A 115,343-nucleotide genomic window follows, 5' to 3' on the forward strand; every position below is an offset into this window, starting at 1 on the left:
GGATTATAAGTTTTTCATTCATAAAAAGACAATGCCAACAAAGGACAAAGAACACCGTTCGGGATCACTTTTTCTACTTCAACCATTTCTTTTTTTGAACATTTTCAAATTCAGCATAACGAGTAAAACCCATCAGAACTGCTGTCTCACATCATCGCTGACTGTCATGATCAAAAAAGTATTTTGTGACATCGAATCTAGAGCTTGGATAATGGAATCGGGTATTTGTGGAAAATCGTTTGACGGCCGCGTTGGTGGGCCACTTGGTTCATCACCCCCTTATCTTGGCCTTTACGGGGAAAAGCTATCATCTACGGAGCACTCTCTCTACCATCCCCCGCTCCCCTCCTGCCTTGCAATCATAAATCTCAGGCTGATACACTTATGTATTTTTCTCGTGTTTCTCTGTATTTTTCGATGACAAAAAACATGGATAAAAGCAAAGAATCCCCTCCCTATCATGGCATTGATTTGTAGAGAGACCTGATTTCAAAAGCATGGTAGTGCACTATTATGGTAATGCCCCCAGTTTGGCATAAAAATTGACCTGTCATGTTTAATGAAAGACCAAGTAATTCAATGTCCGAATTGCGGAAAGGAATGGGGGCGGAAGAAATAAAAAGAAGGAAGAAGCAGTTTGTGGCGTGGCATAGTCATAGCAGTGTATAAGAGAAAAAAATCCTGCGGAAAATCCTCTCTGCAGAACTTTGGACATTTTCCGAGTAGTAGTGGCAGGCACGGAACCAACTGGCGTCTGGTTGGGAAATAGTAGGTAAAAACAAATAGACAAAAAGACCTTATTCTTCACTAGTTCGTTTTTGAAAACCAAATAAAACAGAAACGAGAAGAGGTGTTGATTCAAGTCTCAAATGACTAGAATATCATCCACATCCATTTCAGGGAAAAGCCATTGTCGCTTTACCTTTTTTCTTTTTAATTGAAGAAAGGAAAAAGAAAAGCCCCGCAGAAATTTCTCTCCGCAGAGCTTTTCGGCATTTTCTGGCGGTGACAAGCACCGTCCTTAAGCATATTAATTAGTCAACAATTGTTACTTTGAATGCTACAGGAGCAGGTAAGATATCTGATACAGCTGTAGTATCTACATCAGAAACTACTACTGTAAACGAACCAGATGTTTTTCCTGGTTTTAAAGTCACTGTACCAGCTGAAATAGTTACGTTAGATTCATTTGTTGTTATAAATGCAATATTTGATATTGTGTCTGTATTCACTAAAGTTCCAGGAGCAGCCGCTGTATCCCAATCAATTGCTTTAGATGCTTGGTCTAGTATAGATAACTTCGGCTCAATTGTATATTTACCAGCAACTGCATCATAGTGTCCATAGAATAGCTCTGTAAGTGTTAATGGTTGATCTGCAGAACCATTAATTTTATCGTTATCAATAACGATATCTGCAGTATTGATAACCGCTTTTGTAGCTACAGGATCAGTATTTTTATAAGCGATTGTTTTAGTACCAATCTTTGTATTATTTACTTTAACATCTACATTTAATGTTCCAGAGCCAGCAAAAGCTTTGTATGCATTTGCATTTACAACAGCTACTGACTGACCAACGACATTAATATAATTTTTCACTTCAGGGTTTTTGTCATAACCTTGAATCTCTAAAGTAACGCCAGATGTTACAGCCTGAATTTTGTTTCCTTGAGCATCAACTTCGTAAACTGCAAAGTTTACTGCATCATCATTTGTTTCAGGAGCAACATCTTTGTCCAAATCAATTTCTGTAGCATCTGTTTCAATTACATAACCAGCGAATGCGCCAGCATCTTTACCTGTTACAGTTAAAGTTTTTGTAAATACTACGTTACCTTTAGTATCTTTAAACTCTACTGTAATTGTTGCAGTTCCTTTTCCAACTTCAGTGATTGTTATTGGAAGAGAAGAAGATGCTGAAGCAACATCATTTACTGTAACTGTAGCAACATTTGTATTGCTAGATTTGGCAGTTAATGTACCAACTTTAGTTCCTCCAACAAACACAGCGTTAGATGTAACTGTTGCTTGGATTTTTTCACCATATTGGTCAACGATGTTGACATTTACAGAATCAGTCTCGCCAGAATTTAATGCAGTATTGAAGTAAACATTGGATTTACTTAAATTTGCATTTGTAATTGTAGAATCTGCTTTAACTGTAAAGCTAACAGTAGTTACAAAGCCACCAATTGTTAACTTAACTTGCGCAGTACCAGTAGAATAAGCATTAACAACTAACTCGTCACCAACAACAGACACAGTAGCAACAGTTGGAGTTAAGTTTTCAATTTTTGTTACATCGCTAGCAGATAATACTTTCTCAGAACCATTATTATCTTTTACTAGAAGCTCCAAGTTAGGAGTTTCTGATTTTTTCATTTCAGAAGTTAGTTTCCCATCTTTTACTGCTTGTTTATAAGCAGATACATTATCTACATCATCACCTAATCCAAAACCAACAAGTGATGTTATAGCAGTTGGTGCTAAAGTAACCTTAATTGCATCGCTTTGCTTAACTACAGTAGTACCAGATTTAACTGTGACTTGTACATAGGCAGTTTCACTTGTAGAAACAGAACCAACTGTTCCAGCAGTTGTACTAACTTTTGATGAAGTAGAAGAAATTTCTACAGTATATTTATCAGTTACATCAACACCGTTAGCATTTACTAGTTTTACAAAGTCAGCAATGTCTTCGCCTGGAACAAATGTAGTTTTTGTTAATTCAATTTTGCTAACTTCACCAATTTCATAAGTAAACTCTACTGTAGTTGCTTCTTTTAATTCAACACCAGCAGCAGATTTTACACCATTCACAGTAATTTTGTAAGTTTCTTTATCTGTAAATTCTTGGTTGAAAGTTAATTTAACTTCTTTTTTATTATCAGGGTTAATTTCTGCCTTAACCACTGTTAATCCGTTATCAACTGTGAAGTTAGTAGCTGTAGCTTCACCAATTTCACCTTTGAAAGTTACAACCGCTTGTGTAGAGTTAATCGCACTTACACTTTATCAAAATTAATATTTTTCCAATATGAATAGTTATAATTAAATTAATACTTTGATACATACAGTTTTTTGCTAAGTTGAATAATTGCATATAATCATTTGGTCCGTAAATATATTGATAAAAGTAAGCTTTGTAATCCTTGTACAAATTTCTAAAAAAAGAACCGGACTTTTTATCAGACTCCGTAAAATAAACTACCACTCGATTTGTCCTAATTATTTCTCTATTTTGCTCAAACTTTCGAATATAATATTTGCTCAATCCTTTTTCTGGTCAAGTCTTCTGTCTTATTATCAATATTTTCCTCATTTTAAAATTAGATGGTTCATCACCAAAAGATGTACTTGATTTTTACGTTAAAATGTGATAGAGGTCTCTAGACGGACACGCAAAGTAAAACGCTGGATATTTCGATACCCATATCCTCGCCTTTTGATCAATTTTATTTTGTTGTTGATTCCTTCCATTGGACCATTTGAGTAAGAAAAAACGATGCAAGAAAGCACTGCGTCTCTTCGGGTGATGAGTGCCTTGGCAATACTGCGTACGGCGGCACAGTCGCTAAAAAGGTACCGGTCAAACCATTGGGTCAAACGAGTTTCGGCTTGCTTTCTTGTTTGGCTTTTGGATACGTAACGGAAATGTTGAAGTGCTTGATAGACATCACGTAAATAAGCACTTTCTTGGCACCATTGTCGAACTTCCTGTCTCTCTTCTTCTGTTAATTTTTCTGGACGTTGGCTTAACAATCGGCACACGCGGCGAACGCTTCCATGTTTGGTTCCGCCTTTGGCAAGGTATTTGCGACAACGTTCCAGTGCATCGGTGAATAACTGAATCACATGGAAGTGGTCAAGAACATGGATGGCTTTTGGACATACCTTTTCAATGGCTTTTCTCATGGCAGGAGCCAAGTCGCTGACAACATACTTCACTTTGGAGGCGACGGGTTGAAGCGCCTCCACAATGGCTTCTTCATTTTTTCCAGAAGCAATGGAAAGGACATTCCGAGTCTGTGTGTCCATCACCGCTACTCCGTAATCATGTCCCTTTCGGAAAGCGAATTCATCCACACATACTACTGTAGGATTCGATGTTGGTAAAAGAGCCGGGGCATATTGATAAAACCAGCGTTCTACTGTCGTATAGGCGAGTTGTAACAAGCGAGCGACTTCTTGAATCGTTTTTCCGATGCATAACTGGGCGACCCAATGTTGAAACGATTCCGTCGCGATACTGTGAGACGGAAGTCCCGGATAAGAAACGGTGAACGTCAGAAAACAGGCTTGGCAACGCCGTCTTTCTATGGGAAGTTCAATCCAAAATAAACCGACCGTATTTGTATAGCCATGAATCCATTGTTTTCGTTTCGATGATATTTTGGTTGTCCGTCCGAAGCAAGTCGGGCAGATCGGACAATGAGGAGGGAGGGAAAGTTCAAAAATCCATCGTTCTCCCTCTTTTCGTTCTCCATGAATAAGAAAGCCTGGTAAAGTGATCAAATCTTTGATAAACTGAGATTGCATGCGAAATTTCCTCCATGGTTGATGGTTTGGTCACCTTTACCATACAGGAAATTTCGCATTTTTTGTACCCTTGATCAGAAAACAACCTGATTGTCAAGTACATTTTGTGGTGAAGAGCCAATTAGATATAAAATATCCTTACAATACATTGGAGTTCTGTACAAAATCTTATTGACTTAATTGGTATTTCAAATAATTTAACATCGGAGTCTTAATATTTTAATAGGAAAAAGCAACATCGTTTGCAAACCAGTTTCTTCCTTAGTAAAGCGTAATTTTCGAATTATTCTTTATTTCACTTAACAATTCGTTTTGATATCCGATATTTAATATGGTGAAAAAAGTCGTATTGTCCTACCGCGTCTCGTCCAAACGGAATACCCTGTCGACGATCCGGGCCATCGTTAATGTCCCGCAAAAGCTACTGCCCATCCCGGATGACCTGACATTCGTCGTCGAAAGCAATTCGATTTACCGTTCGCAACACTTTTTTGCCCAGTACGTCCACTCAAGCAACCGCGTCGAACATAAAGGACATTAGGAGGGAATAACCATGAAAATTGATCTCGGGTATATAGGAGCAATAGCTGCTCGAAATAGTGCCAAAATGCCATCCATACATGAAATCAAAAATCCATTAGCCGGAAAGCAAGTGGAAGTCATCAGAAATGGACAAGCCTATAAACTCACCATTTCGGATGAAATCAAACAGGTTCAAGACATGATGGCCATGACGGTAGAAGAGTTTTTTCAAAAAGATATTAATGTACAAAACGCAGACCCTTCCGATATTTTTTCGTATCGGCCACAGGATCAATGGCTAGTGTTTAGTCAATATTTACATGAATCCAAATACTTTGATTCTCTAAACGACGAAGAATTGAAGAAAATAGAATCCATCTTACAACACATAACGGATGGAATGGATAGTTTAGCGAAATATACAGGGATTAACCTTTTTGGAATTAAGAAACAACAGCCGAACTCTTATGAAGCCCATCTTGAATTGGCTTCTTCAACAGCTGCACTTCAACACTTCAGCGATACGTTTTTAAGCGGTGATGTAAAAACCGGATTCGATCAACTGATCCAAGATTATGTTCGTCACAATACGAAAAAAGCAATGAATTATAAATCTGTAGAGGAAATATTTATAGCAGCACGAGCCAAAATCAGACCATTGAATGCTCCGCTGACATACCAACAAAGCCGCGAGCTGTCCATGACGAATAAACTTGGAAAAACTGTTTATACAGATGAAGAAATCGAATCGATCATCCAAAATTATCAAGAAATGTTTAAGAGCATTCAAAATGAAGAAGATTTGTCCGCGGTGCTAGTTAAAGCGAAAGAACAACTGCTTTCGTTTGTCACGAAAGGGATCTCACCAAAGGATATAGATTACCAATTGGCAAGAGATTTTGTTGCAGAGCGTGCCGATGACACAATTAAACGAATCGAGAATTATTGGAAAATGATATGGCAAGGAAAACAATTGTTAAATAATGATGTTCAGAGATAACCAATGCCGGCTATCTCTTTTTTTATAAAAACCTCTTATCATATTAAGATTTTCAAAGTACCATATTTAAGACTTTAACCAAACATGCAATCTTTAAAACGACAACAGGAGTGAGAGTATGTAACTGCTAAACTAAAATGGACAGAATCCGACAAATAAAATTGAACACTCATTTACCAATTTTACTCCGAACAGCTATGATAGATGTTGAATGCTATCTAGCTGTTGGAGGGATGGAAAGGTGGATAAGTGGGAAGTGTACATGGAAATTTATCAGCTCTTAAAGCAAGGATTTAGTAAAGCCACTATCGCTAAAAAATTAAACATATCCAGAACGACATTATATAACTATTTAAAACGTTCACCAGAGGAAATGACGATATGGCTGGCTTCTACGAAGCAGCGAAGAAAAAAGTTAGACCCTTACCGAGAGATTATTTTACATTGGATTCAGAAGCATCCAGATCTATCAGCGTCTCAAGTACAAGATTGGCTGGAGGAACAATATCCCGATCTCCGTGTGGGAGAAAGTACGGTCCGCAGCTATGTGAGGAATTTACGAGAGGAGTGGAACATCCCAAAAGAAACTTCTGTCCGCCAATATCAAGCAGTGCCAGATCCACCAATGGGTCACCAAGCGCAAGTCGATTTTGGAAAAGTCAAAGTAAAAAATCAACAAGGAAAGGATATCGTGTTATATTTTATCGCCTTTGTTCTTTCGCACTCCCGTTATAAATACATGGAGTGGCTGAATCGTCCTTTTACGACGAGAGATGTCATCCAAGCGCACGAGAATGCGTTCCAATGGTTTGGGGGAATCCCAAACGAACTGGTTTACGATCAGGACAACCTGATTGTGGTCAGCGAAAATGCCGGGGATCTCATTCTCACGGCCGAATTTGAAGCCTATCGGAGACAACGAAACTTGACTCTTCATGTATGTCGAAAGGCAGATCCGGAAAGTAAGGGGAAAATCGAAAACGTCGTAGGATTTATCAAACATAACTTTGCCAAACATCGGATCTTTACTACTATCGATGCATGGAATGAACAAGGATGGAATTGGCTGCGCCGAACAGGAAACGGCAGAGTTCATAATACGACAAAAAAGAGACCGGCCGATGTGTTCGAACTCGAAAAAGCACACTTACGACCGATCTCTCCATCATTGGACGTGACTGGTGTCCCCAAAACAAACCTTACCAACAGTATAACAAGGACGGTGAGAAAGGACAATACCATTCTGTACAAATCCAATCGATACACGGTTCCGTGCGGAACCTATACATCGTTTGGGAAAACGGTGCAAATCGTCATTCAAGAGGCAGAACAAGAACTCCTGATCTATGATTTGGAAACCGGGGAATACTTAGGGAAACACCCGATCACTCACGGCAAAGGGAAACTCATTCAAAACCGGAATCATCTGCGTGATCGAGCGAAAGGGATCGATGTGTATCTCGAGAGGATTGCCCATGAATTTGAAAATCCGGATGCGGCCAAGGAGTATCTCGAACGTATACGAAAAAACTATCCACGATATATACGGGATCAATTACAGCTCATTCAAAAGCAGCTGGCTCAATCTCCACTCTCTCTGTGCAGCCAAGCGCTGCAAAAATGTATGGAATTACAGTTGTATAGCGCCTCTGCATTTACAGATATGGTCGGTTACTTACAACGACAACATAGATGGAACACTTCCGACAAAGTCGTTTCAGTGAACCGAATTCAACCATTACGTGAGGGGAACCTTTCGGTTTTGGAAGCTCAACCAGCTGTCAGAAGCATCGAAGAATATATTGAGATTTTGGAGGGAAGAACGAAATGAGCCAGCTGGCGAAAGTACAAGAGTTATTGCGAACGTTGCGTTTGACAGAAACGGCTTTTCACCTGCCTGTACTAGTGAAACAAGCAGAAACAAACGAGATGACCTATCTTCGTTTTTTGTCCATAGTATTACAGTATGAACAAGATTGTCGGGAGAAAAAAGCACGGGAAAGGCGTCTAAAATGGGCAGCTTTCCCGTATTACAAGACATTGGACGAGTTTCAGCTGGATGAACAGCCATCACTGACAAAACGGCAATTTCATCAATTGCGGGAACTCGCATGGTTAGACCAACTTTTTAACTTAATTTTATTAGGACCGCCAGGTGTAGGGAAAACCCATTTAGCGATTGGACTTGGGATGGAGGCGATTGATCAAGGGTATAAAGTGACGTTTATTACCATGGGAGAGTTGATTCAAGCGTTAAAAACAGAAGAAATCACTCGCAAATCTCGAATTCGTCTTCAGCGTCTAAGAGAATCCAACCTCGTGATTATCGATGATCTCATGTTTATGGCGATGGATCAACGAGAAGCCAATTTGTTTTTCCATTTGATCAATGACTTGTACAATCAATCATCCATTATTTTAACGTCCAACAAGGGACCAAGTGAATGGGGAGAACTACTGGGGGATCCAGCGATCACTACAGCCGTATTAGATAGAATTATTCATCGGGCAGAGGTGATTCATTTAAACGGAGACAGCTATCGCATGAAGCATAGAATTTCCATTTTCAGCGATGAAACTGTTCAAAATTAATGAGCAAAAAGTGTTCAATTTTACTTGACGGTTACAAACCTTGCTCTGCGACGTTGCGTATACACTCTTTATCTGCATTTGAAACATATTTTTTATCGCTAAGCTCTTTGAAATGTTTCAGAATCACATTTACGGATTCTTCAATAACTTCATGATTTAAAGAGCAGGATGCCTCTTCATCTTTTTGATTTGAAGTAATCTGTGAAGTAATCTCTGGTATTGCTTCTGCATGAAACACTTTCAAACCATCATCATGCATTCTCGAACCTGCATTTTCTTTATTATCTTGGTCACCTAAAGGCTTCTTATCGTCTTCGCCAGATGTAAGCCATTCATAGTCCTTGATTGGATACCCTAGTCGTTTCAGATCTTTGACGACTTTAGCAAGATTCACACGATATTGATAAGTTCTATCCCATTTGTACCAAGAATTTGTTCGTTTAAATAAATATCCTTTTTCCTCCAAAACCTTCAAATGCCGCCGAACTGTCGTAGGGTGAACGTCTAATAAAATCTCTTTAGCTAATTCTTCCGCTGTCTTATAAATCCAACCGTATTGTGGTAGTTCTTCATTAGATTCATTTTCGTTATTGAATCGTTGCTTTTCTTCTTCTCGATACAATTTTGCATCCTTTGTACGGTTTTCCCAGTAAACAAACTGATTTAGTGCTAACGCTTGAATATAGTGATCTGTTAACACGGTAAATTCTTCTCTTAAAACTGCAATCTTTAAGTTTTCCGTAGTCATATCCCCACCTCATTAACTGTTTTTAAACAAAATATTAACTTTAGTTAAAATAATAATACCTATTTTTAACTTATGCAAACGAGAGTTTAACAACTCACCATAACTGTCTACCTCCTTCAAATGCAAAAAACCCCAAACTGCACGTATTACTGCATATGCACAAAAAGGCATAAATACAGCATACATGTCAGTTTGGGGTTTTCCCTTTTCGCCTATATTCAATTAAATTGCATTCACCTCAATTACGTAAACCATTTTAACACTACTTTTTCAAATGTCAACTATATTTCTACTTTTCTATAAAAAATTTTTACTTCTTTTTTCCTTCTTCGATCATTTTTTGAACTATCGGCTCATATTTCTCTATAAATTCATATAAAGCAAGTGAATGCATTTTTCCGATTTGAACACCCGCTGTTTTACAAAACTGTTTGAACCGTTCGGCAATCTCTTCATCGGTCTTGAATGCCTTACTTACCAGCTTACTACCAATTGGCAATGCCAACAGCGCTGCGTATAAATCTGGACTTTCTTTATATTCCCAGTTCCCATCTATATCTTTTGTTTCATTTGTTCTTTTTCTTTTCATTCGCTTTCCAGACACAATTTCGTCTTTTGGCTCTTCTTCGGGTTTTCCATTGTATTTCCATTCCCCCATGCTATTTTCCGTGTAACCCAAAGAAATCAAACGTTTTCTTAGTGCCGCTTTCGATAAACCAAAAGACTGGCTCAGCTCATATACCGTAACACCTTTATTCTCATTTAGAAACTTGACGACTTCTCCAGCTGTTTTCATGTTCACCACCCTTTCACTCCAATTTATTGTAATTTATTTGGGTTTACCAACAGGTACAAACATTATACTTTTGACATTTTTGTATTCGAACATGTTTTATAAAAATTTTCTTCAGTGAACTCGTTCGAATATGATGGTTTCAATAGTACAATTTATATATAATCCACAAACATCGTGTGAGCATTGCTACTGTTTCAAGAGTAATCCAAAGCAAAACAGATAAACGAATCATCTACAGAACAAAAACGGCCGCTCAGACCGTTTTTTTATTTTTTATTAGTTAGCATTCACTAAAAAATTCATTAAAGATTCACCGCATGAATCACGCAGTGAATGATTCATAAGTGAATTCACAGCTAGACTCATGGTGCTTTAGCATAAAAAACCCCTTTAATTTCAAGACTTTGCAACACAATGACTGATTTTCTGCATTTCTGACAAGAACCACAACAATATAGTTTCAAAATTGACTTGCAAAGGAGAATAGAGATGGCGAAAATTCTTGGTTACCAACTTTCAGAGACTTCCATAAAACTTTTAAAATTTTTATTCTATTATCGCGGCATGACTGCTTTGCAATTAGCCAAGATGTATTTTAAATCTCACAATCCTACAGCGGTACAAAAGTCTTCTGTTCACAACTATTTGCGCAAGCTAAAGGATCAAAAACTAGTCACTTCAAAGAAATTGGATGGAGATAATTATGTGGGCTCTTTATATTACTTAACTCAATCGGGATTAGAAGTAGTAAAATCTCTTTTAAACATTGAAGATGGGCAAACAGGGACGGGCTATATTTTAGCAAATGAGAATAAGGAAGATACACAAGCGGATTTAGAGTATGGTATTTATAAACCGCCTATGGAGCAAATTCATCATCACTTAATACTCATTGACTTTTTTGTTCGTTTGCGCTTAATGTCGAATCAACAAGTGGATCATCGCTTGTCGATGTACGCTTCAAAAGAATACGAGTACAACGGAAAAGAAGCAAAGATACGACCGGACGCAGAAGTAGTTTTACCTTATGATCGGCACTACTGCATTGAAATTGACCGAGCTACAGAAAGTCATTCTCAACTCATACAAAAATTTGAGAACTACCGTCATTACTTTGAATATGCGGAAGAAATAAATGAAAAACTTCCGACCGCCATTGTGTTTGTAACAGATGAAAAACAATACCAATACGGAATGAACCGACGCTGGACAAACGTATTAGCGGCTTATTTAAAAACGATGGGAGATTACGCTCTAAAAGTGAATCTCTTTATGTTACCTTTAAATAAAGTGGAGCATTTTATTCGGTTTGAAACCTATCGACCACAGCTTAACCGAAAAGTTCAAACCCTTCTAGAAAAAACATTAATACAAAAAGGAAATTATAAAGACGTACAAACATTTAAACAGCCAACGGATTATTCCAGCATAGATTATATGATTGCCTTTACCCAAACGAAGTATCATGTTTACTTTGTAAGAGTAGCGTATGAGTACGATGCTTCCATTTTCAGCGGGTTCCATCACTTTATAAATAATCTTGGTGACATTCACCGAAAGCAACAGACATCTTACAAACCATCAGGGGTTAGTCAAGCTATCTTCTATACGGATGAGCGACCGTTTTTACCGGATTACATGCGGAAAAATTATGACTTGCCGCAAGAATTTCTTTCACACCTAGAACTTTTATCTCAACATCTTTCTATGTACAAACTCCCGCTATAACCCAGAAAACGGACACAGCATTAGCTGTTTGTCCGTTTTTTATTGCTTGATCGAGTACTCGTCTTCTCTCATTCCGATTCACTTTTGTATATAAAGGTAAACTTTGTTCATCTTGTGCAGCACCATTAAAAATCGTCATTCGTTTTCCAGCAGGCTATTGTTTCCTAAAGTATTCTTCATATCCCCCTAAACAAACAACCAGTAACTTGAAGTAATTCATAATAAATTTTTTGCAACAAAGAGTAAAAAAATTCTACAAAGTATTCGAATGACGAAAAACACCTGCTAGCATATTTAAAACTAGATAAAAGGCAGGGGACTCAATAAATATGAACCAGAACGACTCAAACGTAATCTATGTAGAAGCAGAACAAGCCGTGTTAGGAGCAATCCTAAAGGAAGGCGATTTAATCCAAGATTGCACATTTCCTGCCGAGTACTTCGGCAAGCGGGAGCATCAATTGATTTATCAAGCGATGCAAGCACTGCAAAAGAAAAATGAAAACATCGACATAATGACGGTTGTCATTGAGTTACAGGAGACGAATCAAATTGAAGAAGTAGGGGGCGTATCCTATTTACATGGCTTAGCCGACGCCGTGCCTACAACGGCTAATTTCTCATTTTACGTTCACACCTTAACGGAAGGATATAGATTAAGAAAAGCGCAGGCTCTTGCTTTGTCGCTCGCTTTATCTCCAACCGAGGAAAAGATCAACGAAGTATATCAAAAATTAGGGGCTTTACAGGAATTATCCTCATCTTCCATTCGAACCATTCAAGATGGTCTCTTTGATATCTATGAAGATCTTCTTTCTCCACAAGGTGATATCGGAGTTGATACGGGATTAACCGATTTGAATCGTTTAATCGGCGGCTTTCAAAAAGGTGACTTGATTATTATAGCAGCAAGACCGTCCATGGGGAAAACCGCATTTGCTCTCAATATTGCGATGAGCCATTTAAAAAACGGCGGAGTGGTCGACTTATTTTCACTCGAAATGTCAGAAGAACAACTGTTAAAACGCATGTTATCGGCGGTTGCAAGAGTCAACAGCAAACGCTGGATCGATAAAAACTTTTCGAAAGAGGATTATGAGAAGATTGTACAAGCCATCGGAATCATGGGCAAATGGACCGGGGTATTAAATGACCGACCAGCGCAAACGGTGACAGAAATCCGCTCGACTGTACGACAGTCGATGAAACAATATCCTAATCAACCACATTTAATTGTGATTGATTATTTGCAGCTCATTCAACCGATAGGACATTTTGAACGTCATGATTTGGCCATCGGAGAGATTACAAAGCAATTAAAAAATATTGCAAAAGAATACCATGTCCCAGTTGTTCTCTTATCGCAACTCAATCGCGGCGTTGAGTCACGTGCCGATAAACGACCAATGATGTCTGATATTCGTGATTCAGGAAGTGTCGAGCAAGATGCAGATATGATTATCAGCTTGTACCGTGACGATTACTACAATCAGCCATCCAATCCTAACAGTACAAGCATCGTTGAACTGAACGTTTTGAAAAACCGCAATGGCCAAACAGGCAAAGTCGAGGTAGCCTTTCAAAAAGAATATGGCTTATTTTTGAATCTTATGAAGCACAGTGATGTGCAAAAATGATAGAAAATCGTGATATTATGTCTAGGACAACGTGTCCTAGACATGAATAAAAAATTACCTTGCTCCAGTTCGTGTCAAAAGAAATTGATTACTTAAGATTGGATGGATAATGAAAAACAGGAGAGCAAGTTGCACCATATTCCATATACTCTCCTTTTTATTTGTGAATCGCCTATTTATTGATATTCCCGCTGCATTAATGATTGTATAACGTAATACCACTTGTTTTCCCATTACTCTAATCGAGCAATGCTTATCATTTCACCTTCGTCTGGCCAAACAACGCGATTATTCTCATCATACCTCAACCCATTGACGAAAGGGAAAATGTAGAGCTTTTCACCTTCTAACAGTGTCTCTACATATTGTTCTTTCACAATTTCGCATGCCTCTTCAAGCGAGAAAGCTTTAATAATTTTCTCTTTTACATCCATCTCTTTTTTTGATCGAATGACATAAAATTTCTTCATTCTAGAACCCCCGCTTTCTTAATTAATATGAATAAAAATAAAAAACCAGCGGCTTGAATGCTTGCTTCTGTATAACATTCAACCGATGGATTTTTAACCATGCCATAGCGGCCCAAAAGGCCTCTTCTTTGTATATTTTCTTCTTCAACAAATAATAAGTACAAAATAGCAATCTTTTAAATATTGTACTCCTCACCCTCCGCCATTTTAACCAAATTTTTTCGATAAAAAGGCTATCTCTTATGTATTTACTTTTGTTCTTCTATGCCTTTAAGAATTAGCAGCTTGATTTCGTCTAACAGTGGATCAGAGTAAAGACCTTTAATTTCTTCTAACCTCTTGGTTTTCTCGTTCCAAATGGCAAACGAGTCAAAAAACCATTCTCCTTTCGATAAAAGAGGTCTTTTTAAGAGAATAAGAGAAGAGTATGTGAAAGGGAAGGAATGAAAGGAGGTCTTAACTTCCATGAATTGATACAAAGTTTTCTTTACTATATAAGTTGAATTAAAGATTTACAACTGAACACACAAACGATCGATCGTTTGTTCTGGTTTCTGGTTGATTCGCTGAATAAAGGCTTGGACATTCTTTCTAATTTCTTGCACACTCGAATAGAACACGTTGTAAATCACGTCTGATTTCAGCCATTTCCATAGCCCTTCAATCAAGTTCAATTGCGGACTGTATGGTGGCAAAAAGACGAGCTCTAACCGATCTTCGTGTTCTTTTAAAAATGGCTGAATGAGTTTGGCATGGTGAATTCGAGCGTTATCTAAAATCATCACTATTTTGCCTGTGGGATAGCGTTCTAACACAAGTTGAAGAAATCGAAGAAATGTTTCCGCGTCATAGCATTCTTCTTCGATGCAAAACACTTCCCCTGTTTCGTAGTTCAACGTGCCAATCAGCTTCAGCCCTTGATGTTTTCCAAACGTCGGAATGATTCGTTGTTTTCCTTTGACAAACCATGTTTTTTGAATCGCTTGGTAATCACGAATCATCGACTCATCTTGAAAGAGGACATGGGCGATGTTCCCATCTACCAGTTTTTTTTTACTTCAGGGAAGGTGATTTCGACGAATTCTTTTTGTTTCTCTTCATCGGCATTGGCTAGTGTATAGGTCGGTTTCGTATAGCTTAGCCCTAACCGATGCAGAATGTCACTTGTTCCGCGAAGCGTGTATGTTGGCCCCCACTTTTGTTGAATGAGTTCAGCGATTATCGCAAGCGTCCAATTATATTTTGCTTCGAATCCCACATCTACGGGGAGCTGATGTTCAATGATCAAAGCCAGCTCTTTTTCCTGCTCAGGGGTCAATCGACGTGGGGCGCCAGGTGAGTATTTCATCTCCAGTCCATCAAGACCGCGCTGGGCGTAGGCATGAATATAGTTATAAATAGTTTTCTTGGATCGACCAATAATCGTTGCGATTTCTCCTTTGGTATATCCCTGCAAATGAAGATAAATCGCTTGGTAGCGTTCATATGCTCGTTTACTTTTTGCTTCTTTCATGGCAGTGGACAACTTTTCGATCTCGTCTTTGTGATTTGGCATCATATTTTCTCTCCGTTCCCCTATTTTCTCTTTGTATTTATTCGCCGTGGAACGGGAGAAAACCTTTATTTCAATTTATATACATCCTTTTCAATAAAAATACGTTCTAACTCCACTCCATCGATCATGTGAGATCACCTCATGATTTATTCGTTTCACCGCTTTCTGCTGTTCCCATCACATAGTGTTTGCTACTTCTAAGAAACCATCGACTTTTTCTGTTTCGACACTAAATTCAGACAACAATTCCGCTATCTCTTTTACTCGATACAGAGAATGCTTTCTGTCCCCCTTCCCTGACCCGTTTCCCCCCTCTTTTCCAATTATTCACTATAACGTCTAGAAAATCCTTCCACTGAACATCCTATAAATAGAAAAAAATCAAGCAAGATCTTTAGCATCATCAGCGGATTCGTTGTTGTCGTAGCCATATTCTGTTTAGAATACTCTCACTACAAATATAGATACAAAACTTTTCGTTTTAGTTAGAGCATATATCTAATAAAATTATTTAAAAATGAAAATGATTAAGAATTAGACTTGGCAAATCACTTCGCGCGATGATGTCAAGGCCGATTATTTTTTCCCCAAAATCGCCGGTTTAAAATTCCCCAGAAGGACCTCATTGATCCTTCTGTTTTTCTTGTTGGAGCCTTTTTTCCCGCAATCGATAGCTTTCCCCCTTTAGGTTGAAAATAATAGAATGATGCAGTAATCGATCTAACATCGCTGTCGCAAGAACCGAATCTCCCACGATTTCTCCCCATTCCCCAAAGCTTTTGTTGGAAGTGAGGATAATCGGGGCATGTTCATACCGACGGGCGATGACCTGAAATAAGTAATGAGCGCTGTTCGGGTCCAATTTTAAGTACCCCATTTCATCAATAATGAGAATGGTTGGCTTCACAAACATGCGAAGCTTTTTTTCCAGCTTTCCTTCCTGGTCGGCTTTTCTTAACTGAGTGACCAAATCATGGGCGGTAATAAAATACGTTTTATACCCTCTTGCGATCGCCTCCATTCCAATCGAAATAGCCAGATGCGTCTTTCCAATCCCCGGCGGACCGAGAAAAAGAATATTCTCCTTTCGATCAATAAACGATAAGGTAAGCAGCTCTCGAATCCGACGCTCATCCACGGAAGGAAGTGCGTTAAAATCAAACGTATCGATCGTCTTGCGATATGGCAGTTTGGACAGCTTGATGAGCGTTTGGATCGATCGTTCCTGTTTTTCGACGATTTCTGCCTCTAATAAGCGGAATAAAAACTCCGAATATGGTATATTATGAGTAGCTGCGTATTCTGCCATGGCGGACCATCGTTCCGCCATGACAGGCAAATGGAGTCGGTGGCAATACTCGTGTATTCGTTCTTTCATGAGCTTTCCCCTCGCAGGAATGCGTCATAAACGGACAATGGACGAGTATCCACTTCCACCGAAACAGGCGAAATGGTGGCGGCCATTTCCGTCTGTTTCTTTTTTATTTTTTCGGCGAATGAAATCACTTTTTTCTGTTGGTCCACGTGAGAAATCTCCTCCCCTCGAAAGTACAATCGAATATCTCCATTTAATCGCTCCTTCACCAGAATTTCTTTGCCCGCATACTCCGACGATAAGAGCCATTGTTCCCCTTTGTAAGAGAAACTGCCATCCCAATGCACCTTCCGATAGGAAAGATAGCTCGTATCGTAATCTTTCAACGGAAGAGGCTTGAGTGACTCCTCGGCCCAACGCTCTTGCGGAGAAATACCGGTAGTGGCGTTTGGCTTCCGATTCGCCACTTGATCGAGCCAACGATGGAGAAGGAAATTTAATTCCTCGATGCTTTCAAACGCTGTCCCCACATAGAAGTGATCCATGATATACTGAATGGCTCGTTCGACTTTTCCCTTTGTCTGGGCCCGGTAAGGCCGGCATACTTTTGGAATAAATCCATAGTAACTCGCAAATTCGGAAAATCGTTGATTCCATTTCACCACTCCTTGTTCTCGCCCGTCTGTAACGGTCTTCATATTGTCAAATAACACCTTCTTCGGAACCCCGCCAAAGTACTTGAAGCTCTGAATCAGGCATTCCATTAAGTGTTCCTGATCCTGGCTGGTCGTAAATACCGCGTATTTCATCCGCGAATAGCCTAACGTGGCCACAAATAGCGATAACTTGACTTTTTTCCCTTCGATCACGACCTCCCCAACTTCTTTCCAATCGACTTGCATTTGTTCGCCAGGAAGCGTTTCATAACGAACGGTGTATTTCTTTTTCGCCGTCTCTCGGAAAGGTTTCATATAGTCTTTTAAAATCGTCTTTCCTCCCGTATAGCCCTGTTGTCGAATTTCAAAAAACAACTTTTCGCTATTAAACACCCCATCTTCTAACATTCGTTTTTGAAGATACGGCTTAAATGGATCTAACTTGCTTTTTCTTTGTTTTCGCTTGGATTTGGAAGGAGGATTGGGGGAGTGAATATATTTTCGGACGGTTTTCCGATCGATCCCCAATTCCCTCGCAATATCGGAAATACTCATTCCCCTTTCATACATCTCTTTGATCATAAAAAATTCCCCTCTCGTAATCATGAACCATAGCTCCTCTCGTTGACACTATGGTTCTATTGTAAGTGGGGAATTTTATTCCGGCTATATTGGGGATTTTATCATCGGCTTTAACAGATGATCGCTACTATCAATTTGCCGGATGAGATGATTAAATAATTATAGATGTGGCAAAAACATAATAAAACCAACCAAGCGATCCGGCAGCATTAATAAAATTAAGTATAGAGGTGTATTCAAATGGATGTTTTGCCAAGAATTAATGCCCAAACCAAGCAATGCATCGAAGACTTCAACAACCTTATAAAACAACAAGGGCATTTAGTCGAACAATTAAATCAGTTAATAAAAGAAAAAGAAGAACACACGATACCTCTAGTATCAACCGTTAGAAAATTAATCGAACACGGTCTAAGCCGAGATGAAATTCTAGATATAACGAATATTTCATCAGAAGAATTTGATCGCATTGTTTCTAAAGATAGACGCTGCCAACTACCGTATATTTATTTAAACGATGAGGAATCGAAAGAATTTGAGAAACTGCTTGAGGATATTCATAAATCAAAGGATATATATGAACTAATCGATGCAGAAAAAGAAAGAGAAAGGATCAAATTCATTCATCGCGTCTTGCTTCGATATCAGAAGGAGATGGATCTATTATCCCCACAAGAAAACGAAGATAGCGGCGAAAAGATGGTGAAATACTTGGAAAGAGCAGTTAAAAGCGAACAAGCTAAAAGTGCTTATTCTTCACTGGTCCGTATTTTTGGAAACGAGATAAAACGGAAAAGAGAAGAAGTCTTGATTAAAGTCTCGGATGACTAGATACATCCATTTTAGGGTAAAGCCATTGCCGCTTTGCCTTTTTTCTTTTTATCTTTTTAATCAAAGAAAAGGAAAAAGAAAAGTCCTCAGATTACCCTCAACAGAGCTTTCCTTTAGCACCTCACTGTGCCGGAGGTCTATCCCCATTATCCAACGCTGTTACCCCTCTTAACGATTTCCCTACATCAGTAAATCAATCTAAAAGTTTTTTACAACCTATTCGAATAGACGTGATCTGCAGGTATACTATTTAAAATAATTGAAATAGCTCAGGCAATAAATCCATTCAGCCTTGGCTACATGTTTTGAATAACTAAAATGCACATTGTTACATCAAAACAAAAGGAGGAAACCAACAAATATGACACTAACCAAAGAAGATTATGCTGCTTTATACGATGAAATCATGAATGTCAATGAAGACAATGTGTACAAGGAAAGTTTTATGTTAACACGTTGGAAGAATTGAAGCATCAAGCCATTGAGTTCCTGAAAAATAAATATGACTATGATGAGGAAGATTTAGAGGACATCGAGCTTGAAATTCACTGGAAAGGCGAAGGGCTTTATTGCTTCCGGGTGCTGGGCTTTATCACAGAATATTGTGTAGAGCATATTACCGAGATTTTTGAAAATGAAACAGGGGTAGATTATCGTATTTTTCTTGGCGATGAAAAAGTGATTGAACAAACAAAACAAAAATTATTAAATAGAAATAATTTTGTGTATGCGATTTATAAAGTATACGGTTTTAATAACGTATCATTAGTAGACGTCGAATATAGCGATGATCCAATTGATAAAGAAGATGAAAACTGGTTAGGTTATAGCATTCAGGAAATAAGAGAAATGGATAACCAAGAGTTTTATCAGTTTCTAAAGGATTACGAACGTCTACTTTTTTTAATCTAAAGGTTATGAACGTCTACTTTTAACACTTTAGTATAAACCTTTAGTTTTGTGTTGTTGCTTTACTTTCTGATTTATTAGCTGTTTATTCAAGATAAGGGCAAGAACAAGGATTCTTGCCCTTTTTTCTTTATTTAAGGAAGACAAAAGAAAAGCCCCGCAGAGAGTTCTCTCTGCGAGACCTTTCCGTTGATTAACCTTAATCTAACGTTATATTAGCAACGTTCTTTCCACCACGAACAGCTTGCACGTTTACTTTCATATCTTTATACTCTTCTTTTAGCTCTTTTGCATATTTTTCAGCTAATTTCTTTGCATCCGCATCACTAACTTTCTTATCTAACACCAGCGTTCCTACTGCCATGCCATCTTGCGTGTACACTTGCCCATCAAGCACACCTTCTTCTTCTTTCACCTTCTTCGTCAGTTCTTTGTTTTGTACTAGCTCACTTGTTTGTTCTTCTTTTGCCGTTGTCACTTCCTTCTTTGGTTCATTCGCTTTCTTTTCTTCGTTTGCTGAGCAACCAACTGCCAACAGCAGTACTAGAAATAGACTGACCCATATCTTTAATTTCATTACTTATGCCTCCTATTCATTATCTTACTCCATTATTATACTACACCACTTAAAAAATTGCGTCTAAACAAAAAGAAGCCTTGCAGAGATTTCTCTCTACAAGACTTCTTCGAATGTTCATTCAACAAACTTCAGGGCATAACAGGTATACAACCCCTATTCCTTTCGGAAACTTGGGACTTTCTATGACTTTCCGTTCAAAATCATAATATATATTGAAAATCAGACTTGATACAGATATTGAAAAAAGAAGAGCTCCGCAGAGATTTCTCTCTGCAGAACTCTTCAAGATATTTCACACTATTATTAATTCAAGTCGATTGTTACAGTAGCAGTTGTATTAACTGAAGTATCTTTTACGTTAGAAACTGTAACATCGGATGTAAATGTTGCTGTTGTAGAAGCATTTGTATTTCTAACAATTAAAGTTTTACCAGACCAAGTAAATGTTAGATCAGAAGCTGCTACTCCAGTTACGTTAGCTTTAATTGCATTTTCTACATCTGTCTTAGATGCATCTGCTAATGGTTCGCTGAATGTAATAACAATATTTCCACCTGCAGGAATTGTTTTTGCGCTTACTGTAGGTGAAGCTAAAACTGCTACTTTATCTACAGCAGTAACTGTAGTTGTTTCAATTACGTTACCAGCAACATCTTCAAGACCTTTGACAGTAACTTTAGGTGCTTGAGAAGCTGTTGCAGGGTCTTTTGCTTCTACAGTTAAAACAGCTGTATCTGGTGTTCCTGCAGCAATAGACGCAGCTTTAACAGTGTAACCTTCCACTTCAAATAATGAAGCGGCAGCAGCACCTGATGCAGTTAATGGTGCCATATCTTCACTAAATGTAATTTCAATTGTATCCACTAAACCATCTGAATCACTATTATCTAAGGCTTCTACTTTAGCAACAGCATCAGTAGCTGCATTAGCATCATGATCATACTTAGCAATTACAGGTTTTGCTTTGTCTGCAAAATTAGCAGCAGCTATAGTGATAGGAGTACTTAAATCTGTACCAAGAATTGTTGTAAGTCCTTGAGCAAGTACTTTTAATTGAGCACCACTAGCAACAGCAAATGTACCATTTGTATTGAATGTATTAGGAGCAAATGTAGCTACTACTTTTGCTACTGCTTTTTTGCTACCATCGTTCAATGTTACAACTTGGTTAGTATATGTTGCAGCTGTAGCTGTAGCAACGTCGGTTGTTCCAGTAGCATTTTGAATTTTAATCTTAGAAGCATCTAAGCCTGATAAGTGTCCATCTACATAGAACTCAACTTTTGAATCAGAAATAACGTTTAATTGCTTAGAAGCAGGCATTATATCAGATTTTAATGTAGCACCAGAAGTTCCACCTGCTAATACTGTTAACGCACCGTCAGCTGTGCCTGCATAGTTTGTAGCTAATTGGAAGTCTGTGAAGTTACCAGCAGCATCAGCTACGCGACCAATATCTACAGTTACAGATGTAATCGTATTAGGTAAAGTAATAACAACAGATTTATTGTCACTTCCTAGTGCAATTGAAGCACCTGTAATATCGGAAAGTTTTTGTTTTGGACCACCGTTAACAGCTAACTTATATAGAGATTTGTCGAGGATAGAACCTTCACCAGAAGTTCTCATCGCTTCGCTAAATGAAATAAATACTTGTTTACCACCAACGCCACCAAATGTTACAGATGTTAAAGATGGAGGCGTAATGTCTGCGATTCCTAAAGATAAAGTAGTTTCTGCAAGTTTGTTTTGCTCTACACTTAAATCTGTAATTTTATTTGCTAACACTTTTAATGTATAAGTACCTTCAAGCGCTTTTGAAGGAGTTAACTCATACACTAAACCATTTGTATTTGGTTTTACTGTAATTGTAGAGATATTTACTTTGTTTCCATCAGCATCTTTTAATTCATAAGCATCAAGTACATCTGCACCTTTTACTGGTTCGCTGAATGTTACTTCAATTTTTCCAGTTTGTTTGTTGAATTCAACTTTTGTTACTGTTGGAGCAGTATTATCAGCATTTACTGTAAAGTCGATTGAAGTAGCAGCAAATTTATTTTCATAAGCATCTTGAATTTGCTTTCCATCAGCTTTTACATAGCTCACTATTAGCTTATGAGAACCCGGTGTTACTGGTGAACCAAAAGTAACAATGATTCCTTTTTCGTTTGCCGGATCTGCAGTAGCAGTTCCTTTAAAGCTACTATTACCAGCATAGTCTAAATAGTATTCTACGTTAGAATCACTAAAGTTAGAAACTGGTTTGTTGAATTCAACAAATACTTTGTTTCCTTCAACTTTCTTAACAGTCGCTGTAATAGCAGTAGTGTCTTTTTGTACTTTAAATGCAACATCTTGAGGTGCTACTTTAAAACCAGCATAATCAACAATGCCAGTGCCTACATTTAACGTATAATCGCCATCCGCAAGTTTAGAAGAAGTGATAATACGTACTACGTTCGGAGAAAGTTTAGGATTTTCGACACGAGTTTCTACATTAAAGCTGTAAGCACCTTTATTAATACGCAATGCAGAAGTTAGAGCTAATTTAGATGTAGATGTTACAGGTTCAGAAAATACTACATCAAATTGATCTGGAGCTACTTGTTTAACTCCTAGAATTGTAGGAACCGTGTTGTCAAATACTTTTACTTCTCGAGTTTCTTTTGGAATTGCTTTTCCGTCTGCAGTTAAGATGTTATCCACAACTACATTCAGAGTTTCTTGATTTAAAGGCGTTGGAGTATAGCTAGCATCTAAAGTTAAGATAACTGTCTTTTTATCTTCGCTTAACTCAGCTTTACCAGCAGATTTAACTAATTCCACACTATCGTTAACTTTTTTAACAGAGTAGTTACCTAAGTTTTCAGCAGATTTGACATCTAACTCTTTGTTAAATTTAATTTCAATTTGATTTGTGTTAATCGCACTTACCGACACAACTTCCGGATCAACATCAACATTCAAGTTTGCCGCGCGATATACAAAGCGCGCAAAGTCACCGCGCGTGATGTTTTCGTACGCGCCGAAGCTTGTTTCCGTTTTACCGCTCGTTACGCCGTTGTCATAGAGCGCTTTAACGAACGGAGCCCACGTTGCGTTGACGTCCGTGAACGGAAGCGCGTTGTCGTTTTGTTTTTCTAATTTATAAGCGTTGGCAATGATTTTCGCCATTTCGACACGAGTCAGGTTGTCGTAGGCACCAAATTTGCCCTCGCTTTTCCCATTCAAGATGCCCGCTTCAACCAACGCGTTGACGTATTTCGCACGGTCTTTCGGTACATCCGTGAAACCAGCGTCTTTTGCGTTGTCTACATCAAGTTTCAATACTTTCGCCAAGATCACCGCTGCATCCAAGCGAGTGATTTGTTCGTAAACGCCGAATTGCGTTTCTGTTTTACCGTTTGTTGCACCTGTCGATACTAAGAAATCGACCGCATCTTTGTATTGCGGCGCAACGTCAGTAAATCCTGCAGCTAAAGAAGCAACAGGGGCTACCGCAGATGCAACCATGGCTGCTGTTGCTGTCGTTGCAGCAAATTTGCGATAGGACTTAGGTTGATAAGCCATGAATGATTTCCTCCCCGTTTTGCATATATTTTTATTTTTATAGTGAATCGAAGGCATCAGGATAATTAGCATGCCTGTGCCGTTCGATTAGCTAACGAGATCAGGAGCACAGCCTCATGCGATGATGATTAACCCACGAATATCAACCCACATGAGTATGTATATTAGCACGATAAAAAATAATTCTATCGTACAACCCACAAAGGCCAAAACTCCCAAACTCAACTACTATTCTATCAAAAACATAGGATTTTTCAACTGTTTTTTACAAAATTCTCATCATGTTGGGCGATTAGGAAATATATAGGTCACAAACACTATTATACAATAAACCTAAAAATTGTAAATGTATTTAGTAAAAAAATACGCAGACTTTATGCCTGCGTTCTTGACGACCGGGCGCTGGCCTGATGGACGAACGCCATGGCCAGCCCCGAGATAAGCCAAAAGATCGTATTCAACTGTGGGATGAAAATTAAGTTGTTCGATAAGTTTTGCACGATAAAAGTAGCACTGCCAGCGATTAAGGCGACGGTAATAAGTTTACCTAGGCGATCGGATGACGCGAAGTAAAGACGAAGCAAGTACCCATAATAAACAACGTAAATGGCAACAAAAGCAATTAAGCCAAGGAAGCCGGTTTCCGCCCCCACTTTTAAGTACGAGTTATGGACGGAATATTGATCATGGCCAATATACAGCTCCGGATATTTCGTGACATACTCTTTATAGCGAACTAAATAGTTACCGATGCCGACACCGATGACCGGATTTTCTTTCATCATCACCCAGCCTGTCTTCCAAAGGGTGACGCGGGAAACGACAGCGCGGTTGGTCGTCTCCTCGTCTTGGGTTGCTTCTTCATCATCAGGCTCTTCATCCAAAAATCCACCGTCTTCATCGCTGCTGTTTCCATCGACATGATTGGTCGAGTCACTGTGCAAGTGACGGCTAATGATTTTTTCCATCGCGTAAACTGCTGAGTAAGTACGTGATTGCACATCTGGCATGAAATACACAATGGTTAAAAGCACCGCGAACGATATGAGAATGTGTGGGCGGATGACGTTTTTGAAGAACGTTTTCGGCATGAGCAGAATAACAAGCACCAATCCACCAAGCATAGAGACCCAAGCAGCACGCGTGTAGGTCAAGACAAGGTTGATGACATAAATGGCGTATACGGCAAACGTCAGCAATTGCACTTTTTTGTCACGCCAATAGACAACGGCGAATAAAAGCAACGCCGGAATGACGAGATTGAGAAACGACGCGTAATAGTTCGGATTGACAAGGGTAGAGTCAACGCGCCCTTTCGCTTCTTTCAAGGCGTATAGTCCCGCTGTGTTAAGCGAAATGTCGAAAATGTACTGGATGATCCCATACACGCCGACAAGCAGGGCAGAAAGTCCGAACGATTGGGCAAAGCGCACGTATTGCTCGCGGGTAAATTGGACTTTGACGACAATGAAAAACAAAACGACATACGACAGATAGCGGGCAAGCTCCATGATGGCCGGAGCAAGGCTAGCCGCTTTCACTAACGAGACGATAGCGATGAGCAAAAAGGCAATAAATGCCAACAAGATCGGCCTCACCGGAAAATCATTCAGTTTGATTCGTCTCTGCCTATAATCGACTAGCGCTGCCAACGTGATGAGCGGAATCATCACAACTTCGGCGGAAAGCGGCAGTGGGCCGATATACATTTTGTACGAAACGAGCGGAATGAGAAAAAGCGCCAATAAGACGGCGTAGTATGTGAACGGTTGTCTAACTCGCATCGTTTAAACTCCTTTTTTCCTAGTTCGATAGATGGCCAAGACGCGCTCGTACGTGGCCATCGTTTCTTCATATAAGCGCTGTAAAGAAAAATGGGTAGAGGCATGTTCATACAGCCGTTTCCCCATCGTTTTCAGCTCATGCCTTCGGCTGCGCGCTTCGCGCATAGCTTGAGCAAGCGCAGCGCGATCGCCAACTGGGACGATCCACCCCATGTCGCTAGAGGCGATGAGTTGGCTTACTCCGCCGACATCGGTGGAGATCACCGGCAAACGTTCATTGGCCGCCTCAAGCAAGGCGAGCGGAAAGCTTTCGCTATAAGAAGCCATTAAGGCCACATCAGACAGCGCGTAAATGTCCGCCACATCGCGGCGAAACCCGAGAAACTGCACTTGACGCCCGATGCCGCTTTGCGTTGCTTTTTCACGCAATTCGGATGCCAGCGGGCCATCGCCAACAACAAGCAGCTTCATATCGGGATCGGAAAGCGAGGCGAGGGCTTCAAAGACGAGGGCATGTCCTTTAATCGGGTGAAGGCGGGCGACCATGGCAATCACCAAATCGTCTTCCCGAAGCCCGAGATCAGCGCGCTGCAACATGTGCGGACGGGGGGCATCATCAAAGTCGATGCCGTTGTAAATCGTTTGAATTCGTTCAGCGGCAATGCCGAGCTCCATCAAACTTTCTTTAAACCGTTCCGAGACGGCAAAAAAATAGTCTACCTTCTGAAGTGCCCACACGTTGAGGCGGGTAAACCATTTTCCTTTCCATCCTGATTTCATAAAATCGAGGCGCGGATCGCTATGGACAGTCGTCATCCATGGGATGGCGATTTTCCGTTTGATGAGCGCGCCGTACAAATTGGCGCGCGGCCCATGTGTATGCAAAATATCGAAACGTTCGCGACGAATGAGCGCAACAAGCTTCGATAGCACGGACAAATCATAGCGGGATGATTGGGCAAGAAGGCGCACATCGATCCCCGCTTGACGCGCCTCCGCAGCGAGCGGCCCATCTTGGAACACGACGAGTGTCGCGGTACCCGGGGCAAACTTCGATAAAAGGGTGACGACATGTTTGCGTGACCCTCCTGTTTCCCCGCCGCTAATGACGTGCAACACGTTCACCGTCATCTCTCCCTAGCAGCCGGACTCGCCGGCTGTGCGTTTTTCGGTCAGTACTTTCCAAAGAAATTTCGGCAAGGCGAGCTGCCGTTTGAACCGTTTTGGATCGGTGACGAGCCGGTACAGCCATTCGAGGCCAAGCGTTCGGAACAATTTTGGCGCCCGTTTGACATGTCCGGCAAACACGTCAAAGCTCCCGCCGACTCCTTGAAACACTTTCACGTTGAGCCGATCCATGTGCGCTCGGATCCATAGCTCTTGTCTCGGGCTGCCAAGAGCGACAAACAGTATATCGGCGTTTGCCTCATTAATGGCTTGAACAACCGCTTCATCATCGTTCACATACCCGTTCATGTAACCAGCAATGCAAAGACGAGGGTATTTCGCTTCGAGGTTTTCTTTCGCTTTTTTCACGACCTCTTCTTTGGCACCATACAAAAAGACGCGATATCCTTTTTCCGCTGCCCGAGCGATGAGCCGCTCCATCAAGTCGATGCCCGTCACCCTTGATGCGAGATGCCCGCCTTTTAACTTCGAAGCCAACACGACACCGATGCCGTCCGGAATCTGGTACGTCGCCGTGTTAATGAGCTGTTTTAGTTCATCATTTTTGCCTGCAGCGATCACTTTTTCCGGGTTGACGGCAATAATCGTCGATTTTTGGCCGGCTTCCATCCGCTTTTCGATATCAGCAAGAATGTCGTCATACGTTAAGGTGGAGACGTACACCCCTAAATATTGCTCTTTTTCCATAGCTGATCATACTCTCTCCGGTGGTTGTTCTTGAATAGCTTGGACGACCGATAAATGGCCGATTTGATATACCGTCACGTCTTCATCGTCAAGACCGATGCAATTTTTCGTATCGAAGATGACCTTGGTTTTCATCGACGCCAATTCCTCGGCTGTTAGTGTTTTGAATTCGTTATGGTCAGCTAAGACAACGACAAGATGTGCCCCATCGAGTGCTTCCTCTTTCGTAGAAAGCGGAAACGGCACTTGCGACGGCTTAACGTGCGGGTCGTAAGCACGGACGTCAAACCGCTCGTTCCGCCGCAGCTCTTCGTAGATTTCAATGGCCGGGCTCTCGCGCACATCGTCCGTATTGCCTTTGTACGTTAAGCCGAAGACGGCGATGACCGGCGCTTCGAGTTCCGCCGTCATGCGTTTCACTTGCTCGACGACAAAGTGTGGCATCGAGTTATTAATGCGGCGCGCCGTTTGGATGAGCTGCGACTCTTCTTTCGCCTTTTCGACGATAAAGTACGGATCAACGGCCAAGCAATGCCCACCGACACCAGGGCCTGGCAAATGAATATTGACGCGCGGGTGTTTATTGGCAAGCTCGATGACTTTATGAGCATTGACGCCGACACGTTGCGCGATTTTTACGAGTTCATTTGCTAAAGCGATGTTGACATCACGGAACGTATTTTCCATTAATTTCGCCATTTCAGCAGTCACAGCTTCCGTCTCAATCACTTCGCCTTTGACGATCGCCCGGTAGACGTCGGCTGCTTGTTTTGCTGCCTCTTTCGTGACACCGCCGACGATTCTTGTGTTCTCGACGAGTTCAATTAAAATGCGGCCCGGCAAGACACGTTCTGGGCAATGAGCCAAATACACATCTTGCTCCGGGTCAAAACCGTGCTCGCGAATGATCGGTGCGACGACATCGTCCATCGTGCGTGGTGGAATCGTCGATTCAACGATGACGACGTTTCCTTTCCGCAAATATGGCGCTACCGATTTCGTCGCTTCAATAACGTAGTCGATGTTGGCAGTATAATCGTCATGAATCGGTGTCGGAACGGCAATGATGAACACATCTGCCTCTTCCGGAGCGAGCTGCGCCCGGAATTTCCCTTCTTTGACGACCCGGTTGACAAGTTCGGCTAATCCTGTTTCTTCAATATGAATGTTGCCGCTGTTGATCGTTGCAACGACGGTTTCGCTCACATCCACGCCGACAACGTCAAATCCAGCAGCGGCAAATATTGCTGACGTCGGAAGTCCAATATAACCTAGCCCGACGACACACACTTTTTTCATCGTGAAAACCTCTCTTTTTGTAAACTAGAATTACCTTTTTTCGAGCTTTTTCGACCAATCACGTTATAGTATAACAAACCATCATCCATTTTGCATCATTGAATCTATAATAGGCAAATGCTACAATTAAGGTTGATTTTTGTGGAACGATGTTCGTTTAAGAGGAGGAGTTATGTCGTTGAAAATTGTCATCTCTGGCTTTTATGGACTTGGCAATACGGGAGATGAAGCCATTTTAGAAGCGATTATCGACAATCTTCGAGCCGAATTGCCGAACCCGGATATTACTGTGTTTTCCCTGTCTCCCGAACAAACAGCGAAAGCGCATGGGGTGAAAAGCGTATACCGTGGATGGCGCCATGATAATAAAGGAAAAATTCGGGCGCTGCGCGAAGCCGATTTATTAATCAGCGGCGGTGGAGGGCTGCTTCAAGATACGTATCCAACACGCTTTTTGTTCGGTCCGCTTCCTTATTATTTATTAATTGTGTTTTTAGCGAAGTTGTGCGGGACGAAAGTCATGTTTTTCTCGCAAGGGATCGGACCGGTCAACACGACGTGGGGAAAGATTTTAATGAAAGTGTTTGCCAATATGGCTGATTTTATTACTGTCCGCGATGCGTATTCGAAACAGTTGCTTCACGAGCTAGGCGTGACAAGACCAGAGACGGTCGTCACCGCTGATATTGTCTTTGCTTTTCATCATAAGGAAGATAATGCTTGCCTTGAAAGCCTTCCGCTTCGTGGCGATGAACAGCTCGTCGCCGTATCGGTGCGTCCGTGGCTTGATCAACGCGACTATTATGGAAAAATCGCCCGCGCGCTCGATCAGTTGATCGAACTCGAGGGCATTACGCCGGTCTTCGTGCCGATGGAAGGACATCATGATGTGCGTGCATCTGAGCGAGTCGTCGAACAAATGAATCATCGGTCCGCTTGTCATATTCTCGGCCCAGATTTTACACCGAACCAATATTTACATTTTATTAGCCGTTGCCGTTTGACGATCGGCATGCGTTTGCATTCGCTCATTTTTTCGGCCTTGACAGGCGTCCCGCATATCGGTCTCAGTTATGACCCGAAAGTGGAGAGTTTGCTGAAGCGGTCCGGCATGTGGGACTATTCGTTCCGTCTGGAGGAGATCGACGTTGATCGGCTCGTGAACAACGCCCGGTATATGCTCGCTGAGCGTGAAGCCGTCAGTGCGGTTGTTCAAAACAACGCCAAGCAAATGCGTCAGGAGGCCATGGAAAACATTCGGCTGTTGAAAGAAAAATTTTTCCCGCAAGGAGAAGATCGCCGATGAATATTTTGCTAGCAACTGTCTTTGACTATCCGCATGCCGGAGGGTTATCCACCCATGTAACCACATTGAAAGCTGGGCTTGAGGCACGGGGGCATCGTGTAGACATCGTTTCATTCAGCGATGTTCCCCCAGCCAAGCAAATGGTGCTGGCTAAGGGACCAAGCTTTTTGCTGAATAAAGTGTCAAAAGGAACGGGCATTATTTGGAGCCATGCAGTGAGACAGCGGCTTCTTTCCCGTCTCATCGCCGACAAAGCCGCTAACGAGCGATATGATGTGATCAATGCCCAAGAAGTGTTTGCGACGTTGGCTGCACTGCCATCTGGCATCCCGACGGTGACGACCGTGCACGGCTACATGACGTACGAAGCCATCAGCCGAGGTGCAGTGGTGGAGGGAAGCGAACAGGCGCAGCACTTATTGGAGAAAGAAATCGAGGCGTATACGAAAACGCGGAAAATTATTACCGTTGACCAACGCATTAAAAAGTATGTGCGGGAAAAAGCCGGAGTGGAAGCGACCGCCATTCGCAACTTTATCGATGTGGATCGATTCAAACCAGAGAAATCGAATCGACTCGCCTACCGGAAAAAACACGGGTTGCCTGAAGACGCGGCTGTCATTTTTGTGCCAAGACGGCTGACGAAAAAAAACGGGGTCATTTATCCAGCGATTGCCTTGCCACACGTATTGGAAAAATACCCAAACGCCATGCTCATTTATGCCGGAATGGGCGAAGCGTACGAGGAGCTGAAGTCGCTCATCGAACAGCAAGGGCTGAGCGAAAAGGCGAAGTTGCTTGGCGCTATTCCGCATGAGACGATGACCGAGTATTATGCCCTCTCGGACATTGTACTTGTTCCAAGCGTCCACTCCGCCGGAGTGGAAGAGGCGACATCCATTTCTGCCTTAGAAGCCATGGGATCAGGGTCGCCGCTCATCGCTTCAGCGGTCGGGGGCTTGAAAGAGATCGTCAGCCACCGGCAAGACGGCCTACTCGTCGAGGAAAAAAATGTGGATGAACTCGCTCAAGCCATCATCGAACTACTCGATCATCCGGAGTTTGGACAACAACTGGCACAAGCAGCGAGACGGAAAATCGAAGACGAATATTCCCACTTATCAGCAGCGAAAAAGTACGAAGACATTTATCGAGCCGCGCTGGCGCCATAACATCACGGCCGTCTCTTTGTCATCAGGGACGGCCTTTTTCAATTTTGAATGAAGGAAGTGACACGCATGCCCTCATTAAAACGGACGGCGATTTGGATCACGCTGCTCGCCCTCGTCGTTAAAGTAGCTGGTTTTTTGCGAGAAAGCATTATTGCTAAGGAGTTCGGCGCCAATGAATATACGGATGGCTACTTATTGGCGTTTTCGTTTATTACGCTCGTGTTAGCTGTCATTTCAGTCGGATTCAATAACGTCTTTCTCCCGTTGTACGTTCAAGCGAAACAAAACAATCCTAAAGCAGCGGAGCGAAACGCGAATGGTATTATGAACGCCACTGTCGCCATTTTTTTGCTCGTTGCCGTTCTCGGTTATTTACTGGCTCCCTCCTTCGTCCCAGCCATTTTTGGACGAATGGCAGCTGTTACTGAATCGGTGGCGATCCACATCACGCAAATTTTCTTTTTGTTTATGGGCGCCATTGCCTTAAACGGTATTTTAGATTCATATTTGCAAGGGCGGCGCATCTTTGTTCCATCGCAAATTTCGAAGCTGTTAGCTACTCTGATGGGCGCAGTGTTTGCTCTGTTGTTTTCCGATGTGTGGGGCATTTACAGCCTTGCTTACGGGTTTGTCTTTGGAATTATGTTAGGCATTGTCCTAATGTTTGTTTATTTGTATCGGAGCGGTTACCGATGGACGCCGACGTTGTCCATCGATCCCGATTTTCGACAGACGTTTTTGCGCCTGCTCGTCCCTTCGCTATTGAATGCGTTCGTCGGGCAAATGAACATGTTCATTGATAAAATCTTCGCCTCGGGCACAATCGAAGGAGCAGTCACGTATTTGAATAATGCCTCGCTGCTCGTCAGCATCCCGCATACGATTTACGGCACGACCGTCGCGGCGATTTTGTTCACATTACTTTCCGAACAAGTGGACAAGCCGCGCCAATTTCAACAAACGTTTTTCACCGGCATGGAGCTCTCTCTCATCACGTTAATGCCGGTAGCGGCCGGGCTGTGGGTGATCGGTGATGCTGCGATTGCGATCGTCTATGAACGCGGCCAGTTCACGGAAACGGACACATACCGCACCTATGTCGCCCTGCTCTTTTACTTGCCGCTCATTGTCACTCAAGGGCTGCAATATATTGTCGCCAAGTCGATGTATGCGAAAGGGAAAACAGCGGTCGTACTGCGGATTAGTGTCACAACAATTGTGTTAAATATCATCCTTAACTATGCCCTCGTTCAATCGTTCGGTTATGCTGGGATTGCGCTGTCAAGCTCGCTCGTTTCTCTCTACTACGTCACCGCCTGCTCAATCGCCGTCTATAAAGAGTTTGAACGCGGGGAAGCGAAAAAATTGATATCCTTGTTGGTCCGCGTCGGCAGCGCAACAGCCATCATGGCGGGATTGCTCTATGGACTGAAAGAAGTGGCCAGCATCCACCAGTGGCCAGCGCTTCTTGCGCTTGCCGTGCTTGTTCCGCTTGGTGTAGCCATTTATATCGCGGGCGTATACGCCCTGTATCGTGAAGGATTTTACCGGTTGCTGCGCACACTCCGCTCGAAACGGAAACCGAAACCGTCGGCATAACGTCCTTCTTCTCAGCCGTTGGCGTTGCCTGCGCCGCCTGAATCGAACAAAGAGGCTCGCCTATCTCCCGACATAGGAAAAGGTGTCTCGAACCTTTCGAGACACCTTCCTTTTTACTTAACGATGGTCAGAGGCGACAATAAATCGCCGCGAATATACGCTTTTTGCGTCGGCAAATCTGGAACGATTTCATACCAGACGTAGCCGTCGGGCTGTTTCGCCGTTGTTCCCACCACCGTCACCGGTGTGTTCGCTTGTTTATATTCATACCAAACTGGCGGAACAACTGCCGGTTGCAGTCGAACATTGACACTTTCAGTGTTCGTCACCATCACTTTATATCGGCCAATGTCTTTTCTGCCTAAAAATTGGTCAGCCTGATACATCCAACCAGCAATTTTTTGCCCCCAATACGGGTCAGAGGCGTAACGGACGTTAAAACCGACTGACTTATCGCCAAGCACGGCACCGTTATAGCGCCAATCGCTTGGATTCGCGTATCGCCCAGCAACGATCGTTTTCGCCATATAATCGATGCACTCTTCGAACGACTTGAACGAATCGGCGCTATTGAGCGGATCGCTGTCATACGCTTTAATGCCGAACAAGTTGTTTTTCGTCTGCGCAAGCTGACTTAATCCCCAATTGCTTTCTAAAATCGCTTGAGCTAGCAAGTATAAAGCATTAACTTGGTACTTCTCTTCCGCCTGTTTAAACGCGGTACCAAGCTCTTTCAATGGGCTTTGAGAACGATAGGCGGCAACAAACCGATTCAGCTCATCGGCGGTATAATTCGTTTTTGTCCGCAACGATAGAACATTGAAATATTGATAGGCCGTACCGACGTGCTGACCAGCTTCATTATAAAACGTATCGCCATCCCAGCTATAGTACTTCTGTCCCACTTGCATAAAAGACGGCGCTTTTCCGTATGTGTAACTCGTATACGTATTGCTCGTCGTGTTGTAAATCACATGAACAAGATTGCCGTTTGTCACTTGGTAATACGATCGCCCTTGCAAAAGCGCTGTCGGAACGAGCAACACATCAGCCTGTTTTACGTACCCGATTGTATCGGCAATTTGTACTTTTACTTTTTCCTCGTCGGCTCCTAAATATTTCATTTCTGTATTTGGCTGAACGTAAGTAAGCGATGTGCTCAAACTAGCATTGTAAATGGTTGTCGTTGAATTTCCAGGAGCTGGTTGAGCAATGGCATAGCCGTTTGCCATTTTCACGATTTTCGTCCCTTGGACGATCACTTGAGTAGCGGGATTGGTTAAGGCCGCTTCAGCTTGAGCAAACGTGGCATACCGCTTTGGCCAAATGACGAGCTCCCCTTTTTCGATCGCCCCAATTTGATAGGCCATCTCCGGTATTTGCTCAGCCCACACTTCGAGCAGGCGGTACAAAAACGCCGCTGCATGTGCCCGCGTTGCTGCTGCTTTCGGGTCAAAACGGAACGTTTTTCCATCCTTATTCGGAATGCCACGGATAATGCCGTAATGAATGCTGTTGGCAATCGCCAACCGCGATGCAGATGAAAGATTGTCAAGATCAGTAAATGAAGAAAAGTCCGCTCTTTGCTTCTCGATTTCCAAATAATCGAACACACGATCAATCATCAGCGCCATTTCTTCTCTTGTAATTTGTTTATATGTACCGAAGGTGCCATTGGAGTACCCTTGGACAAGGCCGGCCGCACTTGCTTTGTAAATGCCATCGGCCAGTGCCGAAGATGGTGAAACATCAGAAAATGAAACAGTTCCTGTCACCTTAGGCAACTGCAACGCTCGCGCAAGGAACGTCGCAAACTGGCCACGCGTCACTGGCTCGTTTGGACGATATTGCCCTTCCGAATACCCTTGGACAATCCCTTGGTTCACCATGGCCCGCATTTCCTTCTCCAACGCGATACCAGTAATATCATCAGCGAACGACACGGAACTGTTTACAAACAATAAACTCAATACAAGAACAAGACTAACGATTCGACGCAATCATTTCTCCTCCCCTATTTATCCTATTTGTAGATTGATAGATCAAAGACTTATGTACTACCCGTGAACTAACGACAAAATGGTTAGTGTTTCGACATAGTCATATTTTAACAAGTATTGCAGATATGTTTATTGCATTTTTATTACATTTACATTAAATTTTTGTTGCTTTTGTAATACTTTCGGAAACAGCAAGAAAAAACATAGGGATTTTATTCAATTATATAGTAATACTTTATGCGATTACTAACTTTCTGAAAAAGGAGAGAAGCTTTGAAAAAACGATATCATTCTCGAATCCTTCTGTCACTAGATATGACTTTTTACGCAGATTGTTAGAGAACAGCCCACCATTCCTGGCACTAGCATCAGTGACAAAAAATCCAACCACTATCGTCCAGCCGCTCAATCTCCCTGGTCTTTCCCCGAACGGCCAAACGAATTCAGCTAATCAGCAAGACGAAGACCGTAACTCCACCGTGCATCACAATGTGCCGTCAAAGTCCGTTGCCTCTTCGAACTCCAAAACAAGGAACCTGTTATAACACCGAATAGATGAATGTATCATCATCCCAAGGGGATGTAGACTATTACAAGTTTACCGCCCGCGAAACGGCCACATATACGATACAAGTTGCACGTTCCTTCTGATCTTGACGTGGTAATAGCGGTCTATAACGCAAACGGAAAACTGATTGCGAAAGGAGATGATTATACAAAAGGCGATGATGAATACCTGACCATCAAACTGTCGAAAGGCAACTATTGGATTAAAGTGGAAGACGCGTTCGGCAACGCAAGCACCAGTCCGCCGTATAAACTGGGGAGCGAACAACGTTAACAGACAAGTGAAGCGAATCACCGTCAGCAGCTTCCCTTTCCTAGCTAGATGAAAAAAGTGCCCCAAACAGCTGGGACACCTTTTTCCTGTCTATGCACATTCAGCCATAGTTGTGGAACGAGCGGTTATTTTGCGAGAAGAAACAATCTGCCCAACCAACCTCTTCGTTTCACCGAAACCGCTCGTTATCGGCACGAGCCGTAAAGACAAAAAATTCAAGTCGTTTGACAAACTGATATGGCCGAAACGTTCCATCGGGATATCCTTCCGCGATTCGGGCGGCAGCGAGCTTGGCGATGGCCTCATGCCCGGTCACTCTTGCCGTCACATCTTTAAACATCATCGATGAACCGCCCGGCAGTGGATAAGCCCGCGATAAAATGATAGCTGTCTCAGCACGCGTAATCGGCTGCTGTGGTCGAAACGTTCCATCCGGATACCCGTTGATCAGCCCGCGCTCATAGGCGGATTGAATGTAACCAGAGGCGAAATCGGATGAAGCAACATCGCGAAACACCGTCGCTCGCTTTGTCGCATCAAGATGCAGCGCCCGACCAAGCATCACCGCTACTTCGGCACGCGTGATCGTATTATAAGGCTGAATCGTTCCATTGTTATAGCCGGACACTATCCCTCGGCTTGATAAGTAGGCAATCTCCGGCATATACCAAGCGCTCGCTGACACGTCTTTATAATAGGGATCCGGTACGTTCACCGTGATGGGAGCTGTTAATGCTGATTCTGCCCCATCATTGCGTATCGAAGCAAATTCGTACTGGTATGTTCCTTTAACGACATAGTCTGTATACGTCCCCGCTGTTTGCAGCGTTTCGATCTGTTTTCCGTTCCGATATACACGATACCCTTTTACTGCGCTTCCTGACAAGGTGACGGAAAAAGCGACTTCTCCTTTTTTCACCGACAATAGCTTCACTTTCAGCTCGGGCGGTTGGTTGGACACGGCCCGTACGAGTCCATAGCCGTACCACGGATCCCTCCCGGGTGTCCCTAAATCCAAGGCACGATCTCTTAACATTTGGCGCAATTCGATATTCGTCCGCTCCGGATATTGTTGCTTATACAAAGCGAGCACCCCTGTGACAAATGGCGCCGCCATCGACGTTCCAGACATATGCGTATATCCGTCACGACGGCCATCACCGTCAAGAGCAACCGGCACAGTGCTATAAACACCCTCCCCAGGAGCCGCTACTTCGATCGCTGGTCCCGTCGCCGAGTATGGCAACCGAACATTTTCTTTATTCACAGCAGAGACAGCAATGGCACTATCATACTTCGCTGGATATTCGACCGTATCACCTGTGCCGTTAGCATAGCCGTTGTTACCAGCGGCAGCAACGACTAAAATCCCGCTTTCGTACGCTTTCCGAATGGCCGCTTTCAAGGCAGGAGCATCTTCTGGAGCAGCTAAGCTTAAATTAATTATATCTACACGATGCTTCATTGCCCATTCGATGCCTGATAAAATATCGGATACATTTCCCTCGCCGTAACGGTCTAGCACCTTCACTGCATAAATACTCGCATCGGGAGCCACCCCGACCGTCCCGATATCGTTATCTTTTGCCGCAATAATCCCGGCTACGTGAGTGCCATGCCCGTTATCGTCTTGATAGGAATTAGGGCAATAGGACAACACGCAAGCGCCGCCCACTACACGCAAATCCGGGTGCTTTAGGTCAACGCCCGTATCTAAAATCGCGATTTTCACTCCTTTTCCTGTTACACCGTGGGTGTGCATCACGGGCGCTTTCACCTTTTCCACTCCCCAGTCGGTGATCTGGCCATCAATTGCCACCGTTGTATCTTGCTGTACATAATCAACCCCCGGCCAACGGCGTAACAACTCGACAGCCGTAACAGGAAGTGTTGCTGCCACCGCGGGAATCACTTCAAACCGTTTGGTGACATTCCCATGCAACGTTTTCACTGCTTGTTCATCCACTTGTTGTTGAAACACGACAATGACATTGGCAAACAATGGATGAGAAGCAGCAGCTGCACGAACTGGTACTACTGCTGCAACTATAAACACAATACAGATGGTCAACATCCACCACTTTTTCATTATCTGACCCCTCTCCCCAACTCACGCACTAGCTGGGTCAAGCCGCTATGTTTCAGCAGCCAATTCCATAGTCAAAAAACTTCGATGAATCGGAAGGCGCATTGTCTTCGCAGCTACTGAACCCGATCATATAACGGTTGAAAGTTCAAACCGGTTTCTGAGGCATAGTAGTCAAGGATACCAAGATAAATAGCTTTAGCCGCTTGTTCTTGCCAATACGACGATCCAAGCTTCTGTGCATCTTCCTTCCGATCAATAAAACCTAGCTCCACTAATGCAGCGGGCATACTGTTTTCGCGCAATACGTGCAAATTGCCTCTTTTTGTCCCACGGTCAACAGCATCCCATGCCGCGACGAGCCGCTTTTGAATACACTGCGCCAGCTTTTTGCTTTGTTCGACATATGGATTTGTTGCTGCAGCACTATAATAATACGTCTCTGTTCCCGTTCCACCCCCAGCATTCGTATGAATGCTGACAAACACATTTCCTCCCTTCTCTTTCGCAAAGGAGACGCGCTCGCTGAGCGGAATGAATACATCTTTCTCCCTCGTTAGGGCGATGTTAAAGCCCGTACCTTCAAACAACGATTTCACTTTCAGTGCGACATTCAAATTAATATTTTTTTCCACAAGACCATTTGCTGTCGCACCAGGGTCATTGCCTCCATGCCCAGGGTCAATAATGATCGTTTGCGTTTTTACATAGTTTGATAGCGCATCTCCTGCGTCAGGCTGTGAAGCACCCTTGGCCGATAAATAACTGCGACTTACGAAACCTTCTAAGTCTGATGCACGAATATACGCCCAGTTGCCAACAATATGTAAAATATCGACAGACTGTCCTTTATATAATAGACTTACGGCGCTATAACTCGTAGACGGACCGCGTCGGACATTCAATGACGAAGCGTTGACAACGGCTTGACCGATCGGTGTCAGCTCGCCACCATTCACACGATATTGCGGATTGATGGCTCTTGCAACAAATACAGCAAAGTCCGCCCGAATAATCGGCTCATCTTCACCAAATGTGCCATCAGCTTTCCCTTCCGCGATTCCCTTGATTTTCAATTGCTGCACCGCCGTTGATCGTGTAGTTCCGCCAAGCGAATAAGCCCGATTAATGAGCAGGGCCATTTCCCCACGCGTTACAAGTTGATTAGGTCGGAACGTCCCATCTTTGTAGCCGCTGATAATGTTGCGCTCAGCTGCTTCTTGTATGTATCCAGAGGCAAAATTTCCTTTTCCAACATCTTTGAAACGGGTGTCGCGCTGCTTCCCGTCAAAGTTTAACGTCCGCCCAATAATGGCGGCAGCTTCCGCCCTTGTTACATGTTTCGACGGATAAAAATAGCCCGATACACTCCCTAGCACAATTCCCCCTTCGGCTAAGTAATAAATTTCATTTTTTGCCCTGTGGGTCGTGCCCACGTCGTGAAAATACGGTGCAGCCTGCGGATGGCTCATCGGCATCGGCCACACCGCCAGCCATATAAGACAAAAAGAGATAAAAATCTTCTTTGTCATACACCCTGTCTCCCTTTTCGACAAATTTTTTCTCTTATTCTACCATAAATCCTAGATGTCATGAATAGATTTGTAGTACATTTTTCATAAAGTAGTATATTTTTCATAAACAAAAAAAAGCGATGGTCACATATATGTTCGACCACCGCTTGAATGTGTCAACATGCTCTCTCCTCTATTTGCAACTGCCGTGCGGCAAGTGCTCCTGTTCCGTTAATCGACGAATATGATACTTTGCCTCCATTTTACACGTATAGTCAATATCAGCAATCCCCAGCCGGTCAATGAGTCCATTTAACGTTTTGATTTCCTGTTCCGTCGGCGGCTCATTCAATATTTTCCCGATTACTTCATTAATTTTATCCGCTAGTTCCTTATGAAAACGCGGATCGCGTTTGACCGCATCATCTAGCTGGTGAAACCATGATGCATGCTTTTCCGCGTATTCTCGCCAATAAGCCAAAAACTTGTCCATTGCGTATTTTTGCTCATCCCATTGAATCGATTCCATATATTTTTCAAACGCCGATGAAATCGATCTTGTCACGCTAATTTTTACTTCTTTTGGGAGATGGTTCAACATCGTTGCTCTCCTTGACCTCCTCTCTTTCATCAAATTCTTCTGAACCCTTTTTCCCTTCACGGGCAGACACATGTAACCATTTACGGATGAAACGCCTCCGGCCGCTGTGCGGTATAGCCGAAATGGTATAAAATCGCCTCGACGATTCGTTTCGAAGCTTGTCCGTCTCCGTACGGGTTGGATGCCTTCGCCATGGCTTCGTATTCGTTTCGGTTCGTTAAGAGCTCTGACGCCATCTGATAAATCGTATCTTCGTCCGTTCCAGCCAACTTCAGCGTCCCAGCTTCAATACCTTCCGGCCGTTCGGTCGTGTCACGCAACACGAGGACAGGAACACCGAGGGACGGAGCTTCTTCCTGTACGCCGCCGGAATCGGTCAAAATTAAGTACGCCCGAGCAGCAAAGTTATGGAAATCGAAGACATCGAGCGGTTCAATTAAATGAATGCGCGGGTCATCGCCAAGCACTTCAGCTGCCGCTTCCCTTACTGCCGGGTTCAAATGGACAGGGTAGACGACTTGGATATCGTCATATGTTTCGACAAGACGCTTAATGGCCCGGAACATGCCCCGCATCGTTTCGCCAAGGTTTTCACGGCGATGAGCCGTCAACAAAATCATCCGGTCATTACCGATTTTGTTGAGAATGTCGTGGTGGTAATCGTCTTTCACCGTCGTTTTTAACGCATCGATCGCAGTGTTGCCGGTAATAAAGATCGACTCCGGTTTTTTATTTTCTTGGATTAAATTGTCGTACGCTTTTTTCGTCGGCGCGAAGTGAAGATCAGCCATCACCCCGGTCAGCTGCCGGTTCATTTCTTCCGGAAATGGGGAATATTTATTCCATGTGCGCAGCCCAGCCTCGACATGGCCGATCGCAATTTGGTGATAAAAAGCAGCTAAACTAGCGACAAACGTCGTCGTCGTATCACCATGCACGAGCACTAAATCCGGCTTGACTTTCCGCATAATGTCGTCGAGACCTTCTAAGGCGCGAGTTGTAATACCAGCGAGTGTCTGGCGGTCTTTCATAATGTTCAAGTCGTAATCCGGATGAATGCCGAATATTTCCAATACCTGATCCAACATTTGTCGGTGTTGCGCGGTAACGGTGACAATCGGTTCGATCCACTCGGAATGTTTTTGCAACTCCAACACAAGCGGCGCCATTTTGATTGCTTCGGGTCTTGTACCGAAAATCGTCATCACTTTTCGTTTCGTTCCCATCGTTTCACCTGCTTATTCCGATTCATCTATAGTAAAGAAAACCTCAACAAATTACATTACCATAAGTGAGGCGCTTGCTCAACTTTCGGTTTTCCATTTCCAAAAACTCACGGCTCGGAAACACCCTTGCTTCTACCGACATAACTAGCGGCGCTAACCCAACACCAGCGTTTCCCTTTCACCTTATAAGGCCGGTGAAAAAAGATCGCCTCTAACCAGCGTGAGACCCACAAAATGAAAAACTGATGTGACGAAGGTTCTCCCTTTGAGAAGTATTGTTGGAAAGCAGGATGTTTCGTTCCATCGCCATCCTGCTAGAAGAATGATGATTGAATCAAAAACAGAGCACAAAAAGGGGACTTTGATGTTGAAGGTTCTCCGAAACCATCGGTATCAAAAACGGGCGATTTTCACCGGTTTTCTCGACAGCAGTTGGCTGCCAAATGAAAAAGCACGACCCCGCATAAGCAGTTCGTGCTCCATTTCGCTATATCAGTCTGCCGCTGCTAAATCAAACTGCCAACGTCTCGGTTGCGCCGCCGCGCTTTTCCCCTGCCAAAACCGTCGATTCTATCGCTCCAAGTATTCGTGGCTCTAGAAAAACCAGCGCTTTTTTGCTAGTCACGCCATCCATTTTCCGAGCAGCGGAAGGGCCTTCGAAAGAGTCGGTTCATGCACTAATACCGCTTTGCTCCTAAATACCGTTGCTTCCAATACGATTGGTCAAGGCGGCTGATCGTCACACCCGTCGAACTACCGCTATGGATGAACTGGCCATTGCCGATATAGATGCCAGCGTGGGAAGGGCCTTTTTTATATGTCTCAAAAAACACGATGTCTCCAACCGCTGGAGAGGAGACGGGTTTCCCGACGTTCCAAATGTCCGCTACCGTCCGCGGCAACGAAATGCCTTGCTGGGCGAACAAATAGTAGATGAATCCACTGCAGTCAAAGCCAACCTGCGGAGTTTCACCGCCCCAAACGTATGGCTTGCCGAGCAGCTCAGCCGCATCAGCAATCAGTTCCATGACATCGAGTTTGGACGCTGAGGCTTGACCTTTGGATGCTGGAGCTTGTCCGATGAGACGTTCGTACGTTTGGCTATCGACGATGCCGTTCGCCTGAAGTTTGGCATCCTTCTGGAAACGACGGACAGCGTCAGCGGTAATGGTTCCGTAATAACCGGTGATCTCCGGATATGTAAAATAGCCAAGCTGTTTTAAATTCGTTTGAACCTGCTTCACCTTTTCCCCACGCGTACCGGTCTTTAAATAAACAGAAGAACTGCTTTCTTTAGCCGGCGAGGCTGTTTTTTTCTTCACCGCATCTTCAATGCGTCCGAACGTTGTTGAATCGACCGAGCCGGTCACTGGCAGGCCGTTGTCCTTTTGAAAACGACGAACAGCATCAGCGGTAATGGTTCCGTAATAACCGGTGATCTCCGGATATGTAAAATAGCCAAGCTGTTTTAAATTCGTTTGAACCTGCTTCACCTTTTCCCCACGCGTACCGGTCTTTAAATAAACAGAAGAACTGCTTTCTTTAGCCGGCGAGGCTGTTTTTTTCTTCACCGCATCTTCAATGCGTCCGAACGTTGTTGAATCGACCGAGCCGGTCACTGGCAGGCCGTTGTCCTTTTGAAAACGACGAACAGCATCAGCGGTAATGGTTCCGTAATAACCGGTGATCTCCGGATATGTAAAATAGCCAAGCTGTTTTAAATTCGTTTGAACCTGCTTCACCTTTTCCCCACGCGTGCCGATCTTTAAATAAACAGAAGAACTGTTTTCTTTAGCCGGCGGGGCTGTTTTTTTCTTCACCGCATCCGCAATGCGCCCGAGCGTTGTTGAATCGACCGAGCCGGTCGCTGGCAGGCCGTTGTCCTTTTGAAAACGACGGACGGCGTCAGCGGTAATGGTTCCATAATAGCCGGTAGCTGTTGGGTAGGTAAAATAGCCGAGTAGCTTTAAGTTTTTTTGCAGCTCACTGACCTCGGAACCACGTGAACCGATTTTTAACGTCACCGGTGAAGACGATGTAGTGGTTGTCTGTTTGCTAACTGCTTGCCGAAGGCGTTCAATCGTCACGGCATCAGCTTTTCCAGTGACCTTAAGCCCATTCGCTTGTTGAAATTGCTTCACGGCCGCTTCGGTCACTGTTCCGAAATAACCGGTAATCTCCGGGTATTTAAAGTAGCCAAGCTGTTTGAGCCGCTGTTGGAGCACTTTCACATCGTCACCGCGCATGCCGACGGATAATGTGCGAGCCGTTGGGACAAACGCACGTAGCTTCGCGTAGGTCGCGTCATCGACAACACCGGTCACCGGCAGGTTCGCAGCCTTTTGAAACGCCCGCACTGCCTCTTCGGTAATGGGACCAAAATAGCCAGTTGCCTGTGGGTAAGAAAAAAACCCTTTTTCCTTTAATAACTGCTGCAACTCTTTTACTTTTGAGGAACTCATGCCTACTTTCCATTCCGCTGCTTGGCTATCGTCTGGTGCCAAAAAAAGCGCAGAGGCAAAGGCGGTGGCTAATACGACTTTGCTCGACTTCACTTTCATTCCCTCTCCCTTCCCTGTTTTTTCGCTCTTTTCTTTCTGCCGCTGGCGGCAGCGAGTGTGCCGTTTGGCGGAGAAATACGACAAACAGAGCATATTTTTCAGCAAAAACTGACGTTTTCCCCATTTATTTTAAGTATAACGGACTGATGCCTTAGTAGGAAACATTTTTTTGATTGGGAAATAGAGGGGTGAAGGATGACTATCGGATCCTTCTTATTTTAAGTGCAACGATTTTAGGTGTAACGAACTAATTCTTTAGCGTGAAACATTTTTTAATTGGGAAATAGAAGGGAGAAAGATGCCATCGGCTCATTGTCGCTTTTCACGGTTGTTTCGGGTTGAACACGTAAACAAATAGGAAATGCGGCGGTGATCGCAAATGTAGATCGACTGTAGAATTTCATAAATGAGCTGCCTTTCCACGGCCAGCCATTCATTTGTGCGGATCAACGTGTATTTTTGTTGGAGCTGATTCCATTCATAGAGGGCAACAGCTAACTTTTTTGGTCGGAGATCGAGCTTGACGATAAACATGTAAAGCTGACTGACACATTTAAACACAAAATAAAGCTGGGCCTCATCCGAACAAGTGACGGTACGGAACAACGCCTCACCTTCGAATGAAAAACGCCCCTGCTCCTCTTCGCTTCTTAGGCAACGGAGCGAATCAGTGAAATTAGTCGGAACGATCGTTTTCAACCGGATGGAGAACGGATTTTTCATTTCCTTAATGAATACACGGTACATGTTTTTCCCTTTTTTCGCCTTATTTCGTTCACGGACAACTAAATCGGCGAGATAAATATTCACTTCGCTCCCTCCTCTCCTAGTAATAGTAAATATTTCCCCTTTTTTACTTATTGTACTATGTCCAATCAAAAGAAAAAAAGATGTCGACCATTGGCAGGAAATACAATGTTGTTCTAATCAAGAACGTATACAACCGTCGGTCTAAAAAGGAACAAAAATTACCATCACGCTTTCCTATCTTTAAGATAACGATGTAAAGCGTGGTGACAAATGATGAAAAAACTCGGTGAGATGTTGAAAAGGTTGCGGAAACAACAACGCTGGACACAGGAGCAACTGGCTGAACAGTTAAACGTATCCCGCTCGCAAATCAGCAAGTGGGAAAATGGCAGCACGCTTCCTGACATACAGTCGCTTGAAAAGTTATGCCGTCTATTTAATGTCAGCGCTGATTTTCTGATTGGCAGCGAAGTGCAACGGCGAGAAGTATTGCGTGAGGTAAAGCGGCTGTACGGAACAACGGAAATGAACGAAAAAACGCTCACTGCGATTGATTATTTGTTGCACAACCAAGATATGAGCGAAGCGATGTACACGTTGGCGAATTTGCCTGAGAAGAAGCGAAAACATGTCGAAACGATGTTGATCACGATCATTAAGGAATGCGCTGAAGCCATTGGCTGACTCCCCGTGCAACCATGCCTGAGCAGAAAAAAGCGCTAACATGAGTTGCTAGCGCCATCGTTGGGGAATGTGTGAGGAAACGTTCTTTCTCTTGGGGATTCACTGAGAAAGGCATGAATGGGGAAACAACTAGACGTGCTCCGGCCATTCTCGCACTTTGCCGGAGTGGAGAAACTGAACTGAATCGGCTACGACTTCCGTCACATAGACGCGCTGGCCGTCTTTGTTTTCATAACGGCGCGTCTGGATTCTACCCGTTACCGCCACCATCGATCCTTTTTGGCAATAATGGGCAGTATGCTCTGCCGTTTTCCGCCATAGGACACACGGAACGAAGTCAGCATCAATCCCCCCTTCCGCGTTGCGAAAATTTCTTGCTACCGCCAAGATCACGGTTGTAACGGCCGTCCCTTCGGCCGTGTAACGAAGCTCTGGATCCTTCGTCAATCGGCCGACAAGTACGACTTGATTGATCATGTTCCGGTGCATCCCCCCTTTCTATCCACCGCACCCTTATCATAAACGATCCCGTTTTTTGCCGTAAAATCGCGATTTTTGCATTTTTTTGCGCAATCTATCTGTACAATCACCGAAAAAAGTGAAGACTGCATCGACAATGGTGCAGCAAAATGGCGTTTTTGTCATTTCACGGCAAAAAAGGGGGATAGCTTTTGCCACTGCAGTCGCATGATCCAGTTTTTCTTCCCATCGCTACCTATGCTATAATCATGGGTAAGACAACGGTAATGAGGTGGACGATATGAAAACGTTCAAGCTTGTCGGGCTCTCGGTCATTGATGAGGAAATGCGCCGCCAAGACATTCCGTTTATTGACGGCTTGATCATTAATAAAGAGGATGGCCAAAACCGCTGGCTTGTTGAAGCGTATTTGGATGATGACTATGAGCCGATGTTTGCCAGCTTGAAAGAACAACCCGAATTTCAGCTACAAGTAACAATTACCAATCCTAGCAATGACCCGGCGAACATGCTTGTCGCCGTCCGATCGATCACAAAAATGAACGGCCATATTAGCGTCCTCATGGAAGGACTGATGATCCCGAGGCGGACTCACTTGGCTGAAGTCGTGCTGGCCGGCCTTGTCGAGAAAGGGCTGCAAGGTGAAGCACTGCTCAAAGAATTTCGCCAGCAAATGGACGAACGGCATAGCGCAAGAACACGTAATGACCAGAAAAGATAAAAGGGGGATGACTGAAAAGGCCGCCTGTCCTCCATTGAAATAAACGAAGAAGCCGTTTCATGTGTATATAGTAAATAAAAGAGGTGTCTCATGACTTTGAGACACCTCTTTTTATGTTCATCAACTTCCTCACTGTGCTTCGATCGACGAGGGGGTTCTCCCGAAACGATGTGACATATTGGCATGTCACGGCAAAGTCATGTGAGCGGCGGTGTCAGTCCGAACAGGGCGGGCTGTGACGATGTATCGTTTCGGGGCGGGACCGATCAGACGAAACGGGTAGCATGTTGTCACGGTCAGCGTTGGCCGCGCCTTGTCGACCAAAACGGTTCGGTCGTCGTCATCAACAATGCGGATGTTGACGACACGATAATGAACGATCGACTCATCTGTCCGGATGATGAGCGCATCGCCGATGTCGATTTCTCCAAAGCGGCGGAATACGGTGTCGCGGTGGCCGGACAACACGACATGCCCGTTGCCACCCGGCCAAGCGCTTGCCGGATAATGGCCGACGCCACGGCGCAATTCTTGTTCACGGACCCCTTCATACACTGGAATCGCCACCCCGAGCTTCGGAATGGACAATTCACCGAGATAGGCGCCAAGTGGCCGAGAAGGAGAGATTTTTTGACTCTCGGGTGAATAGGCAGCCTGCGAGCGCGTTTTTGCTTCTAACTCAGATGCATGCCGTGTAGGGGAATGGGCATTGTCTTGCTTTGCCGCTTTCCAGCCAACAATGTACCAATACCCGTTCCAGCCGGCTATCGCCATTCCGATGACCATGAGCATGAACGCCGCATAGCAAATCACCCGACGTCGCCAAGGAAGATGGATCGCATGTTGCTTATGCCCCATCGCGCCTCATCCTTTGAGCCGTCCAACCCGTCGATAAAGAAAGAACCCAGCAAACATAAGCAACAGACCGGCGAGAGCGTGCATCAAGTATGGAGAAGCGGTATCGGGGAGTTTTTCCCCGTACATCATTCGCTTCATCTTAAGCGCCAACAAACCGGCCTCAATCCCTTTCTCCCCAGCGCGGACGATGTAACCAGATGATAACATTTCCCTCGTAACGGCAATATCGACGATTTCCTCGTCTTGACGGTTATACAATTTGACCACGATTGGTTTCGCTCCGGCCGATGCAGTCGCTGCGGAGAATCCCGTTTCCTGTCCATCAACATAGAACTTTGCTTCAAGCTGCAACAAATCGAGCGCCTCGTTCCAAATCGCCTGCAGTTTACGACGGGCTTCTTTTGTCCATGGTCCCTCCGTTTCTTTAAACGGACGCAGCCGCTCACGAAGCGTTGTTAGCTGCTCGGACAGCTGCAGATTGCCAAGTGAAGCGATATGACGAGCGAGTTTGTTCACTTCTTTTTCCGTCATGCCTAACGCCCCAAGCAAATCGTTCATTTGCTGCATAGCATCGTTATGCTGCGAGTAAAAGCGAATGGCGGCATCTAAATCTTCCACAAACGTGTACTCTTGCACCGTTTCGCCAAACTGTCCAAGCAGTGCATCGAGCTCCTCGACGGTCAGTCCGTGCTGATGCAACACAGCATGGAGCCGCTCTTCGTTCAGCGGCGTACCAAGCCATTGTTTCAACTCCTCCATGGTGCGAAAATCAGCAACGGTCAATCCATATCGGTCTAAATAAGTAAGCAAATCGCTTACCGTCCAGCCGACACTTTCCACGTACTGTTCCAGTTCCGCACGGCTAATGGCAGCTGCTGCACTGACCGGAGATAACGCTAACATCACCGCAAAAACAGCCATAATAATCCATTTTTTCACCATCGTTTTCCCCCTTCCATTGCTGCTTGCATACATTGGTAGTATTTTCCGAGCTCTTCCTTTCTATGCACGAAAAGCAGCAATGGCGGAAACAAACGATACAATCAATGAAAAAAGGATGTCCGCGACGCGGACATCCTTTTCCTTATGACGGCTGACTAACGGTCAACTCTTGAAAGTAGGCGTGATATAACGCACGAACCGCCTCGTTGACGACATCCTCTTTGACGCCAAACATCATGCTGACCTCCGATGATCCTTGGTTGATCATCTCTAAGTTAATGTTGGCATTCGCGAGCGCCGTCGCCGCTTTGGCTGCCATCCCAACCATTTTTTCCATCCCTTCGCCAACCACCATGATAAGCGCCAATCCGTACTCAATCGTCACTTCATCGACGACGAGCTCATCGCGGATGCGGGCTAAAATGCGCTCATCTTTTCCATCGGCAAGCTGACTTGCCCGCAAAATAACTGACATGTTATCGATACCAGACGGCGTATGTTCATATGAAATGCCCTCGTCTTCTAAAATTTGCAACACGCGCCGACCAAAGCCGATTTCGCGGTTCATTAAGTATTTACTAATGTTGATGCTGCAAAAGCCGGTATCGCTAGCAATACCCGCAACCGGTTCATCTACATGGTTGCGTTTGGCAACGATCCACGTACCCGGCGCAGCCGGGTTATTCGTGTTTTTCACGCAAACCGGGATGCCAGCCCGATATACCGGCTCGAGCGCCTCATCATGAAAAACGGAAAAGCCGGAATACGACAGCTCGCGCATTTCCCGATACGTAATTTCTTTCAGTTTGCGCGCGTCGGCGACAATCGAAGGATTGACGCAATAAATCGAATCAACGTCAGTAAAGTTTTCATACACGTCGGCTTTTACACCTGCGGCAACGATCGAACCGGTAATATCCGATCCACCGCGCGGGAAGGTGACGATATGGCCGGATAGGGAATAGCCGAAAAAGCCCGGGATCACGAGCACACCGCGACGCTCACGCAGCTGCCGCAGCTTGTCGTACGACTCCGGAAGCACTTGGGCGTTGCCAGGTTCGTCCGTCACGATAATGCCGGCCTCAAGTGGGCTAACATAGCTCGCCTCGAGCCCAAAATCTTGCAAATAGAGCGCCATCAACCGGGCATTATGATCTTCACCGCTCGCTTTTATCGTATCAAGCAGGCGGGCTGGCTCATTTCGATAGGCGCTAATTTTTGACTGTAAATCATCTGTGAGCTCAGCTAAAAAACCGTTGGCTTCCAGTTCGAGCTCATCGGCAATGTCAGCGTACCGCTTCGTGATCGCCTGCATCGTTTCGTCGTACGGTTCACCAGCCAACACTTGTTCAGCCAGCCGAATAAGCATATCCGTCACTTTCACGTCGTCTTTGCATCGCTTACCGGGTGCTGATACGACGATGATGCGGCGTTCAATGTCCGAACTGACAATATCAGCCACCTTGCGGAATTGCGCGGCGCTCGCCACCGAACTTCCACCAAATTTGGCTACTTTCATGTTCCATGACCCTTTCTGTCGAAAGTCTTTATAATTGTTTATCATATCACATTTTTCCGCTCGTGAAATCATTCATTTTTTAGAAATTTCCGCGAATGGTGAAAATATGTGCCACTTTGGAACAACAATGGCGATGAGCCCCGGAATCATTTATAGTTGGGCCGTGTTTCCGCGGCGGACATTGGCGATGCCTTCTTTGCAGACGCCGTGCGGCAGCCACGAACAATGGCGGCATAAATAATCCAAATCATCCGGCTCAACCATTTCGGCTATCCGCCGGATCAACTCCGACTTCTGATATACGTTCCCCGCCTCCAAACCTAAATGGCGGATGACGTTTCCATCGAGTAAGCGCACATGGTCATCCGAATTCGGACTGGCTTCGCATGTCGCTTCGCCATGGTGCGGACAGGCGAGACACGCCTCATCAAGCGCCGCGACAACTTCAATCGGAAAATCGTCCTCTTCATCACGAATCCGTTTGACGATCTCCCACATTTTTTCGACAAACGAAGGACTGTAGCCCATGCCGCGAAATCCGTGCACACAAAGCAAATGATGGCCGCGCAAGCGCAACGGCTTCATGCCTCTCTCCCCTTTCTTCCTCTGTTTGTTCGAGCATATGCCAGACATCCTCGAATATGCTTCGATTTCGTCCGGATATCCTGCGCGATTTTCCTATTATCATCATCATACGCGAACGGCTGTCTTCTGGCAATTCAGACATCGCCCTCTCTCTCGTGCGCTTCATCGCAGACACGCTCCCCCTTTCTTTTCCTTCGCAGTCATTCCCAATCCCCCGTACTTTTTCAGGGGGGGTAGGAGGCTCGCCAGCTAGCGTGATAAAATGGAATCGATGACTTTGCCACGAAAGGATTGGCTGATGATGACAAAAGACGAAGCAGCTCGTTTGCTTTCTATCTTGCTTCACGAATTGACGAAGCCTTGGCAGAAAGAAAAAGTCCATTCCGATGTGCTCGAAATCATTATGAAACTGCGCATTCAAGCAACGGACGAGGAACAGTATATGAACGATTTGCTTAGCAATATCGCTTTTGCGAGCGAATCGGCGCACGCGTTAAAACAAATTTGGGGCTATATGCTGCGCGAGCAAACATTTTTGTCACCGGGTACGATCGAGGCAATGCTCACCGACGCCCAGCAGGCAATCCGACGCCAGTTGCCAGAGCTCACCGATCGGTACAAACGCCCGTTTGCCGAAATCGACGATGCGGCAGAACGGAAACGTCAACTGGAACGCTCTTATAGCGCGTTGCTCTTGTTTAATCGAATCGCCACCGATTTTTTAATCGAATTCGGCCGGGAAGAAAACGAATCGGCTGCGCGTACGTTTTTCGCTGCTGATCCGAACGAACTGCTCGAAGTGTTCCATCACCTTTGTGGCGTATACGCGAGCCGCTGGCTTGAGGGGCTTGAGGTGGATTAATCGGCCGTTTCGGGCAAGGGGCTGACTCAACAGGATGTCTGTGCCCGCAAGTGAAACTTACCAATCCATTCAAGTGTATACCGTAGTGGAAAAGAGGGGCTCACTTGCTTTTGAGCCCCCCTTCGCACTCGAACCGAATGGCTTTCTTTAGCCAAACAACCGTTTCCGACCAATTTCCTAGGATAGCTCCTTTCTCGTTTGACAACATTGTCCAGCCATGCTAATCTAAGCATTGAAAGGAATTTTTTAAATATTCCTTTAATTGAAAACGTATACAACAATAAAATGAAAGGGGTATCGGGGATGATTTACGCACAACCAGGCCAGCCAGGGGCGCTTGTCACGTTCAAAAAACGCTACGAAAACTTTATTGGCGGCAAATGGGTACCACCGGTGGACGGTGAGTATTTTGAAAACATCACACCGATCACCGGGCAGCCGTATTGCGAAGTGCCGCGCTCAAAAGCCGCCGATATTGAACTGGCGCTTGACGCTGCCCATGCCGCAAAAGAGGAGTGGGGACGCACGTCACCTGCAAAGCGCGCCCGTTTGTTGAACAAAATTGCCGATCGGATGGAAGAAAACTTAGAAATGCTCGCAGTGGCTGAAACGTGGGAAAACGGCAAACCGATTCGCGAAACATTGGCAGCTGACATTCCGCTTGCCATCGACCATTTCCGCTATTTTGCCAGCTGCATTCGCGCCCAAGAAGGCACCATTTCGGAAATCGATCATAACACGGTCGCCTACCACTTTAAAGAACCGCTCGGCGTTGTCGGGCAAATCATCCCATGGAACTTCCCGATTTTAATGGCGGCCTGGAAACTCGCGCCAGCCCTTGCGGCCGGTAACTGCGTCGTCTTAAAACCGGCGGAACAAACGCCGACGTCCATTCTCGTCCTCATCGAACTCATCGAAGATTTGCTTCCACCTGGCGTCGTCAACGTGGTGAACGGTTTTGGCTTGGAAGCCGGCAAGCCGCTCGCCTCAAACCCGCGTGTGGCGAAAGTGGCATTCACCGGCGAAACGACGACTGGACGTCTCATCATGCAATACGCCTCGCAAAACATCGTTCCGGTTACGCTTGAGCTTGGCGGCAAGTCCCCGAACATTTTCTTTGCTGATGTAATGGAAAAAGATGATGATTTTCTCGATAAAGCGCTCGAAGGGTTTACGATGTTCGCCTTAAACCAAGGTGAAGTGTGCACATGCCCATCACGCGCCCTCATCCACGAGTCGATTTACGATGCTTTTATGGAACGGGCGCTTGAGCGCGTCAAACAAATTAAACAAGGCAACCCGCTTGATACTGAAACGATGATCGGCGCCCAAGCGTCGTCTGAGCAGCTCGAGAAAATTTTGTCATACATCGATATTGGCAAACAAGAAGGGGCCGAGTTGCTTGTAGGCGGTGAGCGGAACATGCTTGAAGGAGAGCTCGCCGGCGGGTACTATGTGAAGCCAACCATTTTCAAAGGCCATAACAAAATGCGCATTTTCCAAGAAGAAATTTTCGGACCGGTGTTGGCCGTCACGACGTTCAAAGACAACGATGAAGCACTCGCGATTGCTAACGAGACGCTGTACGGCCTTGGTGCTGGTGTCTGGACGCGCGACATCAACACCGCGTACCGGTTCGGGCGCGGCATTCAAGCTGGCCGCGTTTGGACGAACTGCTACCACGTCTACCCAGCCCACGCCGCGTTTGGCGGCTACAAAATGTCCGGCATCGGCCGCGAAACACACAAAATGATGCTCGACCATTACCAACAAACGAAAAATATGCTCGTCAGCTATTCGCCGAAAAAACTCGGCTTGTTCTAATACTCACCCACCCACCCTTTCATCGCCTCTTCGTTTTGAGGCGAATCCTCATCATTTTGCCAAGGTGTCCCGCTCTGTTCGGGACACCCTCTTTTGTCTTGATGACACTGTTGTTGTCTTGCTCATTGTCTGCCAAGCGGCGGCTACCGTCAATGTCGAAAATAAATCTATACGCATGCGAAAGAGGTGCACGGAATGAGTGATGAACCGAAAGTTGTCGCCACAGAAGCGGCGCTGGCGTTAATTGAAAAGCTGAAAGCGAAGTACGGCCCCCTTATGTTCCATCAATCTGGCGGCTGCTGCGATGGCAGTTCGCCAATGTGCTACCCGCTCGGCGAGCTGATCGTTGGCGATTCCGATATTCTACTTGGCGAAATCGGCGGCTGTCCGTTTTACATTGCCAAGGCACAATACGAATATTGGAAGCATACACAGCTGATTATCGATGTCGTTCCCGGGCGCGGCGGCATGTTTTCGCTTGAAGGCCCGGAAGGCGTTCGCTTTCTCACCCGCTCGCGCGTCTTCGGACAACCGTCGGATAAAAGCACGCCATAGTTGCTGACAATGACCAAACATCGTCCAGGCCCACCGACCATATTAACCCGCGGCGCGCCCTAGGTCATGGTCACCTCGGGATCGTGTCATTTCACCGTTCACAACCATAGCCGACCTCCATCCAGGAGAGGGGGCGCAGCCATGAGTGAAGTGGTTAATGCGAACAGACAAACAGTATGGTCAGGATGCCCCCTGCTAGACATACAAAAGGACCGTGCCGATTCCAATCGACACGGTCCTTCACTTTCATTCTCCTCCGCCTGTCGCGGAGTTTTTTCTTTTATTCGGCCTGCTTCATCTTTTTCATCGCCTCGTCCCGGTCGGAAAGCGTAATCCGCTTTAAGCCGAACACGAACAGCAAGCCCACCGCAATAAACACAAGCCCAAACAAAAAGACAGCTTGCAGTGAATCAACGAGCGACTGTTTCAATACCGGCACGAACATGTCGCGCAGTGCGGCCGGAATATTCTTCATCGCTTCCGGGCTGAGCAAGACGGAATACAGCCCTTGCGGATCGTTATGAATCATATCCGCAAATCGGTCAACAAGCCCTTGCGCCTGTGCCGGCAACGCTTCAAGCTTTGGCATCAATCGTTCATCAAGCAAAGCGCTTGAGCGATGGTTCATGATGGCGCCAAGAACGGTCATGCCAAATGTCCCGCCGATTGAGCGGAAAAATTGGCTTGAAGACGTCACCACGCCAAGCTCCGATTTTGGAAAGCTTTCTTGCAAAGCGAGCGTTAAAATCGGCATCACAAGCCCTGTGCCGAGCCCGAGTATGATCATATATACTGTTGCTGTCCATTTGGACGTATCGACATCCATCGTGCCAAGCAAACCGAACGCCGCCAACATAATGGCCATACCGATGATCAGCTGTGTTTTCACGCCAATTCGGTAGACGAGTCGACCGCCAACGACACTGCCGATAATCATCGTAACCATCATCGGTGTCATGATCGTTCCTGACTCTGTGGCGCTCACCCCAACCACGCCTTGCATAAAAAACGGAACAAACATAATGGCTCCGAACATGCCGACGCTCATGAAAAAGCCGATGCCGTTCAACAACGTAAACGTCCGATTGCGAAAGAGCCACAGCGGGATGATCGGCTCGTCAGCCCGTTTTTCTGCCCAAATGAACAAGGCGAAAAAGATCACCGCCGCTGCAAACAGCGAGATGATTTGCCATGAGCCCCACGCATATTGGTCACCGCCAAACGTCAACCCAAGCAACAAGCTGACGACCCCCGCCGTCAGCGTCGCCATTCCGGCAACGTCAAATTTCACCGGCCCTTCAGCTTTATATTTGCTTAAGCCCATCGCGATCAGCACTGTTGCTAAAATACCAACCGGCAAGTTAATATAAAACACCCAACGCCAGTTCAAATGGTCAACGATAAAGCCGCCGATTTGTGGACCTAGCACTGAAGCAAGGCCGTACAAACCGCCGAACACCCCTTGCCATTTCGCACGCTCTTTCCCCGTAAACACGTCACCAACGACAATCATCGCCATCGGCATCATAATTCCGCCGCCGATTCCTTGAATGCCGCGGTAAATAATAAGCTGGGTCATATCGTTGGCCATGCCACAAAGTGCAGAGCCGGCCATAAAAATGACAAGTCCACTCACATACACGAGACGCCGTCCAAGCAAGTCGGCGAGCTTACCAGCGATCGGCACGACAGTCGTCGATGTCAACATATACGCTGTCGTCAGCCATGTCATCACGCCAAGCCCGCCGAGCTCTCCCACGATGCGCGGCATCGCTGTTCCGACGATCGTCCCTTCAAGTGCTGCAAACAACATAGCGATAATGAGTCCCGTAATAAGCAGCGGACGATGCCGGATCGTACTTGCTGGCGCTGCTAATGCTTTTTCCATCTGTCTCTCTCCTATCCATTCAATTGTTGATACGTTTTAATTTCTTGGCTCAGCTCGGCCAAGGCCGCCGCAAGTGAGGGCGCTTGTTGATGGCGCAAATATAAAAGCAGCGCATCGACCAGATAGGCGCGCGGCGGCTCATGACGCCCGAGCAACTCTTCTTCGAGCGCGTCGACCGCCTCAAGCACATCATCCGCCTTCTTCGAGCCAAGTTCCTTCGCCGCCTCCCGAACGGCGGAAAACGCGGAAGCAAGACGCTCTCGTCGCTTTTGTCGCTCGCGCTCTTCCAATTCTATCCACGAGGCAAATGACTCCTTCGTCAACAGTGGACGTTCATCTGCCGCAAAGCTGTCGATGATCGCATCGAAGCGCCGCATGAGAAAGCGAGCTACCTCCTCAGCGTCGAACGACTCCTCGTGGAAAAAGAAATAAAACAAATATTGTCGGATGACACCGTTCACGATCATCGCCACATCATAAAGATGTGGCTCGACTGCCTCCCCATATACGTCTTTGAGACGCGAACAATACCATAAAAAGAGCCGCCCATGTTGGCAGAACATATACTGCTCAATTTCCGGATTGACTTTTGGCAGCTGTTCCGACATGATCATATGCAAAAACTCTTTGTATTGGCGGACATGCGAAAAATGAGCAGCCAGCTGGCGGACGAACTGTTCTTTTTCTGACCCGCCAACCGCTGCTGTCAAATCGGCCATCATCTTCTCACTATAATACTTCAGTACCACCAACAACAATTCTTCTTTCGAAGTAAAATGATGGTAAAACGCCCCTTTGGAAATGCCCCATGCCTCAACTAAATCTTGAATCGATGTCGCATGATACCCTTTTTGAGCAAACAACTTCATCGCTGTTTCGATAAATTGAACGCGCCGTTCATCCATGGCAATCGCTCATTCCTTCCCTATTCGCCGCCTCCCATTGCCGATAAGATGGCAACAATGCGCGTGGCTTTACAAAATCAGCCCGCACCCCACGCTGCCGTAACCATTCAATCAATTGACGGACATCGCCCATTGTCCTCGCCTCCATACGCTCTATGACCAAACAGTCAACGCTATTATAAACAACGATTATCAATTTATGCAACTAAAAAATCATGGTTTTTTTGACCGGACAGTCACAAATATAAATAGTTTTTTGAACATACGGTCAAAGAGACGGATTGCCAACAAAAACGGCCGTCCATAGCCCTGCAAAAGGCCATGAACAGCCGTCATCCTACTATTCCAACGCTGCGGCAGCAAGCGCCAAGGCTCCTGAAATGCCAGCATTATCGCCTAACCCCGGAAGGACGATATACTCCTCAATGTTTGTAAGAACTGCCTCGTGCTGAATATAGCCGCCAAGCCACTCCTGCACATAGCGATGGACTAACGGCAGCACGTGCGTCTGTTTCATGACACCGCCACCAACAATCACTTTTTCCGGTGATAAAATGAGAATATAGTCAGCAATAGCTTGAGCTAAGTAAAACGCTTCAAGCTCCCACACCTCATTGCGCGCAGCCAATTCTGCTCCCTTTTTCCCCCAGCGCCGCTCGATCGCCGGGCCAGACGCCATCCCTTCTAAGCAGTCGCCATGGTACGGGCATATGCCGGCAAACGCATCATCCGGATGACGGCGGACAACAATATGCCCCATTTCCGGATGAATCAGCCCATGAAGCAGCCGCCCTTCCACCACCGCGCCAACGCCAATGCCGGTTCCGACCGTCATATAGAGGCAGCTGTCCAGCCCTTGCGCCGCCCCCCATCGCAGCTCGCCGAGCGCCGCCGCGTTCACGTCCGTATCAAAACCGATCGGTACCGGAAAATGTTGTTTCAGTGTGCCAACAAAATCGAAATTCGTCCACGCCTGTTTCGGCGTGCTCGTAATATAGCCGTACGTCGGGCTGCTAGGACGCAGATCGATCGGGCCAAACGACCCGACGCCGATCGCCTCAATGCCATGCGGACGGAAAAACTCGATGACATTGGCCATTGTCTCTTCTGGCACGGTCGTTGGAAACACCTCTCGCTTGTAAATTCTCCCGTGCTCATCACCAACAGCGCAGACAAATTTCGTCCCCCCAGCTTCAATCGCTCCTAGAATCATGTGTTTCCCCTCTTTCTTCACTTGTTCTGCTCTTATCTTAATAGAAAGGGACTCAACGGTAAACTGAAAAGGGGCATCAAGCGTACTTCTCTTTTTGCCATCACCGATCAAACGTGAACGGCTATTCTTTTGCAATTTTTACAAGCGATGTCCACTTATCTGCTGCTGAAAGAAAAGGCGCCCATATCATCAGAGAGCGGCAAATGAATATTGTTGCCACTATTTTTACCAAACGAAAAAGAGCCGCCAACAAGGCAGCTCCTCCTGACACACCTGTTGCCCTTTCCACCAACTCACCCTTTCACCGAGCCGGCAAGCAGTCCACGGACGAAGTATTTACCAAGGAAGATGTATACGAACAACGTTGGCAGTGCAGCCAACAAAGCGCCGGCCATTTGTACGTTCCACTGGACAATTTGACTGCCGGATAAGTTTTGCAAGGCAACCATGATCGGTTGTTTGTCCGACGTCGTGATCGTCACGGCAAACAAAAACTCATTCCAAATGTTTGTAAACTGCCAAATAGCAACAACGACAAATCCGGTGATCGACAACGGCAGCATAATGTAGCGGAAAATGCGGACAAACCCGGCGCCGTCGATTTTCGCCGATTCGATCATCTCATCCGGAATGGCGGCGTAAAAATTGCGGAACATCAGTGTTGTGATCGGGATGCCGTAGACAACATGGACGAACACCAGCCCCGGAATCGTGTTGTACAACCCGATTTCGCGCAAAAATTGAATCAACGGGATTAAGATGCTTTGATATGGAATGAACATGCCAAATAAAATAAGCGTAAATAGCGTATCCGCCCCTTTAAACTTCCACTTCGACAGCACATATCCGTTGAGTGACCCTAGCAATGCGGATAGCAGTGTCGCTGGTACGACAAGCAAAATCGAGTTCCAAAAGTTTGGAGCCAGTTTCTCAAATGCGGTCGCATAGCTGCTCCAATCGACCGCCGACGGCAGTTTCCACATATCAGCCAATGTCACTTCATCGAGCGGTTTTAAGCTCGTCACAATCATGACATACACTGGCAAGAGGAAAAATACGCTCATCGCCAGTGCAAGCAGATACAAAAATGGCCGCGCCCATAACTGTTTCGCCATTACGATTCCCCCTTGCGGCTCGAGATGAGATACGGAACGATAAAAATGGCGACCGACAGCAACATCACAATCGCAATCGCCGCTCCGTTCGCATAATAATTGCCGCGGAACGTCGTTTCAAACATATACACTCCGGGCACATCAGTGACAAAGTTCGCACCCGGTCCGGTCATGGCGTAAATTAAATCAAAAATTTTCAGTGAAATGTGCGCCATAATGATGATGACACTGACCGTAATCGGCCGCAACAACGGCAAAATGATTTTCCAATACAATTGAAGCTCGGTCGCTCCATCCATTCGCGCCGCTTCGCGCACTTCATCCGGAATCGCACGCAAGCCGGCCAAATACATGGCGACGGCAAAACCGGTCATTTGCCAGACCGCTGCCACCATAACCGCAATCATCGCCAATGGGATGCCAAATTCGATTTTGCCCCATTGAAATCCGCCTAAGATCGTTGTATCCGTATACCATTTGGAATCCAGGCCAAGCGGTTTTAAAAACAAGTTCACGCCCGTTGACGGGTTAAACAACCATTGCCACACCACCCCGGTCACAACAAAGGACAAGGCCATCGGGAAAAAGAAAATGTTGCGAAACAACGATTCCCCTCGCAGCTTTTGGTCAAGCAAAATAGCAAGCAGTTGGCCGAGCACAATCACGACGGCGATAAACAGCACTGTAAATACGATCGTATTGCGCAAATCAGCTTGAAAGCGGAAATCTTGGAATAAATACTGATAATTTTTCAGCCCGGCGAATGACCAATCCGGAACGAGCGAATTCCAATTGCTTACCGAAACATATCCTGTCCAACCGATAAATCCATAAACAAATAGGAAAATGAGCACGACCGACGGCGCCAAAAACGCTGTTGCCAGCCAATGATCAGCTGTCCATTTTCGCTTTTTCCGCGCCACAGGAACGGTCGTCGTTTCTTTCGCTGGCGCGATTTTTACCGTTTCCATCATCATCCCTCCTTGCGATGAATACGAGAAAAGGGGAGGAGAATGGCTCCCGTCCCCTTTTCCTTCATTACTTCTTCAGTTCCGCTGCAGCCGAAACAAGCGTGTCAATCAACGAATTGACATCCTTTTGCGTGACGAAAATGTTAATCGCTTGGTTCACTTTTGTGACAAAACCTTCTGCCGCTGCTGATCCGTGCGCTAAGCTTGGCGCCAGTTCTGCGTTTTTGAAATCTTCCATCGTTTGTTTGCCGTATTCGTCATACTTTGACGGGTCAGCATCGATACGGGCTGGAATTGAGCCTTTCAGCGGGTTAAACGCATCTTGCCCCTCGACCGATCCAAGCAAAGCTAAAAACTTCTTCACATCGTCCGGATTTTTCACACCTTTTGGCAAGCCGAACGTATCAGTAATGACCATAAACTTGCCGTCGGTGTTCGGGGTCGGCACATAGCCGAAATCTTCATTCACTTTTAATTTTAAGTCGTTGACAAAATAGCCTTTGGCCCAGTCCCCCATCACGTACATGGCCGCTTTTCCTTCCGCAACAAGCTGAGCCGCATCTTGCCAGTTGCGCGAGCTATGGTCTTCGTTAATGTAACCGAGCATTTTCTTAAACGTTTCAACTGCTTGTTTCACTTGTGGAGCGTCAAACGACAGTTCCCCGTTCCAAAGTTTTTGGTAGTTGTCCGTTCCGAGTGTGCCAAGCAACACCGTTTCAAACAAATGCGTCGCGGTCCACGGTTCTTTATCGCCAAGTGCTAGCGGCGTAACGCCTTTTGCCTTTAGCTGATCCGCCACTTCGAAAAACTCGTCAAATGTTTTCGGCGGCTGCAGCCCGTTGTCGGCAAATACTTTTTTGTTGTACCAAAGCACGTTGCCGCGGTGAATGTTCACCGGAACGGAGTAAATGTTGCCATCTTTGCTTACCATGTCAATGAGCGCTTCCGGGAATTTGTCCATCCAACCTTCTTGTTCATACAAGTCATTGAGTGGCTCCATTTTACCGGCAGCGACCCAACCTTCATTCAGCTCCGCCCCACCGTGCACTTGGAACGTCGATGGCGGGTCGTCCCCTTGCATGCGGCTCGCTAAGACCGCCTTGGCGTTCGTTCCGGCCCCGCCGGCTACCGCCGCGTTTTCGACTTCAATATCCGGATGTTTTTCTTGGAACAGTTTGATCAATGCTTTGAGACCGTCTTCCTCACCGGCTCCAGTCCACCAGCTGAAAATCTCTAGCTTCTCTCCTGCTTTTTGGCTGCCTTGTTTGGCGTCATCGGATGAAGAAGAGTTCGAGCTACAGCCCGACAGCGCCATCCCGACACCAAGCGCCAACGCCAACCATGCGGATGCTTTCTTTCGCATGTTCCTCCCCCTTTATCCCCTTTTTTGAAAACCTTTTCAATAGTGATTTTATCATGCGCCACTAGTCTGATTACGACTTGATTCCTTCACTTTTTTGCGTTTTTCTTCACTTTTTTGTTGTAGGGAAAAAAGAAAAGCGGCTTGTCCATATTCCTCATTTTTAGCGCAGAAGCCTCTTGTTTCTACATTAGAATGTACGTGGTGGAGCGTTGACAAGGTACAGGTCACGACAGCTGCCTCATCGGCATCCATTCTTGTCAAGCTGTTTGTAGCTTAGCAGGGGAATCACCGGTCGCACAACATCAAAAAAGCCCGCCCAGTCGGGAGGCGAGCCAATGTTTTGTTGGAGATGGGTGAGGCTGCATCGGCTACCGCCTCTGCAGTTTTTTTCGGTATTCGCTCGGCGACCAGCCCGTTTGTTTTTTAAACACGCGGCTGAAATAGTTCGGATCGTTGTAGCCAACGGAAAAGCATATTTCTTTTAAACTAAAATCGGTGCGAACGAGCGCTTCTTTTGCCCGCTCGATGCGCACGTTCGTCACATAGTCAATAAACGTGACGCCAAACTGTTCTTTGAACAGTTTACTGAAGTAGTACGGGCTCATCCCAGCATGTTCGGCCACTTCTTCAAGCGTCAGAGGCTCGGCATAATGACGGTCAATGTACTCTTTCGCCTTGCCGAGTTTGCCGTGGGCATGCTGGTGGCGCCAAACCTCAAGATCCGTAGCAATGCGGTCCAATTCATCCAACACGGCCTGCTGCAACTCAGCCGCCGACCGACAAGAAGTAAACGAAGCGATCCGCTCGTAGCGAATCCCAAGTTCAGATAAACGGCGCCCAATCCATATCAATGCCTCTTCCGCCTTGCGAACAGCAGACGGCAGTGAGTAGGATGAGGTCAGTTCCTTGATATACGTTCGACACACCAACCGCGCTTGCTCGATATCACCAAGGCGCAATGACTCAAACAGCTGTTGATCCCGTTCCGCCGCCCTACTAGCGTACATCGCCTCTGCGGGCGGAAATCCAACTTGCGCTTTTTGCCGTTCTGCATAATAGCGCACAGCCGACAACGCCTCATAGTATGAAGAACGAAGCTGATCCAAGCGCGAAACAGGGGAGCCAAGTCCGATATACAGCGCGGCACCGTACCGAGCGGAAAACTGCCGCGTCAAATCGAATGCCAATGTTTGAATAGTGGGCTTCCAAGCCAACTCACCATCATCGGGGCTTTGGAAAAACAAAATCGGCAGGCGCCCATTCCCCATCCGTCCCATTATATAGCGCACTGGCGCACGCTCATCCAGCTGTTTGTCGAGCCATGATTTCCATTCATCGACCTTCCCCTTATCAGGAAACTGAAGGACAATAAACATTCCTGTCGCTAGCGAAAACGGCAGCAGCTCCTTCCACCGTTCCCACTCATCAGCCGATACGTCTTCCGTCATCAGGACGGACAGCCATTCGCTTTCCACCAGTGTCTGCAACCGGCGAAGCTGCTCCTGCAGCTGGCGGTTGCTCTCTTCATGTCGCCGTTTCGCCGCTACGGCTTGACTGACCCGTTCTAAAGCTGAAATCACCTCCTCCTTCCGGCTCGGTTTCAATAAATACTCTTTGACCCCAAAGCGCATCGCTTGTTTTGCATAGTCGAACAAATCAAACGCCGACACAATAATGAACTCGATATCGAGGCCGTCGCGGCGAATGGCTTCAATCGCTTGCAGTCCGTCAAGAGCGGGCATTTTGATGTCAATCAGCATGATATCTGGACGATAACGCTTGGCGATCTCGACCGCCTCGCGCCCGTTGGCACCCTCCGCCACCACTTCCATCTCGGGTAGATGGTCGCGAATCATTTTGCAAAGCGCCTTGCGCTCCAATGCTTCATCATCGACGATCACCACATTCATCGCTCATCCCTCCTTCGTCCATTTGGGCAACCGCAGCCGGATAGTCGTTCCTCTCCCCGGCGCCGACTCGATATCTACCACATCGGTGACGCCATAAAACAATTGCAAGCGGCGAATGACATTGCGCAAACCGATGCCGGTCGAATGGCCGCGCCCTTCCTCGCGGCGCGATTCCCTCTCTTCCCCGCGAATGAACGCCTCAAATTCCGTTTTCACTTGCTCGTCCATTCCGACTCCATTGTCGCGCACTTCCACGATCACCCGGCTCTCTCCTTCGGCAATCGACACCGTCAGTTCCGCCCCTTGTTCATATGATTCGATGCCATGAATGAACGCATTTTCAATCAGCGGTTGCAACGTCAAAGGCGGAAGCCGCTGGCCAAGACAAGACGGCTCTGCCTCAAGAGAAAACTTGATCCGGTCAAAAAAGCGCGTTTGCTGAATGAAAAAATATTCGCGAGCAACGCGCACCTCATCGGCAAGCGTCACCGTCCGCTGCAAATCGCCCAGATTGTAGCGTAAAATCGCTGCCACTGCCTCAATCAGCCGCGATGTTTGTGGGGCGTCCTCCAAATACGCCATCTTCGCGACCGTATTCAACGTATTGAACAAAAAGTGCGGGTTGATTTGGCTTTGCAAACTTTTAAGCTCCAGCTCCTTCACAAGCCGGTCGAGCTCGGCTTTTTGTTTCATTTCTGCAATCAGCTGTTTTAAATTGCGGCGCATGTCATTAAAGGTGATCGTGAGCAGCCGCAGTTCATCATTCGTTGTCGGATTTACATCTGGCCCATCGAGCCGTCCGGCGCCGATCTCTCGGGCTACATGTGCAAGCTGGATGATCGGCCTCGTCAAACTGCCGGAGAAAAACACAGCAAGAAGCACACCGAAGCAAAGCGTTGTCGCAAACAACCCCATTCCCATATACCGGAAATAGTGGTTACGCTGTTCGACTTCATCGTACCGTCGTTGATAAGCCGTTAACTCATCATCAATTAAGTTTAACGTTTCTTCCTGCAAAAAAAGGGCAATATTCATCGTTTCATGCAGATGGGATGAGTACAAGCTAATATTTCCGGCCTGAAAATGGTAGACCGTGAGCGCTGCTTCCTCTAACAAACTTTCGATCATATGTTCATAGTTTTCTGCTGCCAACCGGTCAGACAATATCGGCAAGATAGCACCAACTTGGCGGCGGTGTTGTTGCAGCCAGTGTACCTCCTGCTCATAGGCGCGCGCGTATCGCCCCTCTTTTTCCGATACATACGCATTCAGCTGCTCCATCAACCGGTTTGTCCGTTGCGACACTTCATTCAGCAACAACAATCGGCGCATCCGGCGATCATAATCACTCATCATCTCTTCACTAGTTTGATATAAAAGAAACACCGCTCCATTTAACAAAAGCAAAAAAACGGTAAAACAAAGCAACATCTTTGTGCGGATGTTCATCCTAGCTTCCCCCCGCTGTCACCAGCGCTTTGTTGTCTACATCATCTTTGTACCGCTTCAAGTCAAACTTTCTCGGACATCAAGTTGATCCAACCAATGAAGACATCGCCGCGTTCAAGCCGGGCGTATTCGAACACGAAGGACATCCATTTTTCATCATACGTCCTCACTGTTTCGGCGGCATTCGTCCGCCTTCTGCCGATTTCAGCCCGTCCTACTAGACTGATTGATGGAATAGAACATCTCGTTTCACAGCAATGTTCCCCAAACGGAAAAGCCTTTTTACATCAGCTTCTCGTTGCACACAATGACCGTTCGCTCAAGGAAAACACTGGTTTTCACCGGCCTTCTACAGAAGCCGCAGATGCCAGTGTCATGGTGTCTTGACCTCATAATTGCGCGCCGGGCGCAGCGGTAAATCTTCTTTCCGAATGACTTTCGTCTCTGTGTTCGTTATAGCCGGCACATCATGTCCAGCAACGATGTCGGCCATCATTTTCACCGCTCGGTACCCCATTTCATACGGTTCTTGGACAACTGTCGCTTCAATCGTCCCTTTTTGCAAATACTCGATCGTCTCCGGCAGCGTGTCAAATCCGATAATATACGTTTCCTGCTCCCTGTGAAATTGTTCTACCACTCGGGCAATACCGATCGCATCAAGAGCACTCGTACCATAAAAGGCGTTGACTTCCGGGTGCTTTTTCAAAATCGTGTATGTCTTTTCAGCCGCTTGCACTCTTGTGATATGCGACTCCTCGACCGCCACGATGCGAATCCGTTTCTCATTCTTCACCGCATCACGAAACCCGCGCACCCGTTGCTGTTGGTGAACCGCGGTCAAACTGCCGGTAATGATAGCGACATTCACCATCCCCTGCGTATCTTCGACCAGCGCCCGGCCGGCGATAAATCCAGCGTAGTAGTTGTCTGTTCCAATATAGCCGACACGCCGGCTCGTTGGGGCATCAGTATCAATGGTCAACACCGGGATATTCTTGTCGACAATTTCGTTAATCACCGGAACAAATTCCACTTCCGTCAGTCCTTGGGTGATGATCCCATCAACCTTCGCTGCCGCCGCCTTTTTCAAAATGCGCAAGTGTTCATCAATATTTGCCTGCCGCGGTCCGATATATTCGAGGTCAACATCAAGTTCTCTTGCTGCTGCTTTCGCCCCTTTTTCAACGAGCCGCCAATAATCATTGTCAAGCTCCTCCGGTACGAGTACGAAATGATACGTATCCTTCGCTTTAGCGAGCGTCTTTTCTTCTCCCACCCCCGAATACATATACACATTCCACGCACAATAGGTAGTTAAGGAAGCGCTTCCAATAAACAAGGAGATACCGCCTGCATAAAATAGCCGTTTCCACCACCGACGCATGTTCGACTCCCCCCATCGTTCCCCATTCACACGGAATCTATGTTTACGTGCAATCCATTCCCTTACCGCTATTGTACACAAATACACTGGTTTTTGGTCGTCTACTTCTTTTAAGATATTTTGCAAGACTGATCGCTTTATAATCATCTTTTCCTTGTTTCGCCAAATCGAAGGAAGACTGAAAAGCCTCATTGACCTTTTTCAAAATTTGTTGTGCTATATTGCTATTTAACAACTTATGGTTTTCATTCGTTTTCACAAGGCGACAGTTTTTTCCATCATTTAGAAATTCTTTATGCTCAAAATAGTATTGCCGGACATTGTATAAGCCTGCGTTATACAGATTCTTAGCAATACGACATAGTTCTCCAAGAGTTAAGCATTCTTCTTTCGTTAAGCCATTGAATTGCTGTTTAATGCAGAAATACATTTTTCACCTCCTTATCTCTTCACATTATCCTTTGTTTTCAGTGATTCATTCCCCACTTACTTCGCTAGGTGGAAGTGGGAGTTTTCTCGCTTGATTTTGATAAAAAATACGGAAGGGCCTTCTTCTGCCCTCCCTTACCTTTTTCTCGTCCGTTGCCACAACGAGCTACTCTCCTCTCCCCTCTGTTGGCGAAAACTCGCATACAAATGGTGAATCAACCCAAGGAACACCATCAACCATGCCGTCATCGCCACGTACACCATGAAACGAGGGATCACCTGCAAAAAAGGAAGGCTTAACGCCTTGGATAATTGATACGTACTCGTGGTATACATGGCAAGCGGGAACGCCATCCCCCAAAACTGCGGATCGTATTTCAGTGGATAATGATGATATAAATGACGCCAAATCATCAAAATGAACAGAAGCGGAATCCACCATGTCCCGGTAATCCAGAAAAACAGAGTAAATCCTTTCAAAAACGGAAGCAATTCGCTAAGAAACGACCAATTGTCTACATGAAGCATAAGTGTAGAACCGGCCAGTGTCGTGATCGCTACCGCTCCCATATTGATCCAATACGGCGGCGTTAACGCCGCAAACTTTAATTCGACGAACGTAAACCGGTAGAAAATAAGGGTAATAATGTTTAAATACAACATACATCCAAGCAAATACATGCATAATGCGACAAACAGGACAATTTCCCGCCCATTCTCGACGTAGGGCGAAAGCAACGTGCCGAGAACGGAAATCGACTGTGTCGCTACCGCCGCTATCAGCCATGCACCGTTAATTCCTTCTGACAACGTCGGTTTGTTTTTTCGCACCGTAACAGCGGTGAAAAAGGTATACATGATCACAAGCCAAAGGAAAATAGCCAAAAACCATAAATACAAGGCAGGTTCAGGGTGATGAGCCACGATGATGAGCTGACTGCCAAATACACACGTTCCAGCGACTAAGGTAAAAAACCCAGGGCCAAGCGTATGGCTCGTTAAATCTTTCACAAACCTAGAAGTAAAGAACGCAAGGCGATAGAGCGTCAACCCCCATAAAATGGTATATACCACTATGTTGAAATAAAGCAATCCGGTAGAAACGACATGCATATCAAGCAAAAACGTGGCGATCGACAAAGCCCCTGTCGCCATCACAAGTGCAAAATAGCCAGGAAATAAGTTTATCGACATATTTTTCACATAGCGAATCATCTTCTTCCCCCCTTGCTCTTGACCCATCCTGACACGTCTCCCTCTCTATCACTTTCTCCCCATCCCCAACGGGTCTATATTTGCTTTCTGTATTCCAAATCAGCAAAAGAAACAAAGCGACGCCGCATTTCACTACAAGGATAGAAAAAACGATGATTCAAAAATGTCTCCCGAAACAGATCACGCCGTTTCGAAAAAGCTCCTCCCCTTCATCCTTTCCATTTCTCTACCGCTTCGCCTTGTTGAGCTCCAAGTGAATGAGCATGCGCAAACTTTCTTTTTTCACTTCCGCACACTTTCTTTCATTATCCCCCATTTTGCTTAACGAACGGCGGCCGATGGGGTGTCGTGGGAATGCACTGATGCTATAGCTGTTTACGCAGTTCAACAGTGAGAAAGCGAAAATCAATCCTATTAAAAATGGAAATTGGGGCGCAAACGAGGACGATTCATCACGGATGGCGTCATAGGGAAAGAGGGCGAATGGAAGAATACGACGGTGTTCAACGATAAAGCCGCCAACGACGGGCGGCTTTGTCAATCGCTTTTCCAAACGATTTAGTTTCCAGCTACTGTTTTGGCCTGTTTAAAAAACTGCGGCAAATGTTCTTTATGCGCTTCGAGCATTTCATCCAAAATTTGTTTGGCCACCGTATCAGAAGGAACAAGCGGGTTGATCGTCATGGCGACTAACGCCGTTTGGTAATCACCGGTGACGGCGGCTTCAGCGGCAACACGCTCGAACGATTTAATTTGCTGAACGAGTCCGCGCACCGCAACCGGCAAGTCACCGACAGCGATCGGTTTCGGTCCTTCTTTCGTAATGACACAGTTGACCTCGACAGCCGATTCCGACGGAATGCTGGCGATGGCACCGTTATTTCTTGTGTTGACCGGTTGGATGTCACGCTTGTCATTGTAAATCGAACTAATCAAGCTGCAGGCAGCGTCGCTGTAGTACGCCCCACCACGCTGTTCGAGCTGCGGCGGCTTGATGGCCAAGTTCGGGTCTTTGTACAGCTCAAATAGTTCTTTTTCAAGCTGCTGTACGACTTCGGCGCGCGTTCCTTTCGTTTTCGCCGCTTCGAGCTCCTCAGCCAACATTTTGTCCGTTTGGAAGTAGTACCGGTGGTACGGACATGGCAACACCTTCAACCCTTTCAAAAAGTCCGGTTCCCAGCCGAGGTCGACGATATTTTTCATCGTTACCCCGGAACGATCCGGATTGGCAACGAGGTCGATCACCTTCTCAGTTATCTCGACACCGTCTAGATAGACGTGCAAGCCAAAGACCATATGGTTCAGCCCGGCAAAATCGATGTGCACGCGGTCGGCATCAACACCAAGCAGCTTCGCGACACCCATGTGCATGCCAATCGGTACGTTGCACAAACCGACCACTTTATCGCGCTTCGTATAACGTAAAACCGCTTCTGTCACCATCCCCGCTGGGTTCGTGAAGTTAATGAGCCACGCCTCCGGGCATAACTCTTCCATATCGCGGATGATATCCAAAATAACCGGGATCGTCCGCAACCCTTTAAACAAGCCGCCGGGGCCGTTCGTCTCCTGACCGATCACCCCGTATTTCAGCGGGATGCGCTCATCTTTCGCCCGTGCCTCTAGGCCGCCGACACGAAATTGCGTCGTAACAAAGTCTGCTCCTTCCAAGGCCCGGCGGCGGTCTAGTGTCAAATGAATCTCAATCGGCACACCGGCTTTTTCGACCATCCGCTTGGCGAGGGCGCCGACAATCTCGAGCTTCTCTTTCCCTTCCGGAACGTCAACCAACCATAGCTCCCCGACCGGCAGTTCGTGATAACGTTTAATCAACCCCTCGACTAACTCTGGGGTATAACTTGACCCGCCACCGATCGTCGCAATTTTCAATCGTTTTTCCATACTCCTCTTCCCCTTTCGCCCTGTTAGGCATGATATAATGAACGTACGTGCGAATCGTTGACATTGGCCGTCCAATCGTCCTTCTTCCCAGCCATCGCGCGTCCCACCCTAGAAGGCTGGTGGCTGAATCGACCATGCAGCTCCGCAACGGAGTTGCTTAGGGAAACCTTGTCCTCCGCTGTGCCCAGCAAACTGCTGAGCATGGAGGAAGTTTTTCACCACTCTTTTCGAAAGCGAGGGAGCCCGATGTTTACCCCCGAACAAATCGCCCAGTTTTCCGAGTTGGATTATGCCATCTACGATTATGTGGTCAAACATCCTCATGAAGTCGCTTACATGCGCATTCGCGAGCTTGCCGAGGCTGTCCATGTCTCGCCACCGACTGTGCTCCGTTTTTGCAAGAAGGTCGGCTGCGATGGGTTCAGCGAGTTCAAAACGAAATGGAAGCTACACTTGCGGGAAAACGAACGAACGTCGATCATCAGCAGCCAAGAAGCATTAAGAGAATTTTTTGAGCGGACATTAACGGCTGATTACGAGCGAACCATTCTGGATGCCGCCACCGTGATTGCCCGGGCCGATCACGTCATTTTTGTCGGCTCAGGCAGCTCCGGTATTTTGGCCGAATACGGCTCGCGTTATTTTTCCGCGTTTCAAAAGTTTTCTGTTTACATTAAAGACCCGTTTTTCCCGATTTACGGCCATTATTTTACCAACTGTGTCGTCATCGCCTTGTCGGTGTCCGGCGAAACACAGCACACGCTCGCTCAAGTGCACCGTTTTAAGGAAAAAGGCGGCACGATCATCAGCATCACAAATCGAAAACATTGTTCACTCGCTAACATCTCCGACTACAACTTGACATACTACGCCACCGCCGAGCGAATGGGACAGACAGACGTGACGACACAGCTACCGGTCGTTTATTTGCTTGAGCGGCTCGCGAAGGAAATGTATCGGTTACTGCCGACGCAGACTGACCGAGGCCGAACGGTCGGTGACAAAGCTACAACTCGGCACCGTTCGTCGCAATAACCCGTTGATACCAATAAAAGCTTTTCTTTTTGATGCGGCGTAAATCTTTTTCCGATTCATCATCACGGTTGACGTACACAAATCCGTACCGTTTTTGGTAACCGTTCAGCCAGCTGAGCAAATCGGTGAACGACCAAGTACAGTAACCGAGCACGTCAACACCATCCGTGATGGCGCGTTGAATTTCTTGAATATGGCGGCGCAAGTAGTCAATTCGATAATCGTCATTCACGATATCGCCTGGTTCTAGCGTATCGAACTCACCTAAGCCGTTTTCTGTGATCAAAATCGGCAACCGGTAACGGTTCGCAATGCGGCGGAGGCCAATATGCAAGCCAACCGGATCAATCGCCCAATCCCAGTTCGTCGTATCGAGATGCGGGTTGCGCACTGTTTTAAACAGTCCAGGAATGCCGCTTGAGGTTGATGTCCCTTTTTTTCCTGTCGTATTCATCACACCTTCGCTGACGCCATCTAGTGGATTATGCTCAACGGTCGTAGTTTGGTAATAGTTGACTCCCATAAAGTCCGGCTTCGCCGCTTGGAGCAGTTCCCAATCGCCCGGCGCCACCGTCGGCTCTAGCCCTTGCGATTCAAGATAGTTCCAAGCCACCTGTGGGTACGTTCCCCATGCATACACATCCATCCACCAATGGTTTTGGAATTCTTCCGCGTTTTCAAAAGCGAGTATATTTTCCGGGCGGCTGTCGCACGGATACATTGGCGAGTAGGCAAAGCTCGGCCCGATTTTTCCATCAGGCACATAATGACGGAACGATTGAATCACCTTCGCATTTGCCAAATTAGCGATATGGTTCGCCTCATACATGCGTTTCATGTCTTTTACGCCCGGCGGATGCAAGCCAAGCCGATAGCCCAAAGAAATGAAAATGTTTTGTTCATTGAGTGTCACCCAATATTTGACCCGGTCGCCAAACCGTTGAAACAATGTCACAGCATACCGGTCAAAATCATCAATGATGCGCCGCGACTCCCATGCCCCATAGGCATCCATCAATGCTTGCGGCACGTCCCAATGGTACAACGTCACAATCGGCTCGATCCCATGTTTTTGCAGCTCCTCAATCAAGCGATCGTAAAAATCGAGCCCTTTTTCATTGATGTCCCCATTTCCATCAGGAAACACTCGGCTCCACGCCACCGAAAACCGATACGCTTTCAACCCCATTTCCGCCATCAACGCCACATCTTCTTTGTAGCGATGATAATGATCGACCGCGACGTCGCCGTTTGTCCCCTTAAACGTTCGGCCCGGCTGCTTGGCAAACACATCCCATACCGATAACCCTTTTCCATCTTCGTTCCACGCTCCCTCGACTTGATATGCGGCCGATGCCGCACCCCATAAAAACTCGGGCGGGAACGGTTTGAGATGACGATGCTCCATTCAGATCGTCTCCTTTCCCACAACAAACACCGGCGATGAATCGTTCTATCACCAATAAACCGCGTTTGACGAAAAAAGTAAAGGGCGCGGCGGCTTTTTGTAACGAGACGAACACGAAAAACAATTGTTTCTTCGTAGTAACAAGTTGTTACAAAAAGGATAGGAAAAGCAAGCGCGCCGTATGCAAAAACCAGCCATGCAGAACGTTTCCATAAAATCAGTGAAATGCGAGAAACGGCACTCTCTATTCCTGTAGGGAAACACAAGAAGAAAAAGGTGCTCCGTTCCGTTGAGAGCACCCTTTTCCCCATAAAAGACGGTCTCCGCTTCCTCTTAATCATCCAACTTATGTTTTTGAGAAATATCGCTATCAAACTAATCAATCGAGCCGCCATACGGACGAAGCGTTACGGCAAAAAGATTTTCCCCGGGTTGAGAATGCCGTTTGGGTCAAACAATTGTTTCAGCCGCTTCATCCATAATACTGCATCGCCCTTTTCTTCTCGCAAAAACGCTCGCTTGCCGATACCGATGCCGTGCTCACCTGTACACGTACCACCGCGAGACAGAGCGTAGCGAACGATATGGGTGTGCACATGCTCGATTCGCTTCATCTCTTCAGCATCATTTGGGTCAAAGGCAAGCACCGTATGGTAATTGCCGTCACCGACATGGCCAAAAATAGCGGCAGTCATGTTGTGTTCATTAACAAGCCGACGTGTATCTGCAATCGCCCCGGGCAGTTCGGACAGCGGCACGCACACATCAGTCGAGAGCATCGCCTTGCCCGGATACGCGGCTTGAATGGCGAACGCCGCGTGATGGCGCGCTTCCCAAAGCTGCGCACGGGCGAGCGAGTCGGTTTCGATCACAAACGAAACTGCTCCCTCCGCTTCGCACAGTTCTTTGACGAGTTCCGCCCCGTCATCTACGCTCGAACGGCTGCCGCTCAATTCGATAAACAGCGTCGGCTTTACCGGATAATCGGTCTTTTTGTACGCGTTGACAGCTGCGACCGTCGCCTCATCCACGAGTTCAATTTTCCCTGGTCCAACGCCAGCTTTTAACACGGCAAACGCCGCTTGCGCTGCCGCCTCAAGCGACGGAAAACCGACTTTGATGGCCGTCGTCGCCTCCGGAATGCCGTGCAGCCGGACGATGAGGCGGGTGAAAATCCCGAGCGTCCCTTCGGATCCGACGAACAAACCGGTCAAGTCATAGCCAGCAGATGATTTCACCGCCAAGCTACCGGTTTGAATGACTGAACCGTCGGCAAGCACCACTTCGAGCCCGAGCACTTGTTCCCGCATGACGCCATATTTTACACAGTTCGTTCCGCTTGCATTCGTTGCCGCCATGCCGCCGATCGTCGCATCTGCCCCCGGGTCGACCGGGAAAAACAGTCCGTACGGTTTGAGCGCTTGGTTAAGCTGCAAGCGCGTCACCCCTGGCTCGACAATGGCGAGAAAATCGTTGGGGCGGATGTCGATGATGTTGTTCATCCGTGTCACATCGAGGCTAATGCCGCCTTCGACCGGAATGATATGCCCTTCTAAGCTCGTGCCGGCGCCAAACGGCGTCACGGGGATGCGGTGTTCGTTCGCAAACGCTAATACCCGGCTCACTTCCTCGGCCGTTTTCGGAAAGACGACGACATCCGGTTTGTGCGGCTCATGGTAGGCGATACCTTTGCTATGGTGTTCAAGCACCGTCTCGTTTCTGCTCACCCGTTCACGGTCGCCGATCAACTCAAGCAGTGATTCGTACACGTTCATCGTTCTCCCCCTTATCACTGGGATACAACAGCCGCACCATTCCCCGTTCAATTGTCGAGCACGCCGTGCGGCATGTTTTGATTAGTAGCGCATCAACGTCTCGATTCCTTCCACAATGCGGGCAGGGTTGGGCAACCAGTCGTCCTCGACCGACGGCACCGGGTATGGCGTATCGTAACCGGCGATGCGCACGATTGGGGCCGAAAGGGAAAAGAGCGCCCGCTCGCTGATGAGCGCCGCCACTTCCGCGCCAAACCCGCTCGTTTTTACCGCTTCATGGACGATCATCACCCGCCCTGTTTTTTCGACGGAGGCAATGATCGTGTCGATATCGAGCGGCTGGAGACAGCGCAAGTCGATTACTTCCGCGTCAACGCCTCTCATTCGCATCTCGTCGGCGAGTTTCGCGACAAGCGGCACCGTCGCCCCCCATGTGAGAATCGTTACATCGTCACCCTCCTTCACGATGCGCGCCTGGCCGAGCGGAATCGTGTAAGGTTCTTCCGGCACTTCCATACGGAACGCCCGGTACAGCTTCATCGGCTCGAAAAACAGCACCGGATCATCGTCACGAATGGCGGAAATCAACAGCCCTTTTGCATCGTACGGATTGGACGGCATGACGACTTTTAAGCCAGGCGAATGGGTAAACAGCGCCTCCAACGCATCAGAGTGCAGCTCTGGCGTCCGTACCCCACCACCGTATGGGCTGCGCACGACGATCGGGCATGAAAACCGACCGCCGGAGCGGAAGCGGATGCGCGCCGCCTGCGCGGCGAGCTGGTCCATCGCTTGGTACACAAACCCAAGAAACTGGATCTCGGCAATCGGCCGCATACCATTGATTGCCAATCCGATCGACGTGCCGATAATGCCGGATTCAGCCAGCGGTGTATCAAACACGCGCCCGGAGCCAAACTGCTCAAGCAACCCGTCCGTCGCCCGGAAGACGCCGCCGTTTTCGCCGACATCTTCTCCAAGCACGATGACGCGCGAATTACGCTCCATCTCCTGGCGCATCGCTTCATTGATTGCTTCGATCATCGTTAATTCCGCCATCTCATTTCACCTCTTTCGCTTGCTTTCGCCGCATCACTTCTTCTTTTTGCTCGGCGAGCAACTTCGGCGCCTCGCTGTACACATAATCAAACACATCCGCAATCGAACCGGACTCACTGGCGACAGCCGCCTCGTACGCGGCTGTCACTTCCTCGTTCACTTTGGCAACGAACTCCTCTTCTTTCGCATCCGTCCACAGCCCGCGCCGCTCAAGCAACACCCGCAAGCGGTGAAGCGGATCTTTCCTCCGCCATGTTTCCACTTCTTCCGGATGACGGTATTTCGTTGGGTCATCAGCGGTTGTGTGCGGCCCGAGCCGATACGTGAGCGCCTCAATCAACATTGGCCCCTCTCCGCGGCGTGCCGCCTCGACCGCCTGTTTCATCGTTTCATAGACGGCCAACACATCGTTGCCATCGACCAGCACCCCCTTCATCCCATAGGCGAGCGCTTTTTGCGCGATCGTCCGGCTCGCCGTCTGTTTCGCGTATGGGACGCTAATCGCATACTGGTTGTTTTGGCAGAAAAAGATGACCGGCACGTTGTACACCGCGGCAAAATTCATTGCTTCATGAAAATCTCCTTCCGACGTCGCCCCGTCGCCGAAATAGGCGACCGACACATGCGATTCGCCTTTCAATTTTGTTGCCCACGCGCAGCCAACTGCATGCAGTGTCTGCGCAGCGATGATAATTTGTGTCGGGAAAATGTTCAGTTCTTCTGGCATCCTCTTCCCTGACAGGCGGCCGCGCACGTAATGGAAAAACTGCTCGAGCGGCATGCCGTGCGTCAAACAGACCGCCACTTCGCGATAGCTCGGGAAAATCCAGTCGTCTTTTTGAAGCGCAAGGACGCTGCCGATTTGGGCTGCCTCTTGGCCGCTAAATGGCGCATATGTACCAATCCGCCCTTGCCGCTGCATGCGCAGCAGCCGCTCATCGACAACGCGTGCCCGCCGCATCGCTCGGTAGGCATCGAGCAGCCACTCATCGGAAAACGCCGCGATTTTCGCCTCATCCCCATTCCCGTTTTCGTCAAGAATTTGCACCATCTCGACGGGCAGCTCCTTTGGATCAAACATGCGATCCCCTCCCATCATTTTTTGCGACTCACAGTCTTATTCGGTTCACAAAACGAAAGTGAACTAACGGCCGCCTACCGCACATCCAGCAGCAACAGTTCCGGATTCTCCAAATAATGCGCCACTGTCCGCATAAACCGCCCGGCCGGCTCGCCGTCAATGACGCGATGATCAAACGTGAGCGACATCCCCATTATGTCGCGGATGACAATCTCATCATCGATCACAACCGGTCGCCGCTTGATCGCATGCGCGCCGAAAATCGCGACTTCCGGATAGTTGATGACCGGCGTCGCAAACCATCCCCCACCGGCGCCGGTGCTCGTGATCGTGAACGTGCTTCCTTGCAGTTCCTCAAGGCGAAGCGCCTGGCGGTGCGCTTTCTCCGAAAGCTCGGCGATCTCAATCGCCAGCTCGCGAATTGATTTTTGATCGGCGTCGCGGATGACAGGAACCAACAGTCCGGCTTTTGTCGCCGTTGCGATGCCGATGTGGTAACGTTTCTTCAGCACGATTTCGTTCGTCTCTTCATCAAGCGTGGCGTTAAACATCGGGTATTGCTTCAATGCTCTTGTCACCGCCTTAATGACAAACGGCAAATAGGTGAGTTTGATCCGTTCTTCAGCCAATTGGGCGGCTAAGCTCTTGCGGATCTCAACAAGCTTTGTCACATCGATTTCATCCATCCCGGTCACATGCGGCGCCGTATACACCGATTTCACCATTTTTTCGGCGATTTTTTTACGCAAGCCGCGAAGCGGGATCCGTTCTTCTTCCTCAGTAAGAGGAGACGGCCCAGTCGAAGGTGGCGCAAACAGCGCCTTGCTTATACGATCGCTGACGGCATGAGAGCTGCGAGCGAAAGACGCTTCTTCGACCTTGCCGATTCCGCTCTGTACCGTTTCGGCCACCGTCACGGCTGCCTCGCGCTCTCGCACGTATCGCTCCAAATCGGCGAGCGTCACCCGACCGCCTTCGCCTGTTCCTTCCACTTCCTCAATCGGGACGCCCATCTCCCGCGCCCGCTTGCGCACCGATGGCGCTGCGATCACCCGCTTGCGGGCTGGACGCGTTCCCCGATCCGCTTGGACGGTTGCCGATGTTTCCTTAAGACCAGTGCTTTGTTCTGATTGATTTCCTCTCGGTTCTCCCGCTGCTTCGGTATCTAATACAATCAGCGGCTCCCCGACGTTAACCGTGGCTCCTTCCGGCCCGGCAAGTGACATCACTTTTCCAGCCACCGGCGTCGTCATTTCGACCATAGCCTTATCCGTTTGAATTTCAGCAATTGGTTGATCGGCGTTGACCACATCCCCTTCGCGGACGAGCCAACGGATGATCTCGGCTTCATGCAGCCCTTCGCCAATATCAGGAAGCTTAAACTCATAAATCACGGCCATATCCCCTTCCTTTTATTCTCAAATTGGCATTGGAAACAAACGCGATGGTGCAGCATCGATGGTGTTGCGATCATGAGGCATCACAGAGGTTAAGCGCTTACAAAAAAGTTGTGGTAAGGACTCTTTTTTTCTACAAAAATAGCAAGTGAATATTCTAAATTTTCAACCTACAAGTTTTATGATAGTATATAGGTTGTCAAGCTGTCAATATTAGGAGAGTGGACATTTTTCGCTAGTTTCGACAATCCTCGAAACCGATCTCCATTATTGCAAAATAATAACTTCTTGCCCTTACAACAAAGGCAAAGAACATCATTGAAGAACGATGATGGTCCAATCGATAGCTAACAAAGAAACATTCGTATTCGGAAGCTTTTTAGAGGAATGGTGAAAAACAACCGTTCCCCCACGCTCAGTCATCCAGCGCATTAGAGTCAAGGCTTCTCTATTGGAGAAATCTTATTGTTGGAGCACATTGCTTGTCACCATTAACCTGCCCGCTCCGTTTACCGAACGGAAAAGACGTCATAGATAAAGGAGGATTTGACATGCGTCTTACGACCATTCACCATATCGCCATCATTTGCTCGGACTATGAGCGATCCAAACGGTTTTACACTGAAATTCTTGGCTTTCGTCCTCTCCGTGAGCAATACCGTGCCGCGCGCCGCTCATACAAACTCGATTTAGAAGCGGACGGCGGAATTCAACTTGAGCTGTTCTCGTTTGAAAACCCACCCAAACGCCCAAGCTACCCGGAAGCGTGCGGGCTGCGCCATCTCGCATTGGCCGTCGATGACATGGATGAGGCGATCGCCTATTTACGCCGCCATGGCATCGAGCCTGAACCGATTCGTATCGATGAAGCGACCAACAAACGGTTCACCTTCTTCCAAGACCCGGACGGATTGCCGATTGAGCTGTATGAAAAATAGAGGAAAAAAAGCACATCGACGAAAACCAAATCTTCTCATTCGATTTATGGTACAATGATGGTCGATACCAACAAAGGGGGAAACAACATGGTGCGATTCGCGACAATCGGCACAAACTGGATCACCGAAGCGTTTATCAATGCCGCGCGCCTCGTCGATTCCTTCGAGCTCGCTGCTGTCTACTCGCGAACAGACGAAACCGCTAAGCGATTTGCCGAGAAAGTCGGGGCGCCGCGCACATTCACCGATTTACAAGAACTAGCGAAAAGCAATGACATTGACGCCGTCTACATCGCGAGCCCTAACGCGTTTCACGCTGAACAAGCGATTTTGTTGATGAATCACGGCAAACATGTGTTGTGCGAAAAGCCGCTCGCCTCCAACGCGAAAGAAGTCGAAGCGATGATCGCAGCGGCCAAGCGAAATGGTGTCGTGCTGATGGAGGCGATGAAATCAACGCTCATGCCGAACTTTGCGGCCATCCGTCAACACATACATAAACTCGGCCGCATCCGCCGCTACGCCGCGAACTATTGCCAATACTCGTCGCGTTATGATGCCTACAAACAAGGGACTGTGCTGAACGCCTTCAACCCCACTTTCTCGAACGGGGCACTTATGGATCTTGGCGTCTACTGCCTGTACCCGATGGTCACTTTGTTTGGCAAGCCCCGCAGCGTAAAAGCACAAAGTGTGAAGCTCGAATCCGGCGTTGACGGTGAAGGAGCGATCGTGTTGGATTATGGGAATATGGATGCGGTCGTCTTTTATTCCAAAATCACCAACTCACACTTGCCTTCAGAAATCCAAGGCGAAGACGGAAACATGATCATTGACGCCATCCATACGCCAGCGAAAATCGAAATCCGCTACCGTGACGGGCGCGTTGAGGACATCACCGTCCCACAAGATAAACCGCCGATGTATTATGAAGCCGAAGAATTTATCCGTTTGATTGAAAGCGGCAAGCATGAATCAACAATCAACTCACATTGCCATTCGCTTTGGACGATGGAAATCATGGACGAAGCACGAAGACAAACCGGCATCGTCTTTCCTGCCGACCAGCGATAAACAAAAAAGTTCCAACCCGGTCCGTATAAGATTCGGTTGGAACTCTTTTTTATTTTAAAAACAGGCGTTCCTTCTGTTTCATTGGATTTCCGTAGTTGACAGATAAGCAAAAACTACTCACATCATTTACGCCGAAACAAACAAGGAGATAGGAACCCGATTCCTTGCTTCGCATAGGCGGGCTCGTTCATGACGACACCGTCTTTCATATGGCTACACATGTTGACCTTGTTCCCATACTGAAATATCCTCTCTCTCGCTTTCATGATTCTCCTTTTGCTTACCAATATGGTAACCGTCGCATAATCTTAACCGATGGCTCGCGGCATGATTGTTGAGACAATTCCACATTCTAACAATGGAAGTCAACAGATGAAATGACCATGGGCCTTTCATATGATTCTTTCTTTATAATAATAAACGGAGGGTAAAGGATAATTTATATGAAGCGACTTTACCTAACGGTATGAAAATTCATATGAGATTAGACGCTAATGGTAAAATTTTAACGGTTTATCCAATATATTAATGGAGTGTGGAAAGTATGAAATATGAAATTAAGTTTAGGGAAACCGAAGGCGGTATTGTGGTAGATGTTCCAGATGCTATTTCTCCTGTAGCAATACTTCTAATGGGCGATATTCAAGGTAGTTGTCAACCGTGGTTAGATTTAATAAACAGAGTTTTAAGTGGCGAGTCAAATTATGAGGAAAGTACAGGTAACAATTGTACATTGGAGATTAATAAAGAAACAACAAAAATAATTGAGGGAGAAAGTGAATGTGTAATTGAAACAAATGAGTTAAAAAAGATAATAGAACTTTGGTCAGAAAAAAAGTTCGGTAAAATAAATGTTAAAATCTTGAATGGCGTTATGTTAATCACGTCTTCTGGGGCTACCCATTGACAATACTTTTTTGTCAAATAGTGTTGGTTAAACTTTTAAATGATTTTCACTTGATAAAATATGATTATCGAGTAGCTTAGCGGGATAATGTATATAAAAAGTCACACCTCCTCGTAGGAAAATTATCAAATGCAGGGGAGGTGTTTTCTTTTCCAAACTGAAAGTAAAAAGATAAGATAGAAGAAAATCCAGTCTTGTATTAATCTAAAATGATAACTAAGAATCAATTTTATACCTTGATTGGTTTAATTCCTTTCAGGGTTTCTTTTTCGCAAGAGGGCTGCCCAGTAACGATTAGTTCAATACTTACTCAGTAAAAATTAGTAACTCCTGTAATCCTTTTATGATGTTTTACGAATAATCTAGTACGTACAACAACTTCAAAACGTTGCCCTTTTTATCCTTTATTTTATGACGTAAATAACCATAATATCATCAGCTACCACCATTTCGATTCTCCAATTCCATTCCTTTACTTTCTCCCTGCTTTGTAAATTTTCCGCAACTTTTACGTACAAAAGAACGATTGTAAAGTTGAGAGGACTACTCCAACTCGATTAACTCCTGAATGTCGATGCCCAACACTTTGCACATCGTTCTTTTCCGTTTTTTTACACTACAGTTGGTTCAGTAGCTTCCCTGTCTCGACGCTGCACCAAGCGAACCAAACGCTCGCCGACAATATGAAGGAATTGGGTTGGGAGTTTTTTCGAATGGTACGACGTGCAGCACCTATTCGGTGAGTATGATCCGGTCACTGGCGAGCACCTGTCGGCTGGAGATCGGCTACTGGCATGCGGATGTTGCTATTATGAGTTTTAATACCGTTGTACGTGAAGTTAGTCATAGTACACTTTTAAAACGCTTTACGTTAAGATGAACTATGCAAAAAACAAGAATTTCTCACTCGCAAACCAAAAGTTGCGCCTCGTGCAACCTATATCTTTACTTGAGATACATACTTAATGAATACTGGAAATAAAGAAAAGGGGGATCAATATGTTTTTTAGTGAACGGTTGAAAAAAGAGGTTGGTCACAAGCTGAACTCGCTGAAAAAATTCATGTTAGTCGACAATCAGTTTCAAAATGGGAAACTGGTAAGAACTATCCAAGTATCGAAGTAATCATTGCTTTAAGTGATTTATTCGGTATTACAATCGATGAAATGATGAGGAGTGATAAAGCATTGAAGGAAAAAATCATTCGTGATGGTAAGAAATTGGCCTATCCAAAATGGAAAGCATTCTTTGATGGCGTATTTTTATTAGGGGTATTTTTATTAGTGGCAAAACTACTGATTATAGCGTTAAATCGCTTGGTCGGCTTGGATATTATCCTTCCAGAAGGCTTACCAAAGATCATGTCCAATATCTTACCATTAGCTTTACTCATCATCGGGCGTATAGGATCAGACCAATTAAAAAATAAATACATTGATTAACAATCATATCTGAGTTGGTTTTAAAAAGGTTACCTGGTAACATAAACACTACCAGGTAACTAATTAGTAATGAACGGATGAAAAGGAAACATGCACCTAACTCCTTATGTTGCAATCCATGTATCATCAGTCTGTCACAAGGAGGTTCCTGCCTCGTAAATCGATGAGCATATGGTCAATGAATCCACAAGTTTGTCGCAGGATTAGCCTTTTCTTTTTCAAAACCTGTTCTGAAGCATCTCATTTTGATCATCAATAATTGAACAGCCAAGGGATATTCAGGAATGTGGACCGATCGCCATCAGCAAAAAAGAGAGACTCCCGTATACATCATAAAAAATACTCATCTATGGCCAATCACAGAAGGAAGCAAAGATGCTTGTTCGTCAAACATAATCCGGAAGATCCCGTTTTTCAGTTTCTCACTGGAACTTTTCATCAAGACATCGATTCGACTGAGGAGGCATTACAAGAATTCGTAACGGAAGAAAGTAAGGAATATCTCGAATCTGCGATTGTATTTTTAACGGAATTCATAAATAGCGAGCATTCAGATGATGAAAAGAATGAATACATTCAACACTGTGTAGACGGATTGTATTTTCCCTCCCTTGGACTGACTCCAATTCAATGGCTAAAAACTGTGGTAGAACAATTAAAGGAAGCCGTCAAAACAAAATAGGCAGTCACATGCTAGTTCTTCCCCAAAAGAAATGTTTGATTTTTCAAGATGTGATCCGGATGCAAGGAACTGTATACCAATCGCTGCGGATGCACTTGATATTCAGCAAACACTCGAACTTGTCAAGTACATGGTGTGGTGATGAACCATCACTCTCACCTTCGGCTAAAATAAGGGCCAAGCCATCCTCTTTCGTGCGTGATGACAAACGTCCAATTGAACTCACTGTCAACCACGTATAGATTGGCATACTCGCCGTTTTCAGTGACCAAATCTACGGCTTTCAAACCGGAAGCATCCTCCACTTTGAACGCATCATCGCTATGTTGAAAGAAAATATAGCAGCACTTTTTCTCTTCCCTATCAAACGCCGCCTCCGCTTCTTCTTCCGTTAAACAGTCTTTCGTTTCATAACTAAAAACATGCCATAAGTAACCGTTTGCCCCATCGTCATCATAAAGGGGGATGTTTCGTTTTTCTTCCGCAGTCAAATGACGGGCAAACACCTCTTCCCACTGTTGTCTCCATTTCGCCCCGAATCCGGATTGTTTGCTGATTGTGATGTTTCGACGCGCTAACTTATGAAATAACTCCATTCGGCTCCTCCCCCAAATGATTCTGATAGGCTTTTTCAAAAATCATTTTTGTCTATCCTCGTTTCATTCCTAAGTTCCTCAACCAGCTCTTGATCAATCAGTGGCTCTTATCCATTATACACACACTTAATCATCTGAATACTCTTTTCTAGTCCTGCCTATCTTGTGATCGGAGATTTGCCGCAACAAATAAGGATGGAATTTTCTTCAGTTTTCCTCTCCTTGCACATGATCTTGTTCCCCATTCAATTACGATTCCTATAGGGGGAGGGAATGGACAATCTCGCTTCATCGAGTATTTTCTCAAATTGAGAAATTCTATAGCAGCTATGTTTCCTTTTTAATCAAGAACAAGTGATGAAAGGAACTAGCTGCTTTTCACTGTTCTTCTAGTCCATCCGCTTTTTCGCCGCTGACAGCAGGTCGATCGCCTTCGTTCCGACCCCGACAAACGTCTCAAGAATCGCCTGCGCCCCTGCGATCGAAAAAATGAAAATCAACGGCATAGCGATGTTCGGAATGAAAAAATAACCGAGTGCGATCAAAATAGCGCTCCACACGCCAGCGCACCAATAACAATTCAACAAGTAGCCAAATTTGGAGGCCGGCACTTTCTTGATTTCCGTATGGCCGTCCTCACTGCGAACTTTTTCTTTTTTCATAAACGGCTCGCGCAGAAATTCAGTAATTTTGTCAAACACGATCAAATGGGTAAACCGATAGCTAGCCAACATCATCATGATGTACGTCATCCAATCAAGGTCGCGAAGCATAGCGGGTCCCTTTCTTTTGCAATCTTTTCCTTTAGTATGAACCAAGAAGCGCTTCGTTATGAACCTAGATAGATGCTGAAATCGATCGAGGGAAGAAGCGATATAGACTTTCGTGACAAAGCCATCCCCTATGGCCAGCTGAGATTAGTTCCGTTTTATCGATATTGAGGAAAAGGATTAGCAGTTGAAGAGGCTAATAAAACGGTTTGTTCACAAATTTGTCAAAATTTTATTTTGAGGTTCAAATTATTTTTCTCCTGGCGTCTTTTCGGACCTTTTGTTCTACCACCTGCACGGGGAAATTTTGCATTTTCATGCCGAAAAAATAGCAGTTGATCAACATTTTCGTCTGTAAATTCTTTTCCATTTCGATTCAACAAAAAGGAAAACTTATCCAAACACAGGTCAGCCAACTCATAATCTCGAGGAATGATAAAACTATATTTTGAAACCGCATTCAATACTGAGAAATCAATGGAATCTCGCCCTTCTGACACTTGAATTATTATTGCATCCTCTCTTTCTATGAGATAAGAATTATCGCAAAACAAGAACGGTTTTATCTCATATTGAGATAAAAAAGCCCAGCAATATCAATGACTGAACAGGCATCTACATCAATCAAAACGGAGAGCATACGCCTCAATCCTTTCACCCAAAATATAGAAATTATATTATTATGATATAATTTTATTTCGTTGATTTTACCAATTTATTTTCCCCTGGTAAAAAAATAATGATTGAATTGTAAAAAAAATCATAATACCATTTTCTCGTAAGCTTTTTAGGGGAGGGAGAACGACCATGACAACTGCCGTAAAAAGTCCATCAAAGGCAAAAGAGTATATCGATTCTGTATATCATCAACTTCAAGATAAATACGGTTATCAACCAGAATTTTTACAAGCCGTAAAAGAAGTATTTTCCACATTAGTTCCCGTATTTGAACAACATCCAGAATACATTGAGCATAATATTCTTTCACGAATCGTAGAACCTGATCGCATCATCACTTTCCGTGTCACATGGCAAGATGATCAAAATCGAGTTCATGTCAACCGCGGTTATCGTGTCCAGTTTAACAATGTTGTCGGTCCTTATAAAGGTGGTTTACGCTTCCATCCAACAGTAAACGAATCGATCATGAAATTTTTAGCATTTGAACAAATTTTTAAAAACGCATTAACTGGCCTGCCCATTGGCGGTGCAAAAGGCGGCTCTGATTTTGACCCAAAAGGAAAATCCGATACAGAAATCATGCGTTTCTGCCAAGCATTCATGACAGAGTTATATCGTCACATCGGTCCTGATGTCGATGTTCCTGCTGGAGATATTGGCGTAGGCGCCCGTGAAATCGGTTATTTATGGGGACAGTATAAACGCATAAAAGCAATGCATGAAGCGGGTATTCTTACTGGCAAACAACCAGGTTATGGCGGTTCTTTAGTTCGCAAAGAAGCAACAGGATACGGACTCATTTACTTTGTAGAGGAAATGTTACGTGATGTTAATGATTCTCTTGAAGGAAAAACGGTGGTTGTTTCTGGATCTGGAAATGTTGCTATTTATGCGATGGAAAAAGCACAACAATTAGGAGCGAAAGTGGTCGCTTGCTCTGATTCCAATGGTTATGTTTACGATCCAGATGGCATTGATTTAAATGCTATAAAAGAAATCAAAGAAGTGAAAGGCGAACGAATGAACAACTATGTGAAGTATCGTCCAAAAGCGACCTATACCGAGGGTTGCAAAGGCATTTGGACCATTCCATGCGACATCGCTCTTCCATGCGCCACACAAAACGAAATTGACGGAGAATCTGCACGGATTTTAATTGCGAACGGAGTGAAAGTGGTCGCAGAAGGTGCGAACATGCCTTCCACTCCTGAAGCAATCGATGAATATTTATCCAACGGTGTATTATTCGGACCTGCGAAAGCAGCCAATGCAGGTGGGGTGGCCACTTCCGCATTAGAAATGGCACAAAATTCAAGTCGCATCTACTGGTCCTTTAATGAAGTCGACGAAAAGCTGCGTGACATTATGAAACACATTTATCAAACAAGTAAAGAATGCGCAGAAAAATACGGTTCCCCTGGAAACCTCATGGTCGGTGCGAATATTGCCGGATTTGTCAAAGTTGCTAATGGAATGATTGCTGAAGGGGTCTAATGTTCATTTGATATGGGGGAGTTTTTACAAAGGGGGGCATCAATAAAACGACAAAAGCCAATTGAAATGGGCTTAAAAGTTCATTTCAATTGGCTTTCTTTTTGTCTATTGAAACCGATTTATCAAATATGGTTCAATCCGTCGCTAAGAGGTTTATGGATGAACGAAATACATACACATGAGCCAGAAACGTTCAATCTCCTTTTCACCATATGATTACATTCCAAAAGAATCGCTCGCTGCATCATTGAGAAAAATTTCCTTTCCTTCATTGAGCGCGCGGTTAAACATATCGCCCGCCCCAGTCGTATCGACAACCGGAACGTGGGAGCTTAGGATGAGCTCCTCTTTTTAACTAACAACAAAACAAGTGAATAAACCGTCATCGATACAGCCCTTCCGTATACACCGCAGTGATCGTCCGAGCAATTTCCTCTATGGAACATTTACGATGATGACCACGCACAATGTCCCATAAGTACATTTCATTCGTAAAAAACCAACCACGCGCCACTAATTCAGGATTTAATTCCGTCCTAGCGAGTCCTTTGCGTTGGGAATAAGAAATATCTTGAGAAATTCGTTGGACAAATCGCTCACGGATTTCTGCCCATTTCGCCGATACGGCTTGGGAAACACCAATAGCTTGCTCGAATACCTGTAACATATCGCGCTCCGCTTCCGCCATTTTCAAAAATGAATACGCTTGACGTTGAATCATCTGCTGTGCTTCCTCCTTTGATGTAGGAAAAAAGGGAAGCTCAGCGATTTGATAAAACTGCCCCATCACATCCTCCATCAACGTGATCAGAATATCATCTTTCCCTTTAAAGTAAACGTAAGCCGTACCATACCCTACCCCTGCCTTTTTGATAATTTGAGTCACAGTGGTATGATGGAATCCCTCTCGGATAAACACTTCCCGTGCTGCTTGCAATATTTTTTGGCGTGTGGCCGCGGAACGCATATGACGACGATCGACTGTTTTTTTATGCTCCACTGTATCCCTCCTTGCCATCCTCCCTTGCTTACTAGCATAAGGGGTATCCAATCAAAATGAAAGAAGAAGACAAAAAACGAACAACAAAATATAATATTTCAAAAATTTAATAATTGACATCATGTCAACTTTTTATGTAAAATTTTTTTAACATCTCACCGAATGGAACAGGAGGTTATATTCGTGAACAGCACAGCCCTGGAACCTACATTAGAATTCGCTCGAAAACTTGACCAAGAAGACCCATTACGTCATTTTCGCGATGAATTTTACTTACCGCCGAATTCCATTTATATGGATGGCAACTCACTAGGTCTTCTTTCCAAAAGGGCGGAAAAAACACTATTCACCATATTACAAGATTGGAAATTGTTAGGTATCGATGGGTGGACAAAAGGAACCTATCCATGGTTTGACCTATCGGAGAAGATAGGAGCTATGTTGGCACCATTAGTCGGTGCTTCACCGGAAGAAGTGATTGCTACAGGTTCTACCACTATCAATTTGCACCAGTTAGTTTCTACCTTTTACCAACCAGAAGGAAAGAGGACAAAGATTTTAGCTGATGAATTGACCTTCCCATCAGACATTTATGCGTTGCAAAGTCAGCTTCGTATTCACGGTTATGATCCCAGCACTCATCTGATTCGAGTGAAAAGTCGTGATGGGCGTTTTTTGGAAGAAGAAGATATTATTGCAGCCATGTCCGAAGACGTTGCCTTAGTTGTTTTGCCGACTGTGTTATACCGCAGTGGTCAAATTTTGGACATCCAACTTCTGACTGATGAAGCACATAAGCGTGGCATCTTGATCGGATTCGATGCTTGCCACTCCATTGGAGCCATTCCGCATTCATTTAGCGAATGGGGAGTTGATTTCGCTTTTTGGTGCAACTACAAGTATATGAACGGGGGACCTGGCTGTGTCGCAGGACTCTACGTCCATCGTAAACATTTCGGTTCAGCACCTGGCTTGGCTGGATGGTTTGGCTCGAAAAAAGATAAACAATTTGATATGGAACATACATTCACCCCTTCCTTGACGGCTGGAGCTTATCAAATTGGAACTCCACATCTTTTGAGTCTAGCTCCTTTGATTGGATCCTTAGAAATCTTCCAAGAAGCCGGAATTGAACGGATTCGTCAAAAGTCGTTGCAACTGACTAATTACTTGATGTACTTAATCGAACAAGAGCTTTCCCATTTCGGCTTTATCATTGGCAATCCGAAAGACGATGTGCGCCGTGGAGGACATATTAGCTTGGAACACGAGGAAGCTGCCCGCATTTGCAAGTCATTAAAAGAAAATGGTGTCATTCCAGACTTCCGAGCACCAAATATTATTCGCTTAGCGCCTATTGCTTTGTACACATCTTATGAAGAAGTATGGAACGTTGTACAAATTATGAAGAAAATCATGCAAGAGAAACAGTATAAGAAGTTTTCAAACGAGCGTGAAGTAGTCGCCTAAATATAAGGGGGGAGAGAGAATGGCCAAGCAAAATCATGATACGCGTAAATCGCAAGAAAAGGACACCGGGTTACATCGTGAATTAAAGACGAACCAACTAACCATGATCGCTATGGGATGTGCCATTGGTACTGGGCTGTTCCTTGGGAGCGGCCTTGCTATTCAAACGGCGGGACCTAGCGTTTTACTTAGTTATGCCATTGGCGCTTTCATTGTATTGTTGTTGATGGGGTGTTTAGCTGAAATGACGGTCGCCCATCCAACATCAGGTTCTTTTGGAACCATTGCTGACCGGTACATCCACCCCTATGCAGGTTTTATCGTCCGCTATTCGTATTGGATCGCCAATGTCCTAGCCGTAGGGGTGGAAGTGAGTGCCATTGCCGTTTATATGAGATACTGGTTTCCGCATACACCAGGGATCGTATGGATTCTACTATTTGGAGGCATTCTCATTTACGTCAATGCTACCAACGTCCATACGTTTGCTACTTTTGAGTACTGGTTCTCGATGATCAAGGTGAGTGCAGTCATCCTTTTTATTCTCCTTGGAACGTATGTTATATTCGGAGCATCGGAACAATCTGGAATTGGCCCTGCCAATTTCGTCAATGATGGTGGATTTCTCCCATTTGGCTGGTGGGGAATGTGGGTAGCTATTTTTATTTCCCTATTTAGTTTCTTAGGAACAGAAATGATAGCGGTTACATCAGGTGAAGCAAAGGAGCCCGAAGTTGCCGTTCCCAAAGCATTAAAAGCAACGGTTTTTCGTTTGTCTACTTTTTATGTACTCACGCTCGCCATCATGTTGATGATCGTTCCGTGGAAAGCAGCAGGAATTGACAAAAGTCCTTTTGTGAAAGTAATGGAAATCTTAAACATCCCTGGTGCTTCCGGTGTGGTAAATTTCATTGTTCTCACTGCGGCGCTATCGGCCATGAATAGTCAGTTATATGCATCAACGAGAATGATGTTCTCATTGGCGCAAGAAAAGTATGCTCCCTCTTTCTTTGCTGAGGTGAACAAAAAAGGAGTCCCGATCAAGGCATTACTTATTTCTACTGCTGGAATTGCCATTTCAGCCATCGTTTCAGCTTTTCTTCCTGATACATCGTATACTGTCATGATGGGGATTTCGATGTTTGGGGCAATTTTCACTTGGTTTATGGTTTTTGTTTCCCATCTCTTTTTCCGAAACAAGTGGAATCAAATGAATGGTCGACCATTGCCCATCAAAATGATTGGATTTCCTTACTTAACCATTTTAGGTGGCGTATTATTACTCAGCTTGATGATTACGACATGGTTTACACCATTTAAAACGATGCTGCAATTCGGAATTCCTTGGTTACTGTTGCTATCCATTGCGTATGTCCTTTGGAAAAGGGTTCATACCACATACCATAACGCAACTCCTTCTACACCATCCGATGAAACAGTCACTAGCGCGAATCAATGATCGTATCAATCGACCATTCTACGAAAAGGGTGAGAACATATGCAAAATAAACAAAATCAATTCGAACTGGAGAAAGGCATTCATACAGATTTCCAAGAAGAAATGTCGTACGCAGGCTATCTTCAGCTTGATAAAATTTTATCGAGTCAACAGCGGTTATCTAATCATCATGATGAGATGCTATTTATCATTATTCACCAAACAAGTGAACTTTGGATGAAACTCATTTTACATGAAATGGAAGCCGCTATTCAATGTATTTTAGATGACGATTTAGAACCATCCTTTAAAATGTTTGCCCGTATCTCAAGAATCCAACAACAGCTCATTCAATCATGGAGCGTCCTTTCGACGCTGACTCCGTCAGAGTACATGGAATTTCGTGAATGTCTAGGCCATGCTTCCGGGTTCCAGTCTTATCAAAACCGTTTAATCGAATTTGCACTTGGGCAGAAAAATGCACATGTTTTGCCTGTTTTCCAACACGATCCGGAAATTTATGAAAAGATGACAAGAGCACTCCACTCCCCAAGCGTGTATGACGCAGCGATCAAAGCATTGGCCGTCCGGGGGTTGCCTATCGATGAAGACGTTCTTCATCGAGATTACTCACAAACCTACCAGCCAAATGCTAGCGTGGAAGAAGCATGGTTGACGGTATATCGAAATGTTGATCGATATTGGGATTTATATGAGCTAGCCGAAAAGCTAGTAGATATCGGCAGCCAACAACAAACATGGCGTTACATGCACATGAATACAGTGGAACGAATTATTGGCTACAAAAAAGGAACCGGAGGATCATCGGGCGTCTCCTACTTAAAAAAATCGCTCGATCGCTCGTTCTTTCCTGAGCTATGGACATTAAGAACAAAACTATAGATTCAGAGAACTTCAGGAGGCAAAATGATGAATCCATGGATCGATATCTCCCAACGACTTGATGAGCATATTCCAGTATGGCCAGGCGATACACCTTTTTCCTATCGCACTCGTTGGAACAAGGCGGAAAGTGGATCCGTGAATGTGGGCCAAATCACGATGAGCACACATACAGGCACACACATTGATGCTCCCTTTCACTTTGATAATGAAGGAAAGAGAGTCATCGATCTTGATTTAAATATCTATATCGGACCTGCCCGTGTAATCCATCTTTCAAATCCGAAAAAAATCGGGATCGATGAATTGCAAACGATAGATTTACATGGAGTGACGCGCTTATTAATCTACACGGGGGCATGGACGAATCGGACAACATTCCCTGAAACTATTCCCTATATTGATCCGCCACTCGCTCCATACTTGAAAAAATATGGAGTTCGTCTGATCGGGATCGATTTGCCCTCTGTCGACCCGTTAACAAGCAAACAATTGCCTGCCCATCACGAATTGCATCGTTGTGGAATTCATATTTTAGAAGGGCTCGTGTTAGACCATGTTTCCCCTGGGGACTATGAACTAGCGGCTCTTCCTCTCCCCTTAGTCAATGCCGATGGAAGCCCTGTGCGGGCGGCATTACGAAAGATGGGATAAAACCATACAAAAGCATTGGCTTGTTGCTTCGGGTCGGTCGAATACCCATGTCATACAACATGAAAGGTGATGGACCCCAAAATATGTCTGCCTATCTTCGAGAGAGCGCCTCACGGAAGCGCTCAGCATTCAAAAGGGGGCTAACTCAAAAGGCTGTCTGCTCTCCGGTGAAACAACAGATATAGTGATTCGTCCGGCACGTATATGCAAAATGAAGAGGGTGTCTCGTTGCTTTGGAGACACCCTCTTTATGTTTCCAACCGTTATTATTTTTGAACCAACTCCAGCGAAATCGGGATAAATTCGTCCACTTTCTCTTCTTTGTGAACACTGATTGCTACTTTTACCGCCTTTTCACCAATTAATGCTGGTTTTTGGGCGATGGTCGCCGCCATTTTGCCTTCTTTTACCGCTTTGACCGCATCATCAGTAGCATCGAATCCGACTACAAGAACATCGTCCATTCCGCGCGCTTGCAACGCCTCTAAAGCTCCTAAGGCCATTTCATCATTATGCGCAAAAACCGCTTGAATGTCTTTATGGCTTTGCAAAATGTTTTCCATAACCGACAAGCCTTTAGCCCGGTCAAAATCGGCTGCTTGTTTTGCCACTACTTTTATATTAGTTGCTTTGTCAATCACTTTGTGGAATCCTTCTCCGCGTTCACGGGCTGCGGACGAACCAGGAATCCCTTCTAGTTCTACAACATTCCCTCCATTTTTCAAGTGTTCAACAAGAAACTGTGCCGCCATTTCTCCGCCAGCCACGTTGTCTGAAGCAATGTGAGCAACTACTTCCCCACCACTTGCACTGCGATCCACTGTAATCACTGGAATGTTGGCGTTATTAGCTGACTCAATGGCTGAAACTACTGCACTGGAATCTGTTGGGTTTACAAGCAGTATGTCGACATTTTGTTGGATTAAGTCCTCAATGTCGTTAATTTGTTTCGCCGAGTCATTTTGGGCATCGACGACAATTAGCTCAGCCTCTTCGTCTTTTGCAGCTTTTTCAGCTCCTCTTTTAATGTGACAAAGAATGGATTATTGAGCGTTGAAATCGATAAACCGATCTTTACTTCTCCATCTTCTTGCGTTTTCTCTTTGTTGTCCGCGGCATTGTTTTGATCCAGTGAACATCCAGCCAATACGGCTCCTGCAAATAACACAGCGGTAAACAAACGAAATGCCTTTTTCATTTTGACTTCCCCCTTCATTTGGTTTATAGATCAAGCTTCTTTGCGGCGATCTAACAACACCGCAAGAAGAATGACCGCCCCTTTTATCACTTGTTGATAGAACGATGACACGTTCAACAAATTTAATCCATTATTCAACACACCAATAATGAGTGCGCCGACTAGTGTACCGAAAATCCATCCTTTTCCCCCAGATAAACTTGTACCTCCTAAGACAACAGCGGCAATTGCATCCAATTCATACGCTGTCCCCGCTGTCGGCTGTGCCGAATTCAGACGGGATGTTAAAATGAGACCAGCTAAAGCTGATAACGTTCCAGTTAACGCATACACGTAGATTTTGAGCCGATCGACACGCAAACCCGATAACCGACTCGCTTCCTCATTCCCACCAATCGCATACGTATGACGGCCAAATGTCGTCTTTTTCAATACGACATACAAAACGATATAAACAACAAGCATCAATACAATCGGTACAGGAACACCAAAGAAATAACCACGTCCCATCATCTGAAACATGATATCATCGGACGCAAATCCTGTAATCGGACGACCATCCGTATAGACGAGTGTTAACCCGCGAAAAGCGGTCATCGTTGCTAATGTCGCAATAAACGGTGCAACCCTCCCTTTCGTAATGATGATTCCATTTAGCACCCCCATTACCGTACCTGATAATAAGCCGATTAAAATGGCCAAAAACCCATCGACACCTTGAGCCATTAAACCTGCCGTAATAGCGCTTGACAGCGCTAACACAGAACCGACTGATAAATCGATGCCGCCTGTTAAAATGACAAAGGTCATACCAAAAGCGATCAATGCATTAATCGACACTTGGCGCAACAGGTTCAGCCAATTATTCATCGTTAAAAATCTTCACTTAGTATGGACAATACGATGCATAATAATGCTAAACCAATAAGGGGCCCAAGCTTTTTTACATCCCACTTTCGCTTCGCTTCCATCATCAATTCCCCCCTGTCGCTGCACGCATGACGGTTTCCTGATCCAACTCATTGTTCTCTAAGATGGCTTGAACTCTTCCTTCGTGGATCACCATGACACGATCACTCATTCCTAGTACTTCAGGAAGCTCGGAAGAAACCATAATGATTGCAACACCTTGCGCAGCTAGTTCATTAATCATTTCGTATATTTCTTTCTTCGCGCCCACATCGACGCCACGTGTTGGCTCATCCAAAATAAGAATCTGAGGATTCATTGCTAACCATTTTCCGAATACAACTTTTTGCTGATTTCCTCCGCTTAATGCTTTCACCGCTAAATCAGGTGAAGAAGTTTTGATATTCAACCGCTGAATAAAGGACGACACAATATCTCGTTCTTTGGATGACTGAATGAATCCCGCTGTCGCCAATTGTTCCGACTTTGGCAAGGTTAGATTCTCATGAACGCTCATATTCAAGATGAGTCCTTTTTGTTTTCGATCTTCGGTAATCATTGCAATGCCATGTTCCACCGCTTGGCGTGGAGAACGGATGTGCACGGGGCGTCCGTCAATATATATATTTCCTTCATCGAATGGTCTAGCACCAAAAATTGCTTCCATTATTTCCGTTCGTCCCGATCCCATCAGCCCCGCCACACCAAGCACCTCACCAGCTCGCACAGAAAACGATACGCCCTCAAATACTCCCTTTTTCGTCAGCTGTTCAACACGCAATCGTTCTTTCCCGATCGTGACACTCCTTTTTGGAAAGCGTTCCCCAATTTGTCGTCCAACCATCATTTGAACAATTTCATCAAAATTCGTTTCTTCAATCCGCTTCGTCCCAATGAACTGGCCATCACGAAGAACAGAAATCCGGTCGCAGATGGTAAAAATCTCTTCCATCCGATGAGAAATGTACACAATCGCAATGCCTTGCTCTTTCAATGTACGAATGATGGAAAATAAGGCCTGGATTTCCCGCTCCGTGAGTGCTGCTGTCGGTTCGTCCATAATGAGGCACTTGGCATTCGTCGAAATCGCCCTAGCAATCTCGATCATCTGCTGTTTCCCGACCGATAATTGGCCGGTGAGTTCTCTCGGGTGAAGATCCATTCCTAATCGTCGCAAATAGGAGGCCGCCTGTTTTTCCATTTCTTTATGACGGATGATCCCCGTCCTCCCAATTTTGGGCTCACGCCCAAGAAAAATGTTTTCTGCCACCGTCAATGTCGGAATAACGTTCAACTCTTGATGAATGACAACAATTCCATCCTGCTCTGCCTCTTTCGGATGGCGGTAATGCACTTCGCGCCCATTGACAACAATCGTTCCTCCATCCCGCTCGTAAATGCCCGTCAACACTTTGATGAGCGTTGATTTTCCGGCTCCATTCTCACCCATTAACGCGTGCACTTCACCAGGAAGCACTTCAAAATCAACGCCGTTGAGAACGGTATGGGAACCAAATGATTTTTGAATTGACCGCATGTCAATCAAGGGCTTCATCGATTCTGCCCTCCTTTTCTTTCAGACATTTTCCTATGAAAAGTTCACACCAGAACGAAGAATGATATTGGCATAAGGAGTTGCCTCCCCTGTACGAATCACTGCTTTCGCCTGTTTTGTCATTTCCTTAAATTCTTCATGTCGAACAAATTGAATAGGCACATCACTCATTCTTGCTTTGATGCTTTCATACACGTCTGGATTTTGGGTTTTGATTTCCTCAGCTAGTACAATCTCTTCGACTACCAACTCATTAATTACCGCATCCAAAACAGATAAAAAGGGTGGAAATCCTTTGACAAGTGCTAAGTCAATACGAGCCTCTTCGTTTGGAATCGGCAGCCCACAATCGGCAATCACGATCGTATCGGTATGCCCTAGCGAAGCAAGCAATGTGTTCAATTCTTTATTCAAGATCCCATTCTTTTTCATCCTTGATTCCCTTTCTGTTTAGCTAAAAATGATTCCACATCCTCTCGTGTCGGCATCCCAGCCTGTGCTCCGAGCTTGGTGACCGATAGCGCTGCGGCCGCGTTGGCAAACCGGCACGCTTCATCGAGCGGCTTCCCTTCCGCCAGCGCAACGGCGAGCGCGCCGTTAAACGTATCGCCCGCCCCAGTCGTATCGACAACCGGAACGCGGAAACTCGGGATGAGCTGTTCCTGTCCATCCTGCCAAATGCGCACCCCTTTGGCCCCTTCGGTGACGATCAGTTTATTGACAAACTTGCCCTCGTCTATCCCAGCAAACAGCAACGCGCGTTCATGTTCGTTTGGCGTTAGAAAATCGACCTGCTCGAGCACTGACGGCGACAGTGGCTGCGCTGGAGCCGGGTTAACAATGACACGCACACCATGGCGATGAGCCAACGAAACGGCCCGTTCGACAACCGGAATCGGAATTTCCAATTGCAATAGGCAAACATCGCTTTGGGCGATGATCGACTCGCACTTGTCAAGATCTTCTGGAGTCAAGGCATGGTTCGCCCCGGGCACGACGATAATGCGATTGTCTTGTTCAGAAATCGTGATCGAAGCAATGCCGGTATGTTCATGTGTAACCGGTTTCACATCCTGGATAGAAATGCCTTCGTTTCGCAATGAGCGAAGGAGCTCCTTTCCGAATGTATCCTCGCCAACAGCGCCAATCATCCGCACGTTAGCACCAAGGCGAGCGGCTGCCACCGCCTGATTCGCCCCCTTGCCGCCAGGAGTGGTGAGAAACTGTTTACCTAAAATCGTCTCCCCCTGATTCGGAAAGCGGGCAGCCACAGTTACTAAGTCCATATTGATACTGCCGATCACAGTAATGATAGGCTTGTTCACATTTGTTCCCTCCTTGACGTGGATTGCCGTACAATCAATTGAACCGGAAGTTGGTAATGAAGTTTTTCTAGTGGTTTTCCTTCGATTTGTTTGATTAAAATTCTTGCTGCGATTGCCCCCATATCGTAAATAGGCTGAGATACAGTTGAGAGCTCAGGGGTTGTCATTTCCGTCAGCGGGATGCCATCGTAACCAATAATCGCAATATCATCGGGAACCCGCAACCCACATTGTTGAACCGCTTTCAAAGCACCCACTGCCATCGCGTCATTGCCGGCAAAAATTCCGTCGATCTCCTGTTGGGCCAAAGCCGCCATCACTGCTTCTTTTGCCTGCTTGAGCTGGTAGTTCCCCTGAATCACCAACCGCTGCTCCCAAATCCCTAACTCCATCATTTCATCTTGATAACCACGAAAACGTTCAACGGCGTTCACCACATACATAGGCCCTTGAATATGGGCGATGCGTCGACACCCCATATCATATAAATGTCTAGTCGCTAAACGAGCCCCTCGATAGTTATCAACAACCACGGACGGATACTTCTCATTGAATGGACGATCTAGCACAACAATGGGAACATCCCATTCATCCACTTCATCCGGCGTCAATTGATTAGTTGTCAAAATGACACCGTCCACATATTTTTGCTTTAACACCTCGATGTATTCCCGTTCTTTTTCGGCTTTCTCATCGGAATTGCATAGAATAACCGTATAGTCATAAATATTCATCACATCTTCTACAGCGCGAACAAGTTCCGGGAAAAATGGGTTCGTAATATCAGGGACAATCAGCCCAACCGTTTTTGAGGTTTTTTTAAACAACGCCCTCGCCACTTCACTCGGCTTATAGTTCAGCTCCTTCATCGCCCGTCTGACGCGTTTCTCCGTTTCCTCATTCACGTACCCATTTTGATTTAACACGCGTGACACGGTGGCGACAGAGACGCCTGCACGCTTTGCTACATCACGAATCGTTGCCATTGTTAATTCCTTCTTTTCACTTTATGTAACCGGTTACACAAAGTATACATGATTTTGACTAAGCCATCAAGCATTTTCTCATCCCGAGAATACTTTTGAACATACGCGTCAGTCATATTGTGATTTTGCGCACGTATGGTTATAATAAAGGTGGAAAACATACGATAAAAGCAGGACATTGGCAGCCACCAATGTCCTGATCGACACGCACGGCTACTGCAAGAAGTGCAGTGGCCCAGAAGCAAGCAGGAGTAACCCACCCTTACCTAGGCCGAGCAGGGTGGGTTACTTCTCTTTTGACACCACAATGACTGCCACGACAAGCGACGCAAAGGAAATCATTAGCGACAACGCCTCCGCAACAGTCATCAATCCAGCAGCACCCCCTTTCATCAAGGGAGTGGCCACTGCCCACCCTGCGTAAACCGTGCATATGTATTATACCACGTCCGCTCTTAGCAACAAATATGTATTGGGAAATTCAGGACGTTTTTCCATAATACAAAAAACCCCTTGCCTGACGCAAGGAGTTTTCTTTGCTATTCTTTTTCCCATCGTTCACTCGCTTCATCCGCCCGTTTGGCGGCCACCATCATGCTCATGATGACAAGCATCACGAATGAACCAACAAACATTCCAGCAACAAACGCGGCCATGGGCATCTCTCCCTTTTCTCCGAAACTGGTTATTTATCATTCTTTCCTTTTTCGTCTCGGCCTATACATGGGGAGAGTTTGTTATAATCATATGCCGCGATGGAGCGAACGATGCCTTGCTTTCAGCCAACGGCGACAAACAAAGACAATCACCAACGCAATCAGCGCCCCGCACGAGTCGATCACGACATCTTTCGGCGTCGCCGTCCGCCCAGGTTCAAACGATTGATGCCATTCATCCGTCGCCGCATAAGCGGTCGCAAACAGCCAAGCACCGATATACGACGCCCGCCTCGGGAACAGCGCTCGCCAGACCAACACAGCCAAAATGCCGAATTCGGTCAAATGCGCCGCTTTACGAATAAGGAAGTTCAAGAAAGAAGGACCTTCCTCCTCCCCACCGCCAAACGGCAAATACGAGAGAATCACTTGCAGAACTTGAGCGGTATTCGCTCCAGTGAACCACGAAGACTCGCTAAACGTGTAAATGACTAGACACCAAAGGATGACGGGAAGCCAGCGGGAGAGAAGATCCTTGATTTTTTCACGTGTTGAATCTTTCTGCATGGTTACCAAAGCGGTTCCTCCTGATTAGATAACTCGATAAAAAATGGTTGTATCATCAATGATAAGAGCGTACCCATTACCATCAGGGCAATCGCTGTCAATAGTGAAACGTTAAACGAAAGACTGAGAAAAAGGATGAGCGGTGACACAAGATTGAATACTCCATTCCTTCTTCTCGATCTAGCACTATAATATTGCTTATTTTGACAGTATGGACACATCAGCTTCGTTCCCAACGTAAACATCCTACAAAAGGTTTGCCGCCATGTCCATTGTTTCTTACAATGTTGACAAATAGGCATCATTGCACGCTCCTCTCATCATTTGATGAACGGGTTTCATCGATGGATTTCCTTTTATCTTCTTAGGTTCACGAAACGAAGTATTCCAATAAAAAACATGTTTTCAACATGCTATCTATAATACCATCTTAATCATAATGAAAAAGAATCTCCACTCCCGTGGCAACCGTTAATAGGCGTCAATCTAGTCACCGCTATAACCTTCTATTCCCGATGTCTTCCGTCATCATATGACGATAAGCAGATAAAAACAAAAAATAAAAATAATATTGACTATTTTATCCCCTTTTGTAAAAATAATTATAAAAGGCAAATGCGTATTGTGAGCACGTGTATGAATGTTTTTCATAACTCCCTCTCACAATGCCCGTATTTGCTTCGGAGGATCTGTTATGTTTGGCGATCATACCATTTATATCATTGGTGAAGCCAAAGCCCCTTCCAACAATCCAATCACTCAACAGTACAAACTATTCTTCATCGGACTTGTGGTGGATAGAGAAACAGGCAAAATTGTTGACGCGGACTGCACAACCACCATTGATTTAACGAGAGCCTTTATCCGAAGTCTATTCGTAGGTCAATCCATCTTGGATATCGAAGGGGTTTCTCAACAAATCCAAACACGCTATTTTGGCTCATCACAAAAAGCATTGACGGTTGCGTTTAAAAACGCAAGTTTAAAATACCAATCGATTCTTTCAGCTGCTTCATCTGTCTCGTCAAAACGCAGATGAAACCCAGCGAATAGAGGCGTCTCTTACTCTATTTGCTGGGTTTTTTCTTTTTACAAAACCAAAAAGGAGGAGAAGCTTTATGATTCAAGATGGAATCGTTTACTTAAGCGTCTTGCTAGCCTTTGCAGCTCTCGTTGCACTAGCAGAGCAAAAATCACGATCCAAGCTGTTTAAGGCAGTTCCCGGCATTATCTTTATTTATATTGGCGGGGCACTAATGCAAACGATGGGAGTTTTCGGGACATCCGAATCGATCGATCAAACCTATAGCACCGTTCGGAGTGTACTTCTTCCCGCCATGCTGATTCTCATGTTGCTTCACTGCGATCTGCGCAAAATTATTAAGATGGGGCCAAAGATTCTTTTAACCTTTTTCGCCGCTTCACTCACCATTATTTTAGGTTTTACTATCACCTATGTATTGTTTAAAGGCTTGTATGCAGAAGGAACATGGAAAGCGTTTGCCGCGCTGAGCGGAAGCTGGACAGGTGGCTCCGCCAATATGGTTGCTTTACAAAGCATCTTGTCCGTTCCCGAAAATATTTTTGGCTATGCACTCATTATGGACACGGTGAACTACTCGATATGGGTTATGTTTATGTTTTGGCTTGTACCATTTGCTGACCGTTTCAACCGTTGGACGAAGGCCAATACAGTCACCATTCCAGCCGTAAACGATCAAATCGCTGCGGCGAATGAAAATCGCTCTGCAAGCATAGGCTTTACAGAGTTGATGATGATTATCGGGTTCAGCCTCCTCTTATCAACGATTTGTACCAAAATCGGTAATACATTACCTGAAATTGGAGCCGTTTTCAATGCATCCACTTGGGCTGTAGTCATCGCCTCCATCATCGGAATGGTTCTGGCCATGACTAAAGTAGCTGATATTCCGGGAACCAACGAGGTATCCAAAGTGATGCTGTACACGATTATTGCCTTAATTGCATCACAAGCTGACTTTTCTCAACTCTTTCAGGCGCCGATTTACATCGTCTCTGGATTTATGATTTTGCTGATTCACGCCGTTCTCATGCTCGTTCTAGCCAAATTGTTCAAACTTGATTTGTTTACAATGGGAGTTGCTTCTTTAGCCAATATCGGAGGAGTTGCATCCGCTCCTATTTTGGCAGGGGCTTACCATCAGTCTCTGATTCCAGTTGGCATTCTCATGGCGTTGCTTGGCAATTTGCTTGGCACCTATTACGGACTGCTTACCGCCCATATTTTATCATCATTGTGATGCGCGAAAGGATGTTTGATTCATGAAAATAAAGCAGATCAACGTCACTACCCAATCCATTCCACTCGTGAAGCCATTTAAAACAGCCTTGCGAACAGTTACGCAAATTGAAAGCATCCTAGTCAAAGTCACCCTTGACAATGGGATTGAAGGATATGGAGCTACAGTTCCGACAGAAGCCATCACAGGGGAAACAAAACAAAGCATCATAGGAGTCTTGCAATATAGACTCATTCCGGTCGTCATCGGCCGCGATATTGAAATGATCGCGAAAAACACAAAAGATGTGCAAACATGTTGTGTCGGCAATACAAGTGCCAAAGCAGCACTAGACATGGCCATGCACGATGCACTTGGCAAACACTTAGGAATCCCCCTTTATCAATGGTTCGGTGGAAAAACTCATGATCATGTAAACGATATGACCATCAGTGTCAATCCAACAGAGCAGATGATTCGCGATGCAGAAATAGCAATCAACCACGGATTCTCCGTTCTAAAAATCAAAGTGGGGAAAGAGGCTAAAAAAGATATAGAACGAATCAAGCGGATTTACGAAGCGATTGGACCGAACGTAGTGCTGCGCATTGATGCCAATCAAGGATGGACGGCAAAAGAAGCTGTTCGTATTATTCGTCAATTGGAACAAAGCAACCTCCCAATCGAGTTTATCGAACAACCTGTTCCGAAATATGATATTGAAGGATTGCGCTTTATTCGCGAACGAGTCAACATCCCCATTATGGCAGACGAGAGCGTGTTTTCTGCTCACGATGCTCTCACACTCATTCGCTGCCAAGCAGTGGATTTGATCAATATTAAGCTGATGAAAACCGGAGGATTACGAGAAGCGTATACTATCGCCAGCCTTGCGGAATCAGCGGGCATACAATGCATGATTGGAAGCATGATGGAACCGACACTTTCCGTATTAGCGGCAGCCCATTTAGCAGCGGCTCACCCCAACATTACAAGAGTCGACTTAGATGCGCCACTATGGCTCGATGACAGCAACCAGTTCCCGTTCTTTCAAGGAAGCGAAATTCATCTTCCGAACTCTCCTGGGATTGGTATCTCCTATCCATCTTAATTTAAAGGAGGAAATGCTATGAATCTATGGAGAAGGATGATCACCGGTGTACTTTGCTTAATCTTCCTCTTTTCCCTTTTTACCCCTGTACACGCTAAAGCGGATGATAGCGAAACCGCCTATGTAGATGTAGCGGTTGCCACTCTTTGGGTTGAACCGGGAATAACCCGAAGCATTGATTCTCCATCCCTGTCCAACCCGGTTGATCTATGGACATGGACGAAAAGTATGTCCTATGAAGAAAAACTGTGGCTAGTCGGGAACCTTGAAACCCAAGCGCTATATGGCACCAAAGTAACGATATTGGAAAAACAAGGAGATTGGGTAAAAGTAGCCGTTCACGGCCAACCGACCCCTCGCCATTCGCTTGGCTACCCAGGTTGGATGCCGATTCACCAACTGACAAAAGGAACAGCGTTTTCCCAATTTCAGTCTAAGCCGTTTGCCCAAATCATCAAACCAACCGCTTGGCTTTACCATGATCCAAACAGCCGCAAACGGTTCATGGAAATCAGTTTTGCAACTCGTCTTCCAGTCATATCTACTACTAAGCACGCTGTAAAAGTGATGACACCTAGCGACGGAGCAAAATGGTTGAAACGGGAAGACGTCCAAATTTTCCGGACTGAAGCAGACATCCCGACCCCTACTGGAGAAGATGTCGTTCGTACCGCCAAACAATTTTTAGGATTGCCATACTTATGGGCGGGGACGTCCGGGTTCGGGTTTGACTGTTCGGGATTTACCCATACCATTTATAAAGCCCACGGTATTACCATTCCACGCGACTCATCAGTGCAGGCGCAGTTTGGCCTCCCAGTTTCAGAAAAGGATTTACAACCGGGGGATCTCCTCTTCTTCGCCTATGATCAAGGCAAAGGAAGAGTACATCATGTAGGGATGTATATTGGTAATGGAAAAATGATTCACTCTCCAAACTCTAGCAGTACGGTTCGTATCGATGACTACCGTGCTCCGGGATATGGCGAGGAATTCGCAGGCGCTAGACGATACATTCAACGTTAATCTTTTCAGAGAATAGGCTGCTACAAATTCCTTTTCAGACTGTTGGATGACAAAAACAAAGAAAACCGTTCTTTTTCGGTTGCGACAACGTAACCAAAAAAGAACGGTTTTTTCCTTATAACCTGAATGTGTCTCTCCAACCAATGACGGACAACCAATCCTTCTTCCTTACACCACCCGTTTTTCGGCATCAGCACGAACCGAACGAAACGGAATCAAGCTGACTGTGATGGTCACCGCAGTGTTGACGATCAACGCGACAATGCCGACGTTTAAATCTTGTACGACTTGCGGCAGTGATGGAAACAAAGTACCGACGCTGCTATCGGATAACGTAATGTACGCGACCGTAGCGACACCAGCTAAAATGCCAGCAAACGCTCCTTGCTTCGTGACAAAATTTTGCTTCTGCAAGCTTAAGACAAATGCGGGGAACAATTGCGTCACAAGGCTGTATCCCATAAGAAGCAACGCCACGATCGTATCACCGCCCCGGAACGTAAAGTACAATGAAACAAGAGCGATGACCGGGACGAGATATTTCGCCAACTTGGCGACTTGCTCGTCCGTTGCGGATGGCACAAACACTTGATACACATTTTTCACAAGTAACGTCGATGCGCTCATCAAAATCATCGACCCTGGCACCATCGCGGTGAGCAGCCCAGCGGCGCCAATGACCCCAACAACCCACGGGTCAAACGTTTGAATGGACAATTTTAATAATGCCAAGTCTGCATCCGAACCTTCAAGCCCTGGCACTTGCAAAATAGCCGTGAAGCCAACAAAAAAGACAAATAACAACACTAACTGATAAATCGGCAAAATAATGGCATTTTTCCGAAAGACGTTGGCACTTTTTGCCGAATAAATCGAGCCAAACGTATGAGGCCACATGTAAAAACCAAGCGCTGTCAACAACACGGTTGAAATGAACCATGAAGCGCTCATCCCTTTGTCCGGCAACGCTAAAAATCCGGGTTTCGCCTGCTCAACGGCCTCAAACATCGGTTGAATTCCGCCGTAATAGTGGAACGGAAGATAGATCCCTAAAAAGACGGCGACGACTAAAATCATGATATCTTTCACAACTGCCGTCCATGCTGAACCGTGAATGCCTGAAATCATTACGTAAATCGTGACCGCCAACACACCGATCCAAATCGCAGCAGTCGGGGAAATCGTGCCGTAGGAAGCTTCGGAAACGATGATACCCAGCCCTTTCAGTTGCAGCACTAAATACGGAATGAGCGCCACAACCCCTACCAGCGCTACGAGAACACCGAGCATCGGGCTGTCGTACTTGCGAGCGAAGAAATCTGATTGGGACATCAACCGATGCTCTTTCGCGTACTTCCATACTTTCGGCAGCATCCAATACGATAACACATAAGCTAGGCAGCCGTAAGCGATGATGTAAAACGTTGGCCCGCCTTTGCCATACGCCCAACCACTTCCACCAAGGAATGTAAATGTCGTATAAATCTCACCAGCCATCAAGAGAAACACAAAGATCGTACCAAACCCGCGGCCGCCGACCGTCCATTGCTCCAAGTTCATGTCTTTCCCCCTGCGCGCCTGCAGCCCCAGATAAAGAGAAAACAACAAGAAAGCAAAAATAATGATTAACGCCGCGTTCATGCTTGCTCATCCTCCTTCACCGCGGGATCAAAGCGATAAACAATCGCCATAATGACCGAAGTCACGATTACCCAAGCAACCAGCCAAAATAGCAGAAACGGCATTCCTAATACGTAAGGCTCCACCCGGTTCACAAATGGGATGCCACCAAGCATACCAAGAAACGGCAACACCATCAGCCAACGAATCGATTTCATCCTCTCCCCCCTCCCCTCATTGGATGAACGAAGGCGAAAACGGTTATTCCGCTTCCGCCAATAATTTCAACGTTGCACCGACAAACAATTGCACACCGATTTCGAGCGCATCTTCGTCAATCGTAAAGCGCGGATGGTGATGCGGATACACAATTCCCTTTTCTTCGTTTCTAGCGCCGACGTAGAAGAAGCTGCCTGGCGCTTTTTGCAAGAAGGCGGAGAAATCTTCGCCACCCATGTTCGGTTTCAAGCGGGCGACAGCTTCCTCCCCAAACAGTTCACGCGCTGTGTCTTCAATGACGCGCGTCACTTCATCGTAGTTCACAACCGGGCGATAGCCGTAGTTAAATTCGAACTCGTACGAGGCGCCATGCGCTTCGGTAATGCCTTTCACAATGCGCTCCATCCATTGCGGCACCGTGTGACGCAACGTGTCATCAAACGTGCGCACCGTCCCTTGGATTTCGACCTCTCCAGGCAGGACGTTATGCGCCGTGCCGGCGACAAATTGCGTCACGGACAAAACGAGCGGCTCGACCGGGTCAACGTAGCGCGAGACGATATGTTGCAAATTCGTCACGACTTGCGCCCCGATCGCGATAGCATCGATCGTTTGGTGCGGCATGGCTCCATGGCCACCCTTGCCGATAATGCGAATGAAAAAGCGGTCCGGCGCGGCCATCATCGGTCCGTACACAATGCCGACTTTTCCAAGATCAAGCGGCGACCAAAGGTGAGTGCCGATGACGACATCGACCCCGTCCATGACGCCAGCTTGCACCATCTCTTCCGCTCCTCCTGGGAACAGCTCTTCCGCGTGTTGGAACAAAAAGCGAATCTCACCACGGATCGTATCGCGCAACTGGGAAAAAATTTTCGCCGCGCCAAGAAGCATCGCCGTATGGCCGTCATGACCGCACGCATGCATGACGCCAGGGTTTTTTGAGGCAAACTCAAACGTATTTTCCTCTTGAATCGGCAGCGCGTCCATATCAGCGCGAATGGCGACGACCCGTCCCGGCTGCTTGCCGACAAGCCGCGCCATCACGCTTGTTTTCGTCGGCCTTGAAAGCTCAAGATGACCGAACGATTGCAGCGTCTCGTAGACAAACTGCGCGGTTTTCTCTTCTTGGAACGACAATTCAGGATGAGCATGTAGATGGCGGCGCCAGGCAATGACGTCCGCTTTCACTTCATCAACGAGTCGTTTAATTTCTTCCCTTGTCATCCAAGTTCTCCCCCTGTTCTTTTTTGTTCCTGTCGCCCTTGACGTCGCTTTTGTCCCTTTGGCGGACGTTGATCAAGGTCAACTTCAACTCTAGGCATGTCATACGATGCTCAATGAAATGGCTCGTATGAGAGGTTCGTTAAACGTTTGACGCACCCTTCGTTTGTCTTTTTCGTTATTGTCCCTGAGCCAGCTGCCATACAGTATGATAAAGAACAGCCGCCCCTGCCACGCAATCATCTTTTGTGCTCCATTCTGCAGGGCTATGGCTCACCCCGTCTTGAGAGCGGACAAAAATCATTCCGATTGGACAGAGAGGAGCGAGCTGCACCCCGTCATGGGCTGCGCCGCTTGGCAGCCAAAACGGCGGATAACCGAGCTGCTTGCACGCTACTTCCGCGGCATGCTTCACCTCGTCGGAACATAACACCGGCGGCATGTCTTGCAGCCATTCAGTCGTGACGCGAACGTTCCGTTCCTTCGCGATCACTTGTGCCCGCGCAGCCACCGTCTGCCACACTTGATCGCGCACCTCAGTCTGCAAGTCACGCAAGTCCAACACAAATTCGACCCGTTCCGGGATAATATTAATGCCGCCTGGAAACACGTGAAGCTGTCCGACCGTTCCGACCGTTGTCCCGGTTCGTCGCGCCTCTTCCTCAATTACTGCGATGATTTGAGCGGCCGCGGCCATCGGGTCGCGACGCAACGACATCGGTGTCGCGCCGGCATGCTCCGCCTTTCCTTCGACGGTGAATTTGACCCAGACAAGCCCGGCGATGCCGGTGACGATGCCAACAGGAAGTCCTGCCTCCTCAAGTACCCGTCCTTGTTCAATATGTAATTCAACATACGCTTTGACCGTCCCAGGTTTTCGTGCCGCTTCATGCAAGCGGTGCGGATCAAGCCCCGCCTGCCTCATCGCCTCGGCGATGGAAATTCCATTCGCATCACAGTAATTGAGCGCTTCTGACGGCAACGTCCCAGCCATGGCGCGACTGCCGATCATGCCGAAACGAAAGCGGGCTCCTTCTTCGTCCGTAAACGCCACAACTTCAATCGGGTGATGTGTCTTCACTCCTTGCTCGTTCATCGCCTGAACGACCTCGATGCCTGCCAACACCCCGAGCGGACCGTCAAAACACCCACCGTTGTAAACCGAATCGACATGTGAGCCAATGAGCACCACCGGAGCCTCCGGATTCGTGCCTTCTTTCCGCCCGATCAAGTTGCCCGCTGCGTCTTCGTACACGGACAGACCTGCTTCGCGCATATAAGCGGCAACCAAGTCTTTCGCTCGCCGTTCCTCCGTGGTGAATGAGAGTCGTGTAATACCGCCGCCTGGCTGCTTCCCAACTTCCCCTAGTTCCATGAGTCGTCGCCAAAGACGTTCCCCCTGAACCAATTTACTCCCCACTTTCTCCTTCAGGAGATTTACGGATGAATTTCGGTTATGTCCTTAATTATAACGCATTAAACGAAATTTTCAAATATTACAAATCATAATGAATAGAATAAATATTATCTCAGCGAGCCCCTAGTTTTCTCTACTAGCGAGCGGCCCATTTCACCTTGACGACCGCACCTTTTTAGCCAAAACGATAAAAATCGGCTTCCACAAACAGCAGAAGCCGATTCACCATCTGATGATTATAAAAAAATGCGATACACTTTCCGCGGGCGTCCACGGGGATACGGACTGGTTTCCCCGATCGCCTCGGCAAGGCCAGCAGCCTCTAATTCTTTTAAAATCCGGCGGGCACTGCGCGGCAAAATTCCCATGTAGACAGCCAACTCATGTGCCTCAATCTCGTTCTTTCCTCGCTTGCGCAAAACAGCCTGAAGCTTGCCAAGCGTCGCAGCGCTTAAACTCGTGCGGCTGGCCAGTTGCCGCAGCTCCTCATCGCCGAGCGAGTAACGAATTCGCTCCCCCTTTCCTAACGGACCTGCAATCGTCCCATCATCAAAGGCAACCATCCAAGCTCCTCTTCCGCAGTGTTTCGCATGCAAAAATGCCTTTCCCGCTTGGATTTCCGCCTCGTACGCTGTTCGCCCGATGCCGATGCCGCACGCCACGATTTCGTCATAAAGGTGTGCCATCTCCTCCTCAGAAGGAATCGTTTTATAGCTGGCGGTCATCTCTTTTAACGCACCTCTTGTTGTAAAAATGACGTAGCGACCCGGTCCGGCGCATTTGAGCGATCCTTGTACTTTTTTCGTATACTGCAACAGTTTTTCTGTCGCCTTCAGTTCCATTTTATAAATCTCATCCGTTGAAAATGCCTCCGGGGATGTAATCATCATCGAATCCACTTCGATCATCTGCACGGCGACTTGTGCATCTTGTACATGGAGCATTTCCCCTGTGCGAATGATCGTTTGCACGACCGCTTCAACAGCTGAACGAGCGGGTAGCACCCGATACACTGGCATCCCCATTTTTTCCATTTCCAGATGAGCGGTTCGTAGGCAAGTGACGGCGGCTTTCGTTTTCCCTTGCCTCCATAAGTCGTAATGATAACTAGCAAGCTCTTGAGCGGAAATGCCTCCTTCGTAATGCTTGATATGCGGAACCGGCTCTTTAATGTCGGCTTCCTCAAGCAGTCGCTCCACTTCGCCGCGCTCATATGTATCAAAGCTTAGCTGAGAGATCGGAATTTGGTTGGTATAATACGCCTGCAGCAACGTACGATATAAGCTCGCCCCGGTATGCGGCACGTAAAACAGCGGCACCTCGATCTCACCGGACTGCTTGGCGATTGAATATGGCACTTGTCCGGAAAACAGCCACATATCGACCTCAGAGGCAAGCGGACGAATCAAGTCGAGAATTTCACTTTCGTTCCAATAAACGACTGGAAGGCAAACGAATTCTTTATATTCCTCCACCACCGATTGAATAATCGGTAACGAGTCGTCTGCTCCTAATATACCTAACCGAATGCGAATGACGCACACCTCCCCGCCCGAGGGCTAACAACGTCCTCATCTGCATGTCTTGCTTCCCCGAAACTCCTCTGATTGCCCGTTCGGGAACATCAACCTACGTCAAAGCCGTTGCTGTAGGCGCTTGAGCGAACATCCCACAGCATTTCAATACCGCTCTACCCTAACATTGGGCACATGTCTTTTATCAGTCAAACAAATCGCGGTCACAAGACCAACATCTCCCGTTCCCGCAATCGCCATCTTCACGGTTTCTCACACCTTTATCCATCCATTGCGGCGATAACGGCTTGTCCCTATTATATCGAATCACCCGCGGATATTCACAGGTTTCACCGAACTGCTTGAGTAACAGCGAAAAAAGAGGATGCCTCAAAAGCAACGAGGCACCCTTTTAATACCATATATACACACCAAACACCTTTATTATTCTATCATTTTTTGTTTAACTAGAGAGCGGAGGGTCTGTTAAGTCAGTCCCTTACGCAGCATGTTTCCGTCTCGTTGCGGACGGCCGGTCCATGATAAAGCCGAGCACAGCACCGATCAATGCTGGTACGATCCAACCGAGCCCGACCGAAAACAGCGGCGCCCACGAGAGGAGCGGTTCTAACCATGCCGTTTCCAACCCGATCGCTTTTAAACCGTCGTACAAGCTAAACACGCCGGTAAAGAGCAACGCAACACCATACACTTTCGTCGAACCGCGGTAAAAGCGGCGGAAAAACGATAAAGCAACCAACACGATCGCCAATGGATATATCATCGTCAACACTGGAACAGAAACGGCGATCAGCGCATTTAACCCTATGTTCGACATCAAAAAGCTAAATACAGTCAACACAGCGACATACGTCCGGTACGAAATCGTCGGTGTAAGCTCCTGAAAATATTGCGCACAAGCGGCAACAAGGCCAACCGCCGTCGTCAAGCAAGCAAGAGCTACGATCACACCCAATAGCAACTTCCCGCCGTTGCCAAACAGCAGCGATGACACGTATGACAACAGCTCCGCTCCGTTGGCAAATGAGCCGGCATCGGCCATTCTTGCACCAATGATAGCAATGCCAGTATAAACGAGCGCGAGTCCTAATCCGGCGATCATCCCGGCTTGAATCGTCGCCTTTGCCTGCGACGCCGGCTGGTTAACTCCGCGGTCACGAAGCGCGTGGATGACGACGATGCCAAAAGCAAGGGCAGCGATCGTATCCATCGTTAAATACCCTTCCAGTACCCCTTTCGCAAACGGCGCAGAGGCGTACTTCTCCGCCGGCACCGCATGCGGGTTATCAAGCCGGATCAAACCGGTAATGCAAAGCACAGCAATCGAAAGCAGCAAGAGCGGCGTTAATAGTTGGCCGATTCGATCGACAAGCTTCGATGGGTTTAAACTAAGCCAGTACACAAGGGCGAAAAAGATACCAGTAAACAACCACATCGCGAAAGAAGCGCTTTCAGAAAAAAACGGCTTGACCCCAATTTCATAGGCAACGCTGGCCGCGCGCGGAATGCCGAAAAACGGACCAATTGCCAAATACACAGCGAGCGAAAAGCAAAGGCTGAACACCGGATGGACCGCGTTGCCGAGCGAACGGACACCGTCTTTGGCGAACGCCACCGCCGCGACCGACAACAGCGGCAACCCAACACCGGTAACGATAAATCCAAGAATTGCTGGCCATACCGCCGTTCCTGCTTCCATTCCTAAATATGGAGGAAAAATCAAGTTCCCCGCGCCAAAAAAGAGAGAAAATAGCATCAATCCTGTAAACAGCACATCTCTCGTTTTCATCATATCCCTCATTTCTATGTTAGCAAAATGAATTGAATATTCTGATATATCACAAAACAAACGCGCCACTTAGGATTATAATGAAATATTACTATCCTAATACGTTTTAAATATTATACTTTTTTTACTATTTTGTCAAGCCCCTGTTCTGGCTATTTCGTCCCAGCAGCCATCGAGCAAAGGCATGATCAGTCTTCAAAAGCCAACGAACTTCTGTGATTGGCTAACAATCTCCCTAAACAAGAAGGGGCATAGGTATATTTTACCTATAGAGACAATCTCTTGATGAAAGGAAGCTAGATTGACAAAAAAGTTACCCTCATAGAAACATGGAAGATGAACTAGTATGGATGGAAGAGAAGACAAAGATTGTTTGCTCGTTGCCAATCAATATCATGTCCAAACCAACACTTTAGAAAAACAAAATGAAGGACAAATAGGGATGTTGGTTGTCATTAGGCAAGTACATATCAATGTCTCAAAACTTCCCCCTCATGGTATGTGCAATAAGTGACAGGAATTACTCTTCCCCCGTGTGCTCATGCCGAGAAATGAAGGCTTTCTCGATTTGAAATGGTAAAAAAGCGCCCCGAAAAATCGGGACGCTTTTTGTCGTGCGGCCTGTATGCCGCAGATCCGTTGCCCATTTTGGGCAAAATGACCGGTTTGTTATTGAAAATAATGGCGCACGGCGTTCACGATAGCCGTCGTCACTGTTTCTTGATAGCTGTCTGTCGCCACAACCTCGGCATCCGACCGATTGCTTAAATAGCCAAGCTCAAGCAGCACAGACGGTCGTTCATTTTCCCGCAGTACGTAATAGTTGCCAAAGGCGAGGCCGCGAAATGGCAAAGCAGAGAGCTTTGAGAACGGCCCTTGGAACGATTGCGCCAACCCGTAGTCGGCGAACCGATCGTAATAGTAGGCGGTGATGCCAGAAGCATCTTCATCCTCCGCGCTGTCGTAATGTAAACTAATAAACGCATCCGCCTGGTACAAACGGGCGGTGGCCACGCGTGCCGACAGCGGCACGTAATCATCATTGACACGTGTCAACACCACGCGCGCTCCGTATGTTTCGAGCTTTTCTTTCAACCGCTCGGCCGTTTCCATTGTCAATGTTTTTTCCGTTACGCCATTGACGCTTTCCGCTCCCCCGTCTTTGCCGCCATGGCCGGCGTCAAGCACGATCGTTTTTCCGGCAAGCACTTGAACAGGTGTGCGCGTCCATTTTTTTACATATTGACGCGGCCCATTTCCCTGAATGGTGACAAGGTCAACAGCAGCAGGCGAAGCCGATTCAGCCACTGCCTCTTCCTGATTCCCGACGGCCTGTCCATTTTTCATTTCGATGTACTCCGCCGCCACCCAACCACCTAGCCCGGAACGGGTAACGATCTTATACCAATCTCGCTTTGTTTCGACAATCTCAACGCGCTCACCGTGCAAAAGCCGTCCGATCCGCTCCGCATCCAATGACGGCGCAACCCGCACGTTCAGTGAATCAGCCGTCACGACTCCTGTCTGCCGTGAACCAGTTGGAGATTCGGCATCTGCCAAATACGATGCCGCCACCCAACCAACAGCCTTTTTCGTGACGATTTGTTTCCATTCTCCCTTTTCTTTGATGACAATGACTTGATCCCCCTGTGCCAGATGGCCAATAATACGCCCATCTAGCCCCGGCTCTTGCCGAAGACGAAGCCGATCTTCTTGCACGATTTCCATTTCGCGCACAGGAGCGGCATACGATGCGGCAATCCATCCGATTTTATTCTTCTTCCATTCTATTTTCAACCAGCCGTCTTTTATATCGATCAACCGATACGTTTCACCACGGTGAACGTTCGCCAACGGACGGTACGGCACACCCGGCCCTTGGCGGACGTTCACCCGATCAACCGTCACGACAGCCAATCGTTCCTTCTTCTTATTTTCCCCTTTCACCTCTGCCGGCCAGGCAGCTGTAACCAAACAACACAAACAAACCAATATGGCGAACCATCTTCTTGGCCTCATGCACCTTCCCTCCTAGATGTCTCTCGTTCTACTATATGGTTCGCACGTAAGAGTCGATTTCCTGTCTGTCGGTCGGGAAAACCGCTCGACAGAACGAGCGCCAGCACGACGATAAACCGACAACGGATGCCCTATTTCCACACAATGTTCCCTAGCACGACAGCTGCCAAATGAAAAAGATACGAGCGTTGCCGAGTAACGGCGAAAACATTCTTTGCGTTCTCTCAGTGTCCCCCGCTCAGCACGGCTGATCCGTCCTTCCATCACTCCAAACGATAGAAAAATAACCATGAACAAGTTTTGCACTCCACCCAAGTGTGAAAATAGCACCCCAAGGCATACACATTTTCACAGAAAAAGAGGATGCCCCACAACGGGACATCCTCCCACATCTTTACACCTTAGCCAATGGCTGATCAAACTGAACGAACGATTCTAGATAAGGAGCGGCCTGTGGCGGGTACACACGCTGAACAGAAGCCAGCTCTCCGTCTTTGTTGAAGGTGGCTTTTACGTACATACCAGGCTCTACATACGATGTAGCCGACGGAGTCAGACGCCAGTGAAGCTGCTCACCCGTCTCCAACCAGTCGAGTATGGCTTCTTCCTGGTCGACGTTCACCACTCGGAATGTCCCCGTCCGGTGCTCCCCTTTGTTTTCCATCATCTGTTCTGAAGCAGTATCTGCCATCACCACCGCTGAGTCAGACCGGTGATACAACCGGAGAAGACGGACGGCCTTCAACAACGGCTCGCTCAATTCCGCAACAAGTTGGCGCACGACCGGAGCATGGTTTGTCTGATAGCGGCCATCAAGCCATTTCGCGAACGCCTGAACGGCGCTTAATACTTGTTTCGCTTGATTGATGCTTATGTCAGGAGAAAACATGACGTAGTGAAATGCCAAACATTGCTGCCAATGGCGCGCTTCTAGCGCATCCCACGATGACAGCGGCGTCGTCTGCAAGTAATGGCCGACCGCCGTCACACCGAGGCGGTATTTCGCTTTCGTCGCCTCTGATTTTCCTTCCGTTTTTTCTTGGTAAAAACGGACGAGGTCGGCGCCGAAAAAGCGCATTTTCCATTCCGCCGGCATGGCAAAATATCCGCCCTCATCGAGCCGTTGCAATACTTGAACAGACGTTGTCCGCTTGATCTTAGGCGTCACAAATGGCGAGAGCGGCAAACCGTAGCGGGAACGGATGCTGTTCGTATCGACCATCACCGGACTGCCTTCTTGGCGGAGAAGTTCGAATGCATGGTGCTCATATGCGCGCAGCCATTGCTCCACTGTTTCCTGCTCGCCGCTCATGGCCAATTCGTGAACGGACCGTCCCCCCCATTCTTCATGCGGCACATGCAGCGTCTGCTCTAACATCACCGCACTGTTGGCCACGAGCGCCATATATGACGGCTCACCCGGCGGCAACTCGACATGGTAGGACAGCAGCTTCACCCCTTTGGGAACAAGGTGCGTCTTTACAGAGCGCGACACCACGTTGGCCCGCATCCCCATAGCTTTAAGCGCCTCTGTCAGCACTCGTTCGGCGTCCGCATCAAAGGTGGAGAGCGTCATCGTCCGCCCCTGCCCCTCTACAAAGCCGGCTAGTTCGTTCAGATAAATCGGGCTGGAGGCAAGATCATCGTGATATTCATACGTCACACCGCGCAGTGAACCTTTGACGGCTTCGTCCGTTTCCTCATCCACGATCACGATTCCATGTCGTTCCAGCTGACGGAGGGCGTTGCGCGCATCAGGCATGTCGTAGACGACCGTCCATTGTTCAACTGCTTCCGTCCCGCGCTCCTGTAATGAAGAAGCACTGTGACACGCGTCGACAATATCAAGAAAACGGGAAAATGCCAACTCTTCGTACGGCATGTTCGTCTCTTGAAGGAGAGAACGCATTCGTTCCTCGGCCTTCTTCACTCCGTCCGGCCCAACGATGGAGGCAGCCCCTTGGATATAATGACCGCCGTCAAACGGCTCGAGAAACGCAAACATACCGCCCCAAGGCACTACATCCGGCATCGTCTCGCTAAATGGCAGAAACAACGTTTCCCCCGTCAATCGGTCGACCGCTGTCCCCCCGTCTTCACCGCGGTCCACAAACTGAACGAGACGCGGAACAAGCCGAACCCACCGGTCAAGCATGTTTTGCAATTCCGAAGATAAACGGCGTCCTTTCTCGCGCCAAAACCATTCAACGCCGCGCATCCCGTTTGGGAAACGGTGAACGAACAAGTACCAAAGCGTTTCAAGCGGCTCAAGCATCTCACTGTGTTTCATTTCCCGAACGGCCTGACGGAACGCGTGCTTTATCGCCCGTTGTTCGGCGTAGGAGAGCGCCTCCTCTAAGAAACGGTGCACTTGTTGCGACAGCTCATACTTCTGTTCAAAAAACCGATGTTGCCGCGCCCTTTTCGCCTCTTCCTCCATCGCTTTGTTCATGCAGCATTTTTTATACTTTTTCCCGCTCCCGCACGGACACGGGTCGTTTCGGCCGACCGACATACGGCTCCCTCCTTGAATCAATTTCGTTTTCTAATTTCTATCACCATTATTATTATTTTGATTCTTTCAGAAACAGGTTAAACTATAAGTATACAAAAACAATCCTAAAAAAGGAGACGATATTCATGGAAGAGAAAAGACTCATCGACTTGATCGACGAATTGATGACGAAGCTTAATTC

General features: G+C 46.3%; 95 protein-coding genes and 7 pseudogenes (1 of these 102 running past the window's edge). 35 read left to right on the forward strand and 67 right to left on the reverse strand.

Annotated features, from left to right (window positions below):
- Window positions 1-132: 132 nt before the first annotated feature.
- Window positions 133-365: pseudogene (locus NSQ22_RS16735) on the forward strand (ATP-binding protein); the annotation flags it as partial.
- 669 nt (window positions 366-1,034) lie between these two features.
- Here the strand turns inward: NSQ22_RS16735 and NSQ22_RS16740 are convergent.
- The gene (locus NSQ22_RS16740; protein WP_339263898.1) at window positions 1,035-2,915 is read right to left on the reverse strand and encodes a hypothetical protein; all 1,881 of its coding nucleotides are present in this window, start codon (window positions 2,913-2,915) and stop codon (window positions 1,035-1,037) included.
- A gap of 456 nt (window positions 2,916-3,371) precedes the next feature.
- Window positions 3,372-4,541 (reverse strand): ISL3 family transposase, encoded by a 1,170-nt coding sequence (locus tag NSQ22_RS16745; RefSeq protein ID WP_021292746.1) that lies wholly within the window; start codon window positions 4,539-4,541, stop codon window positions 3,372-3,374.
- 334 nt (window positions 4,542-4,875) lie between these two features.
- Between NSQ22_RS16745 and NSQ22_RS16750 the strand changes: the two genes are divergently transcribed.
- From NSQ22_RS16750 to istB (NSQ22_RS16765), 4 genes are all read left to right on the forward strand, one after another.
- A complete protein-coding gene (locus NSQ22_RS16750) occupies window positions 4,876-5,082 on the forward strand; it encodes a hypothetical protein (protein WP_322310563.1) in 207 nt (68 codons plus the stop codon).
- Window positions 5,083-5,094: 12 nt separating this feature from the next.
- Window positions 5,095-6,063, forward strand: a complete 969-nt coding sequence (locus tag NSQ22_RS16755) for a hypothetical protein (protein ID WP_015865136.1) — start codon at window positions 5,095-5,097, stop codon at window positions 6,061-6,063.
- 241 nt (window positions 6,064-6,304) lie between these two features.
- Window positions 6,305-7,894: an IS21 family transposase gene (gene istA / locus NSQ22_RS16760; RefSeq protein ID WP_311088183.1), complete on the forward strand. Its 1,590-nt coding sequence runs from the start codon at window positions 6,305-6,307 to the stop codon at window positions 7,892-7,894.
- Window positions 7,891-8,655: an IS21-like element helper ATPase IstB gene (gene istB / locus NSQ22_RS16765; RefSeq protein WP_081157650.1), complete on the forward strand. Its 765-nt coding sequence runs from the start codon at window positions 7,891-7,893 to the stop codon at window positions 8,653-8,655. Before istA (NSQ22_RS16760) ends, istB (NSQ22_RS16765) begins: the two co-directional genes overlap by 4 nt.
- A 31-nt stretch (window positions 8,656-8,686) precedes the next feature.
- On the opposite strand, the gene NSQ22_RS16770 is transcribed toward istB (NSQ22_RS16765), so the two are convergent.
- Complete coding sequence (locus NSQ22_RS16770; RefSeq protein WP_339263903.1) at window positions 8,687-9,403, reverse strand: hypothetical protein; 717 nt, start codon at window positions 9,401-9,403, stop codon at window positions 8,687-8,689.
- A 310-nt stretch (window positions 9,404-9,713) separates the two neighbouring features.
- On the reverse strand, window positions 9,714-10,199 hold the full coding sequence (locus NSQ22_RS16775; RefSeq protein WP_339263905.1) for a hypothetical protein: 486 nt from the start codon (window positions 10,197-10,199) through the stop codon (window positions 9,714-9,716).
- Between the two features lie 489 nt (window positions 10,200-10,688).
- Here NSQ22_RS16775 and NSQ22_RS16780 point away from each other — a divergent pair, with 489 nt between their 5' ends.
- On the forward strand, window positions 10,689-11,927 hold the full coding sequence (locus NSQ22_RS16780; RefSeq protein ID WP_099233147.1) for a replication-relaxation family protein: 1,239 nt from the start codon (window positions 10,689-10,691) through the stop codon (window positions 11,925-11,927).
- Window positions 11,928-12,256: 329 nt separating this feature from the next.
- The gene (gene dnaB, locus NSQ22_RS16785) at window positions 12,257-13,564 is read left to right on the forward strand and encodes a replicative DNA helicase (protein WP_339263906.1); all 1,308 of its coding nucleotides are present in this window, start codon (window positions 12,257-12,259) and stop codon (window positions 13,562-13,564) included.
- 233 nt (window positions 13,565-13,797) lie between these two features.
- Here the strand turns inward: dnaB and NSQ22_RS16790 are convergent, their stop codons facing one another.
- The 4 genes from NSQ22_RS16790 to istA (NSQ22_RS16805) form a co-directional block, all read right to left on the reverse strand.
- A complete protein-coding gene (locus tag NSQ22_RS16790; protein ID WP_339263907.1) occupies window positions 13,798-14,034 on the reverse strand; it encodes a hypothetical protein in 237 nt (78 codons plus the stop codon).
- Between the two features lie 512 nt (window positions 14,035-14,546).
- Window positions 14,547-15,592, reverse strand: a protein-coding gene (locus tag NSQ22_RS16795) for an IS630-like element ISBs2 family transposase (protein ID WP_076611651.1) whose coding sequence is annotated in 2 segments (ribosomal slippage) — window positions 14,547-15,086 and window positions 15,089-15,592 — 1,044 coding nt in all. Because the reading frame shifts where the segments join, the coding sequence is not laid out codon by codon here.
- A 619-nt stretch (window positions 15,593-16,211) separates the two neighbouring features.
- Window positions 16,212-16,967: an IS21-like element IS5376 family helper ATPase IstB gene (istB, locus tag NSQ22_RS16800; RefSeq protein WP_014195837.1), complete on the reverse strand. Its 756-nt coding sequence runs from the start codon at window positions 16,965-16,967 to the stop codon at window positions 16,212-16,214.
- Window positions 16,964-18,166 carry an IS21-like element IS5376 family transposase gene (istA, locus tag NSQ22_RS16805; RefSeq protein ID WP_014195836.1) on the reverse strand — a complete coding sequence of 401 codons (1,203 nt, stop codon included), beginning with the start codon at window positions 18,164-18,166 and terminating at the stop codon, window positions 16,964-16,966. Before istA (NSQ22_RS16805) ends, istB (NSQ22_RS16800) begins: the two co-directional genes overlap by 4 nt.
- A gap of 216 nt (window positions 18,167-18,382) precedes the next feature.
- Between istA (NSQ22_RS16805) and NSQ22_RS16810 the strand changes: the two genes are divergently transcribed.
- Complete coding sequence (locus tag NSQ22_RS16810) at window positions 18,383-18,973, forward strand: hypothetical protein (RefSeq protein ID WP_339263908.1); 591 nt, start codon at window positions 18,383-18,385, stop codon at window positions 18,971-18,973.
- A gap of 456 nt (window positions 18,974-19,429) precedes the next feature.
- On the forward strand, window positions 19,430-19,885 hold the full coding sequence (locus NSQ22_RS16815) for a hypothetical protein (protein WP_339263909.1): 456 nt from the start codon (window positions 19,430-19,432) through the stop codon (window positions 19,883-19,885).
- 196 nt (window positions 19,886-20,081) lie between these two features.
- Here NSQ22_RS16815 and NSQ22_RS16820 read toward each other — a convergent pair whose 3' ends face one another.
- The 6 genes from NSQ22_RS16820 to NSQ22_RS16845 all read right to left on the reverse strand — a co-directional run bounded on the left by NSQ22_RS16820 (window position 20,082) and on the right by NSQ22_RS16845 (window position 28,993).
- Complete coding sequence (locus NSQ22_RS16820; protein ID WP_339263911.1) at window positions 20,082-20,459, reverse strand: hypothetical protein; 378 nt, start codon at window positions 20,457-20,459, stop codon at window positions 20,082-20,084.
- A gap of 306 nt (window positions 20,460-20,765) precedes the next feature.
- Complete coding sequence (locus tag NSQ22_RS16825) at window positions 20,766-24,035, reverse strand: S-layer homology domain-containing protein (RefSeq protein ID WP_339263913.1); 3,270 nt, start codon at window positions 24,033-24,035, stop codon at window positions 20,766-20,768.
- A 374-nt stretch (window positions 24,036-24,409) separates the two neighbouring features.
- Entirely contained in the window at window positions 24,410-25,819 is a 1,410-nt protein-coding gene (locus NSQ22_RS16830; protein ID WP_081157576.1) for an O-antigen ligase family protein, read from the reverse strand.
- A gap of 3 nt (window positions 25,820-25,822) precedes the next feature.
- Window positions 25,823-26,944, reverse strand: a complete 1,122-nt coding sequence (locus tag NSQ22_RS16835) for a glycosyltransferase family 4 protein (protein WP_029761373.1) — start codon at window positions 26,942-26,944, stop codon at window positions 25,823-25,825.
- A gap of 12 nt (window positions 26,945-26,956) precedes the next feature.
- Window positions 26,957-27,694, reverse strand: a complete 738-nt coding sequence (locus NSQ22_RS16840) for a WecB/TagA/CpsF family glycosyltransferase (RefSeq protein ID WP_011888237.1) — start codon at window positions 27,692-27,694, stop codon at window positions 26,957-26,959.
- 6 nt (window positions 27,695-27,700) lie between these two features.
- Complete coding sequence (locus NSQ22_RS16845) at window positions 27,701-28,993, reverse strand: nucleotide sugar dehydrogenase (RefSeq protein ID WP_029761374.1); 1,293 nt, start codon at window positions 28,991-28,993, stop codon at window positions 27,701-27,703.
- A 178-nt stretch (window positions 28,994-29,171) separates the two neighbouring features.
- On the opposite strand from NSQ22_RS16845, the gene csaB reads away from it, so the two are divergent.
- The 3 genes from csaB to murJ all read left to right on the forward strand — a co-directional run bounded on the left by csaB (window position 29,172) and on the right by murJ (window position 33,070).
- Window positions 29,172-30,299 carry a polysaccharide pyruvyl transferase CsaB gene (gene csaB / locus NSQ22_RS16850; protein ID WP_035498472.1) on the forward strand — a complete coding sequence of 376 codons (1,128 nt, stop codon included), beginning with the start codon at window positions 29,172-29,174 and terminating at the stop codon, window positions 30,297-30,299.
- The gene (locus NSQ22_RS16855) at window positions 30,296-31,471 is read left to right on the forward strand and encodes a glycosyltransferase family 4 protein (protein ID WP_011888240.1); all 1,176 of its coding nucleotides are present in this window, start codon (window positions 30,296-30,298) and stop codon (window positions 31,469-31,471) included. Before csaB ends, NSQ22_RS16855 begins: the two co-directional genes overlap by 4 nt.
- Window positions 31,472-31,537: 66 nt before the next feature.
- Complete coding sequence (gene murJ / locus NSQ22_RS16860; protein ID WP_029761376.1) at window positions 31,538-33,070, forward strand: murein biosynthesis integral membrane protein MurJ; 1,533 nt, start codon at window positions 31,538-31,540, stop codon at window positions 33,068-33,070.
- A 113-nt stretch (window positions 33,071-33,183) separates the two neighbouring features.
- Here the strand turns inward: murJ and NSQ22_RS16865 are convergent, their stop codons facing one another.
- Window positions 33,184-35,070, reverse strand: coding sequence for an S-layer homology domain-containing protein (locus NSQ22_RS16865; RefSeq protein WP_011888242.1), 1,887 nt, complete (start codon window positions 35,068-35,070; stop codon window positions 33,184-33,186).
- A 658-nt stretch (window positions 35,071-35,728) separates the two neighbouring features.
- On the opposite strand from NSQ22_RS16865, the gene NSQ22_RS16870 reads away from it, so the two are divergent.
- A complete protein-coding gene (locus NSQ22_RS16870; protein WP_029761377.1) occupies window positions 35,729-35,911 on the forward strand; it encodes a T9SS type A sorting domain-containing protein in 183 nt (60 codons plus the stop codon).
- A 169-nt stretch (window positions 35,912-36,080) separates the two neighbouring features.
- On the opposite strand, the gene NSQ22_RS16875 is transcribed toward NSQ22_RS16870, so the two are convergent.
- The 7 genes and pseudogenes from NSQ22_RS16875 to NSQ22_RS16905 form a co-directional block, all read right to left on the reverse strand.
- A complete protein-coding gene (locus tag NSQ22_RS16875) occupies window positions 36,081-38,000 on the reverse strand; it encodes a S8 family serine peptidase (protein WP_029761378.1) in 1,920 nt (639 codons plus the stop codon).
- Window positions 38,001-38,113: 113 nt separating this feature from the next.
- On the reverse strand, window positions 38,114-39,529 hold the full coding sequence (locus tag NSQ22_RS16880; protein WP_029761379.1) for an N-acetylmuramoyl-L-alanine amidase: 1,416 nt from the start codon (window positions 39,527-39,529) through the stop codon (window positions 38,114-38,116).
- Between the two features lie 175 nt (window positions 39,530-39,704).
- The gene (locus NSQ22_RS16885) at window positions 39,705-40,112 is read right to left on the reverse strand and encodes a hypothetical protein (RefSeq protein ID WP_035498466.1); all 408 of its coding nucleotides are present in this window, start codon (window positions 40,110-40,112) and stop codon (window positions 39,705-39,707) included.
- Between the two features lie 80 nt (window positions 40,113-40,192).
- Window positions 40,193-41,338 carry a UDP-N-acetylglucosamine 2-epimerase (non-hydrolyzing) gene (wecB, locus tag NSQ22_RS16890; RefSeq protein WP_011888247.1) on the reverse strand — a complete coding sequence of 382 codons (1,146 nt, stop codon included), beginning with the start codon at window positions 41,336-41,338 and terminating at the stop codon, window positions 40,193-40,195.
- A 677-nt stretch (window positions 41,339-42,015) separates the two neighbouring features.
- A complete protein-coding gene (locus NSQ22_RS16895) occupies window positions 42,016-43,425 on the reverse strand; it encodes a peptidoglycan-binding protein (protein WP_339264652.1) in 1,410 nt (469 codons plus the stop codon).
- Window positions 43,420-43,899: pseudogene (locus NSQ22_RS16900) on the reverse strand (peptidoglycan-binding protein); the annotation flags it as partial. The gene NSQ22_RS16895 and the pseudogene NSQ22_RS16900, both read right to left, overlap by 6 nt.
- Window positions 43,900-44,208: 309 nt before the next feature.
- The gene (locus NSQ22_RS16905; RefSeq protein ID WP_008880384.1) at window positions 44,209-44,709 is read right to left on the reverse strand and encodes a hypothetical protein; all 501 of its coding nucleotides are present in this window, start codon (window positions 44,707-44,709) and stop codon (window positions 44,209-44,211) included.
- Window positions 44,710-44,922: 213 nt separating this feature from the next.
- On the opposite strand from NSQ22_RS16905, the gene NSQ22_RS16910 reads away from it, so the two are divergent.
- Window positions 44,923-45,333, forward strand: coding sequence for a helix-turn-helix transcriptional regulator (locus tag NSQ22_RS16910; protein WP_029761384.1), 411 nt, complete (start codon window positions 44,923-44,925; stop codon window positions 45,331-45,333).
- 129 nt (window positions 45,334-45,462) lie between these two features.
- On the opposite strand, the gene ssb is transcribed toward NSQ22_RS16910, so the two are convergent.
- Window positions 45,463-45,822, reverse strand: coding sequence for a single-stranded DNA-binding protein (gene ssb, locus NSQ22_RS16915; protein ID WP_171355633.1), 360 nt, complete (start codon window positions 45,820-45,822; stop codon window positions 45,463-45,465).
- A 271-nt stretch (window positions 45,823-46,093) separates the two neighbouring features.
- Here ssb and NSQ22_RS16920 point away from each other — a divergent pair, with 271 nt between their 5' ends.
- Window positions 46,094-46,534: a YwpF-like family protein gene (locus tag NSQ22_RS16920; RefSeq protein WP_008880387.1), complete on the forward strand. Its 441-nt coding sequence runs from the start codon at window positions 46,094-46,096 to the stop codon at window positions 46,532-46,534.
- A 186-nt stretch (window positions 46,535-46,720) separates the two neighbouring features.
- On the opposite strand, the gene NSQ22_RS16925 is transcribed toward NSQ22_RS16920, so the two are convergent.
- From NSQ22_RS16925 to NSQ22_RS16940, 4 genes are all read right to left on the reverse strand, one after another.
- A complete protein-coding gene (locus NSQ22_RS16925; RefSeq protein ID WP_008880388.1) occupies window positions 46,721-47,392 on the reverse strand; it encodes a class D sortase in 672 nt (223 codons plus the stop codon).
- 6 nt (window positions 47,393-47,398) lie between these two features.
- Window positions 47,399-48,367 carry a processed acidic surface protein gene (locus tag NSQ22_RS16930; RefSeq protein WP_081157468.1) on the reverse strand — a complete coding sequence of 323 codons (969 nt, stop codon included), beginning with the start codon at window positions 48,365-48,367 and terminating at the stop codon, window positions 47,399-47,401.
- A 109-nt stretch (window positions 48,368-48,476) separates the two neighbouring features.
- Window positions 48,477-49,853, reverse strand: a complete 1,377-nt coding sequence (locus tag NSQ22_RS16935; protein ID WP_339263918.1) for an aspartate kinase — start codon at window positions 49,851-49,853, stop codon at window positions 48,477-48,479.
- Window positions 49,854-50,003: 150 nt separating this feature from the next.
- Complete coding sequence (locus NSQ22_RS16940) at window positions 50,004-50,438, reverse strand: DUF1284 domain-containing protein (RefSeq protein ID WP_008880391.1); 435 nt, start codon at window positions 50,436-50,438, stop codon at window positions 50,004-50,006.
- Window positions 50,439-50,739: 301 nt separating this feature from the next.
- Between NSQ22_RS16940 and NSQ22_RS16945 the strand changes: the two genes are divergently transcribed.
- From NSQ22_RS16945 to NSQ22_RS16955, 3 genes are all read left to right on the forward strand, one after another.
- Entirely contained in the window at window positions 50,740-51,300 is a 561-nt protein-coding gene (locus NSQ22_RS16945) for a hypothetical protein (RefSeq protein ID WP_230459194.1), read from the forward strand.
- A 303-nt stretch (window positions 51,301-51,603) separates the two neighbouring features.
- Window positions 51,604-53,124, forward strand: a complete 1,521-nt coding sequence (gene adh, locus NSQ22_RS16950; protein WP_008880393.1) for an aldehyde dehydrogenase — start codon at window positions 51,604-51,606, stop codon at window positions 53,122-53,124.
- Between the two features lie 195 nt (window positions 53,125-53,319).
- A complete protein-coding gene (locus NSQ22_RS16955) occupies window positions 53,320-53,679 on the forward strand; it encodes a DUF779 domain-containing protein (protein WP_008880394.1) in 360 nt (119 codons plus the stop codon).
- A gap of 280 nt (window positions 53,680-53,959) precedes the next feature.
- Here the strand turns inward: NSQ22_RS16955 and NSQ22_RS16960 are convergent, their stop codons facing one another.
- The 14 genes and pseudogenes from NSQ22_RS16960 to NSQ22_RS17025 form a co-directional block, all read right to left on the reverse strand.
- Window positions 53,960-55,567 (reverse strand): MDR family MFS transporter, encoded by a 1,608-nt coding sequence (locus NSQ22_RS16960; RefSeq protein ID WP_011888258.1) that lies wholly within the window; start codon window positions 55,565-55,567, stop codon window positions 53,960-53,962.
- A gap of 11 nt (window positions 55,568-55,578) precedes the next feature.
- A complete protein-coding gene (locus NSQ22_RS16965) occupies window positions 55,579-56,472 on the reverse strand; it encodes a TetR/AcrR family transcriptional regulator (protein WP_100660562.1) in 894 nt (297 codons plus the stop codon).
- Window positions 56,465-56,605 (reverse strand): hypothetical protein, encoded by a 141-nt coding sequence (locus NSQ22_RS16970; protein WP_008880397.1) that lies wholly within the window; start codon window positions 56,603-56,605, stop codon window positions 56,465-56,467. Before NSQ22_RS16970 ends, NSQ22_RS16965 begins: the two co-directional genes overlap by 8 nt.
- A gap of 207 nt (window positions 56,606-56,812) precedes the next feature.
- On the reverse strand, window positions 56,813-57,685 hold the full coding sequence (locus tag NSQ22_RS16975) for an ROK family protein (protein ID WP_099233123.1): 873 nt from the start codon (window positions 57,683-57,685) through the stop codon (window positions 56,813-56,815).
- Between the two features lie 293 nt (window positions 57,686-57,978).
- Window positions 57,979-58,800 carry a carbohydrate ABC transporter permease gene (locus NSQ22_RS16980; RefSeq protein ID WP_008880399.1) on the reverse strand — a complete coding sequence of 274 codons (822 nt, stop codon included), beginning with the start codon at window positions 58,798-58,800 and terminating at the stop codon, window positions 57,979-57,981.
- Complete coding sequence (locus NSQ22_RS16985) at window positions 58,800-59,771, reverse strand: sugar ABC transporter permease (protein WP_008880400.1); 972 nt, start codon at window positions 59,769-59,771, stop codon at window positions 58,800-58,802. The genes NSQ22_RS16980 and NSQ22_RS16985 overlap by 1 nt, the downstream gene beginning before the upstream one ends.
- Before the next feature lie 67 nt (window positions 59,772-59,838).
- Window positions 59,839-61,134: an ABC transporter substrate-binding protein gene (locus NSQ22_RS16990; protein WP_008880401.1), complete on the reverse strand. Its 1,296-nt coding sequence runs from the start codon at window positions 61,132-61,134 to the stop codon at window positions 59,839-59,841.
- A gap of 368 nt (window positions 61,135-61,502) precedes the next feature.
- Complete coding sequence (locus NSQ22_RS16995; RefSeq protein WP_008880402.1) at window positions 61,503-63,044, reverse strand: AraC family transcriptional regulator; 1,542 nt, start codon at window positions 63,042-63,044, stop codon at window positions 61,503-61,505.
- 3 nt (window positions 63,045-63,047) lie between these two features.
- Window positions 63,048-64,493 (reverse strand): sensor histidine kinase, encoded by a 1,446-nt coding sequence (locus NSQ22_RS17000; protein ID WP_011888263.1) that lies wholly within the window; start codon window positions 64,491-64,493, stop codon window positions 63,048-63,050.
- A 373-nt stretch (window positions 64,494-64,866) separates the two neighbouring features.
- Entirely contained in the window at window positions 64,867-65,880 is a 1,014-nt protein-coding gene (locus NSQ22_RS17005; protein ID WP_081157466.1) for a sugar-binding protein, read from the reverse strand.
- Between the two features lie 106 nt (window positions 65,881-65,986).
- A pseudogene (locus tag NSQ22_RS17010) lies at window positions 65,987-66,310 on the reverse strand (RNA-guided endonuclease TnpB family protein); the annotation flags it as partial.
- Between the two features lie 134 nt (window positions 66,311-66,444).
- Entirely contained in the window at window positions 66,445-67,524 is a 1,080-nt protein-coding gene (locus tag NSQ22_RS17015) for a tellurite resistance/C4-dicarboxylate transporter family protein (RefSeq protein ID WP_099233121.1), read from the reverse strand.
- Window positions 67,525-67,750: 226 nt separating this feature from the next.
- A complete protein-coding gene (locus tag NSQ22_RS17020) occupies window positions 67,751-68,077 on the reverse strand; it encodes a hypothetical protein (RefSeq protein WP_011888267.1) in 327 nt (108 codons plus the stop codon).
- Between the two features lie 5 nt (window positions 68,078-68,082).
- Window positions 68,083-69,426 carry a 6-phospho-beta-glucosidase gene (locus tag NSQ22_RS17025; protein ID WP_008880418.1) on the reverse strand — a complete coding sequence of 448 codons (1,344 nt, stop codon included), beginning with the start codon at window positions 69,424-69,426 and terminating at the stop codon, window positions 68,083-68,085.
- A gap of 246 nt (window positions 69,427-69,672) precedes the next feature.
- On the opposite strand from NSQ22_RS17025, the gene NSQ22_RS17030 reads away from it, so the two are divergent.
- Entirely contained in the window at window positions 69,673-70,461 is a 789-nt protein-coding gene (locus NSQ22_RS17030) for a MurR/RpiR family transcriptional regulator (protein WP_008880419.1), read from the forward strand.
- Here NSQ22_RS17030 and NSQ22_RS17035 read toward each other — a convergent pair.
- The 5 genes from NSQ22_RS17035 to NSQ22_RS17055 all read right to left on the reverse strand — a co-directional run bounded on the left by NSQ22_RS17035 (window position 70,433) and on the right by NSQ22_RS17055 (window position 77,178).
- Window positions 70,433-71,869, reverse strand: coding sequence for a glycoside hydrolase family 1 protein (locus NSQ22_RS17035; RefSeq protein ID WP_008880420.1), 1,437 nt, complete (start codon window positions 71,867-71,869; stop codon window positions 70,433-70,435). The two genes, NSQ22_RS17030 and NSQ22_RS17035, sit on opposite strands and share 29 nt — an antisense overlap.
- Before the next feature lie 407 nt (window positions 71,870-72,276).
- Complete coding sequence (locus NSQ22_RS17040) at window positions 72,277-73,644, reverse strand: FAD-linked oxidase C-terminal domain-containing protein (RefSeq protein WP_008880421.1); 1,368 nt, start codon at window positions 73,642-73,644, stop codon at window positions 72,277-72,279.
- A gap of 81 nt (window positions 73,645-73,725) precedes the next feature.
- Window positions 73,726-74,703, reverse strand: a complete 978-nt coding sequence (locus tag NSQ22_RS17045) for an alpha-ketoacid dehydrogenase subunit beta (protein WP_008880422.1) — start codon at window positions 74,701-74,703, stop codon at window positions 73,726-73,728.
- 1 nt (window position 74,704) lies between these two features.
- Complete coding sequence (gene pdhA / locus NSQ22_RS17050; RefSeq protein WP_008880423.1) at window positions 74,705-75,784, reverse strand: pyruvate dehydrogenase (acetyl-transferring) E1 component subunit alpha; 1,080 nt, start codon at window positions 75,782-75,784, stop codon at window positions 74,705-74,707.
- A gap of 74 nt (window positions 75,785-75,858) precedes the next feature.
- Window positions 75,859-77,178, reverse strand: coding sequence for a dihydrolipoamide acetyltransferase family protein (locus tag NSQ22_RS17055; RefSeq protein WP_172437901.1), 1,320 nt, complete (start codon window positions 77,176-77,178; stop codon window positions 75,859-75,861).
- Window positions 77,179-77,732: 554 nt separating this feature from the next.
- On the opposite strand from NSQ22_RS17055, the gene NSQ22_RS17060 reads away from it, so the two are divergent.
- The 6 genes and pseudogenes from NSQ22_RS17060 (at window position 77,733) to NSQ22_RS17085 (ending at window position 82,224) form a co-directional block, all read left to right on the forward strand.
- Window positions 77,733-78,119 (forward strand): VOC family protein, encoded by a 387-nt coding sequence (locus NSQ22_RS17060; RefSeq protein WP_008880425.1) that lies wholly within the window; start codon window positions 77,733-77,735, stop codon window positions 78,117-78,119.
- 87 nt (window positions 78,120-78,206) lie between these two features.
- The gene (locus tag NSQ22_RS17065) at window positions 78,207-79,193 is read left to right on the forward strand and encodes a Gfo/Idh/MocA family oxidoreductase (protein WP_060476261.1); all 987 of its coding nucleotides are present in this window, start codon (window positions 78,207-78,209) and stop codon (window positions 79,191-79,193) included.
- A gap of 544 nt (window positions 79,194-79,737) precedes the next feature.
- On the forward strand, window positions 79,738-80,100 hold the full coding sequence (locus tag NSQ22_RS17070) for a hypothetical protein (RefSeq protein ID WP_011888272.1): 363 nt from the start codon (window positions 79,738-79,740) through the stop codon (window positions 80,098-80,100).
- A gap of 644 nt (window positions 80,101-80,744) precedes the next feature.
- Window positions 80,745-80,901 (forward strand): annotated as a pseudogene (locus tag NSQ22_RS17075) (pre-toxin TG domain-containing protein); the annotation flags it as partial.
- Window positions 80,902-81,099: 198 nt separating this feature from the next.
- Window positions 81,100-81,542: pseudogene (locus NSQ22_RS17080) on the forward strand (helix-turn-helix transcriptional regulator).
- A 349-nt stretch (window positions 81,543-81,891) separates the two neighbouring features.
- A complete protein-coding gene (locus tag NSQ22_RS17085; RefSeq protein ID WP_144038750.1) occupies window positions 81,892-82,224 on the forward strand; it encodes a contact-dependent growth inhibition system immunity protein in 333 nt (110 codons plus the stop codon).
- A 155-nt stretch (window positions 82,225-82,379) separates the two neighbouring features.
- On the opposite strand, the gene NSQ22_RS17090 is transcribed toward NSQ22_RS17085, so the two are convergent.
- The 3 genes from NSQ22_RS17090 to NSQ22_RS17100 all read right to left on the reverse strand — a co-directional run bounded on the left by NSQ22_RS17090 (window position 82,380) and on the right by NSQ22_RS17100 (window position 84,144).
- Window positions 82,380-82,820 (reverse strand): DUF4275 family protein, encoded by a 441-nt coding sequence (locus NSQ22_RS17090; protein WP_081157638.1) that lies wholly within the window; start codon window positions 82,818-82,820, stop codon window positions 82,380-82,382.
- A gap of 389 nt (window positions 82,821-83,209) precedes the next feature.
- Window positions 83,210-83,593 (reverse strand): DUF1360 domain-containing protein, encoded by a 384-nt coding sequence (locus NSQ22_RS17095; protein WP_008881309.1) that lies wholly within the window; start codon window positions 83,591-83,593, stop codon window positions 83,210-83,212.
- A gap of 221 nt (window positions 83,594-83,814) precedes the next feature.
- A complete protein-coding gene (locus NSQ22_RS17100; protein WP_216367160.1) occupies window positions 83,815-84,144 on the reverse strand; it encodes a DUF188 domain-containing protein in 330 nt (109 codons plus the stop codon).
- Between the two features lie 253 nt (window positions 84,145-84,397).
- Here NSQ22_RS17100 and gdhA point away from each other — a divergent pair, with 253 nt between their 5' ends.
- Window positions 84,398-85,765 carry an NADP-specific glutamate dehydrogenase gene (gene gdhA / locus NSQ22_RS17105; RefSeq protein WP_081157310.1) on the forward strand — a complete coding sequence of 456 codons (1,368 nt, stop codon included), beginning with the start codon at window positions 84,398-84,400 and terminating at the stop codon, window positions 85,763-85,765.
- Between the two features lie 382 nt (window positions 85,766-86,147).
- Here the strand turns inward: gdhA and NSQ22_RS17110 are convergent, their stop codons facing one another.
- A complete protein-coding gene (locus NSQ22_RS17110; RefSeq protein ID WP_050772218.1) occupies window positions 86,148-86,783 on the reverse strand; it encodes a TetR/AcrR family transcriptional regulator in 636 nt (211 codons plus the stop codon).
- A gap of 144 nt (window positions 86,784-86,927) precedes the next feature.
- On the opposite strand from NSQ22_RS17110, the gene kynU reads away from it, so the two are divergent.
- Genes kynU through kynB form a run of 4 tightly spaced genes read left to right on the forward strand, consistent with a single transcriptional unit; the run spans window position 86,928 to window position 91,230 of the window.
- Window positions 86,928-88,235 carry a kynureninase gene (gene kynU, locus NSQ22_RS17115; protein WP_171355555.1) on the forward strand — a complete coding sequence of 436 codons (1,308 nt, stop codon included), beginning with the start codon at window positions 86,928-86,930 and terminating at the stop codon, window positions 88,233-88,235.
- Between the two features lie 19 nt (window positions 88,236-88,254).
- A complete protein-coding gene (locus NSQ22_RS17120; protein WP_081157307.1) occupies window positions 88,255-89,694 on the forward strand; it encodes an amino acid permease in 1,440 nt (479 codons plus the stop codon).
- Window positions 89,695-89,733: 39 nt separating this feature from the next.
- Window positions 89,734-90,576 carry a tryptophan 2,3-dioxygenase gene (gene kynA, locus NSQ22_RS17125; protein ID WP_008881314.1) on the forward strand — a complete coding sequence of 281 codons (843 nt, stop codon included), beginning with the start codon at window positions 89,734-89,736 and terminating at the stop codon, window positions 90,574-90,576.
- A 27-nt stretch (window positions 90,577-90,603) separates the two neighbouring features.
- Entirely contained in the window at window positions 90,604-91,230 is a 627-nt protein-coding gene (gene kynB / locus NSQ22_RS17130) for an arylformamidase (RefSeq protein ID WP_008881315.1), read from the forward strand.
- A 266-nt stretch (window positions 91,231-91,496) separates the two neighbouring features.
- Here the strand turns inward: kynB and rbsB are convergent.
- The 9 genes and pseudogenes from rbsB to NSQ22_RS17175 all read right to left on the reverse strand — a co-directional run bounded on the left by rbsB (window position 91,497) and on the right by NSQ22_RS17175 (window position 98,731).
- Window positions 91,497-92,428, reverse strand: a pseudogene (gene rbsB, locus NSQ22_RS17135) (ribose ABC transporter substrate-binding protein RbsB).
- Window positions 92,429-92,458: 30 nt separating this feature from the next.
- Window positions 92,459-93,402: pseudogene (rbsC, locus tag NSQ22_RS17140) on the reverse strand (ribose ABC transporter permease).
- A complete protein-coding gene (locus NSQ22_RS17145) occupies window positions 93,402-94,892 on the reverse strand; it encodes a sugar ABC transporter ATP-binding protein (RefSeq protein ID WP_011888299.1) in 1,491 nt (496 codons plus the stop codon). Before NSQ22_RS17145 ends, rbsC begins: the two are co-directional and overlap by 1 nt.
- A 33-nt stretch (window positions 94,893-94,925) precedes the next feature.
- On the reverse strand, window positions 94,926-95,324 hold the full coding sequence (gene rbsD / locus NSQ22_RS17150; RefSeq protein ID WP_008881319.1) for a D-ribose pyranase: 399 nt from the start codon (window positions 95,322-95,324) through the stop codon (window positions 94,926-94,928).
- A complete protein-coding gene (gene rbsK / locus NSQ22_RS17155; RefSeq protein WP_081157305.1) occupies window positions 95,321-96,217 on the reverse strand; it encodes a ribokinase in 897 nt (298 codons plus the stop codon). The genes rbsD and rbsK overlap by 4 nt, the downstream gene beginning before the upstream one ends.
- Window positions 96,214-97,203, reverse strand: coding sequence for a LacI family DNA-binding transcriptional regulator (locus NSQ22_RS17160; protein WP_008881321.1), 990 nt, complete (start codon window positions 97,201-97,203; stop codon window positions 96,214-96,216). Before NSQ22_RS17160 ends, rbsK begins: the two co-directional genes overlap by 4 nt.
- A 285-nt stretch (window positions 97,204-97,488) precedes the next feature.
- Window positions 97,489-97,599 carry a putative holin-like toxin gene (locus NSQ22_RS17165; RefSeq protein WP_236620390.1) on the reverse strand — a complete coding sequence of 37 codons (111 nt, stop codon included), beginning with the start codon at window positions 97,597-97,599 and terminating at the stop codon, window positions 97,489-97,491.
- 347 nt (window positions 97,600-97,946) lie between these two features.
- Entirely contained in the window at window positions 97,947-98,399 is a 453-nt protein-coding gene (locus NSQ22_RS17170) for a VanZ family protein (protein WP_029761411.1), read from the reverse strand.
- 29 nt (window positions 98,400-98,428) lie between these two features.
- Complete coding sequence (locus tag NSQ22_RS17175; RefSeq protein WP_008881324.1) at window positions 98,429-98,731, reverse strand: TIGR04104 family putative zinc finger protein; 303 nt, start codon at window positions 98,729-98,731, stop codon at window positions 98,429-98,431.
- A 389-nt stretch (window positions 98,732-99,120) separates the two neighbouring features.
- Here NSQ22_RS17175 and NSQ22_RS17180 point away from each other — a divergent pair, with 389 nt between their 5' ends.
- The 4 genes from NSQ22_RS17180 to NSQ22_RS17195 all read left to right on the forward strand — a co-directional run bounded on the left by NSQ22_RS17180 (window position 99,121) and on the right by NSQ22_RS17195 (window position 102,824).
- Window positions 99,121-99,465: a DUF3870 domain-containing protein gene (locus tag NSQ22_RS17180; RefSeq protein WP_008881326.1), complete on the forward strand. Its 345-nt coding sequence runs from the start codon at window positions 99,121-99,123 to the stop codon at window positions 99,463-99,465.
- Window positions 99,466-99,544: 79 nt separating this feature from the next.
- Window positions 99,545-100,708 (forward strand): DUF819 family protein, encoded by a 1,164-nt coding sequence (locus tag NSQ22_RS17185; RefSeq protein ID WP_008881327.1) that lies wholly within the window; start codon window positions 99,545-99,547, stop codon window positions 100,706-100,708.
- Between the two features lie 22 nt (window positions 100,709-100,730).
- Window positions 100,731-101,798, forward strand: a complete 1,068-nt coding sequence (locus NSQ22_RS17190) for a dipeptide epimerase (RefSeq protein WP_011888302.1) — start codon at window positions 100,731-100,733, stop codon at window positions 101,796-101,798.
- A gap of 18 nt (window positions 101,799-101,816) precedes the next feature.
- Entirely contained in the window at window positions 101,817-102,824 is a 1,008-nt protein-coding gene (locus tag NSQ22_RS17195; protein ID WP_008881329.1) for a C40 family peptidase, read from the forward strand.
- Between the two features lie 168 nt (window positions 102,825-102,992).
- On the opposite strand, the gene NSQ22_RS17200 is transcribed toward NSQ22_RS17195, so the two are convergent.
- From NSQ22_RS17200 to NSQ22_RS17235, 8 genes are all read right to left on the reverse strand, one after another.
- Window positions 102,993-104,465 carry a sodium:solute symporter gene (locus tag NSQ22_RS17200; RefSeq protein WP_008881330.1) on the reverse strand — a complete coding sequence of 491 codons (1,473 nt, stop codon included), beginning with the start codon at window positions 104,463-104,465 and terminating at the stop codon, window positions 102,993-102,995.
- Window positions 104,462-104,662 carry a DUF3311 domain-containing protein gene (locus NSQ22_RS17205; protein WP_008881331.1) on the reverse strand — a complete coding sequence of 67 codons (201 nt, stop codon included), beginning with the start codon at window positions 104,660-104,662 and terminating at the stop codon, window positions 104,462-104,464. Before NSQ22_RS17205 ends, NSQ22_RS17200 begins: the two co-directional genes overlap by 4 nt.
- A 43-nt stretch (window positions 104,663-104,705) precedes the next feature.
- A complete protein-coding gene (locus tag NSQ22_RS17210) occupies window positions 104,706-105,890 on the reverse strand; it encodes a M20 family metallopeptidase (RefSeq protein ID WP_008881332.1) in 1,185 nt (394 codons plus the stop codon).
- A 175-nt stretch (window positions 105,891-106,065) separates the two neighbouring features.
- Entirely contained in the window at window positions 106,066-107,295 is a 1,230-nt protein-coding gene (locus tag NSQ22_RS17215) for a hydantoinase/carbamoylase family amidase (protein WP_011888303.1), read from the reverse strand.
- Window positions 107,296-107,540: 245 nt separating this feature from the next.
- Window positions 107,541-108,848: a transcriptional regulator gene (locus NSQ22_RS17220; RefSeq protein ID WP_008881334.1), complete on the reverse strand. Its 1,308-nt coding sequence runs from the start codon at window positions 108,846-108,848 to the stop codon at window positions 107,541-107,543.
- Window positions 108,849-109,317: 469 nt separating this feature from the next.
- Window positions 109,318-110,628, reverse strand: a complete 1,311-nt coding sequence (gene brnQ / locus NSQ22_RS17225) for a branched-chain amino acid transport system II carrier protein (RefSeq protein WP_011888304.1) — start codon at window positions 110,626-110,628, stop codon at window positions 109,318-109,320.
- 669 nt (window positions 110,629-111,297) lie between these two features.
- Window positions 111,298-112,647, reverse strand: coding sequence for an N-acetylmuramoyl-L-alanine amidase (locus NSQ22_RS17230; protein ID WP_087960275.1), 1,350 nt, complete (start codon window positions 112,645-112,647; stop codon window positions 111,298-111,300).
- A 394-nt stretch (window positions 112,648-113,041) separates the two neighbouring features.
- A complete protein-coding gene (locus NSQ22_RS17235; RefSeq protein WP_081157301.1) occupies window positions 113,042-115,162 on the reverse strand; it encodes an SEC-C metal-binding domain-containing protein in 2,121 nt (706 codons plus the stop codon).
- A gap of 125 nt (window positions 115,163-115,287) precedes the next feature.
- On the opposite strand from NSQ22_RS17235, the gene NSQ22_RS17240 reads away from it, so the two are divergent.
- A protein-coding gene (locus NSQ22_RS17240) for a plasmid pRiA4b ORF-3 family protein (protein WP_081157300.1) crosses the window boundary here: on the forward strand, window positions 115,288-115,343 show its beginning. 661 nt of this gene lie beyond the right edge of the window; only the first 56 of its 717 coding nucleotides appear in the window; its start codon is at window positions 115,288-115,290; the stop codon falls past the right edge of the window.

Origin of the sequence: Geobacillus sp. FSL K6-3411, from assembly GCF_037965715.1 — a bacterium.
Taxonomy (GTDB): Bacteria; Bacillota; Bacilli; order Bacillales; family Anoxybacillaceae; genus Geobacillus; species Geobacillus thermodenitrificans.

Bases quoted from the DNA above. Each gene is read 5' to 3' on its own strand.
- NSQ22_RS16745 (WP_021292746.1), bottom strand. From the start codon at position 4,541: ATGCAATCTCAGTTTATCAAAGATTTGATCACTTTACCAGGCTTTCTT.
- NSQ22_RS16755 (WP_015865136.1), top strand. From the start codon at position 5,095: ATGAAAATTGATCTCGGGTATATAGGAGCAATAGCTGCTCGAAATAGT.
- istB (WP_081157650.1), top strand. From the start codon at position 7,891: ATGAGCCAGCTGGCGAAAGTACAAGAGTTATTGCGAACGTTGCGTTTG.
- NSQ22_RS16770 (WP_339263903.1), bottom strand. From the start codon at position 9,403: ATGACTACGGAAAACTTAAAGATTGCAGTTTTAAGAGAAGAATTTACC.
- NSQ22_RS16775 (WP_339263905.1), bottom strand. From the start codon at position 10,199: ATGAAAACAGCTGGAGAAGTCGTCAAGTTTCTAAATGAGAATAAAGGT.
- NSQ22_RS16780 (WP_099233147.1), top strand. From the start codon at position 10,689: ATGGCGAAAATTCTTGGTTACCAACTTTCAGAGACTTCCATAAAACTT.
- dnaB (WP_339263906.1), top strand. From the start codon at position 12,257: ATGAACCAGAACGACTCAAACGTAATCTATGTAGAAGCAGAACAAGCC.
- NSQ22_RS16790 (WP_339263907.1), bottom strand. From the start codon at position 14,034: ATGAAGAAATTTTATGTCATTCGATCAAAAAAAGAGATGGATGTAAAA.
- istB (WP_014195837.1), bottom strand. From the start codon at position 16,967: ATGAAAGAACGAATACACGAGTATTGCCACCGACTCCATTTGCCTGTC.
- istA (WP_014195836.1), bottom strand. From the start codon at position 18,166: ATGATTACGAGAGGGGAATTTTTTATGATCAAAGAGATGTATGAAAGG.
- NSQ22_RS16810 (WP_339263908.1), top strand. From the start codon at position 18,383: ATGGATGTTTTGCCAAGAATTAATGCCCAAACCAAGCAATGCATCGAA.
- NSQ22_RS16820 (WP_339263911.1), bottom strand. From the start codon at position 20,459: ATGAAATTAAAGATATGGGTCAGTCTATTTCTAGTACTGCTGTTGGCA.
- NSQ22_RS16825 (WP_339263913.1), bottom strand. From the start codon at position 24,035: ATGGCTTATCAACCTAAGTCCTATCGCAAATTTGCTGCAACGACAGCA.
- NSQ22_RS16830 (WP_081157576.1), bottom strand. From the start codon at position 25,819: ATGCGAGTTAGACAACCGTTCACATACTACGCCGTCTTATTGGCGCTT.
- NSQ22_RS16840 (WP_011888237.1), bottom strand. From the start codon at position 27,694: ATGGAAAAAGAGCAATATTTAGGGGTGTACGTCTCCACCTTAACGTAT.
- NSQ22_RS16845 (WP_029761374.1), bottom strand. From the start codon at position 28,993: ATGAAAAAAGTGTGTGTCGTCGGGCTAGGTTATATTGGACTTCCGACG.
- NSQ22_RS16855 (WP_011888240.1), top strand. From the start codon at position 30,296: ATGAATATTTTGCTAGCAACTGTCTTTGACTATCCGCATGCCGGAGGG.
- murJ (WP_029761376.1), top strand. From the start codon at position 31,538: ATGCCCTCATTAAAACGGACGGCGATTTGGATCACGCTGCTCGCCCTC.
- NSQ22_RS16875 (WP_029761378.1), bottom strand. From the start codon at position 38,000: ATGAAAAAGTGGTGGATGTTGACCATCTGTATTGTGTTTATAGTTGCA.
- NSQ22_RS16880 (WP_029761379.1), bottom strand. From the start codon at position 39,529: ATGACAAAGAAGATTTTTATCTCTTTTTGTCTTATATGGCTGGCGGTG.
- NSQ22_RS16885 (WP_035498466.1), bottom strand. From the start codon at position 40,112: ATGTTGAACCATCTCCCAAAAGAAGTAAAAATTAGCGTGACAAGATCG.
- wecB (WP_011888247.1), bottom strand. From the start codon at position 41,338: ATGGGAACGAAACGAAAAGTGATGACGATTTTCGGTACAAGACCCGAA.
- NSQ22_RS16910 (WP_029761384.1), top strand. From the start codon at position 44,923: ATGAAAAAACTCGGTGAGATGTTGAAAAGGTTGCGGAAACAACAACGC.
- ssb (WP_171355633.1), bottom strand. From the start codon at position 45,822: ATGCACCGGAACATGATCAATCAAGTCGTACTTGTCGGCCGATTGACG.
- NSQ22_RS16920 (WP_008880387.1), top strand. From the start codon at position 46,094: ATGAAAACGTTCAAGCTTGTCGGGCTCTCGGTCATTGATGAGGAAATG.
- NSQ22_RS16925 (WP_008880388.1), bottom strand. From the start codon at position 47,392: ATGGGGCATAAGCAACATGCGATCCATCTTCCTTGGCGACGTCGGGTG.
- NSQ22_RS16930 (WP_081157468.1), bottom strand. From the start codon at position 48,367: ATGTATGCAAGCAGCAATGGAAGGGGGAAAACGATGGTGAAAAAATGG.
- NSQ22_RS16935 (WP_339263918.1), bottom strand. From the start codon at position 49,853: ATGAAAGTAGCCAAATTTGGTGGAAGTTCGGTGGCGAGCGCCGCGCAA.
- NSQ22_RS16940 (WP_008880391.1), bottom strand. From the start codon at position 50,438: ATGAAGCCGTTGCGCTTGCGCGGCCATCATTTGCTTTGTGTGCACGGA.
- NSQ22_RS16945 (WP_230459194.1), top strand. From the start codon at position 50,740: ATGACAAAAGACGAAGCAGCTCGTTTGCTTTCTATCTTGCTTCACGAA.
- adh (WP_008880393.1), top strand. From the start codon at position 51,604: ATGATTTACGCACAACCAGGCCAGCCAGGGGCGCTTGTCACGTTCAAA.
- NSQ22_RS16955 (WP_008880394.1), top strand. From the start codon at position 53,320: ATGAGTGATGAACCGAAAGTTGTCGCCACAGAAGCGGCGCTGGCGTTA.
- NSQ22_RS16960 (WP_011888258.1), bottom strand. From the start codon at position 55,567: ATGGAAAAAGCATTAGCAGCGCCAGCAAGTACGATCCGGCATCGTCCG.
- NSQ22_RS16965 (WP_100660562.1), bottom strand. From the start codon at position 56,472: ATGGATGAACGGCGCGTTCAATTTATCGAAACAGCGATGAAGTTGTTT.
- NSQ22_RS16970 (WP_008880397.1), bottom strand. From the start codon at position 56,605: ATGGGCGATGTCCGTCAATTGATTGAATGGTTACGGCAGCGTGGGGTG.
- NSQ22_RS16975 (WP_099233123.1), bottom strand. From the start codon at position 57,685: ATGATTCTAGGAGCGATTGAAGCTGGGGGGACGAAATTTGTCTGCGCT.
- NSQ22_RS16980 (WP_008880399.1), bottom strand. From the start codon at position 58,800: ATGGCGAAACAGTTATGGGCGCGGCCATTTTTGTATCTGCTTGCACTG.
- NSQ22_RS16985 (WP_008880400.1), bottom strand. From the start codon at position 59,771: ATGGAAACGGTAAAAATCGCGCCAGCGAAAGAAACGACGACCGTTCCT.
- NSQ22_RS16990 (WP_008880401.1), bottom strand. From the start codon at position 61,134: ATGCGAAAGAAAGCATCCGCATGGTTGGCGTTGGCGCTTGGTGTCGGG.
- NSQ22_RS16995 (WP_008880402.1), bottom strand. From the start codon at position 63,044: ATGAATGTGGTGATCGTCGATGATGAAGCATTGGAGCGCAAGGCGCTT.
- NSQ22_RS17000 (WP_011888263.1), bottom strand. From the start codon at position 64,493: ATGAACATCCGCACAAAGATGTTGCTTTGTTTTACCGTTTTTTTGCTT.
- NSQ22_RS17005 (WP_081157466.1), bottom strand. From the start codon at position 65,880: ATGCGTCGGTGGTGGAAACGGCTATTTTATGCAGGCGGTATCTCCTTG.
- NSQ22_RS17015 (WP_099233121.1), bottom strand. From the start codon at position 67,524: ATGATTCGCTATGTGAAAAATATGTCGATAAACTTATTTCCTGGCTAT.
- NSQ22_RS17025 (WP_008880418.1), bottom strand. From the start codon at position 69,426: ATGGAAAAACGATTGAAAATTGCGACGATCGGTGGCGGGTCAAGTTAT.
- NSQ22_RS17030 (WP_008880419.1), top strand. From the start codon at position 69,673: ATGTTTACCCCCGAACAAATCGCCCAGTTTTCCGAGTTGGATTATGCC.
- NSQ22_RS17035 (WP_008880420.1), bottom strand. From the start codon at position 71,869: ATGGAGCATCGTCATCTCAAACCGTTCCCGCCCGAGTTTTTATGGGGT.
- NSQ22_RS17040 (WP_008880421.1), bottom strand. From the start codon at position 73,644: ATGAACGTGTACGAATCACTGCTTGAGTTGATCGGCGACCGTGAACGG.
- NSQ22_RS17045 (WP_008880422.1), bottom strand. From the start codon at position 74,703: ATGGCGGAATTAACGATGATCGAAGCAATCAATGAAGCGATGCGCCAG.
- pdhA (WP_008880423.1), bottom strand. From the start codon at position 75,784: ATGTTTGATCCAAAGGAGCTGCCCGTCGAGATGGTGCAAATTCTTGAC.
- NSQ22_RS17060 (WP_008880425.1), top strand. From the start codon at position 77,733: ATGCGTCTTACGACCATTCACCATATCGCCATCATTTGCTCGGACTAT.
- NSQ22_RS17065 (WP_060476261.1), top strand. From the start codon at position 78,207: ATGGTGCGATTCGCGACAATCGGCACAAACTGGATCACCGAAGCGTTT.
- NSQ22_RS17070 (WP_011888272.1), top strand. From the start codon at position 79,738: ATGAAATATGAAATTAAGTTTAGGGAAACCGAAGGCGGTATTGTGGTA.
- NSQ22_RS17085 (WP_144038750.1), top strand. From the start codon at position 81,892: ATGGCCAATCACAGAAGGAAGCAAAGATGCTTGTTCGTCAAACATAAT.
- NSQ22_RS17090 (WP_081157638.1), bottom strand. From the start codon at position 82,820: ATGGAGTTATTTCATAAGTTAGCGCGTCGAAACATCACAATCAGCAAA.
- NSQ22_RS17095 (WP_008881309.1), bottom strand. From the start codon at position 83,593: ATGCTTCGCGACCTTGATTGGATGACGTACATCATGATGATGTTGGCT.
- gdhA (WP_081157310.1), top strand. From the start codon at position 84,398: ATGACAACTGCCGTAAAAAGTCCATCAAAGGCAAAAGAGTATATCGAT.
- NSQ22_RS17110 (WP_050772218.1), bottom strand. From the start codon at position 86,783: ATGGCAAGGAGGGATACAGTGGAGCATAAAAAAACAGTCGATCGTCGT.
- kynU (WP_171355555.1), top strand. From the start codon at position 86,928: ATGGAACAGGAGGTTATATTCGTGAACAGCACAGCCCTGGAACCTACA.
- NSQ22_RS17120 (WP_081157307.1), top strand. From the start codon at position 88,255: ATGGCCAAGCAAAATCATGATACGCGTAAATCGCAAGAAAAGGACACC.
- kynA (WP_008881314.1), top strand. From the start codon at position 89,734: ATGCAAAATAAACAAAATCAATTCGAACTGGAGAAAGGCATTCATACA.
- kynB (WP_008881315.1), top strand. From the start codon at position 90,604: ATGAATCCATGGATCGATATCTCCCAACGACTTGATGAGCATATTCCA.
- NSQ22_RS17145 (WP_011888299.1), bottom strand. From the start codon at position 94,892: ATGAAGCCCTTGATTGACATGCGGTCAATTCAAAAATCATTTGGTTCC.
- rbsD (WP_008881319.1), bottom strand. From the start codon at position 95,324: ATGAAAAAGAATGGGATCTTGAATAAAGAATTGAACACATTGCTTGCT.
- NSQ22_RS17160 (WP_008881321.1), bottom strand. From the start codon at position 97,203: ATGGCAACGATTCGTGATGTAGCAAAGCGTGCAGGCGTCTCTGTCGCC.
- NSQ22_RS17175 (WP_008881324.1), bottom strand. From the start codon at position 98,731: ATGATGCCTATTTGTCAACATTGTAAGAAACAATGGACATGGCGGCAA.
- NSQ22_RS17180 (WP_008881326.1), top strand. From the start codon at position 99,121: ATGTTTGGCGATCATACCATTTATATCATTGGTGAAGCCAAAGCCCCT.
- NSQ22_RS17185 (WP_008881327.1), top strand. From the start codon at position 99,545: ATGATTCAAGATGGAATCGTTTACTTAAGCGTCTTGCTAGCCTTTGCA.
- NSQ22_RS17190 (WP_011888302.1), top strand. From the start codon at position 100,731: ATGAAAATAAAGCAGATCAACGTCACTACCCAATCCATTCCACTCGTG.
- NSQ22_RS17195 (WP_008881329.1), top strand. From the start codon at position 101,817: ATGAATCTATGGAGAAGGATGATCACCGGTGTACTTTGCTTAATCTTC.
- NSQ22_RS17200 (WP_008881330.1), bottom strand. From the start codon at position 104,465: ATGAACGCGGCGTTAATCATTATTTTTGCTTTCTTGTTGTTTTCTCTT.
- NSQ22_RS17205 (WP_008881331.1), bottom strand. From the start codon at position 104,662: ATGAAATCGATTCGTTGGCTGATGGTGTTGCCGTTTCTTGGTATGCTT.
- NSQ22_RS17210 (WP_008881332.1), bottom strand. From the start codon at position 105,890: ATGACAAGGGAAGAAATTAAACGACTCGTTGATGAAGTGAAAGCGGAC.
- brnQ (WP_011888304.1), bottom strand. From the start codon at position 110,628: ATGAAAACGAGAGATGTGCTGTTTACAGGATTGATGCTATTTTCTCTC.
- NSQ22_RS17230 (WP_087960275.1), bottom strand. From the start codon at position 112,647: ATGAGGCCAAGAAGATGGTTCGCCATATTGGTTTGTTTGTGTTGTTTG.
- NSQ22_RS17235 (WP_081157301.1), bottom strand. From the start codon at position 115,162: ATGTCGGTCGGCCGAAACGACCCGTGTCCGTGCGGGAGCGGGAAAAAG.